98 protein-coding genes are annotated in these 104,620 nt (G+C 72.8%); 47 read left to right on the forward strand and 51 right to left on the reverse strand.

Annotation, left to right across the window (positions count from 1 at the left end; translation table 11 throughout):
- Positions 1-242: 242 nt before the first annotated feature.
- On the forward strand, positions 243-731 hold the full coding sequence (locus ACLQ27_RS24255; RefSeq protein WP_357489893.1) for a peptidoglycan-binding domain-containing protein: 489 nt from the start codon (positions 243-245) through the stop codon (positions 729-731).
- An 84-nt stretch (positions 732-815) separates the two neighbouring features.
- Here ACLQ27_RS24255 and ACLQ27_RS24260 read toward each other — a convergent pair whose 3' ends face one another.
- Positions 816-1,217: a peptidase inhibitor family I36 protein gene (locus ACLQ27_RS24260; RefSeq protein WP_234589170.1), complete on the reverse strand. Its 402-nt coding sequence runs from the start codon at positions 1,215-1,217 to the stop codon at positions 816-818.
- Positions 1,218-1,397: 180 nt separating this feature from the next.
- Between ACLQ27_RS24260 and ACLQ27_RS24265 the strand changes: the two genes are divergently transcribed.
- Positions 1,398-4,214 (forward strand): AfsR/SARP family transcriptional regulator, encoded by a 2,817-nt coding sequence (locus tag ACLQ27_RS24265; RefSeq protein WP_425868775.1) that lies wholly within the window; start codon positions 1,398-1,400, stop codon positions 4,212-4,214.
- Here ACLQ27_RS24265 and ACLQ27_RS24270 read toward each other — a convergent pair.
- Positions 4,192-5,628 (reverse strand): nitrilase-related carbon-nitrogen hydrolase, encoded by a 1,437-nt coding sequence (locus ACLQ27_RS24270; RefSeq protein WP_425868777.1) that lies wholly within the window; start codon positions 5,626-5,628, stop codon positions 4,192-4,194. The genes ACLQ27_RS24265 and ACLQ27_RS24270 overlap by 23 nt on opposite strands.
- Before the next feature lie 109 nt (positions 5,629-5,737).
- Between ACLQ27_RS24270 and ACLQ27_RS24275 the strand changes: the two genes are divergently transcribed.
- Both ACLQ27_RS24275 and ACLQ27_RS24280 read left to right on the forward strand, forming a co-directional pair.
- The gene (locus tag ACLQ27_RS24275) at positions 5,738-6,910 is read left to right on the forward strand and encodes a sensor histidine kinase (RefSeq protein WP_425868778.1); all 1,173 of its coding nucleotides are present in this window, start codon (positions 5,738-5,740) and stop codon (positions 6,908-6,910) included.
- Positions 6,910-7,563, forward strand: a complete 654-nt coding sequence (locus ACLQ27_RS24280; RefSeq protein WP_234589153.1) for a response regulator transcription factor — start codon at positions 6,910-6,912, stop codon at positions 7,561-7,563. The genes ACLQ27_RS24275 and ACLQ27_RS24280 overlap by 1 nt, the downstream gene beginning before the upstream one ends.
- A 129-nt stretch (positions 7,564-7,692) precedes the next feature.
- Here the strand turns inward: ACLQ27_RS24280 and htpG are convergent, their stop codons facing one another.
- Complete coding sequence (gene htpG, locus ACLQ27_RS24285) at positions 7,693-9,609, reverse strand: molecular chaperone HtpG (protein WP_425868780.1); 1,917 nt, start codon at positions 9,607-9,609, stop codon at positions 7,693-7,695.
- 204 nt (positions 9,610-9,813) lie between these two features.
- On the opposite strand from htpG, the gene ACLQ27_RS24290 reads away from it, so the two are divergent.
- Entirely contained in the window at positions 9,814-10,512 is a 699-nt protein-coding gene (locus tag ACLQ27_RS24290) for an SDR family oxidoreductase (protein WP_234589150.1), read from the forward strand.
- A gap of 63 nt (positions 10,513-10,575) precedes the next feature.
- Here ACLQ27_RS24290 and ACLQ27_RS24295 read toward each other — a convergent pair whose 3' ends face one another.
- Complete coding sequence (locus ACLQ27_RS24295; RefSeq protein ID WP_425868783.1) at positions 10,576-12,333, reverse strand: M28 family peptidase; 1,758 nt, start codon at positions 12,331-12,333, stop codon at positions 10,576-10,578.
- 206 nt (positions 12,334-12,539) lie between these two features.
- Here ACLQ27_RS24295 and ACLQ27_RS24300 point away from each other — a divergent pair, with 206 nt between their 5' ends.
- A complete protein-coding gene (locus tag ACLQ27_RS24300; protein WP_357489881.1) occupies positions 12,540-15,377 on the forward strand; it encodes an ATP-binding protein in 2,838 nt (945 codons plus the stop codon).
- Positions 15,378-15,395: 18 nt separating this feature from the next.
- Here ACLQ27_RS24300 and ACLQ27_RS24305 read toward each other — a convergent pair whose 3' ends face one another.
- A complete protein-coding gene (locus ACLQ27_RS24305; RefSeq protein ID WP_357489879.1) occupies positions 15,396-16,154 on the reverse strand; it encodes a hypothetical protein in 759 nt (252 codons plus the stop codon).
- Positions 16,151-16,651: a SigE family RNA polymerase sigma factor gene (locus ACLQ27_RS24310; protein ID WP_234589143.1), complete on the reverse strand. Its 501-nt coding sequence runs from the start codon at positions 16,649-16,651 to the stop codon at positions 16,151-16,153. The genes ACLQ27_RS24305 and ACLQ27_RS24310 overlap by 4 nt, the downstream gene beginning before the upstream one ends.
- A 141-nt stretch (positions 16,652-16,792) precedes the next feature.
- Here ACLQ27_RS24310 and ACLQ27_RS24315 point away from each other — a divergent pair, with 141 nt between their 5' ends.
- Entirely contained in the window at positions 16,793-17,644 is an 852-nt protein-coding gene (locus ACLQ27_RS24315) for a DUF3152 domain-containing protein (RefSeq protein ID WP_357489876.1), read from the forward strand.
- A gap of 27 nt (positions 17,645-17,671) precedes the next feature.
- On the opposite strand, the gene ACLQ27_RS24320 is transcribed toward ACLQ27_RS24315, so the two are convergent.
- Positions 17,672-18,328, reverse strand: a complete 657-nt coding sequence (locus ACLQ27_RS24320; protein WP_425868785.1) for a hypothetical protein — start codon at positions 18,326-18,328, stop codon at positions 17,672-17,674.
- Between the two features lie 221 nt (positions 18,329-18,549).
- Between ACLQ27_RS24320 and ACLQ27_RS24325 the strand changes: the two genes are divergently transcribed.
- A complete protein-coding gene (locus ACLQ27_RS24325) occupies positions 18,550-19,113 on the forward strand; it encodes an AMIN-like domain-containing (lipo)protein (protein ID WP_425868787.1) in 564 nt (187 codons plus the stop codon).
- A gap of 90 nt (positions 19,114-19,203) precedes the next feature.
- On the opposite strand, the gene ACLQ27_RS24330 is transcribed toward ACLQ27_RS24325, so the two are convergent.
- Entirely contained in the window at positions 19,204-20,178 is a 975-nt protein-coding gene (locus ACLQ27_RS24330) for a GlxA family transcriptional regulator (protein ID WP_234591542.1), read from the reverse strand.
- A gap of 272 nt (positions 20,179-20,450) precedes the next feature.
- Here ACLQ27_RS24330 and ACLQ27_RS24335 point away from each other — a divergent pair, with 272 nt between their 5' ends.
- A complete protein-coding gene (locus ACLQ27_RS24335) occupies positions 20,451-21,089 on the forward strand; it encodes an HD domain-containing protein (protein WP_357489870.1) in 639 nt (212 codons plus the stop codon).
- A 99-nt stretch (positions 21,090-21,188) separates the two neighbouring features.
- On the forward strand, positions 21,189-22,139 hold the full coding sequence (locus tag ACLQ27_RS24340) for an NADP-dependent oxidoreductase (protein WP_425868790.1): 951 nt from the start codon (positions 21,189-21,191) through the stop codon (positions 22,137-22,139).
- Here the strand turns inward: ACLQ27_RS24340 and ACLQ27_RS24345 are convergent.
- Positions 22,136-22,483 carry an L-rhamnose mutarotase gene (locus tag ACLQ27_RS24345; protein WP_425868792.1) on the reverse strand — a complete coding sequence of 116 codons (348 nt, stop codon included), beginning with the start codon at positions 22,481-22,483 and terminating at the stop codon, positions 22,136-22,138. The two genes, ACLQ27_RS24340 and ACLQ27_RS24345, sit on opposite strands and share 4 nt — an antisense overlap.
- A 249-nt stretch (positions 22,484-22,732) precedes the next feature.
- On the opposite strand from ACLQ27_RS24345, the gene ACLQ27_RS24350 reads away from it, so the two are divergent.
- From ACLQ27_RS24350 to ACLQ27_RS24375, 6 genes are all read left to right on the forward strand, one after another.
- A complete protein-coding gene (locus tag ACLQ27_RS24350; RefSeq protein ID WP_357489864.1) occupies positions 22,733-23,413 on the forward strand; it encodes a response regulator transcription factor in 681 nt (226 codons plus the stop codon).
- A gap of 13 nt (positions 23,414-23,426) precedes the next feature.
- Positions 23,427-24,896 (forward strand): ATP-binding protein, encoded by a 1,470-nt coding sequence (locus ACLQ27_RS24355; RefSeq protein ID WP_425868794.1) that lies wholly within the window; start codon positions 23,427-23,429, stop codon positions 24,894-24,896.
- Positions 24,893-25,846, forward strand: a complete 954-nt coding sequence (locus ACLQ27_RS24360) for a Gmad2 immunoglobulin-like domain-containing protein (protein ID WP_425868796.1) — start codon at positions 24,893-24,895, stop codon at positions 25,844-25,846. Before ACLQ27_RS24355 ends, ACLQ27_RS24360 begins: the two co-directional genes overlap by 4 nt.
- 157 nt (positions 25,847-26,003) lie before the next feature.
- Entirely contained in the window at positions 26,004-26,615 is a 612-nt protein-coding gene (locus ACLQ27_RS24365) for a TetR/AcrR family transcriptional regulator (RefSeq protein WP_425868798.1), read from the forward strand.
- Between the two features lie 33 nt (positions 26,616-26,648).
- On the forward strand, positions 26,649-28,142 hold the full coding sequence (locus tag ACLQ27_RS24370) for an MFS transporter (protein ID WP_425868799.1): 1,494 nt from the start codon (positions 26,649-26,651) through the stop codon (positions 28,140-28,142).
- Positions 28,143-28,248: 106 nt separating this feature from the next.
- Positions 28,249-29,043 (forward strand): maleylpyruvate isomerase family mycothiol-dependent enzyme, encoded by a 795-nt coding sequence (locus tag ACLQ27_RS24375; protein ID WP_357489856.1) that lies wholly within the window; start codon positions 28,249-28,251, stop codon positions 29,041-29,043.
- Positions 29,044-29,089: 46 nt separating this feature from the next.
- Here ACLQ27_RS24375 and ACLQ27_RS24380 read toward each other — a convergent pair whose 3' ends face one another.
- The 3 genes from ACLQ27_RS24380 to ACLQ27_RS24390 form a co-directional block, all read right to left on the reverse strand.
- A complete protein-coding gene (locus ACLQ27_RS24380; protein ID WP_357575245.1) occupies positions 29,090-30,289 on the reverse strand; it encodes an RtcB family protein in 1,200 nt (399 codons plus the stop codon).
- 682 nt (positions 30,290-30,971) lie between these two features.
- Entirely contained in the window at positions 30,972-31,433 is a 462-nt protein-coding gene (locus ACLQ27_RS24385; RefSeq protein ID WP_357489854.1) for a hypothetical protein, read from the reverse strand.
- A 21-nt stretch (positions 31,434-31,454) separates the two neighbouring features.
- On the reverse strand, positions 31,455-32,771 hold the full coding sequence (locus ACLQ27_RS24390; protein ID WP_425868801.1) for an RICIN domain-containing protein: 1,317 nt from the start codon (positions 32,769-32,771) through the stop codon (positions 31,455-31,457).
- A 160-nt stretch (positions 32,772-32,931) separates the two neighbouring features.
- On the opposite strand from ACLQ27_RS24390, the gene ACLQ27_RS24395 reads away from it, so the two are divergent.
- Positions 32,932-34,119, forward strand: coding sequence for a spore photoproduct lyase family protein (locus tag ACLQ27_RS24395; RefSeq protein WP_425868803.1), 1,188 nt, complete (start codon positions 32,932-32,934; stop codon positions 34,117-34,119).
- An 8-nt stretch (positions 34,120-34,127) separates the two neighbouring features.
- Here the strand turns inward: ACLQ27_RS24395 and ACLQ27_RS24400 are convergent, their stop codons facing one another.
- The 3 genes from ACLQ27_RS24400 to ACLQ27_RS24410 all read right to left on the reverse strand — a co-directional run bounded on the left by ACLQ27_RS24400 (position 34,128) and on the right by ACLQ27_RS24410 (position 36,652).
- Complete coding sequence (locus ACLQ27_RS24400; RefSeq protein ID WP_425868805.1) at positions 34,128-34,634, reverse strand: DinB family protein; 507 nt, start codon at positions 34,632-34,634, stop codon at positions 34,128-34,130.
- Positions 34,635-34,684: 50 nt separating this feature from the next.
- Positions 34,685-35,548 carry a M15 family metallopeptidase gene (locus ACLQ27_RS24405; protein ID WP_425868806.1) on the reverse strand — a complete coding sequence of 288 codons (864 nt, stop codon included), beginning with the start codon at positions 35,546-35,548 and terminating at the stop codon, positions 34,685-34,687.
- An 84-nt stretch (positions 35,549-35,632) separates the two neighbouring features.
- Positions 35,633-36,652 (reverse strand): acetylxylan esterase, encoded by a 1,020-nt coding sequence (locus tag ACLQ27_RS24410; protein WP_425868808.1) that lies wholly within the window; start codon positions 36,650-36,652, stop codon positions 35,633-35,635.
- Positions 36,653-36,829: 177 nt separating this feature from the next.
- On the opposite strand from ACLQ27_RS24410, the gene ACLQ27_RS24415 reads away from it, so the two are divergent.
- Positions 36,830-37,852 (forward strand): LacI family DNA-binding transcriptional regulator, encoded by a 1,023-nt coding sequence (locus ACLQ27_RS24415; RefSeq protein WP_357490591.1) that lies wholly within the window; start codon positions 36,830-36,832, stop codon positions 37,850-37,852.
- Between the two features lie 155 nt (positions 37,853-38,007).
- Here ACLQ27_RS24415 and ACLQ27_RS24420 read toward each other — a convergent pair whose 3' ends face one another.
- From ACLQ27_RS24420 to ACLQ27_RS24450, 7 genes are all read right to left on the reverse strand, one after another.
- Complete coding sequence (locus ACLQ27_RS24420) at positions 38,008-38,835, reverse strand: peptidylprolyl isomerase (RefSeq protein WP_357575241.1); 828 nt, start codon at positions 38,833-38,835, stop codon at positions 38,008-38,010.
- 40 nt (positions 38,836-38,875) lie between these two features.
- Positions 38,876-40,165, reverse strand: coding sequence for a D-alanyl-D-alanine carboxypeptidase family protein (locus ACLQ27_RS24425; RefSeq protein ID WP_425868810.1), 1,290 nt, complete (start codon positions 40,163-40,165; stop codon positions 38,876-38,878).
- 110 nt (positions 40,166-40,275) lie between these two features.
- The gene (locus ACLQ27_RS24430) at positions 40,276-40,695 is read right to left on the reverse strand and encodes a protein-tyrosine phosphatase family protein (protein WP_357489838.1); all 420 of its coding nucleotides are present in this window, start codon (positions 40,693-40,695) and stop codon (positions 40,276-40,278) included.
- 419 nt (positions 40,696-41,114) lie between these two features.
- Positions 41,115-41,699, reverse strand: coding sequence for a hypothetical protein (locus ACLQ27_RS24435; RefSeq protein WP_357489836.1), 585 nt, complete (start codon positions 41,697-41,699; stop codon positions 41,115-41,117).
- A gap of 503 nt (positions 41,700-42,202) precedes the next feature.
- On the reverse strand, positions 42,203-42,853 hold the full coding sequence (locus ACLQ27_RS24440; protein ID WP_357489834.1) for a response regulator transcription factor: 651 nt from the start codon (positions 42,851-42,853) through the stop codon (positions 42,203-42,205).
- The gene (locus ACLQ27_RS24445; protein ID WP_425868813.1) at positions 42,844-44,004 is read right to left on the reverse strand and encodes a sensor histidine kinase; all 1,161 of its coding nucleotides are present in this window, start codon (positions 44,002-44,004) and stop codon (positions 42,844-42,846) included. Before ACLQ27_RS24445 ends, ACLQ27_RS24440 begins: the two co-directional genes overlap by 10 nt.
- Before the next feature lie 60 nt (positions 44,005-44,064).
- Entirely contained in the window at positions 44,065-44,874 is an 810-nt protein-coding gene (locus ACLQ27_RS24450; RefSeq protein WP_425868815.1) for a DedA family protein, read from the reverse strand.
- A gap of 100 nt (positions 44,875-44,974) precedes the next feature.
- On the opposite strand from ACLQ27_RS24450, the gene ACLQ27_RS24455 reads away from it, so the two are divergent.
- Both ACLQ27_RS24455 and ACLQ27_RS24460 read left to right on the forward strand, forming a co-directional pair.
- Positions 44,975-45,655, forward strand: a complete 681-nt coding sequence (locus ACLQ27_RS24455; protein ID WP_425869099.1) for a carbon-nitrogen hydrolase family protein — start codon at positions 44,975-44,977, stop codon at positions 45,653-45,655.
- Between the two features lie 104 nt (positions 45,656-45,759).
- A complete protein-coding gene (locus ACLQ27_RS24460) occupies positions 45,760-46,260 on the forward strand; it encodes a DinB family protein (protein WP_425868817.1) in 501 nt (166 codons plus the stop codon).
- Positions 46,261-46,275: 15 nt separating this feature from the next.
- On the opposite strand, the gene ACLQ27_RS24465 is transcribed toward ACLQ27_RS24460, so the two are convergent.
- From ACLQ27_RS24465 to ACLQ27_RS24495, 7 genes are all read right to left on the reverse strand, one after another.
- Positions 46,276-46,926: a histidine phosphatase family protein gene (locus tag ACLQ27_RS24465; RefSeq protein WP_357575236.1), complete on the reverse strand. Its 651-nt coding sequence runs from the start codon at positions 46,924-46,926 to the stop codon at positions 46,276-46,278.
- 60 nt (positions 46,927-46,986) lie between these two features.
- Complete coding sequence (locus ACLQ27_RS24470; RefSeq protein ID WP_357489824.1) at positions 46,987-47,862, reverse strand: alpha/beta fold hydrolase; 876 nt, start codon at positions 47,860-47,862, stop codon at positions 46,987-46,989.
- 24 nt (positions 47,863-47,886) lie between these two features.
- Positions 47,887-49,359 carry a protein kinase domain-containing protein gene (locus ACLQ27_RS24475; protein ID WP_425868820.1) on the reverse strand — a complete coding sequence of 491 codons (1,473 nt, stop codon included), beginning with the start codon at positions 49,357-49,359 and terminating at the stop codon, positions 47,887-47,889.
- 87 nt (positions 49,360-49,446) lie between these two features.
- On the reverse strand, positions 49,447-49,650 hold the full coding sequence (locus tag ACLQ27_RS24480) for a hypothetical protein (RefSeq protein ID WP_357575234.1): 204 nt from the start codon (positions 49,648-49,650) through the stop codon (positions 49,447-49,449).
- A 2-nt stretch (positions 49,651-49,652) separates the two neighbouring features.
- Positions 49,653-50,717, reverse strand: a complete 1,065-nt coding sequence (locus ACLQ27_RS24485) for a LacI family DNA-binding transcriptional regulator (RefSeq protein WP_425868822.1) — start codon at positions 50,715-50,717, stop codon at positions 49,653-49,655.
- A 128-nt stretch (positions 50,718-50,845) separates the two neighbouring features.
- The gene (locus tag ACLQ27_RS24490) at positions 50,846-51,733 is read right to left on the reverse strand and encodes a helix-turn-helix domain-containing protein (RefSeq protein ID WP_357489818.1); all 888 of its coding nucleotides are present in this window, start codon (positions 51,731-51,733) and stop codon (positions 50,846-50,848) included.
- Positions 51,734-51,871: 138 nt separating this feature from the next.
- On the reverse strand, positions 51,872-52,111 hold the full coding sequence (locus ACLQ27_RS24495; RefSeq protein ID WP_234588179.1) for a DUF397 domain-containing protein: 240 nt from the start codon (positions 52,109-52,111) through the stop codon (positions 51,872-51,874).
- Between the two features lie 267 nt (positions 52,112-52,378).
- On the opposite strand from ACLQ27_RS24495, the gene ACLQ27_RS24500 reads away from it, so the two are divergent.
- A complete protein-coding gene (locus ACLQ27_RS24500) occupies positions 52,379-53,029 on the forward strand; it encodes a GGDEF domain-containing protein (RefSeq protein WP_357489816.1) in 651 nt (216 codons plus the stop codon).
- 28 nt (positions 53,030-53,057) lie between these two features.
- On the opposite strand, the gene rox is transcribed toward ACLQ27_RS24500, so the two are convergent.
- From rox to ACLQ27_RS24515, 3 genes are all read right to left on the reverse strand, one after another.
- Complete coding sequence (rox, locus tag ACLQ27_RS24505; protein WP_425868824.1) at positions 53,058-54,485, reverse strand: rifampin monooxygenase; 1,428 nt, start codon at positions 54,483-54,485, stop codon at positions 53,058-53,060.
- Positions 54,486-54,635: 150 nt separating this feature from the next.
- A complete protein-coding gene (locus ACLQ27_RS24510; RefSeq protein ID WP_425868826.1) occupies positions 54,636-55,109 on the reverse strand; it encodes an SRPBCC family protein in 474 nt (157 codons plus the stop codon).
- A complete protein-coding gene (locus ACLQ27_RS24515; RefSeq protein WP_357489810.1) occupies positions 55,093-55,437 on the reverse strand; it encodes an ArsR/SmtB family transcription factor in 345 nt (114 codons plus the stop codon). The genes ACLQ27_RS24510 and ACLQ27_RS24515 overlap by 17 nt, the downstream gene beginning before the upstream one ends.
- 160 nt (positions 55,438-55,597) lie before the next feature.
- On the opposite strand from ACLQ27_RS24515, the gene ACLQ27_RS24520 reads away from it, so the two are divergent.
- Positions 55,598-56,248: a flavodoxin family protein gene (locus tag ACLQ27_RS24520; RefSeq protein ID WP_425868827.1), complete on the forward strand. Its 651-nt coding sequence runs from the start codon at positions 55,598-55,600 to the stop codon at positions 56,246-56,248.
- A 307-nt stretch (positions 56,249-56,555) separates the two neighbouring features.
- On the opposite strand, the gene ACLQ27_RS24525 is transcribed toward ACLQ27_RS24520, so the two are convergent.
- A complete protein-coding gene (locus tag ACLQ27_RS24525) occupies positions 56,556-57,047 on the reverse strand; it encodes a type II toxin-antitoxin system PemK/MazF family toxin (protein ID WP_234588172.1) in 492 nt (163 codons plus the stop codon).
- A gap of 64 nt (positions 57,048-57,111) precedes the next feature.
- On the opposite strand from ACLQ27_RS24525, the gene ACLQ27_RS24530 reads away from it, so the two are divergent.
- Both ACLQ27_RS24530 and ACLQ27_RS24535 read left to right on the forward strand, forming a co-directional pair.
- Positions 57,112-57,627: an NUDIX hydrolase gene (locus ACLQ27_RS24530; RefSeq protein ID WP_357575233.1), complete on the forward strand. Its 516-nt coding sequence runs from the start codon at positions 57,112-57,114 to the stop codon at positions 57,625-57,627.
- 50 nt (positions 57,628-57,677) lie between these two features.
- Entirely contained in the window at positions 57,678-58,982 is a 1,305-nt protein-coding gene (locus ACLQ27_RS24535) for a hypothetical protein (RefSeq protein WP_425868829.1), read from the forward strand.
- A 25-nt stretch (positions 58,983-59,007) separates the two neighbouring features.
- On the opposite strand, the gene ACLQ27_RS24540 is transcribed toward ACLQ27_RS24535, so the two are convergent.
- From ACLQ27_RS24540 to ACLQ27_RS24560, 5 genes are all read right to left on the reverse strand, one after another.
- Positions 59,008-59,517, reverse strand: coding sequence for a DUF2267 domain-containing protein (locus ACLQ27_RS24540; protein WP_357489802.1), 510 nt, complete (start codon positions 59,515-59,517; stop codon positions 59,008-59,010).
- A 107-nt stretch (positions 59,518-59,624) separates the two neighbouring features.
- The gene (locus ACLQ27_RS24545; RefSeq protein WP_357489800.1) at positions 59,625-60,023 is read right to left on the reverse strand and encodes an NUDIX hydrolase; all 399 of its coding nucleotides are present in this window, start codon (positions 60,021-60,023) and stop codon (positions 59,625-59,627) included.
- A 59-nt stretch (positions 60,024-60,082) separates the two neighbouring features.
- Positions 60,083-61,423 (reverse strand): MGH1-like glycoside hydrolase domain-containing protein, encoded by a 1,341-nt coding sequence (locus ACLQ27_RS24550; RefSeq protein ID WP_425868831.1) that lies wholly within the window; start codon positions 61,421-61,423, stop codon positions 60,083-60,085.
- Positions 61,420-62,241, reverse strand: a complete 822-nt coding sequence (locus tag ACLQ27_RS24555; RefSeq protein WP_425868833.1) for a TIM barrel protein — start codon at positions 62,239-62,241, stop codon at positions 61,420-61,422. The genes ACLQ27_RS24550 and ACLQ27_RS24555 overlap by 4 nt, the downstream gene beginning before the upstream one ends.
- Positions 62,242-63,279, reverse strand: coding sequence for a zinc-dependent alcohol dehydrogenase (locus ACLQ27_RS24560; protein WP_357489796.1), 1,038 nt, complete (start codon positions 63,277-63,279; stop codon positions 62,242-62,244).
- Between the two features lie 115 nt (positions 63,280-63,394).
- Here ACLQ27_RS24560 and ACLQ27_RS24565 point away from each other — a divergent pair, with 115 nt between their 5' ends.
- The 4 genes from ACLQ27_RS24565 to ACLQ27_RS24580 all read left to right on the forward strand — a co-directional run bounded on the left by ACLQ27_RS24565 (position 63,395) and on the right by ACLQ27_RS24580 (position 67,342).
- On the forward strand, positions 63,395-64,789 hold the full coding sequence (locus ACLQ27_RS24565; RefSeq protein WP_357489794.1) for an ABC transporter substrate-binding protein: 1,395 nt from the start codon (positions 63,395-63,397) through the stop codon (positions 64,787-64,789).
- Positions 64,786-65,742 carry a carbohydrate ABC transporter permease gene (locus ACLQ27_RS24570; RefSeq protein WP_357489792.1) on the forward strand — a complete coding sequence of 319 codons (957 nt, stop codon included), beginning with the start codon at positions 64,786-64,788 and terminating at the stop codon, positions 65,740-65,742. The genes ACLQ27_RS24565 and ACLQ27_RS24570 overlap by 4 nt, the downstream gene beginning before the upstream one ends.
- Positions 65,742-66,608, forward strand: a complete 867-nt coding sequence (locus ACLQ27_RS24575; RefSeq protein WP_357489790.1) for a carbohydrate ABC transporter permease — start codon at positions 65,742-65,744, stop codon at positions 66,606-66,608. The genes ACLQ27_RS24570 and ACLQ27_RS24575 overlap by 1 nt, the downstream gene beginning before the upstream one ends.
- Positions 66,609-66,736: 128 nt before the next feature.
- A complete protein-coding gene (locus ACLQ27_RS24580) occupies positions 66,737-67,342 on the forward strand; it encodes a class I SAM-dependent methyltransferase (protein WP_425868837.1) in 606 nt (201 codons plus the stop codon).
- 51 nt (positions 67,343-67,393) lie between these two features.
- Here the strand turns inward: ACLQ27_RS24580 and eccB are convergent, their stop codons facing one another.
- Positions 67,394-68,767, reverse strand: a complete 1,374-nt coding sequence (gene eccB / locus ACLQ27_RS24585) for a type VII secretion protein EccB (RefSeq protein WP_425868839.1) — start codon at positions 68,765-68,767, stop codon at positions 67,394-67,396.
- A gap of 128 nt (positions 68,768-68,895) precedes the next feature.
- On the opposite strand from eccB, the gene ACLQ27_RS24590 reads away from it, so the two are divergent.
- Positions 68,896-69,609: a spermidine synthase gene (locus ACLQ27_RS24590; RefSeq protein WP_425868841.1), complete on the forward strand. Its 714-nt coding sequence runs from the start codon at positions 68,896-68,898 to the stop codon at positions 69,607-69,609.
- A gap of 183 nt (positions 69,610-69,792) precedes the next feature.
- On the forward strand, positions 69,793-69,969 hold the full coding sequence (locus tag ACLQ27_RS24595; RefSeq protein WP_234583914.1) for a hypothetical protein: 177 nt from the start codon (positions 69,793-69,795) through the stop codon (positions 69,967-69,969).
- A 12-nt stretch (positions 69,970-69,981) separates the two neighbouring features.
- Here ACLQ27_RS24595 and ACLQ27_RS24600 read toward each other — a convergent pair whose 3' ends face one another.
- Positions 69,982-71,784, reverse strand: a complete 1,803-nt coding sequence (locus ACLQ27_RS24600; RefSeq protein ID WP_357489784.1) for an acyl-CoA dehydrogenase — start codon at positions 71,782-71,784, stop codon at positions 69,982-69,984.
- 145 nt (positions 71,785-71,929) lie between these two features.
- On the opposite strand from ACLQ27_RS24600, the gene ACLQ27_RS24605 reads away from it, so the two are divergent.
- The 4 genes from ACLQ27_RS24605 (at position 71,930) to ACLQ27_RS24620 (ending at position 74,840) form a co-directional block, all read left to right on the forward strand.
- Positions 71,930-72,340, forward strand: coding sequence for an MmcQ/YjbR family DNA-binding protein (locus ACLQ27_RS24605; RefSeq protein WP_357489782.1), 411 nt, complete (start codon positions 71,930-71,932; stop codon positions 72,338-72,340).
- A gap of 155 nt (positions 72,341-72,495) precedes the next feature.
- Complete coding sequence (locus ACLQ27_RS24610) at positions 72,496-73,533, forward strand: L-dopachrome tautomerase-related protein (protein ID WP_357489780.1); 1,038 nt, start codon at positions 72,496-72,498, stop codon at positions 73,531-73,533.
- Positions 73,534-73,724: 191 nt separating this feature from the next.
- A complete protein-coding gene (locus ACLQ27_RS24615) occupies positions 73,725-74,105 on the forward strand; it encodes a VOC family protein (protein ID WP_357489778.1) in 381 nt (126 codons plus the stop codon).
- Between the two features lie 39 nt (positions 74,106-74,144).
- Positions 74,145-74,840, forward strand: coding sequence for an alpha/beta fold hydrolase (locus tag ACLQ27_RS24620; RefSeq protein WP_357489776.1), 696 nt, complete (start codon positions 74,145-74,147; stop codon positions 74,838-74,840).
- Positions 74,841-74,866: 26 nt separating this feature from the next.
- On the opposite strand, the gene ACLQ27_RS24625 is transcribed toward ACLQ27_RS24620, so the two are convergent.
- From ACLQ27_RS24625 to ACLQ27_RS24640, 4 genes are all read right to left on the reverse strand, one after another.
- Complete coding sequence (locus ACLQ27_RS24625) at positions 74,867-76,123, reverse strand: MFS transporter (protein WP_357489774.1); 1,257 nt, start codon at positions 76,121-76,123, stop codon at positions 74,867-74,869.
- Complete coding sequence (locus tag ACLQ27_RS24630) at positions 76,120-76,716, reverse strand: ArsR/SmtB family transcription factor (RefSeq protein WP_357489772.1); 597 nt, start codon at positions 76,714-76,716, stop codon at positions 76,120-76,122. The genes ACLQ27_RS24625 and ACLQ27_RS24630 overlap by 4 nt, the downstream gene beginning before the upstream one ends.
- Positions 76,717-76,812: 96 nt before the next feature.
- Complete coding sequence (locus ACLQ27_RS24635; RefSeq protein WP_357489770.1) at positions 76,813-78,465, reverse strand: FG-GAP repeat protein; 1,653 nt, start codon at positions 78,463-78,465, stop codon at positions 76,813-76,815.
- Positions 78,466-78,494: 29 nt separating this feature from the next.
- Entirely contained in the window at positions 78,495-84,506 is a 6,012-nt protein-coding gene (locus tag ACLQ27_RS24640; RefSeq protein ID WP_425868846.1) for an RHS repeat-associated core domain-containing protein, read from the reverse strand.
- 366 nt (positions 84,507-84,872) lie between these two features.
- Here ACLQ27_RS24640 and ACLQ27_RS24645 point away from each other — a divergent pair, with 366 nt between their 5' ends.
- Both ACLQ27_RS24645 and ACLQ27_RS24650 read left to right on the forward strand, forming a co-directional pair.
- Positions 84,873-85,592 carry a helix-turn-helix domain-containing protein gene (locus ACLQ27_RS24645; RefSeq protein ID WP_357489766.1) on the forward strand — a complete coding sequence of 240 codons (720 nt, stop codon included), beginning with the start codon at positions 84,873-84,875 and terminating at the stop codon, positions 85,590-85,592.
- Positions 85,593-85,606: 14 nt separating this feature from the next.
- The gene (locus ACLQ27_RS24650) at positions 85,607-86,473 is read left to right on the forward strand and encodes a helix-turn-helix domain-containing protein (protein WP_357489764.1); all 867 of its coding nucleotides are present in this window, start codon (positions 85,607-85,609) and stop codon (positions 86,471-86,473) included.
- 12 nt (positions 86,474-86,485) lie between these two features.
- Here the strand turns inward: ACLQ27_RS24650 and ACLQ27_RS24655 are convergent, their stop codons facing one another.
- The gene (locus ACLQ27_RS24655; RefSeq protein WP_357489762.1) at positions 86,486-88,078 is read right to left on the reverse strand and encodes an LLM class flavin-dependent oxidoreductase; all 1,593 of its coding nucleotides are present in this window, start codon (positions 88,076-88,078) and stop codon (positions 86,486-86,488) included.
- Positions 88,079-88,193: 115 nt separating this feature from the next.
- Here ACLQ27_RS24655 and ACLQ27_RS24660 point away from each other — a divergent pair, with 115 nt between their 5' ends.
- Positions 88,194-88,781 (forward strand): MarR family winged helix-turn-helix transcriptional regulator, encoded by a 588-nt coding sequence (locus ACLQ27_RS24660; protein ID WP_425868849.1) that lies wholly within the window; start codon positions 88,194-88,196, stop codon positions 88,779-88,781.
- Positions 88,782-88,891: 110 nt separating this feature from the next.
- Here ACLQ27_RS24660 and ACLQ27_RS24665 read toward each other — a convergent pair whose 3' ends face one another.
- Positions 88,892-90,400 (reverse strand): phosphoesterase, encoded by a 1,509-nt coding sequence (locus ACLQ27_RS24665; protein ID WP_425868851.1) that lies wholly within the window; start codon positions 90,398-90,400, stop codon positions 88,892-88,894.
- A 186-nt stretch (positions 90,401-90,586) separates the two neighbouring features.
- On the reverse strand, positions 90,587-91,249 hold the full coding sequence (locus ACLQ27_RS24670) for a hypothetical protein (protein WP_234583927.1): 663 nt from the start codon (positions 91,247-91,249) through the stop codon (positions 90,587-90,589).
- 482 nt (positions 91,250-91,731) lie between these two features.
- On the opposite strand from ACLQ27_RS24670, the gene ACLQ27_RS24675 reads away from it, so the two are divergent.
- Positions 91,732-92,694, forward strand: a complete 963-nt coding sequence (locus ACLQ27_RS24675) for an AraC family transcriptional regulator (protein WP_357489756.1) — start codon at positions 91,732-91,734, stop codon at positions 92,692-92,694.
- 133 nt (positions 92,695-92,827) lie between these two features.
- On the opposite strand, the gene ACLQ27_RS24680 is transcribed toward ACLQ27_RS24675, so the two are convergent.
- Positions 92,828-94,216, reverse strand: a complete 1,389-nt coding sequence (locus ACLQ27_RS24680) for a PLP-dependent aminotransferase family protein (protein WP_425868854.1) — start codon at positions 94,214-94,216, stop codon at positions 92,828-92,830.
- On the opposite strand from ACLQ27_RS24680, the gene ACLQ27_RS24685 reads away from it, so the two are divergent.
- On the forward strand, positions 94,215-95,165 hold the full coding sequence (locus ACLQ27_RS24685; protein WP_425868856.1) for a DMT family transporter: 951 nt from the start codon (positions 94,215-94,217) through the stop codon (positions 95,163-95,165). The two genes, ACLQ27_RS24680 and ACLQ27_RS24685, sit on opposite strands and share 2 nt — an antisense overlap.
- On the opposite strand, the gene ACLQ27_RS24690 is transcribed toward ACLQ27_RS24685, so the two are convergent.
- Positions 95,162-95,557, reverse strand: coding sequence for a winged helix-turn-helix transcriptional regulator (locus tag ACLQ27_RS24690; protein ID WP_234583933.1), 396 nt, complete (start codon positions 95,555-95,557; stop codon positions 95,162-95,164). The genes ACLQ27_RS24685 and ACLQ27_RS24690 overlap by 4 nt on opposite strands.
- 87 nt (positions 95,558-95,644) lie before the next feature.
- On the opposite strand from ACLQ27_RS24690, the gene ACLQ27_RS24695 reads away from it, so the two are divergent.
- From ACLQ27_RS24695 to ACLQ27_RS24720, 6 genes are all read left to right on the forward strand, one after another.
- The gene (locus ACLQ27_RS24695) at positions 95,645-96,502 is read left to right on the forward strand and encodes an SDR family oxidoreductase (protein WP_425868859.1); all 858 of its coding nucleotides are present in this window, start codon (positions 95,645-95,647) and stop codon (positions 96,500-96,502) included.
- Positions 96,503-96,714: 212 nt separating this feature from the next.
- Positions 96,715-97,662 carry an ion transporter gene (locus ACLQ27_RS24700; protein WP_357489746.1) on the forward strand — a complete coding sequence of 316 codons (948 nt, stop codon included), beginning with the start codon at positions 96,715-96,717 and terminating at the stop codon, positions 97,660-97,662.
- A gap of 78 nt (positions 97,663-97,740) precedes the next feature.
- A complete protein-coding gene (locus ACLQ27_RS24705; RefSeq protein ID WP_357489744.1) occupies positions 97,741-98,910 on the forward strand; it encodes an acyl-CoA dehydrogenase family protein in 1,170 nt (389 codons plus the stop codon).
- The gene (locus ACLQ27_RS24710) at positions 98,910-99,755 is read left to right on the forward strand and encodes a phosphate/phosphite/phosphonate ABC transporter substrate-binding protein (protein ID WP_357489742.1); all 846 of its coding nucleotides are present in this window, start codon (positions 98,910-98,912) and stop codon (positions 99,753-99,755) included. The genes ACLQ27_RS24705 and ACLQ27_RS24710 overlap by 1 nt, the downstream gene beginning before the upstream one ends.
- Complete coding sequence (locus tag ACLQ27_RS24715) at positions 99,752-100,957, forward strand: ferritin-like domain-containing protein (RefSeq protein WP_357489740.1); 1,206 nt, start codon at positions 99,752-99,754, stop codon at positions 100,955-100,957. The genes ACLQ27_RS24710 and ACLQ27_RS24715 overlap by 4 nt, the downstream gene beginning before the upstream one ends.
- Before the next feature lie 38 nt (positions 100,958-100,995).
- Positions 100,996-101,349, forward strand: a complete 354-nt coding sequence (locus ACLQ27_RS24720) for a TraR/DksA family transcriptional regulator (protein WP_357574899.1) — start codon at positions 100,996-100,998, stop codon at positions 101,347-101,349.
- Between the two features lie 48 nt (positions 101,350-101,397).
- Here ACLQ27_RS24720 and ACLQ27_RS24725 read toward each other — a convergent pair whose 3' ends face one another.
- Both ACLQ27_RS24725 and ACLQ27_RS24730 read right to left on the reverse strand, forming a co-directional pair.
- A complete protein-coding gene (locus tag ACLQ27_RS24725) occupies positions 101,398-102,804 on the reverse strand; it encodes an FAD-dependent oxidoreductase (protein WP_425868863.1) in 1,407 nt (468 codons plus the stop codon).
- 14 nt (positions 102,805-102,818) lie between these two features.
- Positions 102,819-103,316: a GNAT family N-acetyltransferase gene (locus ACLQ27_RS24730; RefSeq protein WP_425868865.1), complete on the reverse strand. Its 498-nt coding sequence runs from the start codon at positions 103,314-103,316 to the stop codon at positions 102,819-102,821.
- Between the two features lie 97 nt (positions 103,317-103,413).
- On the opposite strand from ACLQ27_RS24730, the gene ACLQ27_RS24735 reads away from it, so the two are divergent.
- A complete protein-coding gene (locus tag ACLQ27_RS24735) occupies positions 103,414-103,797 on the forward strand; it encodes an ArsR/SmtB family transcription factor (RefSeq protein WP_425868867.1) in 384 nt (127 codons plus the stop codon).
- Positions 103,794-104,620: ACR3 family arsenite efflux transporter (gene arsB / locus ACLQ27_RS24740; RefSeq protein WP_425868869.1), on the forward strand; the 827-nt coding region annotated here is incomplete at its 3' end. The genes ACLQ27_RS24735 and arsB, both read left to right, overlap by 4 nt.

Consider the following 104,620-nt stretch of genomic DNA (forward strand, 5'->3'; position numbering starts at 1 on the left):
GTGATGCGACGGAGCAGTTCGACGTGTCCGGGCGACGCGGAGGACCGGGTGTCGTGACCGAGAGCGGAGTAGACCACCCCGGCTGGGACCGAGGGCGCGCGCCCACACCGGTGGGCGGGTGGCGCCGCCCTCCTCGTGCGCGCTCCTTGCGAATTGACGTTCGGGCAGGAAACCGTAGATCGGCGGCCGCGATGCTCGAAGACGCACCGGGTCGATCCCGGTAACCTTCCCAGGAGGAGAGCATGTCGATCCACCGGAGCCGCATCGGCCGCCGCAGCGCCGCCGCCACCCTCGTGACCGTCCTGGCCAGCGCCGGCCTGACCCTGCTCGCACCGACCGCCGCACAGGCGTCCAGCCCCTGCACCAGCCTGACCTTCTACCGGGTCGGCGGCTATCCGGGCGGCGCGGACATGCACGTGCCGACCATCGGTTGGCAGACCGGGAACAAGCAGTGTTATCTCACCTACGGCCACTCGAACTCGGCCGTGCTGGTGCTTCAGGAGGCGCTGAACAACTGCTACTCGCAGTCGCTCTCCCTCGACGGCAACTACGGCTCGAAGACCCGCGAGGCCGTCCGGTACGCCCAGCACCGCATCAACCAGGACATCGTGTACGCGAACATCGCCGAGGACGGCGAGTACGGCCCGCAGACCCGGGCGTACATGGGCTTCGCGATCTTCGGGGTCAACGGCGGGGCGGTCATCCCGAACGTCTGCTACTACCCGGGCTGAGCCGCCTGACGGCGCCGGTCGGAGTCCCCCGTGGGATTCCGGCCGGCGCCGTCGTGCACCCCCCTGCCCGGTTCGGTCCGCGGTTCAGCAGACGCGGACCGCCTCGATCCGCTGGTTCCAGCTCCCCCCGATCGCGGCCGTGTCGTACGCCAGGTTCGCCCGGTAGCCGTAGGCGTGCTGGTAGCCGAGCAGGCCGGTGGCGTTGGCGTTGTCCCAGAAGGTGGAGACGGTGCCCGACGGCCGGTTGTTGATGATCGACTGGGTCCGGTTGCGGAAGTACGAGGGCAGCGGAACGTCGTTGCAGCCGTTGTACGGGCCGTCGAGCAGGAAGATGTCCCCACTGAAGTTGGTCCCGGCGTACAGGCAGAGCAGACCCGAGGGGCAGGCGTAGTTGGCCTGGGCCGGGCTCGGGGCGACGGCGAGCGTGGCGCCCACGGCAACCACGCCGAGCAGGGCGGACGTGAACCTTCGCAGAGCACTTCGCACGATGGTGACCTCCGGTGTCGTCACGACCGGACGGGCCGTGAGTCGAATTGCCGACATCGCGTTGATCGATGCCGCTGTGCCACCATGATCTGCGCGGCAGGTCGACGAATTCCTGCCGGAACCTCAATCCGGCCGCTCGTCGGCGGATTGTCCGACTGGCGGCGCGGCGAGCGGCGGTTCATGGAGATTCGGGTCCTCGGGCCGGTCGAGGTCTGGGCGGACGGCCGCCTGGTCGACGCCGGAGCAGCCCGCCAGCGCGCCGTCCTGGCCGCGCTGGCGGTCGATGTCGGCCGACCGGTCCACGTGGAGTCGCTTGTGGACCGGGTCTGGGGCGACGCGCCACCGCCCAGGGCCCGCCACAATCTGCACGTCTACCTCGCCCGGCTCCGCCGTGTGCTGGCCGACGCGGGCGCACCGGACGCTCTGGTTCGACGCTCTGGCGGGTACCTGCTGGACCAGCCACCGGAGGCAGTGGACGGTCAGCACTTCGACTCGCTGCGGCACCGGGCCGATCGGCTGGGTGACGACGATCCCGAGCGGGTGGAGCTGTTGCGCCGGGCGCTGAAGCTGTGGCGCGGCGAACCCCTGGCCGGGCTGACCGGCGAGTGGGCGGCGCGGGTCCGGCAGGACTGGCACCGCCGGCACACCGACACCGCGGTGCAGTGGGCCCGCGCCCTGCTGCGGCGGGGCGAGCCGGACCCGGTCATCGACCCGCTGACCCGGCTCGCCGACGACCACCCCCTGGACGAACCGGTCGCCGCCGTGCTGCTGCACGCGCTGGCCGCGGCCGGTCGCGGCGCACAGGCGCTGGCGTACTACGCCCGGCTGCGGGACCGTCTCGCCGACGCGCTCGGCGCGGACCCGGGCGTCGAGCTCCGCCAGCTGCACCAGGCCATCCTGCGCGGTGAGGTCACCGCGCCGGCTCCCGGGCCGTCCAGCGCCCCCGCCGGAGCGGGCCCCGTCGCCAGGCCCCACCCGGACCGCCCGGTCCCGGCGCAGTTGCCGTCGGATGTCCGGGGTTTTGCCGGGCGCGGTCCGGAGTTGGGACGTCTGGACGCGCTGCGGTCGTCCGCCGAGGCGCAACCCGGGGCGGTCCCACTGGCGGTGCTCTCCGGAGCGGGCGGGGTGGGCAAGACGGCGCTCGCCGTGCACTGGGCGCACCGGGCCGCCGGGCACTTCCCCGACGGGCAGCTCTACGCCAACCTGCAGGGCTACAGCCACAGCGGTGTGGTGCGCAGCGCCGAACAGGTGGTGCGGGGTTTCCTGGCCGCGCTCGGGGTGCCGCCGCGGGAGGTGCCGGCGGATGAGCAGGCACAGACGGCGCTGTACCGGAGCCTGCTCGCCGGTCGGCGGATGCTGGTGCTGCTCGACAACGCCCGGGACGCGGCGCAGGTCCGGCCGCTGCTGCCGGGTGCGCCCGGCTGCCTGGTGCTGGTGACCAGCCGGGATCGGCTCACCGGGTTGGTGGCCACCGAGGGCGCGGAGGCGGTGCTGCTGGATCTGCTCACCGCCGAGGACGCGCAGGCTTTGCTCCTCGCGCGGATCGGGGCGCGGGCGAAGGACGAACGGGCCGCCGTCGACGAGCTGGTCCGACTCTGCGACCGGCTGCCGCTGGCCCTGGTCGTGGTCGCGGCCCGGGCGGTGGTCCGGCCCCAGCTGCCCCTGACCGAGTTGGGCGCGCAACTCCGGGCCGACGGCCGGCTGGACGGCCTGGACACCGGAGAGCACGACAGCAGCGTGCGGGCGGCGCTGTCCTGGTCGTACCGGCTGTTGTCGACGTCGACCGCGCGGCTGTTCCGGCTGGTCGGGGGAAGTACGGACGTGACGGTGAGTACGGCGGCGGCGGTCAGTCTCGCCGGCGGCGGTCGACGGGCCGTGCAGGCGGCGTTCGCCGAGCTGGCCGACGCGCATCTGGTGTTGGAGCGCGGCCCGGACCGGTACGCGATGCACGACCTGTTGCGGGCCTTCGCGGCCGAACTGTCCGCCGAACACGATCCGGCCGGCGACCGGGCCGAGGCGCGCGGCCGGCTCTTCGACCACTACCTGCACAGCGCGCACGGCGCGTCGGTGCTGCTGCACCCGCACTGGGATCCGATCACCCTCGCCCCGGCCGCCGGCGGCGTCCGGCCGGAGAAGTTCGGCGACCATGACGAGGCCGTGGCCTGGTTCACCCGCGAACGCGACGTGCTGATCGCGCTTGTGGAACGGTGCGCCGCCAGCGGGTTCGACCGACACGCCTGGCAGCTGGCCTGGAGCCTGACCAGCTTCCTGGACCGGCAGGGCGGTTGGCACGACCAGTTGGCGGTGCAACGTACGGCGCTGGCGGCCGCGCGCCGCAGCGGAGACCCGGACGGGCAGGCGCACGCGCACCGCAGCCTGGCCCGGGCGCACGCCCGCCTGGGTCGGCTCGACGAGGCGCCCGGGCAGCTCCAGCGGGCGCTGGAGCTGTTCCGCGAGCTGGGCGACCCGGCCAACCAGGGGCACACCTGCCTCGACCTCGCCGAGGTGGCCGACCGGGAGGGCCGGCGTGCCGAGGTGGTCGAGCATGCCGAGGCGGCGTTGGCGCTGTACCGCGAGGCGGGCCACCGCTACGGGCAGGCGATGGCGTTGAACGCGGTCGGCTGGTATCAGGCCCAGCTCGGGGCGCACGACGCCGCGGTGCGGGCGTGTCAGCAGGCGCTGGAGCTGCTGCGCGAGTTCGACGACCGGCACGGCCAGGCGCCCACCTGGGACACCCTCGGCTACGCGCAGCACCGCGCCGGACGACCCGCGGAGGCGGTGATCGCGTACCGGCACGCGGTTGAGCTGTACCGGGAGTTCCGGGACCGGTACTACGAGGCGGACACGTTGGGGCACCTGGCCGAGGCGCAGGTCGATGCCGGCGACCCGGTCGGGGCGGCCCGGAGCTGGCGGACGGCGTTGGGCCTCCTCGACGACCTCGGGCACCCGGACGCGGAGCGGATCCGTCAACGGCTCACGGCCACCGGCGGGTCGTGACCCGTCGGCGGGGCCCGCCGCCCGGCCGGCCCACCACCCCGCCGACGCAGACGACGAACAACACCACGGACAGGATCGGAAACCAGTCGCCCGTCCGCGAATAGACAGTGCCTGACCCGGTCGTCGGAGCGGCCGTGACCAGCAGTTCCGCGTCACCGGCGGTCGCCTCGCCCAGGACCCTGCCGCCCGGGTCGGTGACGGTCACCCGGCCGAACGCGGCGGCGCGGACCACGGTGAGCCCGTTCTCCACGCCGCGGACGAGGGCCATCCGGCTGTGCAGCCAGCCGTCGGAGGTGAAATCCAGGCCGGGGACGAGCAGCACCGAGGCGCCCTGCGCCCGATACCGCCGGACCAGACCGGGATAGTCGAGGTCCTTGCAAATCGCCACGCCGAACCGCCCGTCCACGATCATTTCGTCGTCGCCCGGCGTCAGCCAGTCCTCCAGGCCCGGGATCAGATGCTGCTTCTCGTACGTCCTGATCGTTCCGCTCGGGTCCAGCACCAGCGCCACGTTGCTCGCGGTCCCGGCCCGCCGCAGCACCGCGCCGACGACGACCCGGGCCTCGGTCTGCCGGAGCGCGTCGACGAGCAGGGGCAGGGTGGCGTCCGTCACGGCGAAGACCTTCTCCGGCAGCACGACGATCCGCGCCCCGCGCGCGGCCAGGCCCGAGACCCGCGGAACGTACCGGGCGAGCAGGTCACGCCCGGACGGTTCGTCGATCGGGAGCCCGTCCTCGGACTGTCGCAGCGCGACGAGGCCCACGGCCAGCGGCTCGGCCGGGTCCGGGGAGCGGCTCAGTGACCAGGCCGACCATCCGCCGGTGCCGAGCAGGAGGGCGAGCAGGCAGGTGAGGGCGGGGCGTGGGCCGCCGAGCCGGGGAGTGCGGGTGGGTCGCAGGCTTCTGAGCAGGGCGGCGAGGGCGACCGGGACGGCGAGCAGCAGGTAGGTGACGCCCCACACGCCGGTGAGCGCGGACAGCTGGATGACCGGGCGGACGTCCGCCTGCGTGTAGGCGAGGCTCCACCACGCGCCGTGCGGCAACAGGCGGGACGCGGCGTACTCGCCCAGCACCCACAGTGACGGCACGGTAAGAACGGCGGTCACGGTTCGTCCGCGCAGCAGGAGTGTCCGGGCGAGCAGGACCGTGCCGGCCGCCAGGCCGAGGCCGAGCAGGAACACGCCGCCGACGGCGGGGACCGGTAGTCGCAGGGTGCCGAGGTAGTACCCGACAATGCCGAGTTGGCCGATCGACCAGGCGAGAATCGTCGCCCAGAGCGCGGTCCTCGGGCGTACCCGCACCGAAGCGAGGATCAGCGGGATCGGGGCGAGCCAGGTCAGCGCGGCAACCGGGTGCAGCCCGGAGCCACCGAGCCAGAGCAGTCCACTCAGGAGCGCGGCGATGATCGTCGTCATGCGTCGATCGTGCGGCGGGATCGGCCGGGGCGGATCGCCGTACGAAGTGGAGGTGATCTGGTCCTGTGGAGGGAGGCGCGGCAGCGCCGGGCCGGACCATACTGCCGACGTGAAGCGGTACGTCAATCTCGCCGTCACCGTTGCCGCCGTTGCCGCGACCGTGCTGCCCGCCCTGGCCGGCGGGCCACGTGCCTGGTGGGTGCTGCCGCTCGCGGTCGCGTCCTCGGTCCCGGTGCTGTGGCGTGACCGCGCACTGCTGACGGTCGCCGCCGTCGTGGGCCTCGCCACGACCGTCTCCGCCTCGCTCGGCGCACCCCCGCTGTTGCCGGTCGGCCCGCTCGTCTGCCTCTACACGTTCGCGGCCCGGGCCGCCCTGCCGATCCGCCTGCTCGGCATCCTGCTCACCGCCGGCGGCCTGCTGTTCTCGCTGCTCTATCCACACCCGGACGTGGAGGTGCTGCGGTACCTGGTGGTCGCCTACAGCTTCTCGTACGCCCTGGGCACCAGCGCCCGTGCCCGCCGTACGCAGGCCATGGCCCTCGCCGAACGCGATCGTCGCGTCGCCGGTGAACGTGCGGCGGCAGTGCTGCGCGAACGCGCCCGCATCGCCCGCGACCTGCACGACATCCTCACCCACGCGGTCGGCGTCATGATCGTCCAGGCGGAGGCGGGACCACTTCTGGTCCGCCCCCACCCGGACCGCGCCGACGCCGCGTTCGCCACGATCGCGGTCACCGGCAGGGACGCGGTCGTCCAGCTCCGCCGCGCGGTCGGCAGCCTGCACGAACCCGCCGACCAGTCCCTCGACCAGCCGGGCCTCGCCCACCTGCCCGTCCTCGTCGAACGCGTCCGCGCCACCGGACTCGACGCCGTCCTCACCGTCTCGCCCCCGCCGTTCGGATCCGTCGCCGGACCGCGGTCCGAGATCACTTCCGGTCCGCCGGTCGGTGGTGTCCTCGGGTGGCCGATCGAGCCGCCCGCGGACGTCGGGATCGCCGCCTACCGGATCGTGCAGGAGTCCCTGACCAATGTGGTCCGGCACGCCGAGGCCCGAACGGTCCGCATCCTGCTGAGCTACAGCGCGGCCGCCCTGACCGTGTCGATCACCGACGACGGTCGCGGCAACCGGGCTTTCGGCGCCGGGGTGCCCGGATACGGGATAGTCGGCATGCGCGAGCGCGCCCGGGCCTGCGGCGGGACCCTGCGCACCGGCCCGGCCCCCGACAGCCACGGCTTCACCGTCACCGCCACCCTGCCCCTCTCCGCACCCGCGGCCGTCTGATGCTGCGCGTCGTGCTCGCCGATGATCAGGACCTGTTCCGGGCCGGATTCGCCACGATCCTCGGCGCCGAGCCGGACATCGAGGTGGTCGCCGAGGCCGCCGACGGCGCCGCCGCCGTGCGGGCCACCCTCGATCACCTTCCCGACGTCGTCCTGATGGACATGCGGATGCCCGTGCTCGACGGCGTCGCCGCGACCCGGCACGTCTGCTCACTCACCCCGAGCCGGGTCCTCGCCCTGACCATGTTCGACACCGACGACTACCTGTACGCGGCCCTGCGTGCCGGTGCCAGCGGCTTCCTGCTCAAGGACGCCCCACGAGCCGACCTGGTCAACGCCGTCCGGGTGGTCGCCGCCGGCGATGCGCTGCTCGCCCCCGGCGTCACCGCCCGGGTGATCGGCGAACTACACCGGCGCGGCCACCCGGACCCGGCGCTCGCCGCCGCGGTGACCGCCCTGACCGCCCGCGAGACGGACGTGCTGCGCCTGATCGCGGCCGGTCTGTCCAACGCCGAAATCGCCGCGCACCACCACCTGAGCGAGCACACGGTGAAGACCCACGTCGGCAACCTGCTCGCCAAACTGAATCTGCGCGACCGCGCCCAGGCCGTCATGATCGCCTACGAGTCCGGCCTGGTGATCCCCGGCCGCTGACCAGTGGCGACGTCAGGTCTGTCGACCTCGTCGATCATGGAGTCATGGTGCCTGTCAGGCACCGTGATGGGCGCTTTGTCACCCACCACAACTCCATGATCGACGAGGCGAGGCAGTTCGCGAGAAGGCTTACAGGGTGCGGGCCAGCCGGTCGGCGAGCGTACGGGTGAACCGGGCCGGATCGGCCAGCTCACCGCCCTCGGCGAGCACCGCCAGGCCGTACAGCAGCTCGGCGGTCTCGGTCAGGGTTTCGGTGGAGTCGCCCTGCTCGTGGGCCTTGCGCAGACCGGTGACCAGCGGGTGACCGGGGTTGATCTCCAGGATGCGCTTGGCCGAGGGGACGTCGTGCCCCATCGCCCGGTACATCTTCTCCAGCGTCGGGGTGAGGTCGTGCGCGTCGCCCACCACGCAGGCCGGTGAGGTGGTCAGCCGCGACGACAGACGAACCTCCCGAACGCTGTCGGCGAGGGTCGTGCCCAGCCACTCCACCAGCGCGGCGAACTCCTGCCGCTGCTGCTCGCGCTCGGCCTCGGCCTGCTGCTTCTCCTCGTCGGTGTCCAGGTCGACCTGGCCCTTGGCGATCGAGCGCAGCGGCCGGCCGTCGTACTCGCCGACCCGCTCGACCCACACCTCGTCAACCGGGTCGGTGAGCAGCAGCACCTCGTGGCCCTTGGCCCGGAACGCCTCCAGGTGCGGGGAGTTCTCGATGGTGGCCCGGGAGTCGCCGGTGGCGTACCAGATGTCGCTCTGGCCGTCCTTCATCCGCGAGACGTAGCCGGCCAGGTCGGTGGGCTCCGCCGCGTCGTGGGTGGAGGCGACCGACAGGATCTCCAGCAGGGAGTCGCGATTGTCGGTGTCGTCGATCAGCCCTTCCTTGACCACCGCGCCGAACTCGGTCCAGAAGGTGCGGTAGCGCTCGGCGTGGTTGGCCTTGAGGTCCTTGACCGTGGCGAGGACCTTGCGGACCAGGCGGCGGCGCACGATCTGGATCTGCCGGTCCTGCTGAAGGATCTCGCGGGAGATGTTCAGCGACAGGTCGTGCGCGTCGACGACGCCCTTGACGAAGCGCAGGTAGGTGGGGACCAGCGCCTCGCAGTCGTCCATGATGAACACGCGCTTGACGTAGAGCTGCACGCCGCGACGGCCCTGCGGGGAGAACAGGTCCAGCGGGGCGTGGCTGGGCAGGAACAGCAGCGCCTCGTACTCGAAGGTGCCCTCGCCCTTCATGTGCACGACCTCGAGCGGGTCGGCCCAGTCGTGGCTGACGTGCTTGTAGAACTCGTTGTACTCGGCGACGTCGACCTCGTCGCGGGGCCGCGCCCAGAGCGCCTTCATCGAGTTGAGGGTCTGCACCTCGCTGGTGGCGGCCTCGCCCTCGGCACCGGGACGCTCGACGGTCATCCGGATCGGCCACGCGATGAAGTCGGAGTAGCGCTTGACGATCTCGCGGATGGTCCACTCGGCGGTGTAGTCGTGCAGGTTGTCCTCGGTGTCGGCCGGCTTGAGGTGCAGGGTCACCGCGGTGCCCTGCGGCGCCTCCTCGACGGTCTCGATCGAGTAGGTGCCCTCGCCGGTGGACTCCCAGCGGGTGCCGCCGGTCTCGCCGGCCTTGCGGGTCAGCAGGGTGACCCGGTCGGCGACCATGAACGCGGCGTAGAAGCCGACGCCGAACTGCCCGATCAGGTCCTGCGAGGCGCGGGCGTCGGCGGACTCGCGCAGCTGGCGCAGCAGCTCGGCGGTGCCGGACTTGGCGATCGTGCCGATCAGCCGGACCACCTCGTCGCGGGTCATCCCGATGCCGTTGTCCCGCACGGTGAGCGTGCGGGCGTCCCGGTCGACCTCGATGGCGACGTGCAGGTCATCGGTGTCGGCGACGAGATCCTTGTCGACGAGCGTCGCCAGCCGCAGCTTGTCCAGGGCGTCGGACGCGTTCGAGATGAGTTCCCGCAGGAAGACGTCCTTGTTCGAATAGATCGAGTGGACCACCAGCTGGAGGAGCTGACGCGCCTCGGCCTGGAACTCCAACGTCTCGGCCTGGTTGCTCACACCGTCTCCCTTCTCGGCTCGTGCGGAGGTTCGCGCAAAGGATACGAGTCGTCACCGCCGCGGTCGTGCCCGCGTCCGGGTCGTATTCCCGATCCGAGGAGGGCGCGCGGTGACGTAGCTGACTTTGCTCAGCAGAAGTCAGCCGGATAGCGTTCCGGTCGGCGAACGCCGTCGTGCCGCATCGACCGAACCTGGAGCACTCCCATGAAGATCGCCGCAAGCACCGCCCTCGTCACCGGCGCCAACCGCGGCTTCGGCCGACACCTCGCCGCCGAACTCGTCGCGCGCGGCGCGACGGTGTACGCCGCGGCCCGCAACCCCGACTCCGTCGACCTGCCCGGCGTGACGCCGGTCCGGCTGGACATCACCGACCCCGACTCGGTGGCCGCCGCCGCGACGCTCGCCGGCGACGTGAACCTGCTGGTCAACAACGCCGGCATCGACAGCCGGGCGGACCTGCTGGAGGGCGACCTGGACCAGATCCGGCTGGAGCTGGAGACGCACTACCTCGGCAACCTGTCGATGATCCGGTCCTTCGCCCCGGTCATCGCCGGCAACGGAGGCGGAACGGTCCTCAACGTGCTCTCCGTGCTGTCCTGGGTGAATTTCCCCCTGCACGGGGCGTACGGCGCCGCGAAGTCCGCCGAGTGGGCGATGACCAACGCGCTGCGCCTCCAGCTCGCCGAGCGGGGCGTCCGGGTCGCCGGCCTGCACGTCGGCTACATGGACACCGAGATGGCGGCGACCATCACCGGCGCCAAGTCGGACCCGGCGGTGATCGCCCGGCTCGCCGTCGACGGCATCGAGGCCGACGCGTACGAGATCGTCACCGACGACGTCAGCCGGCAGGTGCAGGCCGGGCTCGCCGGCGGTGTCGCCGCGCTCTACCCGCAGCTCCCCTGACCTGGAACGCGACGGGCCGCCGCCGGGAGCATCCGGCGGCGGCCCTTTCCGACGGGTACGCCCTCAGCTGGCCTGCAGGGTCACGTCGTCGATCACGAAGCTGGTCTGCAGCGACGAGTCCTCGGTGCCGGTGAACTTCAGGGTCACCGTCTGCCCGGCGAACCCGGCCACGTTGAACGTGCGCTGGACGTAACCGGAGGCGGCGTTGAGGTTCGAGTACGTCGCCAGGGTGGTCGAGCCCACCTGCACGGTCAGCTTGTCGTACGCCGTGGAGCCGGTGGTCTCGGCGGTGTCGATGTGCAGCCAGAACGACAGCGTGTAGCTGGCGCAGCCGGCCGGCACGGTCACCGACTGGGACAGGGTGTCGGTACGCGTGCTGCCGTACCCGTCGAGCCACGCCTTGTACGACCCGGTCCGGGCCGGCTGGCTGCTGGAATTGGTGATCACGCCGGAGGACGCGGTCCACGGCGTGCTGCCGCTCTCGAAGCCACCGTTGCCGATCACCTGCCCGCCGGAACAGCCGCCGGTGCCGGTCACCGTCAACGTGAGGCTGGCGGTGCGGGTGACCGAGCCGGTGCCGGTGACCGTGATCGTGAAGGTGCCGGTGGCCGCGCTGGCCGAGGCGCTCAGGGTCATCGTGGCCGAGCCGCCGGAGGTCACCGAGGACGGGCTGAACGACACGCTCACCCCGCTGGGCGCCCCGGAGGCGGAGAGGCTCACCGACTGCGCCGAGCCGGCGGTGGTGGCGGTGGTGACCGTCGCGGTGGTGCTGGCGCCCCGGGCCACGGTCCGCGTCGTGGGGCTGACCGCGACGGAGAAGTCGTTGGTCGGGGTGCCGCCGCCCACGGCGAGCTGCCACAGCGCGTACGCGACGCCGTCCGCGGCCCGGTTCAGCACCGTGGCGCTGACGTTGGCGGTGGTGTCGCAGGAACGGTGGTAGCACGAGTCGTAGGCGGCGTTGGCCGTGCCGCCCCACTTGGCCGCCTGTGTGCTCGTCTTGCGGGCGCTCGCGCCCGCGGCGTAGCCGGAGGTGGGGATGCCGGCCTGCTGGAAGTAGTAGTCGTCGGAGCGGCCCTGACCCTCGACGTTCTCCTCCGGCTGCAGCCCCAGCGAGTCCCAGTACGCCTTCAGCGGCGCCGCCGTCGTGGAGGTGACCCGGTTGATGAAGTAGCCGCCGTTGGTCGAGCCGACCATGTCGAAGTTGTAGTAGCCCTTGATGTAGCCGCGCTGCGTCGCGCTGAGCGAGTTCACGTAGAACCGGGAGCCGTTGAGACCCTGCTCCTCGTCGGTCCACCAGGCGAACCGGACCTTCTTCGTCATGGTCGGGTTCTGCGCGGCGAGGACCAGCGCGTTCTCCAGCAGGGTGGCGGAGCCGGAGCCGTTGTCGTTGATGCCCGGGCCGGCCGAGACGCTGTCGAGGTGGGCGCCGAACATCACCACCTGGTCGGTCGGGCCGCCGGGCCACTCGGCGATGAGGTTGTTCGAGGGGTACGTGCAGCTGGAGCAGGTCTGCTCGCTGACGGTGTAGCCGGCGGCCTGGAGCTTGCTCTTCACGTAGCTGACCGAGGCGGTGTAGCCGGCCGAGCCGGCCCGCCGGTTGCCGCCGTTGCTGCTGGCGATGGAGTTGAGCTGGGTCAGGTGCGCCTGGACGTTGGTGACGGAGATGTCCGGCGCCGCCAGGACGGCTGCGGACGCGGCGATCGGCCGGGCCGCTGTCGTCGGGGCGGAGGGTGACGCGCTCACCGGCTGGGCGGCCAGCGTCACCGTCATCCCGGCGAACACGGTGAGCGCGATTGCCGCGCTCAGCGTTCTGCCTCTCATGGGGGCTCCTCGGGGGTTGGAGAGATTACCGAGACACTGACAGAGATCTATGTCTGTGACATCGGTCGTTCGTCCCGAACCCCCACCCGTTAGACGGTGGGTACCGACGACGGCACAGGTGAGTAGAGGTGCCAGGATGGGTAGGTAACGCCAGCAGGGGTCGTCGGGCCCGGAACGGGGGGCTTAGCGATGACGGCGGGTCGAGCGTGACACGACCCCGCACCGACCTGTTCGACGACGGCGGTGACACCGGACGGCTGATGGCCGAGCTGGACTGGGCCGACACCCCGCTCGGGGCGGTGTCGGGCTGGCCGCAGAGCCTGCGGGCCGCCGTGCGGGTGGTGCTCTCCTCCCGCTACCCCATGCTCCTGCTCTGGGGCGACCGCCTCTCCCAGCTCTACAACGACGCGTACTCCGCCCTGATCGGCGACAAACACCCCGCCGCGCTCGGCGACGACGTACGGGTGACCCTGGCCGAGGGCTGGGACGTCCTCGCCCCCCTCATCCAGCAGGCCATGACGACCGGCGTGGCCAGCTGGGTGCCCGCTCTGCAACTGCTGCTGGAGCGCGCCGGCTACCGCGAGGAGGCGTACTTCAGCGTCTCGCACGCCCCCGCCCGCGACGACGACGGCCGCACCGTCGGCGTGCTGACGGTGTGCAGCGAGGTCACCGAGCAGGTCGTCGGCGAACGGCGACTGCGGCTGCTACGCGACCTGAGCCTGCGCGGCGACGGGCGCACCGTCGACGTCGACGCCACCTGCGCCCGGCTGATCGACGCGATCGGCGCCCACCCGCTGGACGTGCCGTTCGCGGCGATCTACCTGCGCGACGGCGCGGTGCTGCGCCGGACGGCCTGCGCGGGCGGTGACCCGGGTCACCCCGCGGTGACCGGGGCGCTGCCGGACGTCGTCGACCTGGCCGACCCGGGCCCGGCGGCCCGCGCCTGGGCGCTCCCGGACGCTGCGCAGGGTCGCCCCACCGACGTGACGGGCGTCGCGGACCGGCTGACCCTGCCCGCCGGCCCGTGGGGCGATCCCACAGCCGCCGCGCTGGCACTGCCGCTGCCCTCGGCCGCCGAGGACCAACCGCTCGGCGTCCTGCTGGCCGGCGTCAGCCCCAACCGGGAACTGGACGAGGCGTACCGCTCCTTCTACCAACTGCTGACCCAACAGGTCTCCATGGCGGTACGCAACGCGAAGGAGTACGAGCAGGAGCGCCGCCGGGCCGAGACGCTGGCCGAACTGGACCGGGTGAAGACCACCTTCTTCACCAACGTCAGCCACGAGTTCCGTACGCCGTTGACCCTCATGCTCGGGCCGCTCGCCGACGCGCTCGCCGACACCGCCGCGCCGCTGGCGCCCGGGCAGCGGGAGCGGGTGGAGACCGCCTGGCGCAACGCCACCCGGCTGTTGACCCTGGTCAACAGCCTGCTCACCTTCTCCAGCCTGGAGGCCGGCCGGGCTCGCAGCGACGCCCGCGAGGTCGACCTCGCCGCGCTCACCGCGGAGCTGGCAAGCGTCTTCCGGGCCGCCGTCGAGCGGGCCGGCCTGGCTCTGGAGGTCGACTGCCCGCCACTGCCCCGGCCGGTCACCCTCGACCCGGTCAACTGGGAACGCATCGTCACCAATCTGCTGTCCAACGCCCTGAAGTACACGTTCATCGGCCGCATCCGGGTCGCCGTGGACGCCGACCACGACGAGGTACGCCTCACCGTCGCCGACACCGGCATCGGGATCGCCGAGGCGGACCTGCCAAAGCTCTTCGAACGCTTCCACCGGGTGCAGGGCGCGCGCTCGCGCAGCCACGAGGGCACCGGCATCGGCCTGGCCCTGGTCCACGAGCTGACCCGGCTGGAGGGCGGCGAGGTCCGGGTGACCAGCCAGGTGGGTGTCGGCACCGCCTTCACGGTGGCCCTGCCGTGGTCGGCGGCCCGACGCGCGGTGACGACCGGGCCAGCAGCGAACGGCCGGGGCGACGTGGCCCGCGCCGCCGTGTCGGAGGCGGCGGGATGGCTGGCCGACCCGGGCGGCAGCATCGCCGAGCCCGCCGCGGCGTCCGGCTCGGCCGCCGACGAGTTGGCCGGTGCCCGGATCCTGGTGGCCGACGACAACAGCGACATGCGCGCGTACCTGAGTCGGCTGCTCGCCGGTCAGGGCTGGCGCGTCCGGTCGGTCACCGACGGTCGGCAGGCCCTCGACGCGATCCACCGGGAGCCGCCGGACCTCCTGCTCACCGACGTGATGATGCCGGTGCTGGACGGCTTCGACCTGGTACGCCGACTGCGCGCCGACCCGGCGACCCGGGCGCTGCCGGTGCTGGTGCTCTCCGCCCGGGCCGGCGAGGAGGCCAGCGTGGTCGGCCTCAGCCTCGGCGCCGACGACTACCTGGTGAAGCCGTTCGCCGCCGCGGAGTTGATCGCCCGCATCCGGGCCGCCATCCGCCGCGCCCGCACCGACCCGTCCGGCGACGACGCCACCGCGACGACCGCCGACGACAGCCCGAGCGCGCTCGACGCCCCGATGTCGACGCGATCCACCGGGGCCACCGCCGTCGCGCCCGCCCCGCCGGTGGCGGAGCCCACCGCACGCGCCACCACCGCAACGGCTGGTGGGGAGCCGGCCGGCGGGTCGGTGGTCGACGCGGCCGGCGACGGGCTCGGCGACATCCTGGCGGCGGAGTGGACGTACCCGTCCGTGCCCACCTCGGCTGCTGCCCTGCGCCGGGACGTCCGGCTGGCGTTGGACGAGCTGGACGTCCACCCGGACGTGGTGGAGGATCTGCTGCTCGCCGCGTCCGAGGCGATGAACAACGCCGTCGAGCACGCACAACGCCCCAGCCGCCCCGAGGTGCGGGTCCGGCTCCAGGTGGGCGACGACCGGATCCGGATCTCGGTGCGCGACTTCGGCACCTGGCGAGACCGTCGGCCGGCCATGGACCGGGGCCGGGGCGCGCTGTTGATGAACGCGTACGGCGACGTGCGGCTGGTCTCCACCGGCGAGGGGACGACGGTGACCATCGAGCGGACGCTGACCGACCCGGCCTGAGTCACCGCCGCCAGGGCCTCAGAGCCGACGGCCCGCGCGGTCACGGGCGATGATGCCGTCCAGGCGCTCCCCCGGAGTGAGCGTGGCCGGGTCGAACCAGAAGATCACCACCTGCTTGTCCATGCTCCAGCGCGCCATCCGGGCATCGACCTGCCGACCGTCCACCGTGCCGATGATCCGCTCGGCGGGGCCGACGAAGTAGCCGAAGGTGGGCACCGGCGCGTCCGACGAGCGCTCGTCGTAGCCGATCTGGTGGAACCCGGGCCGGCGGTCGGCGCCGGCGACATCGTTGACCAGGATGTCCGTGCGCAACGTGCCGTCCGGGGCGCGACGGCCGGCGGCCAACCCGATGGTCACCTTGGGCACGCCGGGCACCGACACCGAGACGACGTAGTAGACCCGACGGTCGGTGCCCTGCTGTACTCCCGTGTCGATCACCTGGCCCAGGGGCTTCGGACCCGGCACGCCGCGGGCCACCGTCGGCGGCGGCGTGGGCTCTTTCGCCGTCGACGCCGAGGCCGAGGCGGCGGCGGAGGGCGGAGCCTCGGCGACCGACGGTGCGGGACCTGTCGACGCCGGACCGCCTGGCCCGGGGGCGCTGAGCGCCACCACTGCGACGCCGACCAGTCCCGCTACGACCGTCGCCGCGGCGCCCCCGGCGACCCGTCGACGGATCCGCAGCCGACGGCCCGCACGCATGACGGTTTCCAGGTCGAGCGTGGCGTCGGGGCGCTCGGTCGCCCGCATGGCGTCACGGAGCCGATCCAGCTCGCTCATCGACGCGCCTCCTCGTCGGCCGTGCGCGGCGCCGCCGTGCGCAACTTCTCCAGGGCTCGCGAGCTGGTGCTCTTGACGGTGCCCACCGATACGGCGAGTTCCCGGGCCACCTGCGCCTCCGGCAGGTCGAAGTAGTAGCGCAGCACGACGATGGCACGCTCGCGAGGGCTGAGCGCGCCGAGGATGGTGACCAGCCAGGCCCTGGTGGTCACGTCGTCGGCCACGTCGCCGCGCCGCTGTTCCGGCACCTCCTCGGTGGGGTACTCCCGCATCGGCCGCCGCCACCGATCCACCAGGTGATTGACGAGGGTGCGACGCGCGTACCCGTAGGCGTCGTCGTCGTGGATCCGCGACCACGACGCGTAGGTGCGCACCAGCGCGGTCTGCGCGGCGTCCTCGGCCTGGTGGTGGTCGCCGGTCATCAGGAACGCGGCGTGCACCAGTCGCGCGGACGCCGCGCGCGCGAACTCGACGAACTCCGCGTCACCCCGCGCCACCGCGAACCCTCCCCCGTGCCACACCCTTTTCAGACGGGCGAGGGCCCGCGAAGGTTGAGTCCTCGCGACGTCAACCTTCCGGCGGGCTCACCCGTCTTCTCTCCCGCGTCGCCGTGGACCGGCACGCGAGGGGAGAGAAACATGTCGACGAAGGCTACCCGTCGGGGACATCTGTCCCCGGTGGTGTTGCTGCTGGTCGTGGCGCTGGTCACCGGGTGTGGCCGGCCGGCCGCCGGGAACGGATCGGCCGGTGGCGCCGCGAGCGGACCGGACCCCGCCGGCCTGTCCTCGCCAGCACCGGCCGCGACGGGACGGACGGCGGGAGTGGCCGGCAGCGGCGGTGTCGAGGCGGCGACGCCCACTGTGGTGCCGGTCAGCTATCCCGCCACCGGCAGCAACCGCTGGTCGGTGGCCGCAGCCGAGACGACGGGTGGAGGCGGGAGCACCGGCAGCCTGCTGCGCTACCGGGTCGCCGTGGAGCGCGACATCCGCGGCCTGCGGGCGGGCGACATCGCCACGGCGATCTCCGCGACGTTGAACGACCCACGCGGGTGGACGGCGGACGGGACGTGGCGGCTGCGCCGGGTCGGCGCGAACGAACCCGTCGACTTCACGATCTACCTGGCGACCCCGGGCACCCGCGACACGCTCTGCCAGGACGTGCCGGACGGCTACACGTCGTGCCGCAACGGCGCCCGGGTGGTCCTGAACGTGGCGCGCTGGGTCATGGGGGTTCCGAACTACGGCGCGAGCCTGGCCACCTATCGGCAGTACATGGTCAATCACGAGGTGGGGCACAAACTCGGGTTCGGTCACGAGCGCTGCCCGGGGCGGGGCCGGCCGGCGCCGGTGATGCAGCAGCAGACGTTGGGCCTGCACGGGTGCCGCGCCGGGGCCTGGCCGTACCCGAACGGCACGGTCCGCTACCGCGGGCCGATCGGGGCGTACGACGACGGGATCCCCCGACGCGAGGGCGCCTACGCGGCGCCGTGAACCCGACGACGGGGCCGCCGCCGTACGTCAGGTGCGGCGGCCGCGTTCCTGCTCAAGCCGCTCGTCCAGCCGACCCAGCTCGTAGATGGCGTTGAGGCTGGTCGGCAGGCGGCGGACATTGTCCGGCCCGGGGTCGGGTTCCGGCCTCGGGTCGGGATCCGGCGCGGGACCGGGATCCGACGCTGCAACGGTCGTGGGGTCGGACGCGCGGCGACGCAGGAGCAGCAGTGCCAGCACCGCCAGGACGGCCGCGACCAGCAGGTAGGAAACCGGCGGCCAGCCACGGCGGGCGGGGCTGGCGAGCGCCGGCGGGACCTCGGGCGCCGGGGTGTCGACGGTACGCACGGGCCCGGCGGCATCGCGGGCGTCGGCGCCACCGGCCGGGCGGCCGGGGGCGGCCGGAGCCCGGACACCGGCCGACGTCCCGGCGGGCGCGGCGGTCGCACCCGGCGCGGTAGGGCTCGGCTGGGCGGTCGCTGGCGGCCGGGTCGGCGCGGACGTCGCGGTGGGGGTGACGCCCGGCGTCGGCGTCGGTGTCGCGCTCGGCGCCCGACGGCCGTCGAGGAGATCGTCGACGATCCGGCCGACGCCGCCGAGGAGGTCGCCGATCGGGCCCGAGGTGGCCGACGGGGACGGCGCGGGCGCGAGGGCGAGGGTCAGCGCGAGGACGACGACGGTAGGCACGGGTCCACCTCGAAAGTGTCGACTGCCAGGCACAGTACCGCGTTGCGGGACGGCGTGGGTGACACGGCCACGCCGGAACGGTGACGGCCGGCCGTCGGCCACTGTTACCCGGTGGTTACGCCGCGGCGAAGCTCGCGTGCCGTGGCACGACGACGGTGACGGCAGAGGGTCACCGGCAACGCCGCCGCGACGTGGCCCCGGCATCGAGTGGAGAGATCACCATGAGGATCAGGAGCACTCTCACCGCGTTGGCGGTCGTCCTCGCCGGCCTGGTCGCCAGCGCGGGCAGCAGCACCGCGGCCGGCACCACTACCGGGTCGGCGTCCTGCGGGATCACCTGGGGCAGCGCGGAGAAGTCAGCCGGCGCGCTGAGCGACGCCCCGCTGGTCGACGTACGGACCGGGCAGCACGACTGCTACGACCGGGTGGTGTTCGAGTTCGCCGGCCCGGTCGACGGTTACGCGGTCGGCTACGGCGAGACGTGGACCGAGGGCGAAGGGCTGGCGCTGAGCCCGTACACCGCCGGGGGCGCGCTGCTGCGGGTCTCGCTGCGGGCCCCGGCGTACGACGCCGAACACCAGGGCACCGTGCCCTACGCGGTCGGCGAGCACGTCGCGAACCTGCTGCGCTGCGCAACGCTGCGCGACGTCGTCTTCGGCGGCAGTTTCGAGGGCTACAGCACCTTCGCGGTAGGCGTACGGGCCCGGTTGCCGTTCCGCACGTTCACGCTCGCCGGCCCCGGCACACACAGTCGTATCGTGCTGGACGTCGCCCACCAGTGGTGAGCGGAGCCGGTGGGGTGGTTCGCCTGGCCGTCCGCCCGTCCGAGGCGGGCGGCCAGGCGGGATCGTCCGCAGCCCCGTCGGTGCCGGGCACTAACCCGCGTGGGGGCGGCGAGCCGTGCTGAACTGTCTTTGGTAGGCGGCGGGGCTGATCGACAGCTTCCTGGCGAAGACCCGACGCATGCTCTCGTAACTGGGGAACCCGGCGAGGGTCGCGGCCTGTGTCGCGGTGTGGCCCTGGTCGAGGAGCGCCCGGGCCAGGTCGAATCGGATGTTCTCCACGTAGCGGGCCGGGGTCGTGGACAGCTCGTCGTGAAAGAGCCGGGTGAGGTGCCGGGTGCTGACGTTGAGGTGTTTGGCAAGTTCGCCGAGCGTGTGGCGCCCGCGGGGGTTCGCCGTCACCAGGTCGGCGATTCGCCGCAGTGCCGGCGAGCGGGGCGGCGGCCCCTGCAGCGGCGCGGAGAACTGGGACTGGCCGCCCGCGCGCTGCATGTACACCACCAGGGCGCGTGCGACGTCGCGCGCCAAGTCGGGCCCGTGGTCCTCCTCGACGAGAGCGAGCGCCAGGTCGATGCCGGCCGTCACCCCCGCCGAGGTGTACGTGGTGCCGTCGCGCACGTAGATCGCGTCGGGCTCGACACGGCTGGTCGGATGCCGGGCGGCGAGCTCGTGCGCGACCTTCCAGTGCGTGGTGGCGCGCTTGCCGTCCAGGAGGCCGGCAGCGGCCAGGACGAACGCCCCGGTGCAGATGGATGCGACCCGTCCGGCCACCGCCGCCGGCCGGCGTGCGGCCTCCGCGAGGTCGGCGGGAACATGGGCGCGCGGATAGTGGTCGGACCCGGCCACCAGTAGCGTGTCGAAGGCCGGCTCCGAGGAGACGGCCCCGTCGACGGCGATCCGCACCCCGAGACTCGTCGTGACGTCCGCGCCGGTCGGCGACAGCAGCACGATCCGGTAGTCGGCGCCGAAGCGGTTCGCCTCCTTGAACACCTCCGCCGGACCCGCGACATCCAGCAGCGTCACTCCGTCGTAGACGAAGATCGCGACGCGGTGGGGCGGCAGGGACACCGGGTATTGGTAGCACGCCATGACCGGAGATGACGGCGATCCTCCTGGAGGCGTCGCTCACCTTGCGATATCGCCGGGTGCGGACGCCCGTGGCGTGATCTGCTGATCTGCGACGTATCGAACGGCGACCGGCGCTCTGGTCGACCCCCCGCGACGCCCCGGTCCGAATGTGAGTGGTTCCTGGCCGGATGAGGGCGGCACCGCACGACGATCGGTGGGCAGCATGGTGGTCACAAGGACGTCAGCGGACAGCGCCGGGAGGGTCAGAGGGCATGTCAGAGGTCATCGCGGGGTTGGAGATTCCCGATACGGCGGCGGTCGCCGAAGCGACCAGGCACATCCGGGAGACGACCGGACCGCTCATCTACCACCACTCCCGACGCGTCTTTCTCTTCGGCCTGACGCACGCGCGCAGGCTTGGCGTGCAACCGGATCCGGAGCTGCTCTATGTGGCGTCCATGTTCCACGACAGCGGTCTGCTGACACCGTTCTCCGACGTCGAACAGCGCTTCGAGGTCGACGGCGCCGACCACGCGCGCGCATTCCTCCTGGAGCGGGGGTTCTCCACGGCCGCCGCCGAGACCGTCTGGACCGCGATCGCGCTGCACACCACACCTGGCATCCCCGACCGGATGGGCCCGGAGATCGCCACCACCTACCTCGGTGTCCTGACCGACGTGCTCGGCCTCGGCCTGGACGGGCTGGACCGCGACCAGTTGGACGAGATCCTCGCCGTTCATCCCCGTGGGGACTTCAAGAACGAGTTCCTCCAAGCGCAGTTCGACGGGCTGAAGAACCGCCCCGACACCACGAACGGCACCGTGAACTCCGACATCCTCGAACACTTCATCCCCGGCCTTGAGCGCGTGACGACTGTCGAGCGCATCACCGGCTCACCCTGGCCGAGCTGACCGGACGCGGGCTCACGCGGTCGGCGTCACTTGTCAGCCCCGGCGCTGAGCCCACACCGCCGGGCAACAGCGACGACATTCTCTTGAAAGGTATGGACCATGCAAGCGATCACCGTGCGCGACCGTGACGCGGGCGTCAGCGGGCTCACCCTCACCGACCTGCCCTACCCCCACGCCGCGGAGAACGACGTCATCGTGCGTGTGCACGCCGCGGGTTTCACACCCGGAGAGCTCGACTGGCCGGCGACGTGGACCGATCGCGCCGGCCGCGACCGGACGCCCAGCGTCCCCGGGCACGAGGTGTCCGGGGTCGTGGTCGGGCTCGGCTACGGAACCACCGGCCTCACCGTGGGCCAGCGGGTGTTCGGACTGACCGACTGGGCGCGCGACGGATCGCTTGCCGAATACACCGCGGTGGAGGCTCGCAACCTCGCTCCGCTCGCGGCCGACATCGACCACACCGTGGCCGCGGCGCTGCCCATCTCCGGCCTGACGGCATGGCAGGCGCTGTTCGACCACGCCCACCTCACGACCGGCCAGACCGTCCTCATCCACGGCGCGGCTGGCGGCGTCGGCACGATCGCCATCCAACTCGCGCGGGAGGTGGGCGCGCACGTGATCGGCACCGGCCGGGCCGTCGACCGCGATCTGGCCCTCAGCCTCGGCGCGCGGGCCTTCGTCGACCTGGACGCCGACGACCTGCGGGACGTCGGCGAGGTGGACGTGGTGCTCGACGTCATCGGCGGCGAGATCCTCCGGCGGTCGACCGAACTGGTACGCCCCGGCGGCACCCTCGTCACCATCGCCACGCCGCCCACCGTCCAGCCGAAGGACGGGCGTGCCATCTTCTTCGTCGTCGAACCCGATCGCGTCCGGCTGGCCGACCTCGCCGACCGCGTCCGGGCCGGGCGGCTCAAGCCCATCGTCAGCGCCGTACGGCCGCTCTCCGAGGCGGCTTCGGCGTTCGTCCGTCAGCGCCGCACCCCCGGCAAGACGATCATCCAGGTCACGCAGGAGCAGGGGATGCCGCACCCGACCACGGAGGGCTAGTCCGCCGGGGTCTGCTCGGGCGCCTCCCCGGCGGCCTCGTCGGTCAGGTGCCAGACCTCCCGCATCGGGGCCCACCAGTCCCCCGAGCCGGGTTCGGCGAGCGATTCCTGGCACGGGTCGGTCAACGTCCACCACTCCTGCGTCTTCGGGTCGGCGGCGATGTACCGCAGGTCGGCCTCATAGTCGTCGCCGACGTACTCGTAGTAGCCGAAGAGCAGGTCGCCGTGCAGGAAGATGGTGTAGTTGCGGAAGTTCGCCTCGCGCAGCGTCTTCTCGACGCCCGGCCAGACCTCGGCGTGTAGGCGCAGGTAGGTCTCCCGGTGCTCCGGACGGAGCCGGATCACGCAGCCATGACGTTGCACGTCGTGTCCTCTCAGGTGAACTGGTCACGCGGTGGCGACGGCCCGGTGCGGATCGGCCATCGACGACCATCGGGGTGGTGCGGTTGGCGACCCGATGGTAGCCGGAGCCAAGATCGAGGATCACCCGCCGGAGGTCGAGGGCGACCGATGCCGCACCGGGACCGACCGGGCCGCCGACACCGACCGTTTCGCCAGGGCTGCGCAGCGTCGCGGCGGGTCTACCCTCAGGTGGTGGAGGGCCGCGTGCTGGTGGTCGAGGACGACGCCTCCATCCGGGAGGTCACCGCCCTCGGTCTGCGTCGCGCCGGCTTCCGGGTCGACACCGCCGTCGACGGGCGGCAGGCGCTCATGGCCTGGCGGGCACACCCGGTCGACGCGATCGTGCTCGACGTCATGCTGCCCGGCCTGGACGGCCTGGAGGTCTGCCGGGAGATCCGGCGAACGAGCCAGGTGCCGATCCTCATGCTGACCGCCCGCACCGACACGCTCGACGTGGTGGTCGGCCTCGAATGCGGGGCCGACGACTACTTGCGCAAACCCTTCGACCTGCCGGAGCTGGTGGCGCGGGTCCGCTCGGTGCTGCGACGGGCGAGCGCTCCGGCCGGTTCACCCACCATCGCCGTCGGCGACCTGGAGATCGATCCGGGCGGCTTCGTCGTACGCCGCGGTGGACGGGAGGTGACCCTGACCGCCACCGAGTTCCGTCTGCTGCTGGAGCTGGCCCGACGGCCCGGCCAGGTCTTCACCCGCGAACTGCTGCTGGACCTGGTCTGGGACCACCGTTTCCTGGGCGACTCGCGGCTCGTCGACGTGGCGGTGCAGCGCCTGCGCGCCAAGGTCGAGGACGACCCGGCGCACCCACTGCGCATCCGCACGGTACGCGGCGCCGGCTACAAGCTGTCCACGCTCTGACGGGAGGTCGGCGATGGCCGGACGAGCGGTGGCGCCGGGCCGCCTGCGGCGCCGGCTGACGATCGCGTTCGTGCTGGTCGCCGGGGTGTCCGCCGGCCTGCTCGCCGGTGGGGCGGCAGTGGTGCTGCGGCAGTCCTGGCTGGACGCCTCGCTGCGCCAGGCCGCCGCCGACGCGCGCTACCAACTCCTGCTCGCCGGTGAGTTCCTGCCCCTGACCGAGCAACGCGGCACCGAACTGCTCGCCAGCTTCGAGGGCAGCGGGCGGCACGTCGTCCTCGTCGACGGCCCGACCCGTGCCTCCCATCCCGCGTACGCCCCCGCCCTGGGCACGCGGCTGCGGGCCTCGGTCGCCGACGGGCAGCTCGCCTACCAGCGCTCGGCACCGGAGCAGCGACCCCGGCTGCTGGTGGTCGGCGGACGCATCCCCGGCTCGACCGCGGAGCTGTACGTGATCACCGTGGAGGACGACATCGCCACCGATCTGGGTGAGGTACGCACCGCGCTGCTGGCCGGCTGGGTGCTCGTCGTGCTGGTCGCCGCCGGGGTGGGCCATCTCCTGGCCCGCCGCACCCTGGAGCCGGTCGGTCGGGCGAGCCGCGCCGCCCGAGCACTCACCGAAGGGCTGCTCGCCACCCGCCTGCCGGTCCACGGGCGCGACGAGTTCAGCGTCTGGGCGGCGTCGTTCAACGAGATGGCCGAGGCGCTGGAATCGAAGATCGCCGCCCTGTCGGCCGCCCAGGCCCGGGAGCGGCGGTTCACCGCCGATGTGGCGCACGAGCTGCGTACCCCGGTGACCGCCCTGGTGGCCGCGGCGTCGCTGCTGCGCGAGCAGCTGGACCGGCTGCCCGACGACGCCCGGCCGGCCGCGCGGCTGCTGGTGGGCGACGTGGTCCGGCTGCGCCGCCTGGTCGAGGACCTGATGGAGGTCTCGCGGCTGGACGCCGGTCGGGAACTGCCGAACGTCGAGCCGGTGGACGCGCCGGCGCTGTTGCGCACGATCGTCGCGGCGCGCGGCTGGTCGGACCGTGTGCTGGTCACCGGCGACCCGGTCGCGCTGCGCACGGACCCGCGTCGCCTGGAGCGTGTCCTGGCCAACCTGGTCACCAACGCGGTCGAGCACGGTGGCGGCGAGATCCGGGCGACCGTGACCGGTGCGGGCGCGCTCGTCGTCTTCGACGTCACCGACCAGGGGCCGGGCATCCCCGCCGAGCACCTGGCGCACGTGTTCGACAGGTTCCACAAGGTCGACGCCTCGCGCTCCGCGCCGGGCAGTGGCCTCGGCCTGGCCATCGCCCGGGAACACGCCGCCCTGCTCGGTGGGGTGCTGAGCGTCCGCAGCGCGCCGGGCGCAGGTGCCCGGTTCCGTCTGGAGCTGCCCGCGCACGGCCCGCCCGGGCCGACCGGCGGCGTGCCACGCCCTGCGAAGAGCCCCGACGAGGACGCCGAAGCGGCGACCGCCGACCCGACGGGCGGTGCCGGGTGAACCGGCGCGGCGCGGTCCGAGCGCGCTGGCACGGCGCGATCCGAGCGCGCTGGCACGCGGTCGGCGTGCCCGTGCTGGTCGCGGTGCTCCTGGTCGGCGGGTGCGGCACGCCCCGCTCCGGCGTCCTGGGCGCGGCACCCACCGCGCCGCCGCCGAGCGCGCCGCCCGCCGGACGCCCGACCTCCGCGCCCACCCCGCCGCCCGGATCACCGTCATCGCCGGCGGCCACCCGCACCGCGCCGCGGCCGCCGGCACCGACGGCCACCGCCACCCGCCGGTCGGACCCGGTGACGATCGAGCTGTGGTACGTGCGAAACGGCCTGCTCGTCCCCACCCGGCGCACCCGGCCGGCCACCGTCACGACGTCCCGGCTCGCGCTCACCGAACTGGCCGCCGGGCCCACGCCGGCCGAGGCCGCCACCGGGATGGTCACCCTGCTGCCGGCCGGTGTCGAGGTCACCCGGATCACCGACGGCGTGGCGACGCTCGGTCCCGTCGCGTCCGGCGACGACGCGGCGCAGCGTCGGCGGCTGCGCGAGGCGCAGGTGGTGTGGACGCTCACCCAGTTCCCCACCGTCCGGTTGGTCCGCTTCGGCAGCGGCGCGGCGCTGGGCCGGGCCGACTATCCGGACCTGCTCGCGCCGATCGTGGTCACCGCCCCGAGCGTCGGCGACCGGGTCAGCGCCCCGCTCACCGTCACCGGCACTGCCGACGTGTTCGAGGCCACGGTGAGCATCCGGGTGCTGGACGCCGCCGGCCGGGAGGTGGCCACCGGCTTCGGCACCGCCAGCTGCGGCAGTGGCTGCCGGGGCGCGTACCGGCTGGTGGTCGGTTGGCGGACGGCCCGGGAGCAGCACGGCACGATCGAGGTGTACGAGGTCTCCGCGCGCGACGGCGCCCGGGTCAACACCGTGGCCGTGCCGGTGATCCTCGCCCCCAGCGGGAGCTGACCACGGGGTTCATCCGCCCGCAGTGCGGCGGAAACGTAATCGTTTCGTCCACCGGGTGCGACGCAGCTCATAAAAGCCTGCAGGAACGGCCAGCAACGAACTAGGGTCAGTACGACATCGTTTCGCGGGGGGTCGTCGAGTGTTGGATGGTCGGCAGGTGAGCGCGGGCGTCGGGGTGCCGGCCGCTCGGGCCGCGCGCTGCACGTCCAGCGACCTGTTCGCCGTGGTGATCGACCTGCTGCGCGAGGTCGGCTACGACCGGATGACCATCGACGCCGTCGCCGCCCGCGCACACGTGAGCAAGGCCACCATCTACCGGCGGTGGGACGGCAAGGCCGAGCTGGTGGTCGCCGCCCTGCGCGACCGTCAGGTCGGCGTGCACAGCCCACCCGACACCGGCTCGCTGCGGGGCGACCTGATCGAACTGCTGCGTGCCACCGCCGACATCTGCGTCGCCGACTGCGACCTGATGCAGGCGCTGACGTTCGCCATGCGGACCAGCCCGGAGCTGGAACGCCTGGTACGCCACCAGGTGCTGCCCGCCGGGCGGGTGGCCAGCACCGCCATTCTCGTCCGCGCCGCCGCCCGTGGGGAGATCCCCCCGGATGCCGGTGAACGGGAGTTGTTCCACGACCTGGCGCCCGCGCTCACCATGTCCCGCGTCGTCGCGCACGGCCTGCCCGCCGACGACTCGTTCCTCATCCAGGTCGTCGACCAGGTGCTGATCCCGGTGCTCCGCTACCAGCACGACCGCCCGTCCCAGGCCTGATCCATCGACATCCGCACCACGGAAGGCTTCACCATGCCCGGAACCACCTCGACAGCCCCCGGCGCACCCGGCGCCGGGACGTCGACAGGCACGCCGCACCCGCGGCGTTGGATCGCGCTGGCGGTCATCGCGGTCTCACAGCTGATGGTCGTCCTGGACGCCACGATCGTGAACATCGCGCTCCCTCAGGCCCAGTCGGACCTGGGGATCACCGACGCGAACCGGCAGTGGGTGATCACCGCGTACACGCTGGCCTTCGGTGGTCTGCTCCTGCTCGGCGGCCGGATCGCCGACTACTGGGGTCGCAAGCGCACGTTCATCGTCGGCATGGTCGGCTTCGCGCTGGCGTCCGCGCTGGGCGGTCTGGCCACCACCGGCGAGATGCTCTTCGCCGCCCGCGCGTTGCAGGGCGCCTTCGGCGCGCTGCTCGCCCCGGCCGCGCTGGCGCTGCTCACGGTGCTGTTCACCGAGGCCACGGAGCGGGCCAAGGCGTTCGCCGTGTACGGCGCGATCGCCGGCGGTGGGTCCGCGGTCGGGCTGCTGCTCGGCGGCGTGCTGACCGAGTACGCCGACTGGCGCTGGTGCCTGCTTGTCAACATCCCGGTCGCCGCCATCGCGATCGCCTTCGCTCTCCCGCTGGTGCCCGAGAGCCGGGCGCACGGCAACACCCGCTACGACGTGCCCGGCGCGGTAGTCGTCACCGCCGGCCTGGTCTCCCTGGTGTACGGCTTCACCAAGGCCGCCGAGGACGGTTGGGACGCCACCGCGACGCTCGGCTTCATCGCCGCCGGTGTGGTGCTGCTGGCCGCCTTCGTGATGATCGAGCTGCGCTCCAACCACCCGCTGCTGCCGCTGCGGATCATCCTGGACCGCAACCGGGGTGGGGCGTACCTGGCCTCCACGCTGATCGGCGCCGGCCTGTTCGGGGCGTTCCTCTTCCTCACCTTCTACTTCCAGGTGGTCCTGCAGTACAAGCCCCTCGAGGCGGGGCTCGCGTCCCTGCCGGTCACGGCGGGCGTGCTGATCGCCGCGGGTGGCGCCAGCCAGCTCATGCCGAAGGTGGGCGCCAAGCCGCTGATGGTCGGCGGCGCCGTGCTGGCCGCCGTGGCGATGCTGACGCTCACCCAGATCGACGTGGACACCTCGTTCCTCACCCTCCTGCTGCCCGCCCAGGTCATCCTCGGCATGGGCCTCGGCTTCACCTTCGTGCCGCTGTCCAGCCTCGCGCTGGTCGGGGTGCCGGAGCACGACGCCGGAGCGGCCAGCGCGACGCTGAACGCGACGCAGCAGATCGGTGGCTCGTTGGGCACCGCCCTGCTGAACACCTTCTACACCAGCGCGGTGGCCGCGTACCTGGTCGGCCGGGCACCGAACCCGATCACCCAGGTCGAGGCGCTCGTGCACGGCTACCGCGTGGCGTTCGCCTGGGGTGCGGCGCTGATCGTGCTCGCCGGGCTGGTCACCCTGGTCCTGGTGAAGGTGCGCAAGGAGGACATCCCCACCGGCAACACAGTGCACATGGGCTGAGCCGGACGACACGGCCGGCCGGGCCGCTCCTGACCGGGGAGCGGCCCGGCCGGCACACTCGTCCGGTAGCGTCCCGACCATCGTCGAAGATCCGTTGAGGAGACACATGTCCACGGCTGCCGACCAGATCATCAACGCGCTACGGGCGGGCCACGAGGAGCTTGCCGCGCTCGTGCGCGACCTCAAGGAAGACGACCTGCGCCGCCCCTCGGGTGCCAGCGAGTGGCAGGTCTCCCAGGTGCTGAGTCACCTCGGCAGCGGCGCGGAGATCGGCCTCGCCGGTCTGACCGCCGCCATCGAGGGCAAGCCCACCCCGGACGGCGACTTCAACCGCACCGTCTGGCAGCGCTGGGACGCCATGTCCCCCGAGGAGCACGCGGCCGGCTTCCTGGAGTCCAACCAGCGGCTGGTCGAGGCGTACGAGGCGCTGGACGCCGACACCCGCTCGACGTTGCGGATCAACCTCGGTTTCCTGCCGGAGCCGGTGGACGTGGCCACCGCCGCCCGGTTCCGGCTCAGCGAGTTCGCTCTGCACCAGTGGGACACCGAGGTGGCGTTCAACCAGTACGCGGCGGTGACGCCGGAGGCGGTGCCGCTGCTGATCGAGCAGATCGGCGGCATGCTGGGCTGGACGAGCCGGCCGCAGGAGCTGGCCGGCCGGGAGGCCACCCTGCTGGTTCGGCTGCGGGACCCGGAGCGCACGTTCGGGCTGCGACTGGGTGAGCAGATCACGCTCACCGACGCGCCGGAGCAGTCCGACGGCGAGCTGTCCCTGCCGGCCGAGGCGTGGCTGCGGCTGGTGACCGGCCGGCTCGGGCCGCGCTACACGCCGGACGGGGTGCAGGTGACAGGTTCGCTGCTGACCCTGGAAGACCTGCGCCGGGTCTTCGTCGGCTTCTAGAACGGGACGCCGCGCGGGCCGGTGCTCCCGGCCCGCGCGTACCCCGTCAGCCCTTGACGCAGACGACCTGCTTGAGGTGCGCGACCACCTCGACCAGGTCCTCCTGCTGGGCCATCACCTCGGTGATGTCCTTGTACGCGCCGGGGATCTCGTCGACCACCCCGGCGTCCTTGCGGCACTCGACGCCGGCGGTCTGCGCCGCCAGGTCGTCGGTGCTGAACGTCCGCTTGGCCTGCGCCCGCGACATCCGACGGCCGGCGCCGTGCGACGCCGAGCAGTACGCGTCCGGGTTGCCCCGGCCCCGCACGATGTACGACCCGGTGCCCATCGACCCGGGGATGATGCCCAGGTCGCCTCGGCCGGCCCGGATCGCGCCCTTGCGGGTGACCAGCACCTCCACCCCGTCGTAGCTCTCCTCGGACACGTAGTTGTGGTGGCAGCTGATGGGCTCGTCGTAGCCGACCTGCGGGAAGTGCTCGCGCACCACAATGCAGAGCAGGGCCAGCATGACGGCCCGGTTGCGCCGCGCGTACTCCTGCGCCCACCACAGGTCCCGCCGGTACGCGTCCATCTCGGGCGTTCCGGCGAGGAACACCGCCAGGTCCCGGTCGGGCAGGTCGACGTTGTGCGGCAGCTTGCGGGCCACTCCGATGTGCCGTTCGGCCAGCTCCTTGCCGATGTTGCGCGACCCGGAGTGCAGCATCAGCCAGACCCGGCCCTCGTCGGCGCCGCCCTGCTCCAGGCAGACCTCGATGAAGTGGTTGCCGCCGCCGAGCGTCCCGAGCTGCCGCTGGGCCCGGGTCTCCAGCTGCGCCACCCGCCGGTCCAGGCTGGCGAACCGACTCCAGAAGTCGTCCCAACCAGCCTGCTCCAGGCCACGGACCCGGCGCGGGTTGACCGCCTCCTGCCGCTGGGCGAAACCCACCGGGATGGTGGCCTCGATCGCGGAGCGCAGCCTGGCCAGGTCGTCCGGCAGATCGGCGGCGGTCAGCGAGGTACGCACCGCCGACATGCCGCAGCCGATGTCGACGCCGACCGCGGCCGGCGAGACGGCCTGTCGCATGGCGATCACCGAGCCGACCGTGGCGCCCTTGCCGAAGTGCACGTCGGGCATGACGGCGACGCCCTGCACCCAGGGCAGCGCGCCGATGTTGCGCAGCTGCTTCGCGGCCTGCGGTTCGATGGCGTACGGGTCGGTCCAGACCCGGACGGGCGCCCGAGTGCCGGCGAGGGGGGTGAATCCCATCGTGGTCTCCTTGTTTCAGACCGGCACCAATCGTTGATGATGACCGGAAATGATCGTGCGCCACCATGAACAGGCGCGAAAGTTCGTCGGATAGGAAAAGGGCCGCCAACCCGCAGGGGGTGGGCGGCCACGCCTGACGCGTGTGGCGTCAGCGAAGTCGCCGCCCCTGGCACCGATCCTGGGGCCGCCCCTGCGCGGGCCGGCCGAGACAGTCGTACGACGCGGCGGACCGCAACGCGGCACCGGCGCCGCTACCTGGCCTGCGCCAGGTGGCGTCGGTGGCTGTGCGTTGCGACATGGCGTGCTCCCCGGGGGTGTGCTCGGCCGTACTGCGCATGACGGTAGGCGGGGCAGGAGCTGTCCGCAAAGGATATTGCGCCCGCGCGACTGGCCGTGGTCTGGCCCCGGGGGTCACTCTCGCGACCTGTCGAGCTGCCCCGTAAATGGGGCGGTGCTTCCCACCGAGGCCAGGCGGAGGTAGATGGGGCAGTGCTTCCACCGAGGCCAGCCGGAGGAAGCACCGCCCGCGGCGGTCGCGACACCGCAAACGACCGACGGCGGTCACGCCCACGGTCGACGGCGGTCACGACACCGACACGTGCGCTCGCTTGCCTGCCCCGTTCGTGGGGCAGCTCGACAGGGCACGCACCAGGGGGCGTGGGGGCGGGCCGCCGAGCGGGGCTCAGGTGTCGTAGCAGCCGTCCCAGGGCGGATCGAACCCGAGGTCGTCGGGGAGGAACTCAGCGTGGTCGTCGCCGTCGTACTCCTCGGACCAGTCGACCAGCCCGAAGGTGTGCCCGTCGACCTCGATCTGGAACGGCCCGATGGCGATGTCTGCGAAGACGCGGCCGGGCAGCGCGTCCAGCCACTCGGCGAGGCGAGCCCTGGCCCGGTCGATGGAGGCGTCCTCGGTCTCGCTGGTGCCGGCGAACCAGATGTCGGAGTCGGTGTGCACGCCGTCGGCGTCGAACCGGTGCAGCACCGCGTACCACCGCTTGTGGCGGTACCAGTCGTCGTCGGCTCCGCCACCGTCGCTGAGGGTGGCGGTGACGGAGCCGAAGAACTGACCCTTGTCGTACCGACCGATGGTGCTGGTGCGGTAGTCGGGCTCGTGCGCGATCGGCACCAGGTCGGGAATCGCCATGGCGCAGAGGGTACGGCGACGCTATGACACAGGCACCAGCCGGAAGGACTGCGCCGCGGTGCCGTTGCAGGTGTACTGGATGAGCTGGACGCTGTCCGCGGTGGAGGCTCCCGGCACGTCCAGGCACTTGCCGCTGTTGCGGTTGACCAGCCGGTAGTAGCCGCCGCCCTCGGACTCGGCCCGCCACTGCTGGTTGTTGCCGCCGCTGTAGGACCAGAGCTGGATGGGCGCCGAGTCGGCGGTCGACCGGTCGGTCACGTCGAGCACCTGGGCGCTGTTGCCGCGGTTGTTGACGCGCAGGTAGCCGCCGCTGGTCGGGGCGAACTGGTACTGCTGGGCGGCGCTGCTGTTGCAGGCGTACTGCTGGATGGCCGTGCCGTTGGCGGTGCCGGCGGCCCGCGCGTCCACGCACTTGCCGCTGCCCCGGTTGACGACCGTGTGCCAGGCGGTCGGCGAGATCGGGCCGGCGGTGCCCGTCGGAGTGGGCGTCGGGGTGGGCGCCGTGCCGGTGCCGGCGAGCCAGTGCAGACCGTCGATCAGCAGCTTGTTCTGCTGCGGGCTGTCGAAGGTGGAGGACAGCCCGGTGTTGGTGCTGTAGTTCATCGCGTTGTGCCCGAAGTTGGCGTACAGCATCTTGTAGCGCTTGTTGCTCCACACGAGCGGGTAGTAGCCGCCGTACCAGGACTGGTTGGGGTCCGTGCCGACCGGGAAGCTGGACGGGTCGACGGAGGCCAGGATGTCGATGTCCGGGTTCTGGCGCAGGTCGTTGCTCCAGGAGTACCACTCGCTGATCGACGACGCGAAGGTCGCCGGGAGCCCCTGGGTGGCCGGGTGGGTGCGGTTGTCGGCGCGCATCGTGACGCGGGTCGGTCCCCAGGTGTTGGTCTGGAACGAGCCCGAACCGAGGAAGGTGTTGTAGTACCAGCTCCAGCTCGACGGGTCGGTGGTGAACGCGCTGACGTGGAAGCCCATCCACGCCCCACCGTTCTGCATGTACTGCTGGAAGGCAGGCCGCTGCGCGGCGGGCGGCGCGTCGTCGAGGAACATGATGACCTTGTACTGGGCCAGGTTCGCGGTGTTCAAGAGGCCCCAGTTGGTGGTGGCCTCCCAGGAGAAGCCGTACTGGGCGGCGGCCTGCGGGAACCAGGCGCGCGCGTCCCGGTCGAAGTCGATGTGCGCGGCGTCCCAGGTGCCGTTGTAGAAGGCCAGAACCTTGAACGTCGGCGCGGCCTGCGCGCTGCGCGCGACGCCGAGGCCGAGGCCGGCGGTCACGGCGACGACGAGGGCGACGAAAACCGACAGGATCCTTCTGGTACGGGAGGGAAGTTCTGCGATCACCTGATCGTCCCTTCGGTCGGGACGCGCGCCGCCGCGTCGACGTGAACTATCTGTTCACAAGGTTTACAGATAGACGAAAGGTTATGCCGTGCCGCCCAGTGCGTCAATCGCCGCCGGCCCGATCGGGTGGGATTCCTGCGGCAGCGGGTACCCCGGCCGGATGACCAGCCCGGACGCCGTCGACGTCGACCGGCCGCTCGCCGTGGACCTGCCCGCCGCGCCGCACGACGCCAGCGGCGAGCGGGTGCCGACCCGGGACCTGACCGGGCTCGCCCCGCCTGCGAAACCGGCACGCCGCTGGACCCCGGGCCGGGTGGTGGCCACCCCGGCCGCCCTGGAACACCCGCACGGGCAGCGGATCGTCGACCGGGTGCGGGCGCTGGGCATCGAGGTGGAACGGCTGCGGTCGAACCGGCTCACCGGCGTACGGGGGCAGACCGACTCCGAGACGTACGCCCGCGCCAAGGCGACCATGGCGATCGTCGTGAGCCCGCCGTCGCGGCGCGTCCTGCAACCCATCGCCCCCAGAGCCGACTGGCGCGTCGATCTCGCCGAGGGCTGCCCGGCGCACTGTCAGTACTGCTACCTCGCCGGTTCGCTCTCCGGCCCGCCGGTGACCCGGGTGTACGCGGACCTCGACGACATCCTGGCCGGGTTGGCCCCGTACGCCGGGCGCGGCACCGTGACCAGCCGCAACGCGCGCCGCGCCGACGAGGGCACCACCTTCGAGGCGTCCTGCTACACCGACCCCCTCGCGCTGGAACACCTGACCGGCAGCTGGCGGCGGGCGGTGCAGCACTTCGCCGAGTGGGACGCGCCCGTGCAGTTGCGCTGGACCACCAAGTACGCCGACGTGGACACCTTCGTCGGGCTGCCCCACCACGGCCGCACCCGGGTCCGGTTCAGCGTCAACTGCGCCCCGGTCAGCGAACGGTTCGAGGGCGGCACGGCGCGGGTGCCGGACCGGCTCGCCGCGCTGCGCCGGCTCGCGCTCGACGGCTACCCCGTCGGGCTGACCATCGCGCCGATCATCGCGCTGCCCGACTGGCGGGAACGCTACGGCGACCTGCTGGACCAGGTCCGCGCGGCGGTCGACGGGGTCCCGGAGCTGGACCTGACCGCCGAGCTGATCACCCACCGGTTCACACCGGGCAGCAAGGAGGTGCTGCTCGGCTGGTACCCGCGCACCCGCCTGGAGATGGACGAGGAGGCCCGCAGCCGCAAACACGGCAGGTTCGGCGCGGTGAAGTACGTCTACCCCCGCGACACGATGGCCGAGCTGCGGAGCTGGTTCACCGACGAGCTGGCCGCCCGGGTCCCGGCCTGCCGGATCCTCTACTGGACCTGACGCGCCCCTCAGACGCCGACGGTGCCGTCGACGCCCTCCCGCAGGAGGTCGGCGTGCCCGTTGTGCCGGGCGTACTCGTGGATCAGGTGCAGCATCACCAGCCGCAGCGACACGGTGTCGCCGGAGCGGGCGTGGTGGCCGGTCACGTCGAGCGACGCGGCTGCCCGCTCGATCCGGCGGGAGTGCTCGACCTCGCGCTCCCAGGCGTCGAACGCTTCGGCCCGGGTGGAAGCGCTGGCGTCGTACGCCTGCTGGAAGTCGCCGGTCTCCGACCAGACCAGGGGGACGTCCTCGCCGTCGATGACCCGCCGGAACCACGCACGTTCCACCTCCGCCATGTGCCGGACCAGGCCCAGCAGGGACAGCGTGGACGGCGGCATGGACCGCCGGCGCAGCTCCTCGTCGGTGAGGCCGGCGCACTTGAGGGCCAGCGTCGCCCGGTGGAAGTCGAGGAAGGCGCGCAGCGTCTCGCGCTCGTCGCCGGTGAGCGGGGGGCCGATCCGTTCGGTGGTCATTGACGTGATCATGCCGGACGGTGCCGCCGGCGGTGGTGTCGGGCCACGCGTCAGCCGACCGAGGAGCGGGCCACCGGCGCGGCGAAGTACGTGCGCGGGTGCGGATCGTCGCGGAGGCTGTAGTGCCACCACTCGCGGTCGTAGTTGACGAACCCGGCGGCGGTCATCAACCGTCGCAGCAACTGCCGGTTGTCCCGTGCCGTGCCGGTGACGTGCGCATCGTCGGTGTGCGCCCGGACGTCGAAACAGTCGAACCCGGTGCCCATGTCGATGCTGTTGTCGGCGAAGCGCCGTCCCGCCGGCGCGGTGCACGGGACCAACCGCTGCCCCGGGACGTACGCGGGCTGGTCGGCGGGTGGCTCGTCGACGAGCGTGAGGTCCAGCGTGCTGCCCCGGCTGTGGGCGGTCGGCGCTCCGATGTAACCGTCGGCGAAGAGCCGGTCCTTGGCCAGGTCCGGATAGAACTCGGCCTTGGTTTGCTGCTCGCCGGGGCGCTTCGACCAGGCGACGAAGTCGTCGACCGCCGGTTGCGGGCGGTAGCAGTCGTACACCTTGAGGCTGTGGCCGCCGGCCAGCGCGGCGTCCTGGACCCGGCGCAGCGCCTCGGCCGCCTGGCGGGTGAGCAGGCACAGCGGCTCGGGGTAACCGGCGATCGGCCGGCCCACGAAGTTGTGCGCCGTGGCGTAGCGGATGTCGGCGTGGATGCGCGGGTCGACGTCGGTCAGCACCACGAAGCCCGGCAACCCGCCGGTCGCCGTCGGGGTCGGGGTCGGGGTCGGGGTCGGGGTCGGGGTCACCGACGACGGTACGGGGCTCGCCGTCGGCGGGAGCGGGGCCGCCGGGCCCGGACGCGGCTGCGGATGCGAGCAGCCGCCGAGCACCGCGACGAGCGCCAGCACGACGCCGCCGCTCACCCACCCTGACCTGCGCACCCGTCCTGTCTATCAGCAGCGGCAGGTGCCGCGCGCCGGATCAACAGCCGGCCGCGGCGAGCCCGTTCAACCGCCGGCCGGGACCGGAGCCGGATCGGCAATGGCCGGCGCCGGGTCGGGGCTTTCGACCAGGTGCGCGCCGAGGAAGCGCAGGGCCGCCTCGTCGTCGTCGATCCCGCCGGCCTCGTGGCCGTTGTACCGCCACACCGACAGCTCCGTCGCCCCGGCGTGGGCGTTGTGGGCGGCGTAGACCCCCGACGGCGGCACGATGTCGTCCATCAACGCCACCGAGTAGCGGGCCGGCCGGCGGCAGCGTCGGGCGAAGTTGACGCCGTCGACGTACGACAGGGTGGACAACACGCGCTCCTCGGCGTCCCGGTGGATCGCCAGGTAGTCGCGGATCTCCCGGTAGGGGTGGGCGTCGGTGACCACCACGGCACGCGGAATGTCGCAGAGGAACGGCACGAGGGCGACCACGGCCCGCACACCGCGCGCCAACGCGCCGGCCGCGAGCGCCAGCGCGCCACCCTGGCTGTGCCCGAGCACCGCCACCCGGGTCGGGTCGACCATCGGCAGGGTCCGGGCCGCGTCCACCGCCCGGACCGCGTCGGCGATCAACCGCCGGTAGTAGTAGGTGCGGGGATCGGCGATGCCCCGCGTCGCCACGCCGGGCGCCTCCGGGCCGGCGGCGCCCGGGTCCGCCGTGACGCCCCGGCTCCAGCCCGAGCCCTGCCCCCGGGTGTCCATCTGCAGATGGGCGAACCCGGCCGACGCCCAGAGCAGGTTCTCCAGCGCGTGCCCGCGCCCGCCGCCGTAGCCCACGTACTGCACGACGGTCGGCAGCGCCGTGCCGGCGCCGTGCGGCACCCGCAGCCAGGCCCGGACGGGCTGACCGGCGAACCCGGGAAACGTCACGTCGTACACGTCGATGGCTTTCAGGCCGGTCACCACGGGTTCGAGCCGGACCGGCCAGGTGGCGTCGCGGGCCTGCGCCAGGGTGTCGGCCCAGAACTCGTCGAAGTCGGCCGGGTCCCGCACCACGCCGCGGTACTCGCGTAGCTGCGCCTCGGGCAGGTCCGTGTGCATGGCGCCCCCCGCAATTTCCGGAACATTTCCGCAACTCAGCCGAACGCTAGAACCGACCTGGCGTGTCGTCAACCCCCGTCCGTGAGGCAAGATGGCGCGAGGGGCGGGCGTGCCGTTCCGGGACACTGGATGGACGACGCTCGTGGTCGTCTCTCCGGAGCGGTGAAGGAGACGCGGGTGGACGCGGACGACGGACGCAGGGTGACCATCACCGCGATCGCACGGGAGGCCGGGGTCTCGGTGCCGACCGTGTCACGGGTGCTCAACGGTCGGTCCGATGTGGCCCCCGACACCCGCGAACGCGTCGAGGAGCTGCTGCGCCACCACGGCTACCGGCGCCGCAGCAGCCGCAGCGTCCGCCGCGCCGGCCTCGTCGACCTGGTCTTCAACGACCTGGACAGCCCCTGGGCGGTGGAGATCATCCGGGGCGTGGAGGACGTCGGGCACGGCGCCGGGGTGGGCACCGTGGTCTCCGCGATCCACCGGCAGCCAACGGCGGCCCGGCAGTGGTTGCAGAACCTGCGCACCCGCGCCACCGACGGCGTCATCTTCGTGACGTCACACCTGAGCCCGCCCCTGCACGCGCAACTGCGCCGCCTCAACGTGCCGGTGGTGGTCGTCGACCCGGCCGGCGTGCCGGCGATGGACGTCCCGACGATCGGCGCCACCAACTGGGCCGGCGGGCTCGCCGCGACCGAACACCTGCTGGCGGTCGGCCACCGGCGGATCGGATTCGTGGCCGGGCCGACGCACCTGCTGTGCAGCCGGGCCCGCCTCGACGGCTACCGCGCGGGACTGGAGGCCGCCGGCGTGCCGGTGGACGACGCGCTGATCTACCCGGGCGACTTCTACCACGCCTCCGGCTTCGCCGGCGGCACGGCGCTGCTCGACCTGGCCGACCCGCCCACCGGCATCTTCGCGGCCAGCGACCAGATGGCGTTCGGCGTCTACGAGGCCATCCGTCGCCGTGGGCTGCGGGTTCCCGACGACGTCAGCGTGGTCGGGTTCGACGATCTGCCGGAAGCCCGTTGGGCGTCACCGCCGCTGACCACCGTCCGGCAGCCGCTTGTCGAGATGGGCCGGCTGGCGGTGCGGACGGTATTGCGGCTGGCCCAGGGCGAGGGCATCGACTCGCCCCGGGTGGAGCTGGCCACCGAGCTGGTCGTCCGGGACAGCACCGCCGTCCCGCCGACCGGCTGACCCCTTCGGTTCCGACGGCTCGAACCGGGGCGGATTCCGGTTCCACCTGTTCCGGTCCAGCCGCGAAAATTCCGGCCCGCCGCAGCGACGACAACGGACCTGCACGCCTCGCGGCGCGGTGGGCGACGTGGGGCCGCCCACCGCGCCGAGCGGGATCAGTGGTGGTGGTGTGCCCGGACGGCACGCCGGATGGTCACCGGCAGCGCGGGAGCGCCGTCGACCGGCGCCGGGTCCTCGGCCGTCGGCGCGATTCCCTGGGCGGCGATCCGGTCCAGGGTGGCGAGCCCGGCGGCGTCGACAGTGCCGAAGATCGTGTAGTTGGGGCGGAGCGCCGAGTCGGCGTACACCAGGAAGAACTGGCTGCCGTTGGTGTCCGGCCCGGCGTTGGCCATCGCGAGCACACCCCGGGCGTAGACCCGGCGGACGCCGGTCGGGTCGGTGGGGGCCGGCGGCAGGTCGGTCGGCAGTTCGTCGCGGTAGCGGTAGCCGGGGCCACCCTCACCGGTGCCGGACGGGTCGCCGCACTGCAGGACGCTGAGCGTCGGGTACGCGGTGAGCCGGTGGCACGGGGTGCGGTCGTAGAAGCGCTTGCCGACCAGGTGCAGGAAGCTCTGCACCGTGCACGGGGCGGCGGCCCGGTCCAGTGTCAACCCGATCGGCCCCTGGTTGGTGGAGAGGGTCACCCGGACGCTGCCCCGGTCCGGGGTGCGGCGCGGGTCGGGCGGCAGCGGCACCGGCCGGGCGGCCGGCTCGTCGGGCGTCTCGGTGTAGGCGCACGGGCCGTGCGTGGTGCGCGGCGGGCGGGCATCGGCGGCGGACGCGCTCACCGCGTCGTCGGCCGCGCCCGGCGCGGCCACCGCGGCAGCCGACGCGCCGACGATCAGCGTTGCGGCGAACGCCGTGACACCCGCGAGGCGGGTCAGCGCGCGCACCGACCGGCGGGGTGCCGCCGCGCCGGACGGCGTTTCGAGTTCACTCGACACAGGGATCCTCCTGGGCTCGTACTGCCAGAAAGACCGGAGTCTATGGATGCCGGGGCCCGTTGTCGATCTGACCGGGCAACCGGCGGCGGCGGTGCCACAGCAACCCGCCCAGCAGCACCAGCACTCCCGCGCCGCTGAGCGCGACCACCGACCACAGCCATCCCGAGGCGGTGCCCGCCGGGCCGCTGGCCGCCGCGGGGCGGGGCGGACCGGGCGCGGCCAGCGCGGACGGCGCGGCCGACGGCGTGGCGGTCAGCTCACCCGGCTCGACCAGGCGGCCGACGTCTGCGTCGCGGGGCAGCGAGAAACCCCAGTCCAGCAGGGCCGCCCCCTGCTCCCAGCCGCGCATCGGCGCCGGCTCGGCACCGAGCAGCGTCACCACCAGCCGACGCCCGTCCCGCTCCGCCGCGCCGACGTAGGTGTGCCGCGCCAGGTCGGTGAAGCCCGTCTTGCCGCCCAACGCACCCGGGTAGCGGTAGATGAGCTGGTTCTCGTTCTGGATCTGGAAGCCCTTGGTCCGCTGCGCCGGCTGGGCCGGAATCGTCGCCAGCCGGGTGAGCGCGTACCGCCGGAAGGTCGGCTGGGCGAAGCAGGCCCGGGCGATCAGCGCCAGGTCGTACGCGCTGGTGAACTGGCCCTTGCCGTCCAGACCGGACGGGGTGACCGCGTGCGTCTGGAGCGCGCCCAGGTGGTGTGCCTGCTCGTTCATGGCGCGCACTCCCCCGGCCGCGCCGTCGGACCCGCCGCCCAGCCGGGCCAGCGCGTTCGCCGCCTCGTTGCCGGAGTTGAGCAGCAGCCCCAGCCAGATCGTCTCGATCGTGTAGCGGCCGCCCTCGACCAGGCCGACGGCGGAGGAGCCGGGCTCGATGTTCATGTCCGCCGCGGTGACGGTCACCGTCTGCGCGGGGTCGAGCCGGGGCATCATCGTGGCCGCCAGCAGCAGCTTCTGGACGCTGGCCGGGGTGCCGTACTCGTGCGGGCCGCAGCCCCCGAGCACCTGGCCGGAATCCAGGTCCGCGACCAGCCACGAGGTGGCGGTGATCGCCGGTGGCGTGCCCGCGCCGGGCGGCACGACGAGGCCGCTGGTGGCGAGTCCAGCGCCGCCGACCACCCGCGCTTCGGGCACGGCGGGCGGGGGCGAGGGCCGTGGCGGGCGGGACATCGCCGGCGCCGGCACCCGTGGACACCGCACGGTCGGCACGGTGGCGGCGGCACCCGTGGCGGCGGCTTCCGTCGGGGCGACGGGCGTGGGGGCCGCCGCGGCGGCCGGGACCGGCCCGGGAGCGAGCAGGACGGCGGACGCCGTGACCGCCAGCAGCGCAGCTCTCATGTGCCCGACCCTAGTCAACAAGATCGCCCGGCGGGAGCGGTTGGCCGCTCGACCATCCGGCGGCGGCCCACTCCAGCAGGAGCGTGTCGCGTCGCCGGCGACGCCGGTGGTCAGGCGACGTGGCGCAGCCAGCGTCGCTGCCAGGGTGTCTCGACAGCCTTCCGGTGGTAGCCCGCCCGGACCCAGGGCACCGCCTGCTCGGCAGGCAGGCCGTCGAGGATCGCCAGAGCGGCCAACGCCGTTCCGGTCCGGCCGATCCCGCCGCGGCAGGCCACCTCGACGCGTTCACCGTCGTGTGCCCGACGCAGAGCCGCGCGCAACGCGTCGAGTGCGTCCGCCCGATCGAGCGGCACCCAGAAGTCGGGCCACCTGATCCGGCGGTATGGCCAGGTCGGCTCCGGGCCGGGTGCCAACAGCAGGGCGAAGTCCGCAGGCGAGGCGGTCGCGGCGACGCGGCGGCCGCGCACCGCGGCCCCGCTCGGCAGTACGAGCAACCCCGTCTGCTCCGACCAGATCTGCGCGGCAGTCACCGGGACATTGTGCCGCGCACGAGGGCGGCTCATGGTGCACGGCGGGCACGGAAAAGCGCCGCCCCCGACCGGGTGGTCGAGGGCGGCGCCGGTGTCGGTGTGCAGGTCGCCTCTCGGCGAGTGGCGCGACGCGGCTCCAGCCGGACGGTATTCCGCGAGGGCTATGTAGGTGAGGCCCGGGGACACTGAGTCACACCGACACTGTGCACAACCAGCGGACGCCCGCCGGTGTTCCCGCCCCAGCGCAGATCTTGGACAGTTACCGTCCGCTCGGAACGGTAACTGTCCAAGATCTGCGCCGCGCCGCGCCGCGCTGTACGGGCCGGGCCGAGCGGGCCGTCCGGGCGACCCGGCGGGTGGGCATGCCGATGGCCGGCACCCCGCGGGGTGCCGGCCAGTCGGTCGGGTTGGGCTGTGGGTCAGCTGTTCCAGTACTGGCCAACCAGGTCGGCCGCCTGCTGCTCCCACTGGGCGTACGCGTCGGGGTACGCCGAGACCTGCACGGTCTGGGCGGCCTCGGTCAGCGGCATGTCCTGCCAGCCGTCAACCTGACGCAGGCCCTTGAGGAACGCGGTCGTCGAGTACTCCGGGTCGGTGATCTGCTCGGGCGTGCCCCAACCGCTGGACGGCCGCTGCTGGAACAGACCCAGCGAGTCGTGGTCGTTCATGTCGCCGAGGTGGCCCAGGTTCTCCAGCTTCGACTCCTGCAGGCTCGTCGCGATCGAGATGACCGCGGCGCGCTCGGGCAGGCCGGCCTTCTTCGTGGCGGCGATGATCGCCTTGACGTTGGCGGTCTGCTCGTCGTTCAGGTCGATGTGCGACTGGGCACCCTGGGTGCCGTGCGGGATCAGCTTGCTCGTGTCGGGCTTGTCGGCCTGCACCACGGCCACCGGGCGGGCGTCCGTGCCCGGGGTGGCGACATGGGCGATCGGGCCGGCGAAGACACCACCGGCGAACGCGAGACCGGCAACAGACAGCATGCTCTTACGGAAGATCGTGTTCATGGGGGTAGCTCCTTCGGGGGTAGGAACACCCGCCTCACCGCCGGGGAGCGGCGACGCGGATGTGAGCACCTCGTCCGGCGCTGCACAAAACAAGGCGAAAAGTCTGGGGGGCGGCCCGCGAACCGGGGAGGCTCGCGGCGCCGGGACCGTGTGTAACGACCACCGGTCCGGGGTCATTCCCGGCCCTCACCGGGGCCAGGTTGCGGACCCGGGGGCGGGCCCACTGTCGTTCGGGGGTCTGCAACGACCCGGCCCGGCCGGCCATTCCCCATCCGGTCGAGCGGGTGGAGGTGGCCGTGGTCCTGCGATCGTCAGGGTGTGTAACGACCCCCGGCCGGCCACGATTCCGGTCCAGGGATGCGACAGGTCACAGCCTGAAGACCCCAGGATCGGACATTTCGCCCGCGATCATCCACCCGAGTGGGCCGGAGCGGACCGTCAGGTGACGATGCGCCCGGAACCTCCGACACCTCAGGGTCGGGATGAGCCGGACATCCCGGCTTCTACGAGGGGGTGCCCAGGTAGCGCAGGACCGCGAGGATGCGGCGGCTGTAGCCGGTCGTGTGGGCGAGGCCGAGCTTGTCGAAGATGGCGTTGACGTGCTTCTCCACGGCGCTCTGCGACACGTGCAACCGTTGGGCGACAGCGGCGTTGGTGTGCCCCTGGGCCATCTCGTGCAGGACGTCCCGTTCGCGCGGGGTGAGTCGACCGAACGGGTCGGGTCGCTCCGATCCGGCCACCACCTGGCGGACCACCTCCGGGTCGAGCGCGGTGCCCCGGGCAGCGACCCGGTCGAGGGCGTCGAGGAAGTCGTCCACCTGGGCGACCCGGTCCTTGAGCAGGTATCCGATGCCTTCGGGACGGTCCGCGAGCAGGCGGGCGGCATAGCGCCGCTCGACGTACTGGGAGAGCACGAGGACGCCGGTGTCGGGCCACCGCTCGCGGATCTCCAACGCGGCACGCAACCCGTCGTCGGTGTGGGTGGGCGGCATCCGGACATCGGTGACCACCACGTCGGGACGGGACCGGGCGACCGCCTCGACAAGCTCGTCGGCGGTGCCGACGGCGGCGACGACCTCGTGGTCCTCCTCGGCCAGCAGCCGCGTGAGGCCCTCCCGGAGCAGGGTCGAGTCTTCGGCGAGAACTAACCGCACGGCAGTTCCGCGAGCACTGTGGTCGGGCCGCCGGCCGGACTCGTCACGACCAGCCGACCGTCCAGCGCGGCGACCCGCCGAGCCAGCCCGGACAGCCCGCGCCCGGTGAGATCCGCGCCGCCGACACCGTCGTCGTGCACCCGCATGCGGACCCACCCCTCCCGTACGCCGATCTCGACCGTGACCAGGTTAGCGGCGGCGTGTTTCGCGGCGTTGGTGAGCGCTTCGCAGGCCACGAAGTAGAGCACCGTCTCGATCTGTCGTGCGGGGCGCAGCGGCAGGTCGCAGCGGATCCGCACCGGCACCTCGGAACCGCGGGCGACCATGGCGAGCACCTCACCCAGGTCGCTGGCGTCCAACGCCGACGGGTAGACCCGCCACGCCACCTCGCGCAACTCCGCGACGGCCCGCTGCACGTCCTCGTGGGCCTGGGTGACAAGGGCGCGGGTGCGGTCGGCGTCGCGGGCGCGGCGGGCCCTCCCGAGCAGCATCCCGAGGGCGACCAGCCGCTGCTGGAGACCGTCGTGCAGGTCGCGTTCGATGCGCTGCCGTTCGGCGTCGACCGCCGCGATGACCGCTGCCCGGCTGGTGGTCAGCTCCTGCACCCGCCGGGTCAGCTCCGCCCGGTGCCCCGGCCGCAGCAGCCGCCGGGCCAGCCGGACGTCCAGCGCGGCGATGCTGGCGAGGGCCTGGATGTTGAGCAGGAGCAGCACCGCGCCGACGGCGACCTGGGACAGCGCGTCGAAGAGGCTCAACTCTCCGCGTACCGCCGCGCGCAGCACGATCCCCGCGAGCACCAGGCCGATGCCCAGCACGGCGTACGCCAGCAGGCCGAGCGTGCCGGGCAGCAGCCGGGCGGCCAGATAGCCGACCTGCCGCCGGGTCGCCACCTCGTGCGCCGTGGGCGGCTCGTCCGCGCCGAGCAGACCGGCGAGACGCCGACGTTCCAGGCGTACGAGCTGTCCCGCGCACCGTCTGGTCAGGTCGGTGACCCGGCGGCCGGCCGCGGGCGCGAGCGCGGACACGGCGAGCGCGACCGCCGCGACGGCCAGGAAGCCGAGCTCGACGGCGGCCGTCGCGTTCCCGACGGCGACGCCGAACGGCAGCCGCAGCCGCGCCCACCACGGGCGGGTTGGCCGCTCCCCGGTCACCTGGCGTCCCTTCGGGTGGCGTCTCCTTCGCTCCGCTTCACCGGAGACCTCCGCGAGACGCTAGCGCTCGTCCGAGGCCCAGGAACTTCCCCGGTAGAGGGTGCCCCGACCGCCCGGATCCGGCATCCCCGACGGCGGCGCACCATGCCGGGAAGACCCCGGGTCCGAGCCGGAGCGGTCGTCCGACGCGGGGTTTCGCGCCACGCGGCGGGCCCGCAGCACCCGCGAGCCGACGAACCAGGCGACGGCCGCGACGCAGGTGACGATCACGACGTTCTGGAGAGTGCCGACGTAGCCCTCGACGAGGTGCCAGTTGTCGCCGAGCAGGTAGCCGGCGAGCACGAAGGTGGTGTTCCAGATCAGGCTGCCCAGCGTCGTGTAGAGCAGGAAGGTCCGCACCGGCATCCGCTCCACCCCGGCCGGGATGGAGATCAGGCTCCGGAAGATCGGAATCATCCGGCCGAAGAACACCGCCTTCACGCCGTGCCGGAGAAACCACGCCTCGGTCCGGTCCACGTCGCTGAGCTTCACCAGCGGCAGTCGGGCGACGATGGCGCGCATCCGCTCCCGGCCCAGGGACGCGCCGATCAGGTAGAGCGCCAGCGCGCCCAGCACCGAGCCCAGCGTGGTCCAGAAGATCGCGCCGACCAGGCTCATCCGCCCCTGTGCCGCCACGAAGCCGGCCAGCGGCAGGATGACCTCGCTGGGGATCGGCGGGAACAGGTTCTCCAGCGCCACCGCCAGTCCGGCGCCCGGGCCGCCGAGCCGTTCCACCAGATGGCTGACGTAGCCGACGATTCCGCCCTCGGGCGGTTCGGCCGCGGCCGCGGGGGTTCCGGTGGCGAGGACGGCGTGCGACGTTCGAATCATGTCCCCACGCTACGAACCGATCCTGAGAATCGACCATGAGGCGGACCATCGGACCCCGCGGGTCGCCCACACCGGCGGGGGTGCGGAAAACCGCACCCCGCTGCGGCTCGCGGTGGCGCAGCCGCCGTGCGTACCCCTGGATGTCGCAGCGAACGCGCGGGCACACGCCGACGCGGTCCGCGCGGCGCGCGCCCGGGTGGTGGTCTTTCCGGAGCTGTCCCTGACGGGGTACGAGGTGCAGGGCCCGGTCGTGTCGGTCGACGACCCCCGGTTGGCGCCGCTTGTCGACGCGTGCGCCGAGGCGGGCACCCTGGCGCTGGCCGGCGCACCGGTGGCCGGTGACCACATCGGGGTGCTGGCGGTGACCGGCGACGGGGTGGCCGTGGCGTACCGGAAGATGTGGCTGGGCGGCGCGGAGGCGCAGCGGTTCCGCCCGGGCGACACACCACGTGTGCTCGAGGTGGACGGGTGGCGGATCGGGCTGGCGGTCTGCAAGGACACCGGCGTCGCCGCGCACGCGCAGCGCACGGCCGCACTCGGGATCGACGTGTACGCGGCGGGGGTGCTGGAGTCGGCGCGCGACGCTGCGGTTCCGGACGAGCGGGCACAACGGATCGCCACGACACACCGGGTCTGGGTGGCGGTGGCGAGCTTCGCCGGGTCCACCGGCGGCGGCTACACCGAGGCGGCGGGCCGGTCGGCCATCTGGACGCCGCAGGGTGACGTGGCCGCCCGGGTGAACACGGCGCCGGGCGAGTGGACCGCGACGACCCTCCACTGAGGACGCAGTCGGTGCGGCCGGATCGGCGTCACGGCGCTTCGGTGTCGGTCGGCTCGTGCGTTTCGCGGTTGCTCGTGGACGGCGGCCTTGACATGCTTCGGCCCATGACCGGTTTTCCGCCGACCTTCGCCGACGATGTCGTCGATCTGCCGTCCCAGGCGCAGGTCGAGGCGTTTCTCGACGAGCACCGCCGCGCGCTCAACAGTTCCCTGGACGGGCTAACCGAGGAGCAGGCGCGACGCTCGTTGGTGCCGTCCCGCACGACGCTGCTGGGGCTCGTGAAGCACGCGGCCTTCGTCGAGAAGGTCTGGTTCGACGAGGCCGTCACCTGCCGGCCACGCGCCGAGATCGGCATCCCGGCGACGCCGGACGAGTCGTTCATCCTGGCCGCCGGCGACACGATCGCCACCGTCCAGCAGGCGCACCGCGAGGCGTGCGAGGCGTCCCGCCGCGCGACGGCGTCCCTGGGCATGGACGACGTGCTGCGCGGCCACCGGCGTGGCCCGCTGCCGCTGCGCTGGGTGTACCTGCACGTGCTGCGCGAGCTGGCTCAGCATTGCGGGCACGCGGAGATCCTGCGCGAGCAGGTCCTCAGCAGCGACTAGGGCGCCGGCGCGGCGTTACTGGATCGCGCGCTGGCCGACCCGGGCGGTGTCGCCGAAGCGGCGCAGGGTCCAGCGGGCCGGCGGCCAGCCGCCGGTGTCGTGGTCGGTGACCCACTCGGTGATCGAGGCCGGCGGCACGTCCAGGTCGAACGCCCGGAAGATCGGCTGCGCGGCGAGCGCGTGGAAGGCGCCCTCGACGGTCTCGCTGTGGCCGACCAGGACCACGGTGCCGCCCCGGTGCCGGTGCGCGATCTCCATGATGGCGCGGCTGACGCGCACCACCAGTTCGGCCCAGCTCTCGTTGCCGTCCTCGAAGGGCCGGAACACTCCCCCGCCCGGCACCGCGTGTTCGGTACGGAAGCGGGTGACCGGCAGCCCGTCGGCGTACGGCGGGGTGTGCCAGGTGCACAGACCGCAGTCGGCCAGCGGGCGGACGCCGAACGCCGCGGCGATGGGCTGCGCGGTCTCGACGGTGCGCCGCAGCACTGACGAGTACACCGCCACCGGCCCCTCGACGGCGTAGTCGTCGACGAGTCGCTGGGCAAGCCGGTGTGCCTGGTCGTGGCCGAGCGGCGTCAGCCCGCGGCATCCGTGCGGGCCGCCCACGATCCCGTCGACCTGGTGGAGCGACTCGCCGTGCCGCACGAAGATCAACCGTGTTCGCATCGGCCCATCATGCCAGCGACGCACGCGGATGGATCAGCCGTCCGTACGAGATGACTGTCGTCAGCCGGCGTCCAGCACCTCGCGCAGCCGCGCGGCGAACTCCTCGGGCTTGCCCGCGTAGCCGAACTCGCCTCCGAGGAAGCCGCCGTGGTGACTCGGGAACACCACGGCCTCTTGGCCGAGCAGCGCCGCCGTGCCGAGGGCCGTACGGGCGGTGTAGGTGCCCGCCGACTCCTCACCGACCGCGATCACGATCCGGGTCGACGACGCCGTGAGCACGCTCGCGTCGGGGCGGTAGTCGGTGATCGCCCACGAGCTCTTCGACAGCAGCGGATTGTCGCGGCTGCCGTCGTCGTCGGTGGGCATGCCGACCATCGCCGGGTCGGGCGCGGGCTGGGCGAAGTAGGCGTCGGTGAACTCGCCCTGCCACGACGTCATCGCGATGAACGAGGCCATGCCGGCGCCGAATCCCTTCGCCTGGTACGCCTCGTAGAAGCCGTTCCGAGCGCGTTCGGCCGCCGCGGCGTCCGGGAGCACCGCGTTGATCGGCGGCTCGTGGGCCACCAGCGTGACGACGTCGCCGGGGTGGGTCGCGACGAGTTCGAGTGCGGTCACGGCACCGCCGCTGCTGGCGAACACGTCCACCGGGCCGGCGTCGAGCGCCTCGATGAGCAGGTGGAGGTCGGCTGCCTGCTGCTGCGGCGTGTGGTCGGACCGGCCGTCGGTACGGATGCTGCGGCCAAGCCCGCGCGGGTCGTAGGTGACGACGGTGCGGTCACTGAAGTGCGGGGCGAGCGCGTCGAAGCCCTCCGCTGTCATCGGCTGGCCGATCATGAGCAGCGCGGGCCGTCCGCCGCCCGGGGGCAGTGGGCCGCGGACGTCGTAGACCAGCTCGACGCCGGGCACGGCGAGGGTGTGGGTCTGCTTCGTCGTCATGCCGGTGAGACTACGACAGATGCCTCAGCCGTCGGTGCGGCCGGCGGGCAGCCCGCGGGCCTGACTGAGCAGCGCGTCGAGCTGGGCGCCCGTCTGCCGCGGCAGCCGGCCACGGTCCACCAACTCGGCGATGGTGTCGCGCAGGTCGGCGATGCGCCGCTCGCGGTCCTTGGACCGTCGGTTCACGTCGGCGAGGTCGTCGCGGAGGTCCTGGGCGGTCTTGCGGTCGACATCCCCACGGGCCACCGCCGCGGCGAGCACCTCGGTGAACTCGTCGCTGACCTGGCGGAAGCTGACCGGCACCTGCTGGCCGACCGTCGGTGGAGCGGCGCTTGCGGTCGACGGCGACGCCGACGCCGATGCCGACGGCTTCGGTGACTGTGTGCTGGGCGCGGGCGCTGGGGCGGAGGTCGACGGCGGGGCCGCCACCTGCGCGGGCCCGGGAGTGTCGGGAGTGTCGGGTGTGCCGAGGCCCTGGGTGAGCACCGCGCCCAGGCCGACCAGCATGGCGAGACCGGCCGCGACGAGGAGGCCCAGAGGTCGGCGCGATCGGCGGCGGGCCGGCACGGCCGGAACCGGCACGGGCCGGGCGGCCGAGCGGTCGATCAGGGTCGGCGGATGGGCCGCCGCGGCGGACGGCACGATGCGCAGCAGCTCGGTGGGGGGCTCGACCGGTTGACCGGCGCCGAACCGGCGGGCCAGCTGCGCGGCGCTCGGCCGGCGGGCCGGGTCGGCGGCGAGGCAGGCAAGGGTCAGGTCGGCGATGTCGGCGGGCAGGCCGTCCACCCGCAGCGGCGGCACCGGCGTGCCCTGCCGGTGCACCTCGAGGGCGTCCTCCCAGCTCTGCACGGGCAGGGGCGCCTGGCCGGTGAGCGTGCGGTAAAGCAGCGCGCCGAGGGCGTACACGTCGCTGGCCGGATCGGGCGGACCGGCGGTGAGGCGCTCGGGCGCGAAGTACGCGGGTGTGCCCATCAGCGGCTCGCCGGACTGGCTGTCCAGCCCGCCGAGCGCGGCGATGCCGAAGTCGAGGACCTTGGCGCCGGTGTCGGTGAGCATGACGTTGCCCGGCTTGACGTCGCGGTGCACCACGCCGATGCGGTGCGCGGCGGCCAGCGCGGCGGCGATCTGCCCGGCCACCCGGACGGCCTCCGGCCAGGGCAGCGGGCCACCGCGCAGCCGGTCGCCCAGGTTGTGGCCCTCGACCAGCTCCATCACCAGGTACGGGACGACGACGCCGCCGGCCAGCGTCGCCTCGGCGTAGTCGTACACCTGGGTGACGTGTGGGTGGGTCAGCCGGGCGGCCGCGCGGGCCTCGCGCTGAATGGTGGCCCGCAGTTGCGGGTCGGCGGCGAGTTGCCCGGCCAGCACCTTGATCGCGACCGGCCGGCCGAGGACCTCGTCGTCGGCCCGCCACACCTCGGACATGCCACCGAGCCCGATCCGCTCGTGCAGGACGTAGCGGTCGTGGAGGCGGAGGGTGGGCGTGAAGGGTGACATGGCTTCACCAGTCTGCCTGGCGAGTGCCCCTTCGACCACTCTGCGTGCCCGACCCGGCACGGTTCGTCCCGCCTGTGCCGAAATGGGTCAGGAGCAGCGGGTCACCGTGGGCATCGGTCGGGGCTGGATCCGGTCGGCGAGCCGGCGTAGGGCGACGGCGGTCACCTGTCGGGTCGGGGCGAGCAGCGGCCGGCGCTGCCGTTCGGCCTGGACCGGGGCGTCCGGTCGGGCCGAGTTGACGTGTCGGTTCATCGCGTCGAGAGCGGTGACGTAGCCGGTCGGGAATTCCATGGTCAACTCCTCGGGACAGGTCCGGTGGAGGCCCGGACGACGAGTGCGGTGGGCAGCAGCACGTGACCGGCTGCGGCGTCCGCTGGTGGGTCGAGCAGCAGTTCGGCGGCGATCCGGCCCTTCTCCTCGGCCGGCTGCCGGACGGTGGTGAGGCCGGCCGACGCGGCCTCCGGAATGTCGTCGAAGCCGGTCACCGAGACCGGCGGGTTGGTGCCGCCCGGCCGCTGGGCCAGCGCGTCGAGCACACCGAGGGCGAGGATGTCGGAACCGGCCAGCACGGCGGTCGGTGGCACGGGCCTGTCGAACAGGCCGGCGACGGCGGCGGCCGCGGCCTGGCGGCTGTTGCCGAGGGCGTTGACCAGCGTCAGCTCCGCCCAGTCGACGCCGACGTCGGCGAACGCGTCGGCGAAGCCGGCGAGCCGGCCGCGGGTCGTCGGGTGCCACGCCTCGTGCGCCCCGGACAGGGTGACGGGGCCGGCGGGCGCGTCGGGCAGCACGGCGTCGGCGAGCAGGGCCACCCGGCGGTGACCGAGGCCGGCCACGTGCGCGGCGACGCTGCGCGCCGCGGCCCGCTCGTCGATGCCGACGTACCGCTCGTCCGCGCCGGCGTCGTCGCGGGGGGCCGTGCTGACGTACGGCAGTCCACGCGCCCGGATCACGTCCAACGCCCACTCCTCGTCGGCGACGCAGTAGACGCAGAAGCCGTCGACTGCGGCGTTCTCCACCGCGCGGCGGGCGTCGGTCTGCGCGGGTGGGAGCGGCACCAGCAGCATGCTCGTGCCGTGTCGCTCGGCGGCGCCACTCACCCCGGTGAGGAAGCTGATCGCGAAGGGGTCGGTGAAGGCGTACGACAGCTGCGACGTGAACAGGACCCCGATGGAGCCGACGAAGCCGCGGCGCAGGGAGCGGGCGGTGGGGTTGGGCCCGGGGTAGCCCAGTTGACGGGCGGCGTCGAGGATCCGCTCGCGCAGCGCCGTGGAGAGCTGGTCGGGACGGCTGTAGGCGTTGGACACGGTGCTGCGGGAGACACCTACGGCGTCCGCGACGGCTTGCAGTGTTGGCTTCACCCGGCACCTCTCTGTATCGATTCAGACTGAATCGATACAGAGACTAACCCGACGAGTTGGCGACGGTCAATACGAACCTGCGAACCCGCAGGGCCACCCCGGGTGCGACTGCCGCCCCGGGCGGGCGCTCACTGCGGGTAGAGCTCCTCCAGCAGTCGACCGAGGATCTCCGGCGTACGCTCCGGCGGCTCGGCCTCGACGCACAGCCGCTCCATGGCCACTGCGTAATAGTCGAGGTCGTCGCGCTTGTCGAGGTAGATGGCGCTGGTGAGCTGTTCGATGTAGACGATGTCCGGCAGCTCCTGGTCACCGAAGCGCAGGATGGTGAACGCGCCACCGGCGGCCGCGTGGCCACCGGCGGCGAACGGGATGACCTGGAGGCGGATGGTGGGCGACTTGGTGGCCTCGATGAGCGCGACGAGCTGCTCACGCATCACCTCGGCGCCGCCGATCGGACGGCGCAGCGCCGCCTCGTCCACCACGGCCCAGAGCTGCGGCGGCTTGTCCCGGTGGAGCAGTTGCTGGCGCTGCATCCGCAACTCCACGCGGCGATCGATCTCGGCGACGCCGGCCGCCCCGTGCCCGAGCAGCACCACCGCCCGCGCGTACTCCCGGGTCTGCAACAGGCCGGGGACGAACTGCACCTCGTAGCTGCGGATCAGCGCAGCCGCCGCCTCCAGGCCCAGGTACGACTGGAACCAACTGGGCAGCACGTCGCCGTAGCGGTGCCACCAGCCGGGGCTGTTGGCGTCCCGGGCGAGCTTCAGCAGCGCCTCGCGCTCGCCCTCGTCGCTGACGCCGTAGAGGGTCAGCAGGTCGGACACGTCGCGCTCCTTGAAGCCGACCCGACCCAGCTCCATCCGACTGATCTTCGACTCAGAGGAGCGGATCTCCCACCCGGCGCCCTCCCGGGTCACTCCGCTGGATTCCCGCAGGCGGCGCAGTTGGGCGCCGAGCAGCATGCGCAGCACGGTTGGCCCGGTTGTCGGACCGCCCTCGGCGGGAACCATCGTCACGTGCGGACCTCCGGATACCGACCACGCGGCCGGGCACCCAGCCCGGCCGACGTGTAAGCATGCCATGGACCGACAGTGAGGTGAACTCCTCCGTACCGGCGATTCAGTCCCGTCCCCGGGACGGCCCTGGGCGACCGGTCAGTTGATCAGGTGATCGAAGTCGCCGTCGCGTGCGCCGAGCACGAACGCGGCGATCTCGTCCACTGTGTAGATCAGTGCCGGTCCCTCCGGATGGCGCGAGTTGCGGACGGCGATGCCGGCTCCCCCGGGCAGTTCAGCGAGTTCGACACAGTTGCCGCTGGGGTTGCTGCGGCGGCTCTTCTGCCAGCTCAGCGGGGGCAACTGAGTAATCGGAACGCCATTGGGTGGCTGTTGCATGAGAGGCGTCTTTCTGCTCACGAGCCCGCCGGTGCCCGTGGGAGGAGCGGTGACGGCGAGGGTGCGGTATCGACAGTGGATCGTTATGCACGTGCATCTGCTATTGCATCTGCACCGGACGGCGAGCATGATAACGCACGTGATCGGTGCTTATCCGTTCACTTTGCGTTACCCCGACTGGGGCAACCACCAGGGAAAACTGGCCCCGACGCGGCACCGCGCCGCGCAGACCGACGGCTGGAGGCGGTCGCGACGATGGGAGGTCTCGTGCCGGATCCGATGAGCGTCGCCTCCGGCATCTGTGCGGCGGGAGCCCTGCTCTCCTCCTGGCAAATGCGCCGACGGGCCCTGCGGGCCGAGGCCGAGATCGGGCACCTCCAGGCCGAGTTGGCCGCCGAACGGCACGCCGCCAGCCACGACCCGCTCACCGGGCTGCCCAACCGACGCGCCTTCTACCGCCTCGCGGCCGCGCTGCTCACCAACGCCGACGGCCAGCCGCTGATCGCCATCGTGCTCGACCTCGACGACTTCAAGCAGATCAACGACCGGTACGGGCACGCCGCCGGCGACCAGGTGCTGATCAGCGTGGCCGAACGGCTGGCCGGTTTCGCCGGCGACAACCTCGTCGCCCGCCTCGGCGGCGACGAGTTCGCGGGCCTGCTCGCCAGCCCGACTGTCGACCGGCGCTGGATCGAGCACGCCACCCGCCGCCTCAGCGAGACCGTCGCCGCGCCCATCCGGCTCAACGGGTGCAGCGTCCGCGTCACCGCCTCGGTCGGGCTCGCCCCGGTGACCGGTCCGGCCCAGCTCACCGACGCGCTCAGCCGCGCCGACGCGGCCATGTACCAGGCGAAGAGCCTCTCCGGCCCGCGGGCGCCCCGCCAGCTCGTCGACAGCGCCCGCCTCGCGGAGTGGTGACAGGACGGCCTCAGGCGGCGGGTCCGCCTCAGACGGCGGGTCCGCCGAACCACCGGGGCAGCTGAGCGACCAGGTCGGCCTGATCGTCACCGGCCCAGGCCACGTGGCCGTCCGGCCGCAACAGCACCGCGGGTACGTCCAGTTCCGCGCTGACGTCGACGACGTGGTCGACCCGGTCGGCCCACCCGTCGACCGAGAGCCGGCCGGTCTGATCGAGCAGCAGCCCGCGACCGCCGTGCAGCAGCTCGTAGAGCCGTCCCCGCTTCAGCGGTACGTCCCGCAGGTGCCGACCGACCAGCTCGTGGCCCTCGCCGAAGTCGTAGCGCACCCCCAGGCCGGTGACCTTCTCGATCAGGTACCGGTTGACGTCCTCGAAGTCCATCAGCTCCGACAGGAGGTGGCGGACCGCCTGCGGCCCCGGCTCGGGGGACAGCAGGAACATCTGCGCGCGGGTGTTGACGAGCACGTCGGCGGCCACCGGGTGCCGCTCGGCGTGGTAGCTGTCCAGCAGCCCGTCGGGCGCCCAGCCGTTGATCTCGGCGGCCAGCTTCCAGCCGAGGTTGACCGCGTCCTGGATGCCGAGGTTGAGCCCCTGCCCGCCGGTCGGTGGGTGGATGTGCGCCGCGTCTCCGGCCAGCAGCACCCGGCCGACCCGGTAGCGCTCGGCCAACCGGGTGGCGTCGCCGAAGCGGGAGAGCCAGCGTGGCGAGTGCACGCCGAAGTCGGTGCCCGCGTACGCCCGCAGTTGCTGTTGGAACTCCTCGATCGTCGGCGGGACGGAGCGGTCCTCGGCCACCTCGGCGGCGGGCACGAGAACCCGGTACACGCCGTCCCCGAGCGGCCCGAGGCCGAACCGCAGGTGGGTCTTGCGGACCTCGGCCACCACCTCGGCCACCGTCTGCGCCGGTACGCCCACCTCCATCTCGCCGAGCAGCGAATCGACCCGGCTGGGTTCACCGGGAAAGCCGACACCGAGCAGCCGACGGACCGTGCTCCGGCCGCCGTCGCAGCCGACGAGGTAGCGCGACCGCAGCGGCGTACCGTCGGCCAGCTCCGCCGTCACCCCGTCGTCGTCCTGACTCAGGCCGACCAGTTCGCTGCCGCGGCGGACCTCGACGCCGACCTCGACGGCGTGCTCCGCCAGCAGCCGGTCGGTGGTGGTCTGCGGAATACCGAGGACGTACGCGTGGGCACTGTCGAGACCACCCGGCGACGGCTTGGGGATCGCGGCGAAGTAGCCACCGAGCGGATGCCGCGTGCCCAGGGCGAGGAAGCGCTCCAGCAGCCCGCGCTGGTCCATCACCTCGATGCTGCGCGCGTGCAGACCCAGCGAACGGACGTAGCGGGTCGGCTCGGTGTCCTTCTCCACCACGACCACGCGCACATCGTGCAGTCGCAGTTCGCTGGCCAGCATCAGACCGGTCGGTCCGCCGCCGGCAATGATCACATCGATCACGATATCCCCCGATTTTCCCACGTTTGGGCTTCGGGTGGAGATTCTGCGGCATCACCCGGGTCTTGCCGCAAGACCCCGGGTGCGATATAAGTTGGAGGTGGCAGGGAGCGCGACTTCCCTGCCATTTCTGTTTCTCCTCGCGCCTACCCGTCAGCGCATTGTGGACAGGTGGCGCTGCAGGGCGGCGTACGACTCGGCGGCCCCCTGCGCCATCCCGGACTCGGCCATGCCGTCGCGCTGTTCGGTGGTGTCGAACCGGGTGGTGCCGGTGAGGACCGTGCGGCCGTCCTGCTCGGTGAAGACCAGCGTCTCCACCGCCACCTGGCCGGGCATGCCCTCGAACTCGAACGTCTGCACGATCCGCTCCGGCGCGACGATCTCCCGGAACTCGCCCCGGAAGGCGTACACGTTGCCGTCGGGAGCGTGCTCGACGAAGCGGTAGCGGCCGCCCTCGCGGAAGTCGATCTCGACGTCCAGCGGGTTGCCCCGGCCCCACCAGTGCCTGAGGTGTTCGGCCTGGGTGTGCGCGGCGAAGACGAGGTCGCGCGGAGCGTCGAAGGACCGGGTCATCGTGATGTCCCGGTCGGAGGACATGTCGATCGTCAGGTCACGGGTTTCGGTCACGGCTGGTCTCCTTCAGGTCGCGTAGGTAGTCGTCCAGGGCGTCGTGGCGCTCGTCCCAGAGCCGGCGGTACTGGTCGACCCACTCGGCGAGGGTGCGCAGCGGTGCCGGGTCGAGCCGGCACCGCCGCCACTGCGCCTCGCGGGTCCGCACGATCAGCCCGGCACGCTCCAGCACGGTGAGGTGCTTGGAGACCGCCTGGAGGCTGATCGGGAACGGCTCCGCCAGTTCGTTCACCGTCGCCTCGCCGGTCGCCAGCCGGGCCAGGATGGCGCGGCGGGTCGGGTCGGCGAGCGCGGCGAAAACGGCGCTGACCGGATCTGCTGTCATGTCGCTTTCAACCACCTAGATTATTAACCGATAGGTTGAATCTACAGTTCAACGGCTGCCTGTCAACCCGTTCAGAAGAGGACGCGGCGTCACCCTGGTGAGTCACCCCGGAGACCGGGTATGGGGAAGCCGGCCGTCCCGTCGCCGAGAGGAACCCGTCGTGGTGAGCATTCGCGCCCTCGTCCTCAACTGCACGCTCAAGCCGTCGCCAACCCCGTCCAGCTCCGACCAGTTGGGTCGCGAGGTGCTGGCCGAACTCGCCCGCCAGGGCGTGGACGGCGAGATCGTGCGGGTGGTCGACCACGACGTGCGCTTCGGGGTGTCGACGGACGAGGGCCACGGCGACGGCTGGCCCGCGATCCGCGCCAAGCTGCTCGCGGCCCAGATTCTCATCATCGCCACGCCGATCTGGCTGGGCCAGCCCGCCAGCGTCACCAAGATGGTCCTCGAACGTCTGGACGCTGAACTGTCCGAGACCGACGACGAGGGACGGCTGCTCACCTACGGCAAGGTGGCCGGCGTCGCGGTCGTCGGCAACGAGGACGGCGCGCACCACAGCATCGGCGAAGTCCAGTGCGCGCTCAGCGAGGTCGGCTTCACCATCGCGGCGGCCGGCGCTACCTACTGGGTCGGCGAGGCACTGCACAAGGTGGACTACCGCGACGCCGGCCCCAAGCCGGACACCACCGGCCGCACCACCAAGGCCCTCGCGCTCAACAGCGCGCACCTGGCCCGGCTGCTCGCCGAGCAGCCGTACCCGCCGCCGGAGGCGCAGGGCGCCGCGGTGGGCCCGAGCCGCGAGCCCGTCTGACCGCCGCGCGCTTCACAACGCCGACGAGCACCGCCCGCATCGAGGCCGTGGTCGGCCGGGCGCCCGGGGCTCAACGAGCCGTGGCGTACGGTTTCCACGTCACCTGTCGAGCTGCCCTACGTGTGGGGCACGGGCGCGCTCCAGATCCGCACACCGCCCCACCGCCGGGCACGCTCCAGATCCGCACGCTGCCCCACCGCTGGGCACGCTCCAGACCCCGCACACTGCCCCACCGGTGGGGCAGCTCGACAGGGCCCGAAGGAACCTCGACAGGGCGCGCTGCGACAGTGCGCCAACGGGGTTTCGGTCAGCGCCAGCCGTAGCCGGCGCGCAGCGCCTGCCCGACCCGGTCGAACCGGGGCCGGTCCAGCACGGCGCCCTCGCGGCGGATGCTGTCCTCACGCATGGTGAGCACGCGGTCCAGCCGGACCCAGCTCGGCCGCTTGTCGCGGTCCCACTCGCCGGGACCGAGCGCGAACCAGTGCCGCTGACCGTCCCGCTCGCTCTGGCTCGACAGCATCAGCCCGAACAGCGTCCGGCTGTGCCGTCCGACCACCAGCACCGGGCGGTCCTTGCCCTGGCGGGGGTCGTCCTCGTACGGCACCCAGGTCCAGACGATCTCGCCGGGGTCGGCCTGGCCGTCCCGCTCGGGCGCGTAGGTCAGCTCCCGACGCTGCAACGCGCTCACCTGGCGAGGGCGGGCCACCCGCGCGGGAGCCGGCCCGGTACGCCGGGGCGACGGGATTGCCGCGCCCACCCGGGAGATGCGTTGCGCCACGTTCCTCAAGAGACCAGCCACGGCGGGCAGCCTACCGGCCCCGGCGCGGCCGGCCGGCGTCGGCGCACTGCGGCAGACTGGCCCGATGGACGAACTGCCCGACGACCTGCCGATCCTCGAGCGGCGCGCGGTGCGCGTGGTCGTTCGCGACGACGCCGACCGGGTGCTGCTGTTTCACACCCGCGACCCGGACCATCCCCGGCTGGGCACGTGGTGGGAGCTGCCCGGCGGCGGCATGGACCCCGGTGAGACGTACCGGGACACGGCCGTGCGGGAGCTGCGCGAGGAGACCGGCATCGTCATCACCGCCGACCAGGTTGGCGCACCGACCTGGCGACGACGGGCGAGTTTCCTGCACCGCCAACTGCGGCACGTCCAGGACGAGCTGATCGTCGCGGTACGGCTGAACGGGCCCGGGCCGGACGTGGACGAGGCGTACCGGCTCGACTACGAGCGGGAGGACTACTTCGGCTTCCGGTGGTGGCCGCTGCCGGAGGTGGTGGCCAGCGGGGAACGGTTCTATCCCGGCCAGCTCCCCCGGCTGATCACGGCCTTCCTGGCCGGCGAGCAGATCGACGAACCGTTCGAGCTGTGGTCGTGAGCGGGGCCGGCGAAGATGCCGGACGCGGATGCGACGGGCAGAGTGGGTACATGACGACGGACCTGCACGCGCCGCTCTCCGCGTACGCCGGGCGGCTGCACGCCACGATCGGCGACCGGCATCACGTCGCCTCCCCGCTCGGGGCCTGGCTGCTGCTCGCCCTCAGCGCGGCGGCGACGGCCGGCTCCGAACCAGCGGGCGACTCCGAGAGGGCGGGCAACTCCGAGAGGGCGGGCAACTCCGAGAGGGCGGGCAACTCCGGCTCGGGGGCCGAGGGGCTCGCGGCGGCGCTGGGCACCGACCTGGCCAGCGCGGCCACCGTGGCCCGCGCGCTGCTGGATGCGCCGCATCCACTTGTCGCGTCGGCCACCGCGCTCTGGCTCCGAGCGGGGCGGCGCACCGACGAGCCGGCCGGGTGGCGGGCGGCGCTGCCGGCGGCGACCGAGGTCGGCACGCTGCCGGACCAGGCCGGGTTGGACGCGTGGGCACGCGAGCACACCCTCGGCCTGATCGAGACGTTCCCCCTGAAGGTCCACCCGGACGTCGTCTTCGCCCTGGCCAGCGCGCTGGCCACCCGGATCTCCTGGGCGCAGCCGTTCGAGGTCACCGACGCGCGTGCGCTCGGCCCGGCCAGCGCCTGGGCGCGGGACCTACGGCGAGCGCTGCGCAGCCCGGACCACGGGCACCAAGGGGCCATCGTCACTACCGATCGGGCCGGTGACGTGATCGTGCACGCCGCCCGGGCCCAGGCCGCCGACGGCGCGGGACTGGTGGTGCTCTCGGTGGCCGCCGCACCGCACGTGCCGGCGACCGATGTGCTCGCCGCCGCGTACGACCTCGGTGCCGGCGCGGCCGACGGCGCGCAACCGCCGGGACGGCGCTCGCTGTTCGACCTGCCGCTGGGCGACACCGCGCTGTGGACGCTGCGGGAGGAGCGGGTCCGGACCCGCGCCCGCGACGGCCGCGAGGAACGACACCGGGCGGTGCTCCCCTGCTGGTCGGCCCGCAGCGAGCACGACCTGACCGCCGCGCACCTGGGTTTCCCGGCGGCGACGGCGGCGCTGGCCGGGGCGCTCGCCCAACCGGTGCAGGGCTTCGAGGCGCGGCAGGTGGCGATGGCGCGGTACGGCCGGTACGGCTTCGAGGCGGCGGCGGTGACCGGCATGTTCGGGACGGTCAGCCTGCCGCCGGAGGGCGTCGCCCGCACCGCCGAGCTGCGCTTCGGCCACCCGTACGCAGTGGTGGCCGTCGCCACCGACACCACTGCCGACGGCGCCACCGGGCCGTGGCACGGAGTGCCGGTCTTCTCGGCGTGGATCACCGAGCCCGAGGACCTGCCCGACGCCGACGTCTAGGCACCGGCGCGGTTCCCGGCGACGGTCAGCGGGTGGACGGGTCGGGCACGATGGGCGGATCGGTCGCGGTACCGCCGTGGTCGTCGCGGGGCAGTCGCGCGACCATCTCCCGGAACTCCCGTACGGTCACCGCCTCCCGCAGGGTCGCGAAGACCGCTCCGGTGCCGGCCCGTGCCGTGGCCGGGTCCACCCCGGCGCGCTGGCCCACCCGGCGCAGGAACTCCGCCGGGCCGGCGTCCACCGGCGGCGGCGCGACAGGCCCACCGACGTCAGCCCCACCGACGTCGAGGCCCACACCGGTGTCGAGTCCGTCAACGCCACCGGGCGGGCTCGGCGGCGCGTCGTCCAGGTAGCCGTCGACCTCGTCCGGAAGGTGACCGGTGAGCTCGTCCGGCGGGCCGCCCGTGACTCGCTCGGCCATCGTCTGGAGCACCGCGCGGGCGAGCGCCGCGGCCTGCTCGGTCGGCAGGCCGGACCGTCGGGACACCGCGTCGATGAAGTGCGGAAACCCGTCGCCGCCCGCGCTGTCGGTCACGCCGCGCGCTTACCCCGGGCCGCCGACGCCAAACGACGCCGACGGCACGACAGCGCAGCAAACCAGCGCAGCAACCAGCGCAGCCGACCAGCGCGCCCGAGCAGCCGTCAGCGCAGCAGGTCCGCCGCCAGCAGGTGATCGAAGATGAGCTGGTCGACCGGGGAGGTGCGGTGCCGGTCGGCGTACCCGAGCCAGGCCATCTCGGCGATCTCACTGGCCGGCTGCAGCCGCCCCCGGTAGCCGGCCCGGTAGCAGGTCATCCGCACGGTGATCCCGGTCGCGTGCCCGTGCGCCTGCGCGCTGAACGTGCCCAGGTGCACGGCGCTTCGCACGTCGACCTCGACGCTCAACTCCTCGTCGATCTCCCGGCGCAGGGTCTCCAGGTCGCTCTCCCCCGGCTCGCGCTTGCCCCCGGGCAGGTACCACACGTCCTTGCCCTGCGAACGGGTGCTCAGCACCCGGCCGTCCTCGATGAGGATCCAGGCCACCTTGTCGATCTCGCGCACGCCGCCTCCCGCCCCGCTGAGAGCGGGCACGCTACCACCCGGCGCCGGCCGCGAGACAGTCAATCGGCCAGCAGGTCGAGCAGCAGCGCGGCGGTCCAGCCGAACGCCGGTGAGCCCAGCCCGGCGCCCGTGTCGGGGTGGAAGTACTCGTGGCAGCCGGCCCCGGCGACCAGGTCGATCATCGAGCGGCGCAGGCCGGCCGCCAGCTCCGGGTGCCCGTGGGTCAGCAGGCCGCGCCGCACCAGCCAGCCGATGTTCAGCCAGCTCGGCCCGCGCCAGTAGCGCAACGGTTCGAAGTCGGGCGCGGTGCGGTCGTAGGTGGGCAGCGGCCGGTCCATCCACCGGGCCACCCCGAAACGCGGTGACCGGGCCTCGACGACCAGCGCGTCGACCTGCCGGGCGGGCAGGCCGGGCAGGATCAGCGGCGTGAGCCCGAGCACGGTCCGCGCGCCGACGAGCCGATCGGTGCGCAGGTCGCGGGGCTGGAAGGTGCCGGTGCCCGGGTCGTACAGCCGGCGTACCAGCGCCTCGGTGACGCGGTCCGCGCGGACCCGGTGCGGGGCCGGGTCCGCGCCGGTCAGCGCGGCGATCTCGGCCAGCGCGTGCTCGGCGGCCCCGAACGCCGCGTTGAACAGCGGGCACTCCACCAGGAACGGATGGCCGTCGGCCAGGTCGCGGTCGGCGTAGCCGTGGTCGCGGTAGGCCGCGACGATCGCCAGGTAACGCGCGTAGTCCAGGTCCGTGGGGCGGTGCGCGGCGTCGGCGTGCGCGGTGTCGTGCCTGCGGTACGCGCGCATGACGGCCGCGTCCGCGTCGACCGCGGCCATCGGCTCGTCCCACGCGGGGCTGTTGTCCAGACCGGACTCCCACGGGTGTACGACGCACACCAGCCCGTCGCCGGCGACGTCCCGCCGCGTCGCCAGGTACCGCTGCTGGGCGACCAGCGCCGGGTAGAGCCGGCGCAGCGCGGCCAGCCCGGCCGGATCGGGTGCCCGCCGGTACGCCAGCAGCGCGGCGAGCGCGTGCACCGGCGGCTGGACCAGGCCGGAGGTGTCCACCGTGGGCGAGCCCTCGACGTCGGACGAGCGCCACAGCTCCGGCCCGGGAAAGTACGCGCCGACGCGCAGCGCCGGGTTGAACACGATGTGCGGCACCCGCCCGTCGGCCCACTGCGCCCGGAACAGGCTCGTCAGTTCCTGCCAGGCCCGCTCGGGACGCACGTGGGCCAGGCCGACCGCGATGAACGCGGAGTCCCAGCTCCACTGGTGCGGGTAGAGCGTGCGCGACGGGACGGTGTGGTCGTGCTCCCAGTTGGCGTCGAGGGTGGCGACGGCGAGCCGGCGCAGCCCGGCCAGGCCGGTCGGCCCGCCGGTACGGGTGGGGACGGCACCGGCGGTCATGCGGCGGCCCGCCGGGGCAGCGCGTGCCGCAGCACCGCGGCGGCCTGTTGCAGGGCCCGGACCGGGTCGCCGCGCAGCCGGCACTCCAGAGCCAGCCAGCCCCGGTAGTCCAGCTCCAGCAGGGTCCGCACGAGCGCCGGCCAGTCCAGGTGCCCGGCGCCCGGTTGGTACCTGTTGGAGTCGCTGACCTGCACGTGCCCGAGATACGGCGCGGCGGCGCGCAGCGCCCGGTGCACGTCGTCCTCCTCGATGTTCATGTGGAAGGTGTCGGCGACCACCCGCACCGAGGGCAGTCCGAGCGCGGCGCAGAGGGCGACCGCCTCGTCGAGCCGGTTGACCATGTGGTCCTCGTACCGGTTGAGGGGTTCGAGGAAGAGGGTGACCCCCTCGGCGCGGGCGTGTTCGCCCAGCTCGCCGAGGGCGTCGAGGAGCACCTGGCGGTCGCCGGCCGGCGGGCGTGGCGGCTCGAACGGCGGCAGCCGCCGGGAGAACATGCCCCAGGCGGCCGGGGTCATCGCCCCGACGCCGCCCAGCTCGGCGATGACCGAGAGCTGGGAGCGCAGGTTGCGCACGGCGTCGGCGGACCGGGCGCTGTCGAAGTCGCCGATGAAGTGGTCCATCTCGACGCAGACGGTGGGCATCACCACCCCGGCGGCGCGGGCCCGGCGCAGCTCGGGCAGGCGACGGGCGAACGCGAGGTCACCGCGGCCGCGCAGCTCGATGCCCTGGTAGCCCAGGGCGGTGGCGAGGGCGTACTTCTGGATCAGGTTGGTGCCCGGCAGGAGTTGTTCCTGGCAGGCAAGCGCGATGGTGGTCATCTAGAACCTCAACACCACTTGGAGGACGTCACCGGCGCCGCGGTCGAGCAGCGCGAGGGCGTCGGCGACCGCGCTGGCGTCGACGATGTGGCTGACCAGCGGCAACGGGTCGACGCTGCGCTCAGCCACCAGGTCCATGAAGGTCTGCGCGACCCGGTCTCCGGTCCACCGGCCGGCCATGCTCGGCGCGGGGGTGGGCCCGGAGACCTGGGCGGCCACCAACTGGATGCGGTTGTGGTGGAACTCCTCGCCGAGGCCGAGCGCGTCGGCCTGGCCCTGGTAGAAGCCGGCGGCCACGACCCGGCCGGCGTGTGCGGTGGAGCGGATCGCCTCGTGCAGCGCCGGGTACGCCCCGGACAGCTCCAGGCAGACGTCCGCGCCCCGGCCGCCGGTGGCCTCGCGGAGCACGGCGGCGGCCGACCGGGTCGCGACGTCCACTGTGGACCGCGCGCCGTAGCGGCTGGCGTACGCCAGCCGGCCGGGCACTTGGTCGACGGCGACCACCCGGGCGCCGGAGAGCACGGCGAGCCGGGTGGCGAGCAGCCCGATGACGCCCTGCCCGAAGACGCCGACCCAGTCGCCCAGGTGCAGGTCACCGGCGAGCACGGCGGTCAGTGCGATCGCGCCCGGCCGGGCGAAGACAGCCGCGAGCGGGTCCAGGTCGGCGGGGAGCGGCCGGACCGCGTCGGCGGCGAGCACCGCCTCGGCCCGGTGCCCCCAGATGCCCCACACGAGCTGCCCCGGGTGCCTGTCGACGACCTCGGGCGCCACCTCGACGACCTCGCCGACCTCCTCGTAGCCGAAGCCGATCAGCGGGTACGGCACGGGGGTCTGGCGGGGGACGAACATGCGGGCGGCGTCGTCCCAGTCCTTGCTGAGCCGGGGATTGCTGCCCCGGTAGAGGGTCAGCTCGGTGCCGGCGGAGATGCCCGAGTAGCAGGTGCGGACCCGGACCTGGCCCGGGCCGAGCGGATCCGGCGGGCAGGGCTCGAGGCTGATCCGTCGAGGCCCGGCGAGAGAGACCACCCAGTTGCCCATGTGTCACATCCCGGTAGCACTGGGTTCCAGGATAGCAAAAAATCGCTATATGTCTTGTCATTGATCTATCGAAGGTGTTGAATCCCGTATGTACCCTTCGAGAGGAGTGCCACCGATGTCAGCACCTCCGAGGCGGATACTCGCCACCACCCTGATCATGGCACTGACCGCGTCCACCCTGCTGGCCTGCGGAGATGACGGATCCGACAGCAACAGCAAAAAGATCACCGTTTGGAGTCTGGAAGACGTCGCCGACCGCGTCACCGCCACCAAGGCGATCATCGCGGACTTCACCGCGAAGACCGGGATCCAGGTCGACCTCGTGACCGTCAACGAGGACCAGTTCCCGTCCCTGATCGCCGCCAACGCCGCCGCCGGCGACCTGCCCGACGTGGTCGGCTCGGTCTCCCTGGCCGGCATCCGTACGCTCGCCGGCAACGAGCTGCTGCACGCCTCGGCGAACGCGGAGGTCGTCGACAAGCTGGGCCGGCAGACGTTCTCCCCCCGGGCGTTGGAGCTGACCTCCGACGACGGCAAGCAGCTCTCCGTGCCCAGCGACGGGTGGGGGCAGCTGCTCGTCTACCGCAAGGACCTGTTCGCCGCCGCCGGCCTGCCCGCCCCCGACACGTACGAACGGATCACCACCGCCGCGGCGAAGCTGAACACCGGCGGCGTCGCCGGCATCACCGCGGCGACCTCGCCCAGCGACGTGTTCACCCAGCAGACCTTCGAGCACCTGGCCCTGGCCAACGGCTGCCAGCTCACCGACGACTCCGGCGCGGTGACGCTCGACTCGCCGCAGTGCGTCGAGGCGTTCCGCTTCTACGGCGACCTGATCCGCACCAGCTCGGTCAAGGGCGCACAGGACGTGGACACCACGCGGGCCACCTACTTCGCGGGCAAGGCCGCCATGGTGATCTGGTCGCCGTTCATCCTCGACGAGCTGGCCGGGCTGCGTAACGACGCCAAGCCGACCTGCCCGCAGTGCCAGGCCGACCCGACGTTCCTGGCCAAGAACAGCGGGTTCGTCACCGCGATCAAGGGCCCCAACGGCACCGAGCCCGCGCAGTACGGCGAGATCAGCTCGTGGGCCGTGCTCGACGGCGCGGTGACCGACCCGGCGAAGTCCTTCGTGGAGTACATGCTCGGCGACGGCTACCCGCGCTGGTTCGGCATGTCCCCCGAGGGCCGGTTCCCGGTGCGCAAGGGCACCACTGCCGAGCCGGAGGCGTTCCTCACCGCCTGGAACACCAGCCAGGCCGGCGTGGACGCCAAGAAGCCCCTCTCCGACGTGTACGGCGACGAGGTGCTGGCCACCCTGCGCAGCAGCCCGGACACCTTCGGGCGCTGGGGGCTCAGCCAGGGGCAGGGCAAGCTGGTCGGCGCCATGCTCGGCGAGCTGCCGGTGCCCAAGGTGCTGGGCGACCTCACCTCCGGCAAGACCGACGCGGCGGCCGCCGCCGGCCGGGCCAAGAAGGACGTCGAAGCGATCAAGGCGGGCGTCAATTGACCACCACCGCCCCCGACACCGGCCGCTCCCCCACCAGGGAGCGGCCGGATCGGCCCCACCGCCGACCACTGACGCTGCGCCGCCGCGAGTCCCGTGCCGGGCTGGCGCTTGTCGCGCCGACCCTGCTCGTCACCATCGCGGTCATCGGCATCCCGATCATCTGGACCGTCGTGCTCGCCTTCCAGCGGGTCCGGCTCGCCACCCTGCGCAAGACCGGGCTCTTCGGCGATTTCACCATGGACAACGTCGACCGGGTGCTGCACACCCCCGGCTTCGCCGACACGCTGTGGGTCACGCTGCTCTACAGCGTCGGCGGCACCGTCGGGTCGATCGCGCTCGGCCTGGTCGCCGCCCTGGTGGTACGCCGCCCGTTCCGGGGCCGCACGCTGGTGCGGGCCTCCATGCTGCTGCCGTACGTGGCGCCGGTGGTCGCGGTCACCTTCGTCTGGCAGGTGATGCTCGACCCGCAGCTCGGCATCGTCAACCACTGGGGTCAGCGCCTGCTGGGCTGGGACGCACCCGTGCCCTTCCTCACCCAGGAGTCGACAGCCCTGGCCACGGTCGTCGTGTTCGAGGCGTGGCGCTACTTCCCGTTCGCGTTCCTGTTCCTGCTGGCCCGGCTCCAGGCGGTGCCCGGTGAGCTGGAGGAGGCCGCCCGCGTCGACGGGGCCACGCCCACCCAGCGGTTCCGGCACATCCTGCTGCCGCAGCTGCTGCCGGTGATCGCCCTGCTGGGGGTGCTGCGCTTCATCATGACGTTCAACAAGTTCGACGACGTCTACCTGCTCACCGGCGGGGCCGCCGGCACCGAGGTGGTCAGCGTCCGGGTGTACGAGTTCCTCACCGCCCGTACCGACATCGGCGCGGCGGCCGCGCAGGCGGTCGTGCTGGCCGTGGTGCTCATCGTGTTCGTGCTGATCTATCTGCGCTTCTTCGGACGGAGGGTCAGCTGATGGACCGGGACATGGTCGAGACGGTGAGCCTGCGCTGGCTGCGCCGCCTGGTGATCGCCGCGTTCCTGGTCGTCACCGTCTTTCCCTTCTACTACATGCTCGTGCTCTCGGTACGCCCCATCGAGCGGCTGCTGCTCGACCCGGGCTCGCTGGTCATCGGCTTCGGCGAGTTGACCGTCGCCACGTACGCCGAGGTGCTCAAGGCCACCGACGACGGCGGTCAGGGATTCCTCACCTTCATCCGCAACAGCGGCATCGTCTCGGTCGCCGCGACAGTGCTCACGCTGCTCGTCGCGATCCCCGGCGCGTACGCGGTGGCCCGGCTCCGGTTCTTCGGCCGGCGCCAGGTCGACTTCCTGTTCCTGGCCGTCTACCTGTTCCCGTCGATAGTCATCGCGATCCCGCTGTTCGTGGTCTTCAGCCTCGCCGGGCTGCGTGGCTCGCTGTTGGGCCTGGTGCTGGTCTACATCTCGCAGACGCTGCCGGTGTCGGTCTACATGTTGAAGAACTACTTCGAGACCATCCCGGTCAGCCTGGAGGAGTCGGCGGCCATCGACGGCGCCGGCCGACTCGGCATCATCCGCCGGGTCAGCCTGCCCCTCGCCGCGCCATCGATCATGGCGGTCGCGCTCTACGACTTCATGATCGCCTGGAACGAGTTCCTCTTCGCCCTGCTCTTCCTGGTCGACAAACCGGACCGGTGGACGGTGTCGCTGGGGTTGTCCCTGCTCTCCGACGGCGTGGAGGTGCCCAAGACGGTGCTGATGGCCGGATCGGTCGTCCTCACCCTGCCCATCGTGATCCTCTTCTTCGCCAGTGAACGGCTGCTCACCGAGGGCCTGACCAGCGGCGCGGAGAAGGGCTGAGGTGTCTCAGTGATCGGTGGCAGCCCAGCGACCCGACACGCCGACCCCGTCGCCGCTGAGCTGCCACCGATCGGGGCGCCTGCCGGACCGGCCCGTCGCGCCCCGACCGGCCCGGTTACGGTGGCCGTATGGCCAACCCGACCCGCTGGGCGACCGACACCGGTCCAGAGCACTCACAGTGGTACATCGACAGGTTCCGCAAGCTCGCCGCCGAGGGAGCGGACCTGGCCGGCGAGGCCCGACTTGTCGACACGCTCGTCGCGCCCGGCTCGCGGATCCTCGACGCCGGCAGCGGCACCGGCCGGGTCGGCGCGGCCCTTTCCCAGCGCGGGCACACAGTGGTCGGGGTCGACGCCGACCCCGCACTGGTGGAGGCCGCCCGCGCCGACCACCCCGGCCCCCACTGGCTGGTCGCCGACCTCGCCGAACTGGACCTGCCGGCGCTCGGCGAGGCTGAGCCGTTCGACGCGGCGGTCCTCGCCGGCAACGTCCTCGCCTTCGTCGCCGCCGGCACCGAGCCGGAGGTGCTGCGCCGACTCACCGGGCACCTGCGCCCCGACGGCGTGCTGGCGGTGGGCTTCGGCACCGAACGCGGCTACCCGCTGACCGCGTTCGACGCCGACGCGGTAGCCGCCGGGCTGCGCCTGGAACACCGCTTCGCCACCTGGGACCTGCGGCCGTGGCGCGACGACGCGCCGTTCGCGGTCAGCATCCTGCGCCGCCCGGCCACCTGACGCCCGACCGGCGGGCCGCCGCCCGCCGCCCGGGCGACACCACCACGGGCATCAGGACGGGGCGGCGACGGCCCGGGCCGCGGCCGGGTCCAGGGTCGCGCCGGCCGGCACGAGGCTGACCAGGCCGGCGGGCAGCCGCACCGGCCGCACGTCGCGGTAGCCGAGCATCGCCAGCACCTCCCGGTCGGCCAGCACGTACCGCCGGCCCAGGTCGGTGACCACGGACACCGCGCCTCCGGACGCGCCGGGCGCCGCCGCGGCCTCGACCACCGCCCCGCCACCCGGCTGCACCACCACGTGGTCGGCCAGCGCCGCGCCGCCGCCCGGCGCGGTCCGCGGGACGGCCGCCAGGTCCGGCAGCCGTACGCCCCGCAGCACCTCGCCCGTGCCGCCGTCGTCGCCGACCCGGGCGCAGATCGCCGCGTCGTCGGAGCTGGCGAGCCGGGGCGGCACCGGCGGCGGCGCGGTCGGGCCGCTCGGGGCGAGATCGGGCAGCGTGGGCAGGGCGGCGAACCGGCCCAGCGTCATCGGTTCGGACTCCCCCTGCCCGGTGCGGGCCAGCAGCAGCCCGGCCTGCAACTCGGTGATCCCGGCCAGCCCGTCGTCGAGCGCCACCGCGTACTGCCGGCCGCCGCCGGAGTTGCGCACCAGATAGACCTGACCGATCGTGGCGCCCGGCACGCGGGTGGAGGGTCGGCCCTCGCCGGGCAGCGCCAGCGGGGCCAGATCGACGCCTGCGGGAAGCGCGTTGAGCAGGGCGGGCGCGACCGGCACCGCGCGCGTCCGGGTGGTCGCCAGCGCGGCCAGCACCCGGTTGGGATCGCGGACCAGATACCGGCGCTGGTGCCACACGAGGTGCAGGCCGCCGTCGGGATGGCGCAGCAGCAGCGCGTCGTCGCCCAGCGGCCGACCGCCGTCGGGGTCGGTGCCGATCAGCAGCGCGGAGCGGGGGTCCTCGCCAGCGGCCGTCGAGCAGACCGTCCACGCCGAGGTCGCCAGCCGGCCGGGAGCGGGCAGCGAGTCCGGTGCGTCGGCGATGCCCAGGGGCAGGCCGCGAGGCACGTCGTCGATCGAGCGTCGGGAGACCAGCACGGTCTTCGAGGAGTCCGCGCCGACGATCAGCAACGCCGACGCGTAGTTGAGCACCGGGTGCAGCTTCTGCTCCCGGTAGACGAACCGGGCGCCGGACTCCTTCTCCACGATCACCGCGCCGGGGTCGCGCCAGCCCTTGCCACCACCGGCGAACAGGCCGTAGAGCGCCGAACCCCCGAGCCCGATCGCCGCGACGAGGACGCTGGCCAGGCCCGCGCCCGCCAGCCGCCGAAACGGTGACTGGGCGGGGTCGGTCTCCCGCATCACCAGTGCGGCGACCGCCCGCTGGACGCTGAACTGGTAGGAGTGCAGCTGATCCTGCCGCGACGGCATGAGGTCCCTTCCGCTGGTTCGACCGGGCCACAGGATATGCGCTGCGTCGATGTCCCGTGGACCCTGCGTGGCCGTCCCGGCCCCGACCGGTACCATCCGGGGACGAATCCGGCGGCGAGAGGGCACCCGTGGGCGCGCGTTTCGAGGAGCTGGCCTGGCGGGAGACCCCGATCGGCGCGATCAGCCTGCGGCGGCGCCGCGATCCGGCGCTGCAGGTCGAGGTGTACGAGGTCAAGCTCGACGACGAGTTCCTGATGTCCAGCCTCTTCCCCGTCGCCGAGATCGAGCTGGCCCGGCTGGGCCTGGCCGAACTCACCGGCGACGCCCTCGACGTGGTGGTCGGCGGCCTCGGGCTGGGCTACACCGCGTGCACCGCGCTGGCCGACCCGCGGGTGCGTGCACTGCTCGTGGTGGAGGCCATCGAGGACGTCATCGACTGGCACCGGCGAGGGCTGCTGCCGTTCGCGGCCGGTCTCGCCGAGGACCCCCGGACCCGGTTCGCGCGAGCCGACTTCTTCGCCGCCGTGGCCGGCGACGACGGGTTCGACGCCGAGGAACCCGGGCGTCTCTTCGACGCGGTTCTGCTCGACGTCGACCACTCGCCGCGCAACGTCCTGCACCCGAGCCACGCCCCCTTCTACACGCCGGACGGGCTGCGCCGACTCGCCGCGCTGCTGCGCCCGGAGGGCGTCTTCGCGCTGTGGTCGGACGACCCGCCGGACGACGAGTTCATCGCGGCGCTCACGGAGGTGTTCGCGACCGCGCGGGCGCATGTCGTGCCGTTCGCCAACCCGCTGACCGGCGGCCAGTCCGCCAACACGGTCTACGTCGCCCACCGCTGAATCCCGCCCGCCACTCACCGGTCAGCGCGCCTGTCACGGACGACCACCGGTCACGATCACGCTCGCCCAGCGCGGTGTCACGCAGCGCGTCCACGGCGGGCTGGCGTTTCAGGTGGGCGGGATCGGGAAGGTGGCCCCGGGGTCGCCGCATCTCGCGCCGCGGCCGGGTTACGGGAGGTCGCGATGCGTGCCCTGCTCTGGGTCGTCGGTGTGGTCGCCGGCGTGCTGATTCTGCTCGGGCTGCTCCTCGAGGCGGTCCGCTGGCTGATCATCATCGGCCTGATCGCGCTGGTGATCGTGATCATCCTGGGCGTGGTCAAGGGACGGCAGGCCATGCACCACCAGACCCGCCGACGGTGACGCCGGCGCGGCTCAGAACCAGTCCGCGCGCATGTCGAGCGTGGTCCGGTCGAGGCTGTCCAGCAGGTCGAACTGCGGGCCCGTCCGGGGCAGCTCGGCCGTGAAGAAGTAGCGGGCCGCCTGCCACTTGCCGGCGTGGAAGGCGTCGCCGTCCTCCCGGGGCGGCAGCGCCAGCACCTGCTCCAGCCACATCCAGGCGATCACCACGTGCCCGACCGCCTCCAGGTAGACGCTGGCGTTGGCCAGGGCCAGCACCGGGTCACCGCCGGACCAGAGCCGCCGGGTGACCGCGACGATCCGGTCCACCGCGCCGGCCAGCCGGTCGGCCAGTTCGGCCGCCTCTCCCCCGGCCCGGCGGCCCCGGCCGACGGTGTCGCCGATGGTCTCGGTCAGCAGGAGCAGACCCGCGCCGTCGCGCATGGTCATCTTGCGCCCCAACAGGTCAAGCGCCTGGATGCCGTGGGTGCCCTCGTGGATCGGGTTGAGCCGGTTGTCCCGGTAGTGCTGCTCGATGTCGTGATCGCGCGTGTAGCCGGCGCCGCCGAGCACCTGGATCGCCAGGTCGTTGGCGGCCAGGCACCACTGCGAGGGCCAGCTCTTGGTGATCGGGGTGAGCACGTCCAGCAGCAGGTGCGACCGCTCGCGGTCGGTCTGCTGCGGGGCGGTCTGCTCCTCGTCGAGCAGCCGGGCGCAGTAGAGCACCAAGGCCAGGGCACCCTCGACGTAGCTCTTCTGCGCCAGCAGCATCCGCCGTACGTCCGGGTGGTCGATGATCGGCACCTGCGGGGCCGCGGGGTCCTTCGCGTCGACCGGCCGGCCCTGCGGCCGCTCGCGGGCGTACGCCAGGCTCTTGAGATAGCCGGTGTAGCCCAGCGCCATGGCACCGGCGCCGACACCGATCCGGGCCCCGTTCATCATGTGGAACATCTGGGCGAGCCCCTGGTGTGGCATGCCGACCAGGTGGCCGACGGCGCCGGGGCGACCGGCCGGGGTGTGGCCGCCGTCGCCGAAGCTGAGCAGGGTGTTGGTGGTCCCCCGGAAGCCCATCTTGTGGTTGAGCCCGGCGAGCACCACGTCGTTGCGGTCGCCGAGCGACCCGTCCGGCTCGACGAGCACCTTGGGCACGATGAACAGCGAGATGCCCTTCACCCCGGGTGGCCCGCCGGGAATCCGCGCCAGCACCAGGTGGACGATGTTCTCGGCCAGCTCATGATCGCCGCCGGAGATCCACATCTTGGTGCCGTAGAGCCGGTACGTCCCGTCCGGCTGCGGCTCGGCCCGGGTGGTGATGTCGGCCAGCGAGCTGCCCGCGTGCGGCTCGGACAGGCACATGGTGCCGAAGAACCGGCCCTCCAGCATGGGTCGGACGTACGTGTCGACCTGCTCGGCGCTGCCGTGCGCCAACAACAGCTTCGCGTTGCCCAGGGTCAGCATCGGGTACGCCGAGGTGGCCACGTTGGCCGCCTGGAACCAGGCGAAGCAGGCGGCGGCGACGGCCTGCGGCAGTTGCAGACCGCCGACCGAGGCGTCCAGCCCGGCGGTGAGCAGACCCGTCTCGGCGAAGCTGTCCAACGCCGCGCGCACCTGCGGGATCAGCCGCACCCGCTGCCCGTCGAACGTCGGTTCGGCAAGGTCGGCGGCCCGGTTGTGCGGGGCGAACTGCTCGGTGGCCACCCGCTCGGCGAGGTCCAGCGCGTCGTCGAAGGTCTCCCGGGAGTGCTCGGCGTAGCGAGGGCGCTCGACGAGCTGCGACACCCGCAACCAGTCGTGCAGCAGGAAGTCCAGGTCACGGCGGGACAGCAGGGTGGACGGCACGGAACTCCTCGGCGGGCTCGGGTCTGTCGGGCGGGGGCGGCGGCCCGGCGTCGCCCCGACCCATCCTGACCGATCCACCGGGAGCACACCACCGCCGCCCGTCGGCGGGCGTCATTGTCGTACCCGTCGGCTAGCGTCCCTGCCCGTGACCGCACCCGGAGACGTCGACCCCGAGGTTCTCGACCGGCTACGCCCGATCTGTCGCGGGTTGCCGGAGACCTACGAGGAGCCGGCCTGGGTGGGCACACGTTGGCGGATCCGCCGGCGCACCTTCGCCCACGTGCTCACCGTCGACCCCGACCGTCAGGGGGCGCACGCGCGCGCCGCCACGCTCGACCGGCCGGCCTGCCTGTTGGTCTTCCGATCACCGCTCGACGAGATCGCCGGTCTCCTGAGCGTCGGGCACCCCTTCTACAAGCCGGACTGGAGCCCGAACGTGCTGGGCATGATCCTGGACGCGGACACCGACTGGGACGAGGTGGGCGAGCTGCTCACCGAGAGCTACCGCGTGCAGGCGCCCAAACGGCTCGCCGCACTTGTCGACGGGCCCGGCTGAACGCGCCCGGCGCCCGCCGTGCCGGCGTGTGGCCGGCAGCGCACCGGCGTCCGCCGTCTCGGCGTTTCGCCGGGGCCGGCACGGGGATACCGCGCCAACGGTGGCGGGTCATCGACGGGAATCGGCGACGCCGCCCGTCGCGTGAGGAGCGGCAGATGTCCAGGCTTGGCACCGAGGAGGACCTTCGGTTGACGCCAGTGCTCGTCGAGGACCGGGTGTGCACAGGTGTGACCACCCTGCGGGGGCGGGTCTTCCTGAGCTACCCGGCGGCGGACCGGCCGGGCGTGCAGGTGGCGGAGGCGCTGCCGGACGGCGGCCGCAACCCGTACCCGGACGCCGCGTGGAACGAGCCGGACCAACCGCCGGACGGGACGTTCGTGCACGTCAACGGGTTGCGCGCGGGCCCGGACGGCCGACTGTGGATCGTCGATTCGGGGTCCCGGCAGCTCGGCGGTGAGCAGGTGCCCGGCGGCGCGCGGCTGATCGCCGTCGACGTGGCCAGCGACCGGGTGGATCGGGTCTACCACCTCGACGACGCGGTGCGCCCGCACAGCTACGTCGACGACGTCCGGTTTCATGGCGACATCGCGTACCTCACCGACGCCGGCATGCCCGGCCTCCTCGTGCTGGATCTCGATTCGGGTCGGTGCCGACGGGTGTTGGACGGGCACCCGAGCACGGTGGGCGGGCCCGTGGTCGCCGACGGCCGGGCGCTGCGGGATCCCAGCGGCGCCGAGGTGTGCCTGAACGCCGACCAGCTGGAGGTGTCGCCGGACGGTCGGTGGCTGTACTACCAGCCGGCCTCGGGTGGGATGTCCCGGATCGGCACCCGCTGGCTGGACGACCCGACGCTGTCCGCGGAGGAGTTGGCCCGGCGGGTCGAGCCCTGGTGGGACACGCCCAGCACCGGCGGGACGGCCATCGACGCGCTCGGCACCATCTACGTCAGCGATGTGGAACGACGTCGCGTGCTCGCCCTGGCGCCGGACCGCAGCGTCCGTACGCTCGTCGCCGACCCGCGTCTGGCCTGGGTGGACGCGATGTGGCTCGACGCCGAGGGTCACCTCTGGCTGCCGGCGGCCCAACTGCACCTGACCGCCGGCCTCAATGGCGGCCACGCGGCCGTCGACTATCCGGTCCGGATCTACCGGATGCCTGTCGACGCCGGTCCGCCCCCGATCGACCACGCCTGACGGCGTTATTCCTGAGAAGCGGTCGGTGCGGATCACGTCGTGTCGCCGTCACGGACCTCAACCATCCATTGTGTACGGCAGCTGGTGCGGGCCGGCGACGGACCACCTGCCGGTCACCCGCTGCCGGCGCAGATCGCCGCTCGCCTCGGCGCGACCTGCGGTGGGTGGGAGTCCTCGATATCCTGCCTCGCATGCATCGAAGCCGTGTGTACGCGTTGCTGATCGACGCGCCCGAGGCGGAGGCCGCGCGGGCGGCGGAGTTCTGGTCGGCGGCGCTCGGCGTCGACACCCGGACCCATCCGGCCGAGCCGCAGTTCGTCGGCCTGCACGAGGCGTTGCCGGGCCTGGTCACCGCCGTCCAGTCCGTCGACGACGCGCCGCGCTACCACCTCGACATCGAGACCGACGACGTGGCGGCGGAGACCGCCCGACTGGTCGGTCTGGGCGCCACCGAGGCGTCGCAGTGGTTGGAGTGTCGGATTCTGCGGGCGCCTGGCGGGCACCTGCTCTGTGTGCTGCCGGTCGAGAGCCCACCCGAGGTGTTCGACGCCCAGTCCCGAACCTGGTCGTGACGCGCCGGGCTGTCGGAGGGCGGCGCTAGGGTTCCGGCCATGGCGGATGTGGTGTTGGTGGCGGGCGCGTGGCTGGGGTCGTGGGCGTGGGACGAGGTGGTGCCGGGGCTGCGGGCCGCCGGCCACCGGACCTGTCCCCTGACCCTCTCCGGTCTCGCCGAGAGGCGGGGCGTGCCCGCCGGTCAGCAGACCCACGTGCAGGACATCGTCGGCGAGATCGAGCGACGCGACCTGCGCGACGTGGTGCTGGTCGGGCACAGCTACTCGGGCATCCCGGTGGGTCAGGCCGCCGGGCGGATCGGCGACCGGTTGACCCGGGTGGTCTACGTCGACGCGGAGGTGCCGGTCGACGGCCTGTCGTTCGCGTCCGGCTGGTGGCAGGGCCAGGCGGCGTTCGGGTCGGTGCTCGCCGACAACGGCGGCGACTGGCCGCCGCTCGACGTGGCCGAGTTCGACGGTCAGGGGCTCACCGACGAGCAGATCGCGCGGCTGGTCAAGGGCTGCACCCCCCACCCGGGCGCCACGCTTACCGAGCCGGCCGTGCTGGCCCGCCCGCTGGGCGAGCTGCCGACGACGTACGTCAAGTGCCTGCTCGACGGGCCGGAGCCCAACGACACCGTGTCCGCGCTGCTGACCAGCGAGCAGTGGCGGCTGGTCACGATGGCGACGGGCCACTGGCCGATGTTCTCGCAGCCCGACGAGCTGGCCCGGTTGCTGGTGGAGCAGATCGGCTGACTCTCCGCGTGCGCCGGCCCGGCGGGTCAGGTCACGGCGTCGTCGAGGGTCCTGATGCGGCGCACCGGGGACGCGAGCAGCCACAGCACGGCGAGCATGCCGCCCACTCCGGCGACGACCAGGGTCGGCCGCAGCCCGATGGTGGTGCCCAGCGCGCCGCCGACCAGCGCGCCGAGCGGCCGGATGCCGTAGTTGACGGCGCTGTACGCGCCGGCCCGACGACCGCGCGCGTCGTCGGGTGTGACGGCGGTGAGCAGGGCGTTGAGGTTGACGTCCATCAGCATCACGCCGACGCTGGACACCAGCTCGATGGCCGCGAGCATGGCCACCTTCGCCCAGGTGGGGCCGGCGACCAACGCCGTCAGCGCGAGCGGCGCGGGGAAGACCACCGCGCCGATCATCGCGGTGCGGCCCAGCCCGATGGCCCGCGAGACGCGGGGCGCCAGGGCCGCGCCGGCGAGTCCGCCGAGCGCGCCGATGCCGAACGCGACGCCGATCGCGCCGGCCGACAGGCCGAGTTCACGGTTGGCGTAGAGCACCAGCAGCGCCGTGGCGATGAAGGTGAAGAAATTGACGGTGCTGGTGCAGCCGAGCGCGGCACGCAGCACCGGGTGGCGCAGCACCAGCGCGAAGCCCTCGCGGACCAGGCCGAGCGTGGACGTCCGCCGTGGCGGCGGAGGCGGCTCGGTGACCGGGATGCGCCGCAGCAGCAGCGCGGACGCGAGGAAGGACACCGCGTCGACGAGGATCGCCACCGGCGCGCTGAGCGCCTGGACGAGTCCACCGCCGACGGCCGGGCCGGCGATGAACGAGAGGGACCGGCTCACGCTGAGTTTGCTGTTCGCGTCCACGTACGCCGACCGCGGCACCAGGGCGACGAAGAACGCCTGTTGTCCCAGGGCGAACAGCACCGCCCCGGCGCCGGTGAGCAGCGCCACGAGGTACAGCTGGGTGAGGGTGACCGCCCCGAACAGGTAGGCCGCGGGCAGGCTGAGCAGCACCGCCGCGCGCAGCAGATCCGCGATGATCAGGAGTCGACGCTTGTGGGTGCGCTGGTCCACCCACGCGCCGAGGAACAGGCCCAGCAGGTTGGGCAGCCAGATCAGCGCGGTGAGGACGCTGACCTGCACGGGCGTCGCGGCGAGCAGGGAGACGGCGATCAGCGGCAGGGCCAGCTCGCTGACCCGGTCGCCGAACGCGGTGATCGTCTGGCCGATCCAGAAGGTGCGGAACCGCCGGTCGCGTCCCAGCGCCGGTGCGGGTGGGGCGTCGAGCGCCGTCATGACGTGGACGAATCGTCGCCGGCCTCGGGCAGCAGGTAGCGCAGCATCCGGACGAGCTGGGCGCCGTCCGGCGTCGTCTCGTCGTCCTTGCGCCGCACGTACGGGGCGAGCAGCTCCTCGATCGCGTCTTCCAGGTGCCGCAGCTCGTCGGGTGTGGCGACGAAGCTGGTGTCGGCCACCCCGGCCAGCCCGCGCCACTCGGCGTCCAGCCGGGGTTCGTCGTGCAGCAGCCACTGCTGGGGCGCGTCGGCGTAGCGGGCGAACATCTCGCCGCGCAGCTGTCGGGCGGCGGCCTGCCCCTCGGCGTCGTCGGGCAGCGTGAAGCGGAAGCCCCGGGCGGCCGCCTGCCACCAGCGCTCCCGCTTGCTGGTGGCGCCGTCGGCGTCGGTGACGAGGCCGAACGTCGCGAGGTGGCGCAGGTGCCAGCTGACCACCGACGGCGTGGCGCCGACGTGCGGCGACAGGCCGGTGGCCGTGGCCGGGCCGTGCCGCTGGAGCCGGTCGAGGATGGCCAGCCGGACGGGGTGCGCCAGCGCCCGCAGCGCCTGCGGCTCGGTGATCTCGAAATCCCCGTACGGATTCTTGAGAGACATGTTTCGAAAGTAGTCTCTCAGGTCCGCCGGAGCAACCCCCGGGCCGCCGCCTCGCCCTGGGCACCCCCCGTTCAGCCGCCCAGGGCGAGGCGAGGATCAGGTGACGTTCGGCAGGTCCGTCGGCGGGATCACGCCGTTGGCGATCGGCAGACCCGTCCCGTACGCGGAGACGCCGCCGAGGGCCGCTCTGGTCAGCGTGGTGCACCCGGTGAGGGCGACGGTGTCGCTGGTCCGTTGCACGCCGAGCACGAACATCGCTCCGGTGTTGTACGAGAAGTCCTCGAACGGCGCGGTCACCAGCAGCTCCGGCGTCCCGTCGTTGGTCACGTCGAGGATGCGTACCGTGCTGCCGAACGCCTCGCTGGGCTGCGGGTTGGCGTTGATCAACGAGTGGCCCTCCTGGAACGTGGAGTCCAGTCCCGACTGCAGGCCCGACGCGCCGCCGAGGAAGACGTGGACCATGCCCTGCCCGCTGCCCGCGCCGGAGTCCTCCCCGGGGACGCCGACCGCGAGATCGTCCGCGCCGTCGTTGTCGAGGTCGCCGACCGCTAGCGCGGCGCCGAACTGGTCACCGGCCTCGGCGCTCCCGCCCACGCCCGGTGAGCTCTGCGAGATGACAAGCGTGCGCGCGCTGCTGATCAGGTCGGTGCCGCCGCGCAGCACGACAAGGGCACCGGACCTGCTGGGACCGCCCTTGTACTGGTCGGCGTAGACCACGACGTCGGCGTTGCTGCCGCCGTGGAAACGACCGATCGCGACGCTGCTGTAGCTCCCGCCGGTCTTCGTCTTGTCCACACACACCGACGTGCTGCCGGTCACCGTCACACCGCCTGCGGAACCCTTGAGGGCATACACGCAGCCCTGCGCACCCGTCGTACCGCTGACGTCCTCGCCCTCGACGTTGATCACCAGGTCGTCACGGCCGTCGCCGGTGAGGTCGCCAGCCGCGACCGATGAGCCGAAGTGGTCGTTCTTCTCCGCAGTCCCCCCGATGCCGCTGGTCTCCTGCCCGAACGCGGCCGCGTTGTCGACCCGCAGGCCACTGCTCCCCCCGTACAGCACCCAGACGCCACCGGCCGCGCCGACGGTGCCGATCGCCTCGCCCGGGGTGCCGACGGCGAGATCGGCGTACCCGTCGCCGTTGAAGTCGCCGGTGGTGAGGCCCGCGCCGAAGTAGTCGTTGGTCTCGGCGTCACCGGGGACGGTGCCGCTGTTCTGGGTGATGAACGCGTTGCCGTTCGCGATCAGGCCGAGGTACGGCGGCGTCGGCTGCCCGTACAGGATTGTCACCGCGCCGGCGTTGGCGACCGCGCCGATGGACTCCTTCGGATTGCCGATGGCCACGTCCGCGCGCCGGTCACCGTTGAAGTCGCCGGTGACGATCTGCGCGCCGAAGTTGTCTGTCGTCTCCGGCGAGTCGAGCACCGACGGGTCGTTCTGGTGCAGGAGCGCCACGGGTTGCCCGGGGACCGTGCTGCCGCCGGGGATCACGTAGACCGACCCGCCGACTTCGTTCGGCGCGGTGGGGTCGGGGAACCCGACGGAGCGGGCGCCGCTGGCCACGACGATGTCCGGGATCCCGTCGCCGGTGACGTCGGCCCGGCTCGCCGGGCCCGCGGCGGCCGCGATGCCGACGTCGGCACCACCCTCGACGGCGGGCTGTGCGGCTGCGGACGGGCCCGGCACCGCGACCGATGTCAGGACCGCGGCGACCACGGCTGCGGGCAGAACTCTCCTGCGTTGGTTCACGAAGATTCTCCTCTGGGTACTCGAATTCCTCACGGCCTGGTCCGGAGGTCGTAGAAGCGGTACGCGGCCCGGGCCGACAGGCCGGGCATAGCAGTGCTCGTGACATCGATGCCGGCCTCGATCGACTCCGTCACGCACTTGCCGCGGGACTCGTACGAGCAGGTGTCGATGGCCATGGCGACCCCGGACACTGCCTGCGCCGTCGCGCCCAGCTGGGCGACGCGTTGGGCTGCTGGGCCGACGCCGCCACAGCCGTAGAAGGCGGCGCACCCGACGGCCACCCCGGAGCCGACGACGTTCACGGCGGCTCCGATGGCGTGCGTCCATTCGAACGCGCTGCGGTGCTCGTGCACGAACCGCGCGACGACCCAGTGCTTCCTGGGCGGCTGCCGGTCGCGCTGCGGCAGCGAGTGGCAGCCGCGCTTGAGGTTCCAGCAGACCGACATGCGGTCCGATCGCTGGTAGACCCGCCGGTAGATGCGCGCCTCCCGCCGCTCCGACCGGTAGGCCAGTTGGCGGTAGCGGTTGCGCTGCTTCTTGTTCTTTGTGCTCGCCGCCAGCCGGAGAAGACCCGCCATGCGTTGCGGGCAGTCGCCCGGAATGCAGAGCCCACTCGGGTCACTCAGGGTCGTGGGGTTGTTGTCGGCGTACGCGTAGGCGTTCTGACTGGCCGGGTTGTCCGTGTTCAGCAACGGGTCGGGGCTGGTGAGCCGGCCGGTGAGCGGGTCGTGCTGACGGTTGTCCAGGGCGACCAGCGACGTCGACGCGTCCTCGACCTTGCCCAGGTAACCGCGATCGGTGCCGCTGATGGTGTCGCCACCACGGTGCGCCCCGTACGGCAGGTACCGCTGCCGGGAGACACCGTCGCCGCTCACGCGGTGTGTGGCGCCCGGCGTCGTGGCGTCGACGGCGAACTGGACGCTGCCCTGCTCGTCGGTGAGCAGGAAGCGGACGCCGCCGGAGGTCCGCATCGCCGCCAGGTCGTCGCCCAGTTGGTAGAACCGGGTGGCGGAAACGGAGCTGGTGAGGACGAGTTCCACGCCGTCGAGATACAGCGTCGTGGCACCGGGGGCCCGCCGGATCAGCCGCGTCCCGTCGGCGTCGTAGACGTAGCCGGTCGTGGCCCCGGCGGTGGTCTGTTCGGTGAGCCGCCCGCCCTCGTCGTACGACGAGGTGGTGGTGAATCCGTCGACGGTGCGCGAGGTCTCCTGGCCGTCGGCGTCGTAGGCGAAGGTGTCGGCGCCGACAGCGCTGACGGCCTGCGGTCGGACCGCCTCCGGTCCCGGTTGGGGATAGCGGTAGGTCCGCGACTCGCTCCCGGACGTGACAGACGTGATGCTTCCGGTGGGGTCGTAGGCGTAGGTCAGCCGGTACGGGTCCAATCCGCCGCCGTCAGCTGATCCGGATCCCCCGGCGCAGGTCCCCGCCGTGGTGGTCCAGGCGTCGGTCAGCCGCTGCAACCCGTCGTAGCCGAAGCACTCGGCCTGCCCGGTGGTGCCGTCGGCCACCTGCCGCACGTTGCCGACGGCGTCGTACCCGTACTCGTCGGACTGCACGGTGCGGGGCGTCGACGTGTCGGCGCCGGCGGTGGCGCCGAGGCCGACGAGCCGCCGCTCGCCGCGGTCCTCGTAGCGGTAGCTGCGGCGCACCTCCCCCGCGCCGCCGTAGTCACGGCTCTTCACCGGGCCGAACTCGTGGTACGCCGTGCCGCTGACGTAGGTGCCCAGCTCGCTGGCGAGGGTGTCCGCAACGCCGGTGCCGGTGTAGCCCTGGTGCACGGTCTCCTGGGCCAGACCGTTGCCCGCCGGGTAGGTGGTGTCCGTCAGGTGGTCCGCGCGGTCGTAGCCGTAGGTGATCTCGTACGTGCCGGCGAGGCTCTTCTCGCTCGTCGGCACGACCCATCGCCTCCCGGTGACCCGGTAGCGGTCGTCGTAGCTGGCCACCTCGGTCCGGTACCTGTCGGTGCCGACGTGGCGGGTCGTGGCGGCGAGCCGTCCCTTCCCACCGGGAACCGTGTCGTAGGTCCACTCGGCGAGCCTCGTGCCGGTCTGCACGTCGCCGGACCAGGTGACGCTGCGCCGCCCGAGGGCGTCGTAGCTGTAGCTGACCTTCTTGCGCAGGGCGTCGGTGGCGGATGCGACCCGGCCGACGCCGTCGTAGGTGTAGGTGGTGAGTCCGGCGTTCGGGTCCTTCGCGGTGAGACGCTGACCGAGCCAGTCGTAGGTGTAGGCCGAGACGTCTCCGGCGGGATCGGTGACCGACGCGAGGTCACCCCGGGGGGTGTAGGTGTACGAGGTGGTCGGTGCCCCGGGTTGTGGCGTCGACACGCCGGCCGGCAGGTTCTGCTGGGTCTGGACGACCCGGTCGAACGCGTCCTGCCAGCTGCCGGTCCGGCCGCCGACCGGTGGCGTGACGATCGTGCCGTTGCCGAAGTTGTCAGTCGTCGTGCGTGCCGTGGCCGCGCCGAGTCCGTACACGGTCGAGAGGGCCTCCCGTTCCAGCGCGTCGTACTGCCGCTCGGTCCACGACGGGACCGTCGAGGTGGCCGGGTTGAGCAGCAGGTCCGGGTTGTCCCCCGCGGCGGTGCTGTTCCACATCGGCTGGGACGTGCCCGCCGTCAGACCCCGGTCGTCGTACGCGGTGACGGTGACGGTGCGGCCGGACCCGCTGGGGGCGGGCGCCTGCACCTCACGGGTACGCCCCAGACCGTCGAGGTAGGTGTGGGTGGTCAACCACTCGACCCGCGTCCCGGCCAGGGTCTGCAACTGGCGGGCCGTCACGACTGTGGGCCTGCTCGGCTGCTCGGCGCCGGTGGCGGTGATGCGGTAGGTGAACTCGTACGAGGGCGTGGTGGTGCCCGTCTGCTGCTCCGTGGGCAGCCACACCTTGCGCAGCCGCCCGACGCCGTCGTACGCCGATGTGGTGGTGCGGCCGTTGACGTCGACGTTCCTGTCCTCGGTGTCGTCGAAGGCGGGCGACGGGTAGCTGGTGGCGGTGAAGCCCTTGGGGTCGGTGACGCTGACCCCGTCGCTCGGGAACCCGGTCGCCGGTCTGTAGCCGGTGCGGGTGACACCGTCGGGGTTGGTCTCGGTCAGCTCCCGCCCGTAGTCGTCGTAGGTGTTGCGCACCCAGTTGTACGTGCCGTCGGCGGTGTGGGAGCGGACCTCGGTGGGGTTGCCGTCGGTCGGCTCGTTCACTCCGTCGCCCGGTCCGGTGGCGCCGTCGTAGAGCGTCACGGTCCGGTCGACGACCGGGCCGGGGCACCGCAGGCTCTGGCCGTCCGGGTCGCCGGCGTGGGTCTCCCTCCGTTCGACGAAGTCGAGCATCCACTGCCCGGCCGCGGTGTTCTGGGCGTAGCCGATCTCGGTGCACACGCTGTCGGCGACACCCGTCTCGCCGAGGTCGGCCTCCCGGGTAACCAGGCCGCCGTTGCCGACGGAATAGCCGTCGGACCGCTTGGCCCTCTCGCGCCAGGTGCCGTCGCCGCGCCGGTCGCGCCGGTACTCGTAGGCCGGGCGCACCATGTGCACGTCGTGGGATCCGGGCCCGTCCGCGATGATCCCGGAGTCCCAGTAGGTGCTGCGCGAGGACTCCAGCTCGGTCAACGAGTTGTCGGCGTTACGCCGGTAGCGCTGTTGTTGCAGCACCGTGCCCGCCAGCTGCGGGTCGTCCGGCCAGGGCTGGCCCGTGTAGTCCTTGACCGCCTCGGTGCGGGCACTGCCGGAGCCGAGCAGGTCCCCGTTCATGCCTCGGAAGTACCGGGTGTCGGTGATGCTCTGGCGGTCCGCTCCGCCGCTGCCCTCGGTGACCCGCACGGTCTGGTAGCCACGCCAGTCGGTCCAGTCCATGTCCTTGGCGGCGACCGTCAGCTCGTCGTCGCGGTGCCACGCCGGCCACGGCACGAGCTGGTCCACCCCGTACGCGTAGGAGGTGCTCATGGTCGGTGAGCCGCCCACCAGGTCGACCTGGTCGACCTTGGTCACCAGGTACCTGTGGAACACGCCCTTGACGGGGTTGGTGGCGCCCTCCGGCTTGAAGCGCACCCGGAAGCACTCGTAGCGGTTCTGGTCCCACAGCACCCCCGCCTCCCACCCGGTGTTCTCGCCGCCGGCCGGGCAGGTCGTGGCCGGGGACGCGTGTCCGTAGCTGACCCGGGTCTCGCCGCCGAGGCCGTTGCGCACCACCGACAGCCGTCGCATCTGCAACTGCTGCGCGGTGGTCGTGTAGTCCTGACGGTTGCCGAGGAAGATCCCGTCGAACGCGACAGGTGGCAGTGTCACCGTCTCGCCACCCCACAGGCCCGTCTGCTGGATGCTGTTGAGCCACAGCGACGGCGTGGTGCCGTCCGGGGTGGGCGGGAAGGCGAACGTCGGCCGCCACCGTGTCGTCTCCTGCCACGTCTGTGCCTGCGCGTTCCACACCTGGGCCGAGATCAGGTCCAACCGGCTGGTGCTGAAGAACGTCGGTGAGTACTTCGCGCAGCCGGCGCCGTCGGCGCAGACCAGGTCGGTCGGCACGTCCGGGTACGACGTGGCGTTGGCCGCCGAGACGGCCGGGCAGGAGGCGGTCGGGTTGGCGATCCGCTGGGTGCAGCGGCCGACCGCGGTGAAGTCGACCTGCGCGCTGGGGTGCTGGCCGGCCAGCATGCCGTACTCGATCCGGTCGAGGTGGCCGCCCCGGTCGTAGCGGTAGGTGGCGCCACCGTTGGCCTGCCGGTAGTTGTTGGTCTCGGGCGTCCAGTACACGGCCGTCACGTTCTCGTTCGCGTCGACCACCGTGTCGAGGTTCCAGCGCCAGGTCTGGCGGCAGGGCACCGGCGCGGTCGAGTGGCACGGCTCCCCCGCGTCGTCGCCGACGACGGGCACGGTCCAGTTCGAGTCCTTCCGGTTGCCGAAGGTGTGCTGCTCGCCGTCCGGTGTGGACACCACCCAGTACTCGCCGGTGTTGTCGTCGTTCGACCCGTTGAACCGATGCTCGATCTTCCAGCCGCGGTCGTCGCGCATCCGGTAGGTGCCGTCCGCCGTCTTGATCAGCTCGGTGGAGACCCCGTCCAGGGACAGCACGAACGCGGCGCCGTCCTCGTCCCCGGAGTACGGCGACACCCAGCACAGGTCGGCGTGGTACGCATCTCCGTCCTCGACGCAGGACCGGTACCGCCGCTCGATGAATCCGATGCCGAGGTTCCACCCGAGCCCGACCCAGGACGCCTGGTTGTTGGTCGAGGACGTACGTCCGTCCACGGTGGAGGAGTCGTAGTCGAGGGACAGGTCCGGGGCGTCGCCTCCGACCGAGGGTGGCAGCCGCAGCGGGTAGGACTCGGTGAAACTGCCGGAGTTGGTTCCCGCGGTCCACTTCTCGGCCGGGGACAGGTCGGTCGCGCGGTAGTCACCGGTTCCGGTCCCCGACGCGGCGGCGGTCACCGCGTACACCTGATCGGGGCCGCTGTCGACGTCCGCCGACAGGCGGCCGGCGGCCAGGTCGTTGCGGGCGGCCACCGGAGCGGGTGTCCGGACGCACTCGCGGGTCACGCACTGCGGAACACGGACCAGCCGCAGCCGGTCGGCGAGGTTCCCCCCGTAGCCGTAGCGGAAGCGCGAGTAGTCGACGTCGAGGTGGACCCGGCCCGATCCGCCGGCGCGACGGGACAGCCTGAACGCCGTCCCGACGCTGTCCAGCGCCGCCCGGCTCTCCTGGTCGAGCAGCTCCACCCGGACCTCGGCAGGCGCGTCTCCGGTCCCGGTCGCGGACACTTCGATCGGCAGCGAGCCGGCCCGCACCGGATGTCCCGGGGCGAGCGTGACGTCGACAGTGCCGGCGGCCGGCCAGTGCGGTGCCGGCAACGGCGTGGCCGCGTCGGCCTCCGGGTCCGGGGTCGTCCGGACGCGGGGAACCGTCCTGCCGGGCACCGAGCGCTCCCGGGGCGAGCCGGAGGCGGCGTGGGCCGGCGTCGGGGCCACCACCGTCGTACCGGCTGCGGCGACGATCGCGACGACGCTCACCGCGCCGAGCACCCACCTGGCGAGATAACGTCCGGTACGCATGGGTCTCCTTACGTCCACGCGGCCGAGGCGGGGCCGCCGGCTCGCTGCGCCGCGGGCCCGGGCGGCCCGAAGCCCCCGTGCGACTGGCGCGCACGACAGCGATCAGGGCGTCAGCTTGCGCGGCACCGGGACCACGCCGCCCGCCATGTCGGTCGATCGGAGACGTCTCGGGACCTCTCCCCTGAGGACCTGCACGAACGCGGCCGACACGGGTACGTCCCGGGATATCGAGCGACGACGTTGAGTCACGTTGGCCGGGGCGCTAATCTGACAACCGGTCACATTGCCGACGGCGAATGGTCCGATTCCCTTGACGAAGACCCGCTCGCGATCCCCACGGGGGTTGGTGGCGCCGCGGAGCGCGTCGTGAGGTGGCGGACCCTGCCGGGGACGCTGGACCAGCACGCGCATCTTCTGGTCGTCCGGTTACGACAGCTCAAGGATCACAGCGGGCTGAGCCTGAAGGCTCTGGGGACGAAGACGGCGTTCAGCGCCTCCTCCTGGGAGCGGTACCTCAACGGCAAGGCGCTGCCGCCCGAGACGGCGGTCGTCGCCCTCGCCGAGATCACCAGAGCCGATCCGGTCCCCCTGCTCGCTCTGCTCGCGGCAAGTCAACGGGTCGAGCCACCGTCCACCGAGGTCCCGGCGTCCGGTGACGCGCACGGGCCGGAGCCAGATCGGGCCGAGCCGCGGGTCCGGGTCGCTGCGCTGTCCGTCGCCGGGGGCGCGCTGCTGCTCTCCGCCGTCACCTCGATCCTGTTGCTCGTCGATCCCTGGCGCGAGGACGACCCCGCGGTGGCGACCGACGTCGGCAGGTACGCGTGCACGTACACCCAGCAGGGTGACCTGCTGTTCGCCGGCAACAGCACGACGACGTCACACCTGGTGATGCGCAACAGCACCGGTCCGGACGCCGCCGAGGTGCAGTGTCTGCTGCGACGCCACAACCTGTCCCCCGGCGAGGTGGACGGGTACTTCGGCGAGCACACCGAGGCCGAGGTGAAGCGGTTGCAGCTGCAGGATCATCTGCCCGCCGACGGGATCGTCAGCCAGCAGACGTGGCAGTTGTTGCGGCATGTGCGATGAGCGAGGGACCGGCGATGGCGTACCCACCGAACGCGACCCGCTGGCGCGCGCTCCCGCGCACGCTGCCCGCGCCGTGCGCCCTCCTGGTCACCGAACTGCGGGACCTGAAGGACCGTAGCCGCCTGAGTCTGGACCAGCTGGCGGCGACGACCGCGATCAGCAGGTCGTCGTGGGAACGCTATCTCAACGGCAAGCAGTTCCCGCCCCGCCAGGCGGTCCGGGCGCTGTGCGAGGCCGCGGGTGAGCCCGACGACAGGGCTCTGAGGTGCTGGGACGTGGCCGACGCGGCCTGGAGCGGCCGCGCGCAGACCGCCACCGGTGCGACGAGCGCATCCGACGTCGCGCGCACCGACGCACCGCCCCGGCGGCGCCCCGGGCGCACGCGCCGAGCGCTGCTGGCCGCCTCCGACCTGGTCGCCACACGTCCGGTGGCCAGCGCGGTCGGGGTCGCCCTGGCGTGCGCGGCGATGGTCACGCCGGCCGCCGTGGTCCACGCGTCCCGCGCCGCCACCGTCGCGGGCCCCCGCCCACCCATCTGCGAGCTGCAAGCCTGCGAGGGCCGCAACCCCCGCACCACCGCCTGCGAGGACCCTGTCACTGTGGCGTCCCACACCGCGGCGGACGGCACCCGGCTGGAGATCCGCCTCAGCCCGAGCTGCCGGGCCGGTTGGATCCGCACCTGGCCCACGCACGCCGGCTTCCGCCTTGAGATCAGCGGACCGGACGCCCGCCCGCAGACCACCGTCACGGCGGCCCCGACGACGGACCAGCAGGTCACCACCACGGCGATGATCGCCGCACCCGACCCGTCGAGCCTGCGCGCCTGCTACTACCCCGCCGGCGACCAACCAGGACGGGAGTGCTTCGGCGTCACCGACTGACGGTGCCGCCGCTCAACTCACCCCGAGCCGGGCCAGCGGCTCGACGAGTTCCCGCTCCTCGTAGCTCAGGTGCGACAGCAGGGCGTCGGTCAGCAGGTTCACCGCGGCGCGCAGCTCGGCCAGCCCGTCCGGCGCCCCGACGTACGCGACAAGCGCCTTGTCGACACCCTCGAGCACGTCGTGGATGACGTGGTGCTCCTGCTCCAGCCGGTCGACCACCGGGCGCAGCCGCGGGTCGGCCTGCCGCAGCCGCGGAAAGAGGGCCTGGTCCTCGATGGTGTGGTGGGTGGTGACGATGCGGCAGTAGGACTCGCAGTACGCGCCCAGCGTCCACCGGTTCTGCCGCATGGTCATCGTGTTGATCTGCGAGCGCGCCGCGCCGGCGTCGATCTCACCCGCGGCGACCTGCTCGATCAGGTCGTGGATCTGGGCCAGCTCGCCGCGCAGGCCGTCGTGCACCTGCACCAGGTGCTGGCCGGTGGCCTGCTCGTGCGCCGTGTAGGTGCGCGTCGGGTCGGGCGCGGGCCCGGTGGGACGGGCGGACTCGTCCCAGACCTGCCGGTCGCTGAGCCGCCGGCCGTCGTCCGGGGTCGGCACCACAGCGAAGGCCCCGGCGGTCACCCGCGCGCGGGTCGGCCGCGCGGAGCGCGCGACGAGCGCCGCCGGCTCCGCGGCCACCACCGGCTCGGCGGGAGTACGGGTCGACGTGGCGCCACCGTCGCGTTCGGCCGCGACCAGTTCGCGCACGGCGGGGGCCACCTCGCCGGCGAACCGGCGCAGGTCGTCGGGGTCGTCGCTGGCGAGGATGAACGTGCCGACGCCGTCGCCCAGCGCCAACTCGACCAGCTCCCGCACCCACTGTTCGGCGGGTCCGTGCAGCGGGCCGCCCCCGGCCGACGAGAAGGTGCCGGAGATGTTCAGCAGCCGGCGGACGTCGCGGGGCGAGCGGCCCGCCTCCTGCGCGGCGTCGTCGATGATCTTGTTGCCTCTGGCCAGGTCACCGGGCTGAAGGTAGTCCAGTGACGGCAGCCAGCCGTCGGCCCGGCGACCGGTGAGCGCGAGCATGCGCGGCTTGTACGCCCCGAGCCAGATCGGCACCGCGTGGGCCGGGGCCGGGCCGCGCTTGGCCCCGACCACCCGGTGGAACTCGCCGTCGACCCGCACGCCACCGCGCGCCGAGGCGTCCCACATCTGCCGGATGACGTCGATGCCCTCCTCCAGCGCCCGTACGCCCTGCCCGGGGGTCAGCCGCCGGCCGCCCATCGCCTCGATGGCGTCCCAGAACGCCCCCGCGCCGAGACCCAGCGCGACCCGACCCCCGCTGAGCAGGTCGAGGCTGGCGACGCTGCGGGCGAGCACGGCGGGCGGGCGCAGCGGCAGGTTGGTGACGTTCGCCGACAGGTGTACGCGGTCCGTGCGCGCCGCGACGAAGCTCAGCAGCGTCCAGGTGTCCAGGAACCGCGGCTGGTACGGATGGTCCTGGAAGGTGACCAGATCCAGCCCGACCTGCTCGGCCAGGACCGCCAGCCCGACCGTGCGGTCCGGATCGTCGTTGCCGGGCGTGGTGAACGATCCGAAGACCAGGTCGTGGCCGTAGTCGCTCATCGTGCGAGCCTCCCGTCGTCCGCGACGCGTCGGACGATGCGTCGTGACCCCAACCTTATGCCAGACAGAACATCTGCTGCCAACAAGGTTTGTGATCCTGCGCTATTGTCGGGGCATGACGGGTGCCAGCGATCGGCCGGACCGGCCCGATCCCCTCGACGACGATCTGGGCTGGATGCTGGGAATCGTGTTCCGGGGCTACATCCGGGCAGCCGAGCACACCCTTACCGATTTCCCCGGCGGCCCGCGCGGTTATCAGGTGCTCACCGCCGCGGCCACCGGGCCGGCCCGCAACCAGGGCGCGATTGCCGAGGAGTTGGGCATCGACCGGACGGTGCTGACGTACCTGATCGACGACCTCGAACGCCCGGGGTTCGTCGCCCGGCGGGCGGACCCGGCCGACCGGCGCAGCCGACTGGTGGACGTCACCGACGCCGGGCGGGCGGCGTGGGAGCAGCAACGCGAGGCGCTGCGGCAGGTCGAGGCGCACCTGCTGGGGGCGCTCACGCCCACCGAGTCGGCGACCCTGCGCGCACTGCTGCAACGCATCGCCTGCTCGACGCAGGCGATCGACCCGCTGCGCGACCTCTGCCAGGCGGTCGCCGAGGTACGGCCCGAGCCCGAAGCGCCGACGCCGAGCCGGCCGGGCGCACCGCCCGAGCGCGGTCGACCGCGCGCCGCCCGAGCACGCGGCGACGCCTGACCGGGCGGTGATCCGCGCCGGCGCGGGCCCGCCGGCACTCCCCGACCATCGTGCGTCGAGGAGTGCCGGCGGGCCCATTGTGTCGCGGCAGCGTCGCCGGGGGCGACGGGTCAGCGCACGTGCACGAACACCGGGTTCGAGTAGAACCACAGGTCGTCCCACGGGCTCTCCAGCCCGTCGGCGAGCGGCTCGGCCTCGTCGGTGCTGGTGCCGCGCACCCGCGCGTAGGTGTCGGCCTCGACGTTGCACAGGGTGTGCCGGATGACGTAGTCCGCACCCTGGCGACGCCAGTCGCGCGGGCCGAACCGGGCCACCACCTTCGTGGTGGGGTTGGTGTCGGCGTCGAGGTTGGCGCTCGGCCCGGTGATCTGGCCGACGATCAGGTCGACCCGACGGACCTCGGGACGGTCCCCGTTGCCGTTCACACCGTCCAGCGGGCGGAACGTGATCTCGATCTCGACATCGGTACGGCTGCGGCGGCTGACCGTGATGGTCTGGCCGACCTCCGCCGTCTGTCCCTGGGACCTGGCGGTCACGTCGAGGCTGCGGATCAGGTCACCCGTGGTCACCCAGATCCGGCCGTTGCGCAGGCCGTCCATGATGTCGCCGTAGTCCTGGCGGGCGTGCACGTAGGTCTTGCTGTACTCGCCCGGCCAGAAGTCCGAGCCGCCGCGCGTCCAGTGCACGTGCGAGTCCGACGTCGCGGTGATCCACCAGCGCCGGCCCTCACCGAGCAGCGAGTCCCAGAGCCCGCCGACCCGCGCGGTCATCTGGTCGAAGCCACCGTAGGTGGGGTGGTTGCCGTACCCGCCCCGCGCCCCGCCGTTGAGCGGGCCGGCCTGGTGACCAGGTGCGCCCTCGAAGCCGATGTAGACGTCGGGCGCGGCGTTGTTGCCGTTGCGGAACTCCCGCGGGGTGTCCTGACCGTAGACACCGAGGCCCGGCGCCGAACGGGACGCGTGGTGGGCGATCACCAGCGGCTTGTGCGGCATGCCCCGGGCGACCTTGAGGAACTCCACCATCTTGGCCTCGGTGTCGCGGGCCGGGTCGGTGGGGAACGCGTCGTACTTGGCGAACCGGCTCTCCAGCTCGAAGAGCTGCTTCGCCTCGTCGTCGTGGCGCGGGATCATCAGCGTGTGGTGGTCCAGCGAGGGCGCGTCGAACTCCATGCCCCAGAACTGGAGCACCTCGGGGACCAGCTTGCGCGAGCGCAACAGGTCGGGGTACGCCTGCTCGATGTTCACCTTGGAGTGCGTCGGTCCACCGTGGTCGGTGCACATCGCCCAGGTCAGGCCGAAGTTCTTGGCCATGATCGCGTTGGTGACGATCGGGTAGACCGCGTCCGCGCCCTTGTGGAAGACGATCGGGCTCTTCGTCGTGTCGAACTCGCCGCTGTACTCGGAGTGCACGTGGTGGTCACCCGCGCGCCAGGACCGGTTCTTGGCGTTGCCCCGGTCGTTCGTGTCGTCGCCGGGGCGGCGCTCCTCGTCGGCCCACGCCGCGCCCGCGCCCACCAGCGGGCTGGCGGCGGCCAGCGTCGCGCCGACACCCGCGTACTTGACCAGCTTGCGCCGCGACAACTGCGCGCGCTCGACCTCTTCGGCTTGCTTGTCTCTCACGTGAGAGCCTCTCCTCGATCAAGCGAATGCTCTTTCGATCAAGAAGCCTTGAAGAGGTTGGTGAACACCCGCCGTACGGCGGACGGGTGCACGATGAACACCCTGGCCGAGCCCGTTGAAGGGCGCGGCCAGGTACGGCAGCGGGTCACGCGCCGACAGCGGGGCGTACGCAGCAGCGGGCGCGGGTCAGATCCGGGCGCGTGGCAGCCAGCCCAGGAAGCGGAGTCGTGCTCGGGGCAGGGGCAGCGTCGGCAGATCCTGGGCGGCGGCCACGAGGCACGACCCGAGGTAGACGGCGAGCGCGGCACGCGCCCCGCCGAACTCGGCGAGCAGTTGGCTCTGCTTGGTGGCGCAGGGCCATTCGCGGCCACATCCGGTGCAGGTCCAGCTCGGCGGGCTGGGCAGGTGCTCGGGCAGCTTGGACCGTCGGTACCGGCCGACCACACTGTTGTCCGCACGTACGTCGCGTCGCCGGGGCTCGGGGCCCCCGTTGCGTCGCGCGGGTGGGCGGGGGGCGGGCAGATAGCGCCGGACGGTGCCCAGGAGCGCCCCGACGCGGACCAGAGCGTCCGGCCCCACCTGGTGGGCCAGCAGCGCCGTGAGCAGGTAGTGCCCCAACAGGTCGAAGGAGTCACGATTGAGCCGCAGGTCGCGGCACAGGTCGACGAACTCGGGCGTGGCCAGCGGCACCCGGTCGTCGAGCGCGCGGCGCAGCACCGTCCGCAGCGCGACGCCGAGGCTCGCCAGCGCGTCTCCCTCGCCCAGTCCCAGGCTGTCCTCGTCGGCCACCCGCGCCAGCGCTTCGCCCACCGCCAGCCGAACGACGCGGTCCGGATCGTTACTGTCCAACGCCTCACCTCCGCCTGCTGGCCGGATCTCCGGCAGTGGACCGGACGCCGCGACGCCCGGAGATCATGAACAAGATTTCGCTGTGGCCGCCGGAGCGACTAGGACAGCAGGCGCAGGATCACCTCGCGCCATAGCCGAAAAACGAAGTCGACTCGCCAAAACGTCGGATCACCAGCGGTACATTGTCGACTGCCGTATGGTGGAATTCCCATCAATGGATATGTGAGTTGTTGGGATTCCTTAACGTTCGGCCCACCTCGACAACGCTCGACCGGTCGCCACCCGTCCCTGCCTCGACACCCGATGTCCACTGGGATCCTCCTCTGGTCACCCGATCGCCGGTGACCCCGAGGAGACCGCCGCCACCGCCGAACCACCGGTCAGCAACGAGCCGACCATCGGCCCGTGCGCCCAGACACGTCCTGACCACACCGCCGGCCCTGGTCCTCACCCGGCGGTTCCCTCCCGGACGGAGACAGCGGATGACGTCACCAGTGCAGACCCGAGGATTCGACAGCCGCGACCCGGCGGCCATCCACCGATTCCTGGCCAGCACGTACACCCCGGACCTGCGGATCCGTGCCGGCGAGGCCGGATACCACCTCGTGCACCGACGCGTGGACGCCGGGCCGTTCGCCCTCGCCAGGACCGGGCAGAGCGCTCATCTCGACATCCAGGTGGGCGACATGGACGGGCTGATCGTCTGCCGCACCCGCACGGCAATGGTCAGCCGCGCCTGCGGGGGTTCGGCCCACCGGTTCGGCCCCGGCGACGCCTTTCTGGTCACCCGTCCCGGTCAGCCGCTGCACCTGCGGTGGGAACCCGGCGAGGTGGAACTCTGCGTCCTGGACCTCGGTGTGTTGACACAGGTGGCGACCGCCGCCACGGCCCGAAGACCCGGCCAGATCCGCTTCACCGACCTCGGCGGCGTCACCGCGCCGCTCGCCCGGCAGTGGCACCGCACCACCAGTTACGTCATCGACGTCGTGGCGGGCATCCCGAGCGGCAGCGCCCAGCCGTTGGTGATCGGCAACGCCGCACGGATGCTCGCCGCGGCGGCGCTCGCGATCTTCCCCAACACGGCGTTCACGGACGAGACCACCGAGGACCGCCGCGACGCCAGCACCGCCACCCTGCGCCGCGCCGTCGCCTTCATGGAGGAGAACGCCGACCGGGACATCAGCGCCGCCGACATCGCCGGCGCCGCCGCCGTCTCGCAGCGCGCGGTGCAACTCGCCTTCCGCCGCCATCTCGGCACCACCCCGATGGCGTACCTGCGCAGGATCCGGCTCGACCGGGCCCACCACGACCTGGTCCGGGCCGATCCCCGCCGGGAGACCGTGTCGGCCATCGCGAGTCGCTGGGGGTTCGCCAACCACAGCAGGTTCACCGCCCGGTACCACGCCAGCTACGGCGTGCCGCCCCGCGAGACGCTCCGCGCCTGAGGCGGCCCCTGGCGCCACAGTTGCCGCACGACGAGTTGATCGCCCTTCGTCGCCAGGCCGGCCCACCCTCGCGAGCTGTCCCGCCGAGATGACCACGATCCGCGTTCCGGACACCAACCAGAGCGGCGCCCGTTCAGCGCAGGGCCCGGGCGAGGCGGCGGACGGCCTCGTCCATCAGCTCGGGCGCCGCGGCGGCGTAGGTGAGGCGCAGGTGCGGCGCCGAGGGTTCGGCGGCGTACCACGGACGACCCGGAAAGACGATGACGCCCTCGGCGGCAGCGGCGGCGGCCAGCGCCACGTCGTCGGCGCCGCCGCGCAGGCGGACCCAGAGGTGCAGACCACCGCGCGGGATCGACTGCGGACACAGGTCGGGAAGGTGCCGCCGCAGCGCGGCCACCAACGCCGCCCGCCGGGTCCCGAGCGCCGTGGCCAGAGCCCGTCGGTGCCGCGGCCACGCCGGGGAGGTGAGGAACTCCAGCGCCGCCTGTTGCAGGGGGCCGGCGACGTAGAAGTCGTCGAGCAGCCGGGCCGCGCGCAGCCGGGCGCCGGCTGGTCCGCGTGCGCCGATCGCTGCGACGCGCAGCCCGGGCGCTGTGGACTTGGTCAACGAGCGCAGGTAGATGACGTGCCCGTCGGGGTCGTCGGCGGCCAGCGGCGGTGGGGCCGGACCGTCGATGGTGAGGTCGCGGGCGTAGTCGTCCTCGATCAGGAACGCTCCGGCGTCGCGTACCGCGTCGGCGACCTGCGCCCGGCGGTGAGCCGCCAGTGTCGCGCCGTGCGGGTTGGCGTACAGCGGCTGGCAGTAGAAGAGCCGCGCGCCGGTGCGGGCGAACGCGGCGGCGAGGTGATCGGGACGGACCCCGTCGGCGTCCGCCGGCACGGGCAGCACCCGGAGTCCGGCGGCCCGGGCCACGGCCAGCGCGCCCAGATAGGTCGGGGACTCGACGAGCAGGACGTCGCCGGGGGCGGTGAGCGCCCGCAACGCCGACGACAGCGCGGCCTGCCCACCGGGGCAGATCACCATGTCCTCGGCCCGCAGCCCGGACCCGGCCTCGCGGGCGAACCAGGCGCGCAGGTCCTCGCGCCCCTCGACCGGTCCACGCTGCCAGGTCGCGGGCTGGCGGGCGGCTCGGGTGAGAGCGGCACCCAACGCGGCGGCGGGTTGAAGTTCCGAGTCCAGATAGCCGCCGGACAGCGGAATCGCGCCGGCTCGCGGTAGCGCCAGCAGCGCCTGCATCTCGTCCTCACCGGACGGGCGGGGGCCGAGTGCGACGGTCTGCCAGGACAGGTCGGGCACGCGTCGCTCGTCCGGCGGGGCGGCCACGAAGGTGCCCCTGCCGGGCCGCGCCTCGATCAGCCCTTCGGCCACCAACCGCCGGATCGCCTCGGCGACGGTGACCGGAGAGGCCTGGTGCCGGGCGGTCAGCTCGCGTACGGAGGGCAGGCGGGCGCCGGGGCCGGCGGCAGCGACCAGCCCGCGTAGATCTTGGATAACGCGATCGGCTGCGTTACCGTTCTCCATGAGAGACAACAGTAGCGCTACTATCGCCGGCGCGGTAACAGCGGGCCGGGCCGGCGGCCTCACCCTCGGCGCGCTGGGTGTGCTCGGGTTCAGCCTCTCGCTGCCCGCGACCCGCGTCGCCGTCCAGCATCACCTCGACCCCTGGTTCGTCGCGTTCGGCCGGGCGGTCGGCGCGGGGCTGCTGGCCTGGGCGTACCTGCGTCTCACCGGCGCACCCCGGCCCTCTCGCGGTCAGTGGCGGCGGCTGGCGGTGGTCGCCCTCGGCGTCGTCGTGGGCTTTCCGTTGTTCACCTCGCTGGCGCTTCGCACCCAGACCTCCGCGCACGGCGCGGTAGTCATCGCCGCACTGCCCGCGATGACGGCCGTGTTCGCGGTGCTGCGTGCCGGTGAACGCCCGCCGCCGCTGTTCTGGGTCGCCAGCATCGGCGGCCTGCTGGCGGTGCTGGCCTTTCTCGGTGCCGGTGGCGAGGTGACCGGCACGCTCGCCCTGCCCGACCTGTTCCTGCTCACCGCGGTCGTGCTCTGCGGACTGGGCTACGCCGAGGGTGGCGCGCTCGCCCGCGAACTGGGCGGCGCGCGGACGATCTGCTGGGCGTTGCTGCTCGCGCTGCCCGTCACCGTGCCCGTCACACTCCTCGCCGCCGTGGCCGACCGGCCGCACGCCGACGCCCTCGGCTGGTCGGCGTTCGGCTACCTCACAGTCGTCTCGATGTTTCTGGGCTTCTTCGCCTGGTACGCGGGTCTGGCCCGGGGCGGCATCGCGCAGGTCGGTCAGGTCCAGCTCGCGCAGCCGGTGCTCACGCTGGGGTGGTCGGCACTCCTGCTCGGCGAGAGCGTCACCCCCGCCTCGGTAGCGGCGGCGGTGGTGGTGCTGGCGTGCGTCGTCTTGGTCCAACGCACCCGGCGATCGGAGCTCGCCGCACGACGGGCACGGCCGGGCCCGGTCTAGCCCTGGTCGCGCTCGCGGGCGGCCTGCACCTCGGGCACCGAGGCCTCCAGGAGGTCCGCGAGGCCGCGCAACTGATCGGCGACCCGGGCGCCGAGCGGGGTCAGCGAGTATTCGACGCGCGGCGGGATCGCGGTGAGCACCTCGCGGGTGAGCATGCCGTCGCGTTCGAGAGTCTGCAGGGTCTGGGAGAGCATCCGCTCGCTGACCCCGTCGATGCGCCGCCGCAGCGCGTTGAACCGGTAACTGCCCTCACCGAGCGCGAGCAGGGCGAGCGAGGCCCATTTCGAGGTGACGCTCTCGAAGGCGGCGCGGGACGTGCAGCCGCGCGCGAAGACATCGCTGACGAGTTCCTGGGTAGGCCCCGCCGGGTCCCGGGCCGGCATGCCGCTCATCTCACCAGCTTACCCGACGCTTACCCGAGAGCTTGTGCTGTAGATTCGTAAGTGCTTACGTTTCGTCACCGCCAATCGGAGGTCCCCATGCCCACGTATGCCGTCACCGGCGCCACCGGCCGGCTGGGCCGCCTGGTGATCGAGCACCTGCTCGGCGCCGGCGTGCCCGCCACCGAGATCGCCGCGATCGTCCGCAACCCGGAGAAGGCCGCCGACCTGGCCGGGCGCGGGGTCGAGATCCGCCGGGCCGACTACGACGACCCGTCGACGCTGCCCGGCGCCGTGGCCGGCGCGCGCCGCCTGCTGCTCATCTCCGGCAACGCCCCCGGGCAGCGGACCGCCCAGCACACCGCGGTCATCGAGGCCGCCAGACTCGCCGGAATCGGGCGCGTGGTCTACACCAGCATCCTGAAGGCCGACACGACCACGAACCCGCTCGCACCGGAGCACAAGGCCACCGAGGAGGTCCTGGCCGCGTCGGGCCTGCCGTACACCGTGCTGCGCAACGGCTGGTACACCGAGAACTACACCGATCAGCTGCCGCAGTACCTGCAGAGCGGCACCATCCTCGGCGCCACCGGTGGCAGCAAGGTCTCCGCCGCGACCCGGGCCGACTACGCGGCCGCCGCCGTGGCGGCGCTGACCCGGGACGAGGAGGGCAACGCCGTCTACGAACTGGGCGGCACGGCGTTCACCTTCGACGAGCTCGCCGACGCCGTCACCGAGGTGACCGGCACCACCGTCGTGCACCGCGACCTGTCGGCCGCCGAGCTGGCGTCGGCGCTGGAGAACGTCGGGCTCGACGCCGGCACCGCCGGCTTCGTCGCCGCCCTCGACCACTCGATCGCCATCGGCGAACTGGCCACCGACAGCGACGACCTCAGCCGGTTGATCGGCCGGCCGAGCACCCCGCTGCGCGACGCCATCCGGGCCGCGCGAGCCTGAGGGATCCCGGATCCGCGGGCGGGCAACGGCGTACGGCCCCGTCGCCCGCCCGGCGCACGGCCGGCGAAGCGGGACCGGTCGGGGCCACCTCGGGACCGCCCCACCTTCCGTGATCTTGGCTAGGGTGGTGACATGCCTCCGCGCCGCCTCCACGACGACCGGAGGGGGACCCACGCGACGGCTCCCACGCGCGCCGACCGATCGGCAGCCGGATGAGCGGCTCGCCCGCGCCGGCGCAGCGACGCCCACCGTCCACAACGGCGCGCAACCGGCCCGCGCTGACCGACGTCTGCGCACGGGTCGCCCGGTCCCGGCCCTTCGAGATCGGCATCGTCGTCGTCATCCTCGCCAACGGGATCGTCCTCGGGCTGGAGACGTACGACGGTCTGGTCCCCGCGACCGCGGCGCTGCACGCCCTGGAGGCGATCTTCCGCGCGGTCTTCGTCGTCGAGATCGGCATCCGGCTGGCGGCCTACGGCCGACGTCCGCAGGACTTCTTCCGGTACGGCTGGAACGTCTTCGACTTCGTCGTGATCGCGGCCATCTTCGTTCCGGGCCTGCACGGCGACTCGGCGCTGCTGCGCGTGGTGCGGGTCGCCCGGATGGTCCGGCTGGTGCGGTTCTCGCCGGGCCTGCGGACCATCGTGTCCGCGCTGTGGCGCAGCCTGCCCGGCGTCGGCGGGTTCCTCGCCCTGGCCGTGGTGACGCTCTACGTGTACGGGATGGCCGGCTGGCTGATCTTCGGCGACCGGTACCCGGACGAGTACGGCGACATCGGCCGCTCGCTGCTGACGTTGTTCGTGCTGCTCTCGTTGGAGACACTGCCGGACCTCATCGAGCAGGGCCTGGCCATCTCGCCGTGGACGCTGCTCTACTACGTCAGCTACGTGGTGATCACCGTCAACCTGCTGCTCAACATCCTCATCGCGGTCATCGTCAACTCGATGGAGGAGGCCCGCCGCCTGGAGATGACCGAGCGGTTGGCCCCCGGCTACGACTCCGACGGCGACGGCGTACCCGACGAGGTGGACCGCATCGCGCTCACCCAGCGGCTGGACGACCTGCGGGCGGTCATCGCCGAGTTGGAACGGGAGTTGCGGATCGACCGGGAGGACGCGCACGGCCGACCGCACCGGGAGGACGTCCGCTCCAAGCGGTGATCCGTCGTTGACACTCGGTGGCACCGGGATCGGCTAGTCTCGATGCTCGTCCCGGGGGCCGACTGAAGGGGCATCTCCATGACGGCAAGCGTCGACAATGTCCAGTCCCGCGCCGACGTCCTGACCACACTCGGCGCCGTGATCGACGACGTGATCCGCCCACGGGCGGAGGCCGTCGACCGGGACGGCGCCTTCCCCCGCGAGGGCGTCGACGCCCTCGCCGCGGCGGGTCTGCTCGGCCTGGCCTGCTCGCCCGAGGTCGGTGGCGGCGGCCAGGGCATGCGCGCGGTCGCCGACGTCATCGAACGGCTGGCCGCCGAGTGCGGGTCCACCGCGATGGTGGTGCTGATGCACTACGCGGCGACCGCCGTCATCGAGGCGCACGGCCCGCACGAGGTGCGCACAGCCATCGCCGACGGGCGTCACCTGACCACGTTGGCGTTCTCCGAGTTCGGTTCCCGCAGCCACTTCTGGTCGCCCACCGGCTCGGCGACGGCGTCCGGTGCGGACACGGTGCGACTCGACGCCCGCAAGAGCTGGGTCACCTCGGCGGGCGAGGCCGACAGCTACGTCTGGTCGAGCCTCCCGCTGGCGTCGGGGGCCGGGCCGATGACGCTGTGGCTCGTGCCCGCCGACAGCGCCGGGCTCCGCGTCGCCGGTGACTTCGACGGGCTGGGCCTTCGCGGCAACGGCTCCCGGCCGATGACGGCCGAGGGCGTGGTGGTCCCCGCCGACGCGATGCTGGGCACCGACGGCACCGGCCTGGACACCGCGCTCGGCGCCGTACTCCCCTGGTTCCTGGTGCTCAACTCGGCGTTCTGTCTCGGCCTCGCCGACAGCGCGGTCGCCGAGGCGGCCCGGCACCTCACCGGCACCACGCTCACGCACACCGGCGCGGCGCTTCGGGACGCCCCCGTCGCCCGACGCGACTTCGCCCAGTTGAAGATCCGCACGGACGCCCTGCGCGCCTTCCTCGGTGACACCCTCACCGCGGTGGAGACCGGCCGCGACGACGCGACGCTGCGCGTGTTGCAGGTCAAGGCCCTGGCGGGCGAGACGGTCGCGGACGTCACCGACGGCGCGATGCGGCTCTGCGGTGGCAGCGCCTTTCGCAAGGAGCTGGGCCTGGAGCGCCGGTTCCGCGACTCGCGGGCCGCCCGGGTGATGGCACCGACCACTGACGCTCTGCACGACTTCGTGGGCCGCGTCGCCACCGGCCTGCCGCTGCTCGACGAGGCCAACCGCTGATGGCGGCGCCGTCGGTACTGATGGGCGCGGTCGCGTACGACCCCAAGGTCGTCACCATCTGGGAGGGCTTTCGCGGCTGGTTGCGCGGTCACGGCCTGGATTTCGACTTCGTTCTCTACTCGCACTACGAGCGACAGGTCGAGGACCTCGTCGCCGGCCGCATCGACGCGGCCTGGAACTCCCCGCTCGCGTGGCTGCGGGCCGAGCGGTTGGCGACGGCCCGGGGCGGCTCCGTGCAGGCGCTCACGATGCGCGACACCGACCGGGACCTCACCTCGGTCGTGGTGGTGCGCGCCGACTCGCCGGTACACCGGGTCGAGGATCTCGCCGGGAGGGTGGTGGCCACCGGCGCGGTGGACAGTCCGCAGGCCACGCTGATCCCGCTCGGCCACCTCGCCGCGGCCGGAGTCCCTGTCGACGTGCGCCGGTTCGACGTCGGCGTCGGGCTGCACGGTGACCACGTCGGAGGCGAACGTGACGCCGCCCGCGCCCTCGCGGCCGGGGAGGTCGACGCCGCCTGCATGATCGACGCCAACCACCTGATGTTCGTCCAGGAGGGCACGCTGCCACCCGAGGGCACCCGGATCGTCGCGCAGACCGGTCGGTACGACCACTGCAACATGACGGTACGCGAGCCGGCGTCCGACGGGGTCCAGCTCTTCGGCACGCTGCTGCGCGGCATGTCGTACGCCGATCCGCAGGTCCGCCCGCTGCTGGACCTGGAGGGCCTGACGGCCTGGCAGGACGGCCGTACGACGGGGTACGACGCCCTCGCCGAGGCGGTCGACGCGAGTGGGTTCTACGCCGCCGACGGGCGGGTGACCGCCGCGGACTACCGGCCGTGACCGCCGACGTCGAGATCGATCTGGGCGGCCTCGGCTTCGGCAGTGGCGCGCACCTGTTGGTGCAGCGCGCCCTGGCCGGGTTGCCACCCGGCGCCCGGGTGGCGGTCTCCGGCACCGATGCCGCGTTGGGCGTGCACCTGCCGGCGTGGTGCCGGAGCCGGGGTCACCGGGTCGAATGGCCCGATCCGGCCGACCGGAGTCGCCTGGTGGCGGTGGTCGTCCGGGGCGCCGCCGACGACGACCGCTGGTTCGGTGCCGAGCGGGCCGGGCCTGCCCTGCCGTCGGCGCTGAGCAGTCGTCCACCGCCCCGCTGGGGCCTCGGTGCCCGTGGCGCGCTGCTGGAGGCCGGCGGACCCGAGGCCCGCTTCGACCTGGACGACCGCGATCTGGTGTGGGCCGACATCGCCCCCGCGCTGTACGCGCAGGCCGCCGCACGGCAGTGGGACCCGCAGACGGCGGTGCCGTGGGACGACACGTTCGCGCTGCCACCGGATGTCGAGGCCGCGGTGGTGCAGATCATGACCTACCTGGTCGAGAACGAGCAGGCGGCTCTCGTCGTACCGGCCCGGTTCATCGGTCGCATCCACCCGCACTTTCGGGAGGTGATGCAGCTCCTCGCGGTGCAGGTGGCCGACGAGGCCCGGCACATGGAGGTCTTCAGCCGGCGGGCGCTGCTGCGCGGCGCGGAGTTGGGCACGTCCTCGGCGGGTGGCCGGCAGTCGCTCTTCACGCTCGTCGCCGAGTCCGATTTCGCCCTCGCGTCGTTCCTGCTCTCGGTGCTCGGTGAGGGCAGCTTCGTCGACCTGCTGGGGTTCCTGGTGCGGCACGCTCCCGATCCGGTGACCCGCCGGATCTGCTGGTTGGCGATGCAGGACGAGCGCCGGCACGTGGTGTTCGGCATGGCCCACCTGGAGCACCAGGCGACTGTCGACCCACTGCTGCGGGACCGACTCCGTGCCGCGATCCACCGTCGTCACGACGCGTTGGCCGACACCGCGGGCCTGAACGCGGACGTCTTCGACGCGCTGGTGGTGCTCGCGGCGGGCGGGTGGGACCCCGAGGACGTGGCCGCCGGCTTCGACCACGTCCGTGCTCTGCAACAGGTGATGGACCAGGGCCGCCAGCGCCGCCTCGTCCGGCTGGGTTTCCGGCCGGACGAGGCGGCCGCGCTCTCCGCCCTGCACACCCGCAACTTCATGTAGACCCCGGCGCACGACACCGGGCGTAGCGTGGAACCGCCATGGACACCGAATCCCGCGCGCTCCGGGCGGATCTCCTGCGGCGACGCGACGAGACCGCCGCGGAGGCCGTCGCGCTGGAGGGCGACCTGCGGAGCCTGTTCGAGGCGTCCCGGTCGTCGAACGCCGACGACGAGCACGACCCCGAGGGCAGCACCATCGCGTTCGAACGGGCACAGCTCAGCGCCGTCCTGGACGCGACACGTCGACGCCTGGCCGAACTGGACGAGGCGGTGAGCCGCGTCGACGACGGCAGCTACGGCATCTGCGAACGATGCCGGCGCCCGATTCCCGCCGAGCGGCTCGCCGCCCGCCCGTCGGCGCGTACCTGCGTGGCCTGCGCCAGCCGACGGTGACGGCGCCCACGGGCCCGGGGGCCGGCGGACGGCGCCGCCACGGGGACGTCAGCTGGCGCAGCAGCCGCCGGCCTGGCCCTCGACGGACGCGGTGTCGACGGCGACGAGGCTGAGCAGCCCGCCGGAGACGCCGGTGGCCAGCCCGCGTCGGGCCGGCTCGACGACCGGCGTCGGGCCGCAGCAGCTGTCGCCGCTGACCGAGTCGGCGGCGTTGCTGTTGCACACGCCGGTCTCGGGCAGGTCGAGCTGGACGTCCCGGGCGGCGGCCCAGTCTCCGGCCAGAGCGGCGACTACCGAGCGGACCTGCTCATAGCCGGTGGCCATGAGGAACGTCGGCGCCCGACCGTAGGACTTCATGCCGACGGCGTGGTAGCCGACCTCCGGGTGGGTGAGCTCGTCGATGCCGTGCGGAGGCACGGTGCCGCAGGAGTGCTCGTTCGGGTCGATCAGTGGGGCGAGCGCGCGGGTCGCGCCCAGCACCGGGTCGAGGTCCAGCCGCAGCTCGGCGGTGATCGAGTGGTCCGGGCGGAAACCGGTGGCCGCGACGACACGGTCCACGAGCACCAACTCCTCGCCGCCGTCGGCGTGCCGGACGACCACCCGGACGCGTCCGTCGGCAGGTGTGAGGGCGTGCACCCAGAAGCCGGTGAGCAGCCGGACCCGGCCCGCGTCGACGTGCTGCCGCAGCCGCGCGCCGAGAGCGCCACGCGCCGGCAGGGCGTCGGCGTCCCCGCCACCGTACGTGCGCGCGGGCGAGGTGGTGCGGATCGCCCAGGTCACCTCGGTGCCGGGCTCGGTGGCGGCCAGTTCCGCCAGGGACAGCAGGGTGTTCGCGGCGGAGTGACCGGCGCCCACGACGAGCGTGTGCCGGCCGGCGAAGCGGTCCCGGTCGGCGCCGAGCACGTCGGGCAGGGCGTGTTCGAGGTACGCGGCGGCGTCGGCCTCCCCCCGGGCGGGCAGGCCGGACGCGCCGAGGACGTTCGGGGTGTCCCAGGTGCCGGAGGCGTCGAGCACGGCGCGGGCCAGCAGCTCCTCCCCGTCGGCGAGGCGGACCAGGAACGGCGTGGTGTCGCGGCCGGCGGTGCGCAGCCGGTCGAGGCCGAGGCGGCTGATCGCCTGCACCCGGGCGCCGTAGCGGACGTGCGGCTTGAGCTGGGGCAGCTCCGCGAGCGGCTGGAGGTACGCGCGGACCAGCTCGGCGCCGGTCGGTAGGGCCTCCGGGTCGGGGGCGATCCAGCCGGCGTCGTCGAGGATCCGGCGGGCGGCCGGGTCGATGTTGTAGCGCCAGGGCGAGAAGACCCGCACGTGTCCCCATCGGGCGACGGCGGCGCCCGGGGTGTCGCCGGCTTCCAGGACGACGAAGGGCAGGCCGCGTTCGTGCAGGTGGGCGGCGGCGGCGAGGCCGGTCGGGCCGGCGCCGACGACCACGACGGGAAGGCTGTCCAGAGCGTTCATCGGGTGACTCCTTGTCAGGTGATGGTGGGGCTGCGGCGTTCCAGCAGGACCACGTCGCGCCAGCGGTCGTGGTGGCGGCCGATCCGCTCCCGGACGCCGATGACGCGGAACCCGGCCCGACGGTGCAGGGCCAGGCTGCCGGCGTTCTCCGGGAAGATGCCGGACTGGATGGTCCAGATGCCGGCGGCCTCGGTCGAGGTGATCAGCGCGTCGAGCAACAGCCGGCCGACCCCGCGCCCCTGGGCGGCCGGGTCGACGTAGACGGAGTGCTCGACCACGCCGGCGTAGACCGGGCGGCTCGATGTCGGTGTGACCGCGACCCAGCCGAGGAGGGCGTCACCGTCGTCCACGGCCACGAAGCGGTGCGCGGTCAGCCGGGTGGCGTCGAACGCCGCCCAGGTCGGCGCGGTGGTCTCGAAGCTGGCGTCACCGCCGTCGAGGCCCGCCTGGTAGATCGTCAGGACGCGGTCGGCGTCGCTGGCGGTCATCGGGCGCGTGGTCGGGTCGGCCATCGGCGTGCTCCGTTCCGGCTCGGACGATGAGAGACTGTCTCGACGTCTGTCGAATCAGACAGTTGCACGCTGATTAGATGTCTGTCAACCTAGACGAATGTCGAAACAAGCGGCCGTGGACGGATTGTGCTGTCCGCCCCTGTCCGAACGACGTGTGCCGGCCGAGACCGCCGCCACGCTCGCCCCCGCGTTCAAGGCCCTCGGCGACCCGGTCCGCCTGCAGCTGCTGTCGATGATCGCCTCCGCCGAGGGCGGCGAGATCTGCGTCTGCGACCTGACCCCCGCGTTCGACCTGACCGGCCCGACCATCTCGCACCACCTGAGGACGCTGCGCGAGGCCGGGCTCGTCGACGCCGACCGTCGCGGCACCTGGGTCTACTACCGCGCCCGGCCGGCGGTCCTGCACCAACTCGCCGCGCTGCTCACCGTCGTCCCGACCGGGGCAGGCCCCGCTCCCGCCGCCCGGTCGGAGTGCTCGTGAGCACCGTCACCCGCCAGAGCGACCCGGCCACGAGCGCCGTCGTCGGTCGCCTTTCCCGACTCGACCGGTTCCTGCCGGTCTGGATCGGGCTGGCCATGGCCGTCGGTCTGCTGCTCGGCCGTCTGATCCCCGGGCTCGACGACGCGCTGGACGCGGTGGCGGTCGGCGGGATCTCCCTGCCGATCGCGATCGGCCTGCTGGTCATGATGTATCCGGTGCTGGCGAGGGTCCGCTACGACCGGCTCGGCACCGTGACCGGCGACCGCCGCCTGCTGATCTCGTCGCTGGTCCTCAACTGGCTGGTCGGCCCGGCCGTGATGTTCGCCCTGGCCTGGGTGTTCCTGGCCGACCAGCCCGCGTACCGCACCGGTCTGATCATCGTGGGCCTGGCCCGCTGCATCGCCATGGTCATCATCTGGAACGACCTCGCGTGCGGCGACCGCGAGGCCGCGGCGGTCCTGGTCGCGCTCAACTCCGTCTTCCAGGTCGTCGCCTTCGGCCTGCTCGGCTGGTTCTACCTGTCGGTGCTGCCCGGGTGGCTCGGGTTGCCGGGCGCCGAGTTGCGCGTCTCGGCCTGGGAGATCGCCCGCAACGTGCTCATCTTCCTCGGCATCCCACTGCTGGCCGGCTACCTCAGCCGCCGCCTCGGCGAGCGCGCCAGGGGCCGCGAGTGGTACGAGTCCCGCCTCCTGCCCCGCATCGGCCCCGCCGCCCTGTACGGGCTGCTGTTCACCATCGTGGTCCTGTTCGCCCTGCAGGGCGACGCCATCATCGGCCGACCGTTCGACGTCGCCCGCATCGCCCTGCCGCTGCTGGTGTACGT

The sequence above is a fragment of the Micromonospora sp. DT63 genome, assembly GCF_049841615.1.
In the GTDB taxonomy this organism is placed as follows: Bacteria; Actinomycetota; Actinomycetes; order Mycobacteriales; family Micromonosporaceae; genus Micromonospora.

Coding starts and splice junctions, on each gene's coding strand:
- ACLQ27_RS24255 (WP_357489893.1), top strand. CDS start 243: ATGTCGATCCACCGGAGCCGCATCGGCCGCCGCAGCGCCGCCGCCACC.
- ACLQ27_RS24265 (WP_425868775.1), top strand. CDS start 1,398: ATGGAGATTCGGGTCCTCGGGCCGGTCGAGGTCTGGGCGGACGGCCGC.
- ACLQ27_RS24270 (WP_425868777.1), bottom strand. CDS start 5,628: ATGACGACGATCATCGCCGCGCTCCTGAGTGGACTGCTCTGGCTCGGT.
- ACLQ27_RS24280 (WP_234589153.1), top strand. CDS start 6,910: ATGCTGCGCGTCGTGCTCGCCGATGATCAGGACCTGTTCCGGGCCGGA.
- ACLQ27_RS24290 (WP_234589150.1), top strand. CDS start 9,814: ATGAAGATCGCCGCAAGCACCGCCCTCGTCACCGGCGCCAACCGCGGC.
- ACLQ27_RS24295 (WP_425868783.1), bottom strand. CDS start 12,333: ATGAGAGGCAGAACGCTGAGCGCGGCAATCGCGCTCACCGTGTTCGCC.
- ACLQ27_RS24305 (WP_357489879.1), bottom strand. CDS start 16,154: ATGAGCGAGCTGGATCGGCTCCGTGACGCCATGCGGGCGACCGAGCGC.
- ACLQ27_RS24315 (WP_357489876.1), top strand. CDS start 16,793: ATGTCGACGAAGGCTACCCGTCGGGGACATCTGTCCCCGGTGGTGTTG.
- ACLQ27_RS24325 (WP_425868787.1), top strand. CDS start 18,550: ATGAGGATCAGGAGCACTCTCACCGCGTTGGCGGTCGTCCTCGCCGGC.
- ACLQ27_RS24335 (WP_357489870.1), top strand. CDS start 20,451: ATGTCAGAGGTCATCGCGGGGTTGGAGATTCCCGATACGGCGGCGGTC.
- ACLQ27_RS24340 (WP_425868790.1), top strand. CDS start 21,189: ATGCAAGCGATCACCGTGCGCGACCGTGACGCGGGCGTCAGCGGGCTC.
- ACLQ27_RS24355 (WP_425868794.1), top strand. CDS start 23,427: ATGGCCGGACGAGCGGTGGCGCCGGGCCGCCTGCGGCGCCGGCTGACG.
- ACLQ27_RS24370 (WP_425868799.1), top strand. CDS start 26,649: ATGCCCGGAACCACCTCGACAGCCCCCGGCGCACCCGGCGCCGGGACG.
- ACLQ27_RS24375 (WP_357489856.1), top strand. CDS start 28,249: ATGTCCACGGCTGCCGACCAGATCATCAACGCGCTACGGGCGGGCCAC.
- ACLQ27_RS24380 (WP_357575245.1), bottom strand. CDS start 30,289: ATGGGATTCACCCCCCTCGCCGGCACTCGGGCGCCCGTCCGGGTCTGG.
- ACLQ27_RS24385 (WP_357489854.1), bottom strand. CDS start 31,433: ATGGCGATTCCCGACCTGGTGCCGATCGCGCACGAGCCCGACTACCGC.
- ACLQ27_RS24395 (WP_425868803.1), top strand. CDS start 32,932: ATGACCAGCCCGGACGCCGTCGACGTCGACCGGCCGCTCGCCGTGGAC.
- ACLQ27_RS24400 (WP_425868805.1), bottom strand. CDS start 34,634: ATGACCACCGAACGGATCGGCCCCCCGCTCACCGGCGACGAGCGCGAG.
- ACLQ27_RS24410 (WP_425868808.1), bottom strand. CDS start 36,652: ATGCACACGGACCTGCCCGAGGCGCAGCTACGCGAGTACCGCGGCGTG.
- ACLQ27_RS24425 (WP_425868810.1), bottom strand. CDS start 40,165: ATGAGAGCTGCGCTGCTGGCGGTCACGGCGTCCGCCGTCCTGCTCGCT.
- ACLQ27_RS24435 (WP_357489836.1), bottom strand. CDS start 41,699: ATGAACACGATCTTCCGTAAGAGCATGCTGTCTGTTGCCGGTCTCGCG.
- ACLQ27_RS24450 (WP_425868815.1), bottom strand. CDS start 44,874: ATGATTCGAACGTCGCACGCCGTCCTCGCCACCGGAACCCCCGCGGCC.
- ACLQ27_RS24460 (WP_425868817.1), top strand. CDS start 45,760: ATGACCGGTTTTCCGCCGACCTTCGCCGACGATGTCGTCGATCTGCCG.
- ACLQ27_RS24465 (WP_357575236.1), bottom strand. CDS start 46,926: ATGCGAACACGGTTGATCTTCGTGCGGCACGGCGAGTCGCTCCACCAG.
- ACLQ27_RS24470 (WP_357489824.1), bottom strand. CDS start 47,862: ATGACGACGAAGCAGACCCACACCCTCGCCGTGCCCGGCGTCGAGCTG.
- ACLQ27_RS24475 (WP_425868820.1), bottom strand. CDS start 49,359: ATGTCACCCTTCACGCCCACCCTCCGCCTCCACGACCGCTACGTCCTG.
- ACLQ27_RS24480 (WP_357575234.1), bottom strand. CDS start 49,650: ATGGAATTCCCGACCGGCTACGTCACCGCTCTCGACGCGATGAACCGA.
- ACLQ27_RS24495 (WP_234588179.1), bottom strand. CDS start 52,111: ATGCAACAGCCACCCAATGGCGTTCCGATTACTCAGTTGCCCCCGCTG.
- ACLQ27_RS24515 (WP_357489810.1), bottom strand. CDS start 55,437: ATGACAGCAGATCCGGTCAGCGCCGTTTTCGCCGCGCTCGCCGACCCG.
- ACLQ27_RS24530 (WP_357575233.1), top strand. CDS start 57,112: ATGGACGAACTGCCCGACGACCTGCCGATCCTCGAGCGGCGCGCGGTG.
- ACLQ27_RS24535 (WP_425868829.1), top strand. CDS start 57,678: ATGACGACGGACCTGCACGCGCCGCTCTCCGCGTACGCCGGGCGGCTG.
- ACLQ27_RS24550 (WP_425868831.1), bottom strand. CDS start 61,423: ATGACCGCCGGTGCCGTCCCCACCCGTACCGGCGGGCCGACCGGCCTG.
- ACLQ27_RS24555 (WP_425868833.1), bottom strand. CDS start 62,241: ATGACCACCATCGCGCTTGCCTGCCAGGAACAACTCCTGCCGGGCACC.
- ACLQ27_RS24560 (WP_357489796.1), bottom strand. CDS start 63,279: ATGGGCAACTGGGTGGTCTCTCTCGCCGGGCCTCGACGGATCAGCCTC.
- ACLQ27_RS24565 (WP_357489794.1), top strand. CDS start 63,395: ATGTCAGCACCTCCGAGGCGGATACTCGCCACCACCCTGATCATGGCA.
- ACLQ27_RS24575 (WP_357489790.1), top strand. CDS start 65,742: ATGGACCGGGACATGGTCGAGACGGTGAGCCTGCGCTGGCTGCGCCGC.
- ACLQ27_RS24580 (WP_425868837.1), top strand. CDS start 66,737: ATGGCCAACCCGACCCGCTGGGCGACCGACACCGGTCCAGAGCACTCA.
- eccB (WP_425868839.1), bottom strand. CDS start 68,767: ATGCCGTCGCGGCAGGATCAGCTGCACTCCTACCAGTTCAGCGTCCAG.
- ACLQ27_RS24595 (WP_234583914.1), top strand. CDS start 69,793: ATGCGTGCCCTGCTCTGGGTCGTCGGTGTGGTCGCCGGCGTGCTGATT.
- ACLQ27_RS24610 (WP_357489780.1), top strand. CDS start 72,496: ATGTCCAGGCTTGGCACCGAGGAGGACCTTCGGTTGACGCCAGTGCTC.
- ACLQ27_RS24615 (WP_357489778.1), top strand. CDS start 73,725: ATGCATCGAAGCCGTGTGTACGCGTTGCTGATCGACGCGCCCGAGGCG.
- ACLQ27_RS24620 (WP_357489776.1), top strand. CDS start 74,145: ATGGCGGATGTGGTGTTGGTGGCGGGCGCGTGGCTGGGGTCGTGGGCG.
- ACLQ27_RS24625 (WP_357489774.1), bottom strand. CDS start 76,123: ATGACGGCGCTCGACGCCCCACCCGCACCGGCGCTGGGACGCGACCGG.
- ACLQ27_RS24630 (WP_357489772.1), bottom strand. CDS start 76,716: ATGTCTCTCAAGAATCCGTACGGGGATTTCGAGATCACCGAGCCGCAG.
- ACLQ27_RS24640 (WP_425868846.1), bottom strand. CDS start 84,506: ATGCGTACCGGACGTTATCTCGCCAGGTGGGTGCTCGGCGCGGTGAGC.
- ACLQ27_RS24650 (WP_357489764.1), top strand. CDS start 85,607: ATGGCGTACCCACCGAACGCGACCCGCTGGCGCGCGCTCCCGCGCACG.
- ACLQ27_RS24655 (WP_357489762.1), bottom strand. CDS start 88,078: ATGAGCGACTACGGCCACGACCTGGTCTTCGGATCGTTCACCACGCCC.
- ACLQ27_RS24660 (WP_425868849.1), top strand. CDS start 88,194: ATGACGGGTGCCAGCGATCGGCCGGACCGGCCCGATCCCCTCGACGAC.
- ACLQ27_RS24675 (WP_357489756.1), top strand. CDS start 91,732: ATGACGTCACCAGTGCAGACCCGAGGATTCGACAGCCGCGACCCGGCG.
- ACLQ27_RS24685 (WP_425868856.1), top strand. CDS start 94,215: ATGAGAGACAACAGTAGCGCTACTATCGCCGGCGCGGTAACAGCGGGC.
- ACLQ27_RS24680 (WP_425868854.1), bottom strand. CDS start 94,216: ATGGAGAACGGTAACGCAGCCGATCGCGTTATCCAAGATCTACGCGGG.
- ACLQ27_RS24690 (WP_234583933.1), bottom strand. CDS start 95,557: ATGAGCGGCATGCCGGCCCGGGACCCGGCGGGGCCTACCCAGGAACTC.
- ACLQ27_RS24695 (WP_425868859.1), top strand. CDS start 95,645: ATGCCCACGTATGCCGTCACCGGCGCCACCGGCCGGCTGGGCCGCCTG.
- ACLQ27_RS24700 (WP_357489746.1), top strand. CDS start 96,715: ATGAGCGGCTCGCCCGCGCCGGCGCAGCGACGCCCACCGTCCACAACG.
- ACLQ27_RS24705 (WP_357489744.1), top strand. CDS start 97,741: ATGACGGCAAGCGTCGACAATGTCCAGTCCCGCGCCGACGTCCTGACC.
- ACLQ27_RS24710 (WP_357489742.1), top strand. CDS start 98,910: ATGGCGGCGCCGTCGGTACTGATGGGCGCGGTCGCGTACGACCCCAAG.
- ACLQ27_RS24720 (WP_357574899.1), top strand. CDS start 100,996: ATGGACACCGAATCCCGCGCGCTCCGGGCGGATCTCCTGCGGCGACGC.
- ACLQ27_RS24725 (WP_425868863.1), bottom strand. CDS start 102,804: ATGAACGCTCTGGACAGCCTTCCCGTCGTGGTCGTCGGCGCCGGCCCG.
- ACLQ27_RS24730 (WP_425868865.1), bottom strand. CDS start 103,316: ATGGCCGACCCGACCACGCGCCCGATGACCGCCAGCGACGCCGACCGC.
- ACLQ27_RS24735 (WP_425868867.1), top strand. CDS start 103,414: ATGTCGAAACAAGCGGCCGTGGACGGATTGTGCTGTCCGCCCCTGTCC.